Source organism: Sphingomonas lutea (assembly GCF_014396785.1).
GTDB classification, from domain to species: domain Bacteria; phylum Pseudomonadota; class Alphaproteobacteria; order Sphingomonadales; family Sphingomonadaceae; genus Sphingomicrobium; species Sphingomicrobium luteum.
Window position 1 is genome coordinate 505356 of sequence record NZ_CP060718.1, and the last position, 111166, is coordinate 616521.

Below are 111166 nucleotides of genomic sequence, written 5' to 3' on the forward strand. Positions count from 1 at the left end.
CCCGATCACCGGCATGGCGGGGGACCAGCAGGCCGCATTATTCGGCCAGGGGTGCTTCGCGCCGGGCATGGTCAAGTCGACCTACGGCACCGGCTGCTTCATGCTGCTCAACACGGGGGACGAAGCGGTCGCATCGAACCGCCGCCTGCTCACCACACCCGCCTATCGCCTCGACGGACGCACGGCTTATGCGCTCGAAGGATCGATCTTCATTGCCGGCGCGGCGGTGAAATGGCTGCGCGACGGCCTTGGCGTCATCGCCGACGCGGCGCAGACGCACAGCCTCGCGACCCGGGTCCCGGACAGCCACGGGGTCTATCTCGTGCCCGCCTTCGTCGGCCTTGGCGCGCCGCATTGGGATTCGGGCGCGCGCGGCGCGATCCACGGGCTGACGCTGGGCGCCGGTGCGGCGCACCTGGCGCGCGCCGCGCTCGAGGCCGTTGCGTATCAGACGCTCGACCTCCTCGAGGCCATGCGCGCCGACGGGGCGGCGCCGCCGGCCGCGATCCGAGTCGACGGCGGCATGGCGGCCAACGACTGGCTATGCCAGTTCCTCGCCGATATCCTGATGGTGCCGGTGGAGCGGCCCGCCGATGTCGAGGCGACGGCGGTCGGCGCCGCGTTCCTCGCGGGGCTCGGCACGGGGCTGTGGCGGGGACTCGACGACCTGCCCGACAGCTGCGCGGGCGGCGATACGTTCCGGCCGAGGATGGAGGCGGCGCAGCGCAACGCGCTCATCGCCGGCTGGCAGGACGCCGTGCGGCGCACATTGCGCTAGCCGTTTCAGCGATTCTTTACCGTGCCGGCTTAGGATCGGCCGCATGGAACGCGGTGCGCTTGTCTTTCTCGTCCTTGCCGGGCTGTTCAGCGTGATGGTCGGCGGCTCGCTGAGCACCGCGCCGCCAGCAGCAGCCGGAAACAGCGCGGGGCGTGTGCAAGTTATCGACGGCAGCGCGCAGCCCTTAGTCGCGGACGTCGCCAGCATCGATGGGGACGCTGTCCAGCTCGAGCGGCAGGACGACGGCCACTTCTATGCCGATGTCGACATCAACGGCGCCATAGTGCGGGCGCTGGTCGATACTGGGGCAACGGGGATCGCCTTGTCGCGCGAAGACGCCCGCGCTGCCGGGCTCGCGGTATCGGTCGGCATGCACGATGTGATCGGGCGCGGAGCCGACGGCGACGTGCGCGGGGAGCATGTCACGCTCGACCGCGTGACCCTGGGCCACCGCTCGGTCGCGAATATGCCCGCAGTGGTGCTCAATGCGGGTGAGGAGACCTTGCTTGGCCAGACCTTCCTGAGCACCTTCGAATCGGTCGAGATCCGCGGAGACCGAATGGTCCTGCGCTAAGGCGTATCGAAAAACAATAAACTCCTTGCCGAACTTCAGCAAACACTATATCGTTTATCGATATTACGGCTTAGCTGGAGATTCGCGATGGCCAAGGTCTATTCCGCCGCACTGCCGATTGCGTTCATCACGCTGCGGATCCTGATCGTCCTCAATTGGGCGTTCGGCGCGGCCGTGCTTGGACTGCTAATCTACACGTTCGTCAACGAACCCTGGACGATGAAGGCCTTGGGGGTGACCGGTTATGCCGATGCCCAGGATGTGATGAATGGCATGCGCCTGATCGCGGCGCTCGGCGTGGTCGCGATCGTCCTCAATTACCCGATCCTGACTCGGCTGGTGGCGATGGTCGAGACGGTGCGCGCCGGCGATCCGTTCGTCGCCGACAATGCCTATCGCCTGCAGGCGATCGCCTGGCTGCTATTGCTGCTGCAGGTGATCAGCATCGCTGTTGGAATCATCGCGAGAATCATCTCGACACAGGAACATCCGTTCAAGCTCGACGCGGGCTTCTCGATCAACGGTTGGCTCGCGGTGCTCCTCACCTTCATCCTCGCGCGGGTGTTCGCCGAAGGGACGCTGATGCGCGAAGACCTCGAAGGGACGGTGTGACGATGGCGATCCGCGTCACGCTCGACGACGTGCTGCACGACCGGCGCATGACGCTGAGTGAGCTGGCCGAACGAGTCGACATCACGCTTGCCAACCTGTCGATTCTGAAGACGGGAAAGGCCCGCGCGGTGCGCTTTTCGACGCTCAACGCCATTTGCGAGGCGCTGGACTGCCAGCCCGCGGATATCCTGACCTTCGCGCCCGCCGAGGAGGAAGACGAATAAGGGTGATCGGGGCGATCCCGCCTTCCTTGACTTCGCGGTCGTCCCCGCATAGGGGAACCGCCGGTTTCCGGACCTTTCCAACAACCTGATTGATCAGACGAGCAGGCGCCCGCCATGAAGATTCGCAATTCTCTGAAGTCGCTCAAGGGCGCCACCGTGACTGCCGCGTGATTCGCCGCCGTGGCCGCACCTACGTCATCAACAAGACGAACCGCCGCTTCAAGGCGCGTCAGGGCTGACCTCGCGGCGCGAGGCTCGCGCCAAGGCCTTGAAAAATCAGGACAGCCCGCCACCTTCGGTGAACGCCTCGTCGTGCGCAGCGCACATGTGATCGTAAGGACACATTCATACCCGCGTTGCTAGATGAGACGGCATGAGGAGTTGGTCGATGACCCGGTTTGGACGTTATTTGCTGGTGTTGAACGGTGCCGCGTTGATGGCGTCGGCAGGCCTGTCGACGACGGCTGCGGCACAAGACCAGTCGACCCCGCGCGGTTGGAACTACGAAATCCGCGACGGCAAGCGCGTGCCCAAGTCGACGGGCAACCGCGTCACGAACGCCGACGGCAGCTGGCGTGAGGAAGTCCGCCAGGGGAAATGCATTACTATCAAGGAACGCTCGGCGGCCGGCGAGTATAAGGAAACACGCCAGTGCAATTGATGCGCGGCGCGCCTAGCCGCCCGTCGATCCCTGCGGCCCGTCGAAGCTGCCCTGGGGTTTTTTGCTGATCGTGCAGGCCGGCAGCCCGGTCCCTGGAATATCCTTGCAGTCGCGCACTTGCGCGCTTCCGTCCGGCCCAGCGAAAATCGCCCATTGCCGATTGTCGTCGCAAGTGGCGGTCCACATGTCGAGATTGTTGTACGGCGCAACGAAACCCGCGTCGGTCACCCGCCGGCAGGTGAGGCCGGCGGCGTAGATCGCGCGCTTGAGCGCGATCGCCAGGTTGAGCGCGTCAAGCGTGTGCAAGCGGTCCTGCTCGGCGCTTCGCACCTTGATGGAGGTCACCTCGTTCGACGAGGGCGCGCTGCCGTCGCATGCGGCCAGCAACAGTGAGGCGATGAGGATCGAGGGGTGAAAGCGTGTCATCTCTTTCTCCTTATTTCCCGCCATAACGAATGCGCACGCGACCGGCTGCAGTCTTCGCGCGCTCCACGGCTTCGTCGACATTGTCGCCGCGTGCCAGCGCCACCCCCATCCGCCGATTCTTCAGCGTCTTGGGCTTGGCGAACAGGCGCAGGTCGACCGGGCGGCGCGGTGCGCCTACGGCCAGCGCCTCGGCCACGCCCTCGTAAGCGAAGTCCTCACTTTCCTCGCTGGCCAGGATCACGGCCGAGGCCGACGGGCCGATCAGCTCCACCGACGGGATCGGTAGGCCGAGGATCGCGCGCAGGTGCAGCTCGAACTCATTGGGGAATTGCGAGATCAACGTGACCATGCCCGTATCGTGCGGGCGCGGGCTCAGTTCCGAGAAGATCGCCTGGTCGCCGCGGATGAAGAACTCGACGCCGAAGATGCCATGGCCGCCAAGCTTTTCGACGACCTTGCGCGCCTGGTGCCGCGCCGACATCAGCGCTCCTTCCGGAATCGCGGCCGGCTGCCAGCTTTCGCGATAATCGCCCGCTTCCTGGCGATGGCCGATCGGCGGGCAGAAGATGGTCCCGTCCTTCGTGGCGACGGTCAGCAAGGTAATCTCGCTGTCGAAGTCGATAAACTCCTCGACGATCACGCGCGGGCGGTCGCCGCGCATGTTTTCGACCGCGTAGTCCCAGGCGGGACCGACATCCGCGGCGGTCTTGGCAGTGCTCTGCCCCTTTCCGCTGCTCGACATCACCGGCTTGACTACGCACGGCACGCCGACTTCCGCCGCCGCGGCGATCGCTTCGTCGCGGGATTCGGCGAACTTATACTTGGACGTGACCAGCGCCATCTCGCGCGCCGCGAAGTCGCGAATGCCGTCGCGGTTCATGGTCAGCTGTACAGCCTTGGCCGACGGCGCGATGCGGTGTCCTTCCTTCTCCAGCTCGGCGAGCGTCGCCGTGTCGATCGCCTCGATCTCCGGCACGATCACGTCGGGACGATGCCTCTCGACCGCCGCGCGCAGCGCCCCGCCGTCCAGCATCGAAAACACCTCGCAGGCATCGGCGACCTGCATTGCGGGCGCGTTCGCGTAACGGTCGCAGGCGATGACGCGGCAGCCGAGGCGCTTGGCGGCAATGGCGAATTCCCGGCCGAGCTCTCCCGAGCCGAGCAGCATCAGCGTGGCAATGTGCATGGCCTTGGCGATAGCGAGCGCCGCAATCGTTCGCTAGACCGTCGGCAACAGGACGAAGGGGGTATCATGAACACTTATCTGTTGGTTCCCGCCGCACTCGCGCTGATGGGGCAGGCGGCGCTGCCCAAGCTGCTGACGCCGACCGATGTCGTGAATGCGGCGCCGGCAAGCGCGTGGAAGACCATCCCGGCCGATGAGTTGCTCGTGATGGACCTGGCCAATGGCGGACGCGTGGTCATCCAACTGGCGCCGATGTTCGCGCCCGTCCACGTCGCCAACGTCCAGAAGATGGCGCGCGCCAATTACTGGCCGGGCGCGACGGTCTATCGCGTGCAGGACAATTATGTCGCGCAATGGGGGTTGGGGGAGACCGAGAAGCCCTTGCCGCCGGGCGTGCTCGCGAAGCCGCCGGCGGAGTATACGCGGGCGCTGGCCGGGCTAAACATCACGCCACTCGGTTCGCCCGATCCTTATGCGCCCGCCGCCGGCTTCGTCGATGGTTGGCCCGTCGCCTACAGCCCGAGCGAAGGCTGGGCGAACCTGACGCATTGCTACGGCTATGTCGGGGTGTCGCGCGGCATGGATCCGGAAACGGGATCGGCGGCCGACCTCTATGCCAATATCGGCCACGCGCCGCGCCACCTTGATCGCAACATCGCCTCGGTCGGGCGCGTCGTCGAAGGCATCGACAAGTTGAGCTCGCTGCCGCGCGGGACCGAAGGCCTGGGCTTCTACAAGGACAAGTCCCAGCACGTGCCGATCGCCAGCATCCGGCTGGCGAGTCAGGTGAGCGCAGCCGACCGCCCGGCATTCGAATATATGGACACGGCGAGCCCGACTTTCGCGCAATATCTAAAGATCCGCGCCAATCGCCGCGACGATTTCTACATTCGTCCCGCGGGCGGGGTGGATCTGTGCAACGTGCAGGTGCCGGTACGGCGGAAGCCGACGGGCGAGCGGGGGTAAGCTCAGGCCGCCCAGGCGTCCTGGTTGTGGCGGTTCTTGTGCTGGATCACTACCGGCCCGTTGTGCGAGCGCATGCTTGCTTCGGCCAGCGGCAATGCCGTGGCGCAGAACGCGCATTCCGCCGACATGCGGCCGATCAGCCAATGCGTCCGCCCACAACCCGGGCAGTGGTTGACCTGGTGCTCGCGATAAACCGCGTGATAGCCCCGCTCTGAAGGGCGGCGAAGCTCATTGCTGAGCATGCTCATGGCCATAGTCTTCTTCCTCTCGCGGCCAGCCAAACGATCGAAGCGGAATGCGGTTGCAACGGCAGCAAGGGCCGTGGGTGAATCGAGGATTTGAGACGGTAGGATGTGCCGGGATCAGGCCGCGGCAACGCCTTCCACCGCGAACGGTTCTGCGAATTCGGCGCCGATGCGGCCGCCGGCTGCCCAGCGAATCAGGGCATTGGCGCGGTCGCGGCCGGGCAGCATCAGCCACACGCGCGAGCCGACGGCGAAGTCACCCTCCACTTCCGCCATGAAGCCGGTTTCCGAAATGTTGAGAACGCGCGCTTCGACACCGCTTTCGCCCAGCTCGCGCATCTTGGCATCGAGCGCGACCGGATGGCGAGTCGCGCGGCGGCGCTCCCCATCGTCTTCGGCAATGCGTGCCCGGATCATCGAAAAACTCATCTCCATCGGGATATACTCACTCCAGCGGAGCCGTGAAGGTGAGGCCGAGACGCCCGTCCTTCACCCACACCACCTGTGCCGTGACAAGCCCGTGGTCAAGGATTTGCAGGGGAAGGCGTTCCCCAATGTTGGGCAGGTGTGGGAAAATCACCATGGCGCCCGATTGCGATACGTTGATCAGCCGGACGACATGCTTTCGCCCGCGAAACTGCATCACTGCGGTGCTCGACGCCGCCGGATAACGAGCCTCGCCCCGTTCGTCGATCGAGCGCTTCTCGGACCGCGGGATCATGCTCCCATCGAGACTGAAGCTGGACGCCACTTGCAGAGACCTCTCCTGACAGACGGCCAACTCTAGCCATGCCCCTTAAGGATTGGTTTGCGATCATGCGGCCGTCGCAAAGTTCCGTCACTGTGGCGCGCGCGTCACTGGCCGACGAAGCCGCGCGCGGTTATATTGGCCCGGCACGGGGGTATTCGTTGAAAATGATGGGTTCAAAGCCACTTAGCCGCCGCCCGATCCGGGCTGCGAGCCTGCTCGTCTTGGCCTCCAGCGTGGCCGCGACGTCACTGTCCGCGCAGATGCCGACGGCGCCCGTCGCGGTGCAGCCGGCCCCAGTGGCGCCAGCCGTCGAGCCACCCGCACCGCCGCCGTTGCCGCCCGCCGTGTGGAACATGCATAATGCGCAAGACCTGCTCTACGCCATCCGCGAAGTCGGCAGCGAAGGGCTGGAGCCCGCCGATTACGATCCCGCGGGCCTCGAAGCGGCGATGGCCTCGGGCGATCCGCTGCGCCTGTCGGCCGAAGCCACGGCGCGCTTCAATCGCCTGTCGAACGATCTCGCGCTCGGTCACGTGCACAAGTCGGCGCGGATCCAGTGGTTCGTGGTGGACAAAGACCTCGACGCGGCAAAGCAGGATGCGCTGCTGCGCAATGCGCTATCGACCCTGACGGTGCGCAAGGCACTCGACAGCCTGCTGCCGACGCACCCGCAATATGCCGCGCTCAAGACCGCGCTGGCCGCGACACCGGAAGGGCAGACCGCCAAGCTCAATCGCATCAAGCTCAACATGGACCGCTGGCGCTGGCTGCCGCGCGACCTGGGCAACAAGTATATCATCGTCAACGTGCCGGGCTTCCACGCGACGCTGGTTGAAAATGGCGTCAACCGCTGGAAACAGCGCGCGATCGCCGGCGCGACCAAGACGCCGACGCCGCAGCTGTCGGTCAACGCGGTGGGCGTGATGCTGAACCCGTCGTGGGAAGTGCCGCCGAGCATCGCGAAGGAAGTCGCGGGCAAGAAGGGCTATAACGCGGTCAAGGATCCCAAGACGGGCAAGTTCCTGCGCTGGAGCCAGCCGCCGGGGCCGGCTAATGCGCTCGGCCAGATGAAGTTCGTGATGTACAATCCGCTCAACATCTACCTGCACGACACCAACGCCCGCAGCCGCTTTGCCGGCCGCATGCGCGCGCTCAGCCACGGCTGCATCCGCACCGAGAATATCCACGATCTCGCGATGGAACTGCTGGCCGACGACGGCGGCGAGTGGACGCCCGAAAAGGTCAAGGCGCAGCTCGCCACGGGCAAGAGCAAGCAGGCCAATTTCGTCAAGCCGGTGCCGGTCTACATCGTCTATTTCAGCGCCGCGGGGCTGAACGACGGGCGAATCGTCGATTACGCGGATCTGTATGGGCGGGACGGGAAGGCGCTGGCGGCGTTGAACACGAAGGACGGTGGGCTGAAGATGTTCGCGCCCAAGCCGAAGACGCAGGTGGCCGGGGCCAAGGCGACGAAGGTGGCGTCGAATTGAGGCGATCCTAGCGAATGGTGCGGACCCTTCGCGCACTGACCGTCGCGGCAATTTGACGTGGTTAGCCTACTTGCTTGTGATTTCGTATGCTATCTTGCGATACGCGCTGTGGATGCCGACGTCGGAGGTCGTTCCCAGCCTTCTCGTTCCGATCCTCATGCTTGCCGTAGCGACGTGGATTGGATTTCGGTCAGCCTCTAGATTGTCTGTCCGCGCCGCGCTTTTCGGTCAGGCTTTAGTGCTATCCGCCGGCTGCGTGTTCGCCGCCTCTTTACTTATGGGTAGAGGAGCCTAGCGGGACCCTTTCTACGCATTTCGAACATCATGGTGACAAACCGTCACGGGAGTAAATCCCGTGACGTCGGTCCTGTCGGGCTCGCGGCTTGGCCGCTCGACCGCAGGCCGGCCGCGGCTTCGCATCTCTCGCGCTGCTCCGGCGGCTCTTTGCGCCGGCGTCGCTGCGCTCGGTACTACGCCAGCTTATCCGCATAAATCATCCGCCCGCCGGCGATCTTGCGCATCACCTTCCACTGGTCGTCGCGCGAGAAAGCGAAGCAGCCTTGGCTGCGGCCGAGTTTGCCGTGGGCGGCGAGGACGTTGGGCTCGGCGTACCAGGCGTTATGGATGACGATCGCGCGCGGCTCGGCGTTGTTGTTGGTCCAGTCGCGGCCGTGGGTCTTCATCGAGAGCCCGTACTTGCCGTGATAATATTCGCCGGTGGTGTAGGCGCCGTTCGACGTCGCGTAGGAGCCGAACTCGTTCGAGAAGCGCTCGAGCTGGCCGCAATGCTTGGGATCGCTCCCCGAGCCGTGGGCAACGTGGAAGCTTTCGACTTCACCGCTGCGCAGGTCCACGACATGGAAGCGCTTCTCGCTCGACGGAAGCGAGAAATCGACCACCGCCATCCAGTCGCGCGCGGCGATCCGGTGCTGGTCGAGCGCGAACTTGGCGCGGGAGAAAAGGTTGGGGTTGATCCCGCCCGGCGCGGCCGGCGTCAGGATCGAGGGCGGCGTGGCCGGCGCTGCCGGTGTCAGCGGCGCGGCCGGCGGCAGCGCGTAATTCGACGGAAGAACGCTGGAGCTGGCCGACGACGACAGGACCACACCTGCCGCACCCATGGCGCCAAAACGCAACAGCTCTCTACGGTCTAGAATCATGCAATCCCCGCTCCCGGAATGAGCACTGCTTTTATCATTCAATGGCTTAACCGCCGATAACCTTTCGGGACGAGTTTCGCGGCTTACCGCTTTGGTTCCACGGTTCGTCGCACAGGAATTCGGCGCGCGGCGGGTTGAACCGTTGCGAAGGCACTGGTAAGGGGCGCGCCGTCGCCGCAGCTTTTGCAGCTCCGGAGGCCGCTAGCTTATTGCTGAGATTTTGGCGCAGCGCAGGTCATCTGCCGCGCGTCGCAGAAACCGGCCGCTTGGGGCCACGACAAAGGATTGTGACGAGAGTTTATGCAGATCATCGTTCGCGACAATAACGTCGAGCAGGCGCTGCGCGCCCTCAAGAAGAAGCTGCAGCGCGAGGGCGTCTATCGCGAGATGAAGCTGCGCCGTCATTACGAAAAGCCGTCGGAAAAGCGCGCCCGTGAGCGTGCCGCCGCGATTCGCCGCGCCCGCAAGCTCGAGCGCAAGCGCGCCGAGCGCGAAGGCGCGCGCTAAGCCTTATCGCCGCTCAAGCGCACCGACACATGCCAAACGCCGAAACCGGTAGCCGCCCCGCCCATTCGCGCCGGGGCATGAAGCTGTGGCTCGGCTTCCTCCTCGTCATCGCCGCCGGCTTATTGCTCGCCTGGTGGGGCACGCAGAGCGTCCGCGGGCGAGTCGTTCAGGTGGACACGGTCCAGGCCGGCACCGGCCCGACCGTCCAGCCGACCGACGGCGTCGTGATCGAATATGAAGGCCGGCTGGAAAACGGCACGGTGTTCGATTCCAGCGCCGGTCGCGGCCCGGCGATGCTGCTGGCCAGCCAGACCATCCCGGGCTTCGCTCAGGCGCTGAGCCGCATGAGCAAGGGTGGCCGCTACAAGGTGTGGATTCCGTCGCGCCTGGCCTATGGCGCAACCCCGCCGCAGGGCGGCCCGGTGCCGCCTAACGCCAACCTTGAATTCGATGTCCGTGTGCTCGAGGTCGTGCCCAATGCCGCCGCCCTGATGCAGGGTGCGGGCGCCGCCGGCGGACAGCAGCCGCAACAGTGACGGCCTAGCCGGAAGCGACGACTTCCGGTTTCTCACCTTGCTCCTCCACGCGCTTATCGCTGAGGTCGACCAGCGCGACCTTGAGCGTGGCCAGGATCGGGTCGGCGAACAGAACGCCCAAGATCCCGAACAAGGCGCCCATCAACAGCTGCATCGCCAGCACGATCGCGGGCGCGAGGTCGACGGTGCGCCGCGCGATGTAGGGAAGCACCAGATAGCCGTCGATGTTCTGCACCAGGAAATAGACGATGATAGCCCACACGCCCTGCTCGGTCCCGGCGCTGAAGCCGACCGCGACCATCAGCAGGCCGGAAATGATCGCGCCGATATTGGGGATGAAGGCGAGGACCCCGGTCAGAAGCCCGAGCAGCGCGGCCATCGGCACTCCGCCGAGGCTCAGCATCGCCCAGGTGAATGCGCCTTCGAACACCATGCCGACGATCCGCCCGAACAGCAGTCGGCGCAGCGTGAAGCCGACATGTTCCGCGATGCGGTAGAAGCCGGCGCGGGCGCTCAAGGGCAGCATCCAGGCAATACCCCGGTCGTAAATGCGCGGTTCGGCGGCAAGGAAGATGCCGATGACGATCATCGCGATGACGCTGGTCAAGCCGCCGAGCACGCTGCCGACGGCGGTGGTCAGGCGACCGACCGACCCGAGAAGTTGCGCGCCGAGGTCGGCGGGCGGGCCATCGGGGATCAGCCCCATCTCCGCCGCGAAGGCCATCAGGCGGTTGAACTGCGCGGTGACGACATCACGCAACTGTTCGAACTGGGCAGAGATCGTGGTTCCGGCAAACCACAGCACCCAGCCAAGGAAGCCGAAACCGAGCAGGGTGAAAATCAGCAGACGCCATCCGCGCGGGATCGGCAGCCAGCGGCCAAGCAGGCGCGCACCGCCGTCGAGGAACACCGCGAAGATCGCGCCGCCGATGATCAGCAGCAGTGGATGGGCAAGGACGATCACCCCGACGACGAGCAACGCCATCCCGAACCACACGGCGGCTCGCTGCAGCTCGCGCCGGATCAGGGGATCGCGAAATTCCGCCGGACCTGGCCGCTCGACATGCGGCTCGGTGGTGGGCGGGTTCGCGGTCATCATTCGCCTCGAAGCGATGTTCCTGCGCGGCCCGGCCGCAGGGCTGCGACCCAGGTCAGTGGATTGTACCAGACCGTCGTCCCGTCGAGCGAGAAGGTGATGAACTCGGCGCGGCCGCCGATATTCTCCCACGGCACCGGTCCGCCCAGCCCGCCCTGCCATTCGGGGACGCGGCTGTCCGCCGAATCGTCGCGGTTGTCGCCCATCAGCCAGAGGTGGCCGGCGGGAATGCGGATGGGGCCGAAATTGTCGGTCGGTGCGCGACCTAGTTCGACCGTGTCATACGACCGGCCGTTGGGGAGCGTTTCGCGGACGATCGGCACGCGGCACACCATCGTCCCGTCGGGCCCGGGGGCGCGGAAGTTGGCCAGCGCCGGATCGCGCTCCGACCCGCATGGCGAATTGGGGTCGATGGGGATTGTCGCTGGCTGCTGCAGCACGCGTTTTACCGCCTTGCCGTTGATGATCAGCGACCCGCTGATCATTTGGATCGTGTCTCCAGGCATCCCGACGACGCGCTTGATATAATCGGTCTTGGTGCCCGCCGGCGTGACGATCACGATGTCGCCGCGCTCGGGCAGCTTACCCAGGATACGGCCTTCGGTCGGCGGAAAGACGTGGAAGCTTGGGGACACCCATGACCAGCCGTAGGGATATTTGCTGACCACCAGGCGGTCGCCGGTCAGAAGCCCGGGCATCATCGATTCCGATGGGATGTAGAAGGGCTTGGCGACGAAGCTGTGGAAAGCCAACACCGCCAGCAGCACCCAGAGCAAGCCCTTGATCTCCCGCCACACAGCGGAGTCCTTGCTGTCCTTGTCGGGGGTGGCAGGGGCGGCCGCCTTAGCGGTGCTCACCTGCGGAAGTTCCTCGCTCAGCTCATCGCTCCAGCTTGCGGGCGGTCAGGATGACGAAGGCCTGCGCCCAAGGGTGATCGTCGGTCATCGTCAAATGCACGTCGACCGCGTGGCCCGGCGGCGCAAGCGCGTCAAGACAGGCGCGCGCACCACCGGTCAGGTGCAGCGTCGGCGCACCGGACGGCGCGTTGACGACGCCGATGTCCTTCATGAACACGCCGCGCTTGAAGCCGGTGCCAACCGCTTTGGAAAAAGCCTCCTTGGCGGCGAAGCGCTTGGCCAGCGTGCCCGCGACCGTATGCGGACGCGACGCCGCCTTGCGCCGCTCGGTCTCGGTGAAGACGCGGTTGAGGAAGCGGTCGCCGAAGCGGTCGAGTGAGCGCGCGATCCGCTCGATGTTGCACAGGTCGCTGCCGATGCCGACGATCATCGGTCACGACGCCATCTGCAAACTTCAGAACCGGCCATGAAGTTAAACCATCGTCGCGCGAGCCACATGATCGCAGTGCCCCAAGCGACGATGCCAACAGCCATTGGGATGTCCATCCACGGCAGCGGGTCGCCGTCAGACGCTGCGGTGATGAAGTTCATGCCGACGAGAACCGGCGCCGCTATCACAAAGATAACCCACGTCCAGCGCATGGTTCGCCATTGCCATTCGATGAAACGGGGGTTCTTCACCGCGCCGCGTCCATCAGCGTGCGCATCCGCCGGACGCTGTCGCCGAGCCCGGTGAAGATCGCCTCGCCGATCAGAAAGTGGCCGATGTTGAGTTCGGCGAGTTGCGGGATGGCGGCGACGGGCGCGACGTTGGCGAAGGTGAGGCCGTGGCCAGCGTGCGGCTCGATGCCGTTCTTGACCGCGAGCGCCGCGCAATCGGCGATTCGCTTCAATTCCTCGGCGCGCGCCTCGCCCTCGCGGTGGGCGTAGCGGCCGGTGTGGAATTCAACGACCGCGGCTTTGAGCGCGATCGCCGCCTCGACCTGCCGCTCGGCCGGTTCGATGAACAAGCTCACGCGAATGCCGGCGTCCGACAAGCGCGCAACCATCGGCGCCAGCAAGGTGCGATACCCATCGGCGTCGAGCCCACCTTCGGTCGTCCGTTCTTCCCGCTTCTCGGGGACGATGCAGGCAGCGTGCGGCTTATGGCGCAGCGCGATCGCCAGCATCTCCTCGGTCGCCGCCATCTCCAGGTTCAGCGGCAGGCCGATCTCGGCCATTAGCCGGCCGATGTCGCCGTCGGTAATGTGGCGCCGGTCCTCTCGCAGATGTGCGGTGATGCCGTCAGCGCCGGCCTCGGCCGCCATGATCGCCGCCCGTACCGGGTCGGGATGCTCGCCGCCGCGCGCGTTGCGGATGGTCGCGACGTGATCGATGTTGACGCCAAGGCGGAGCGTCACTGGGCAAGCTCGCCCAGAACCGCGCGCGTGTCGCGATAGGCCTTAAGCTCGATCAAATTGCCGCTCGGGTCCTTGACTATCGCCTTGGCCTGTTCGAGCTCGGTGCCGCGATGGTCGATGCGCGGCGGCTCGACGAAATCAGCGAGCGATTCCACCAGCTTTTCCCAATCGTGCCACGGCACGGTTGCGCCGAAGTGGCGTGAGCGCGGCATCGGGTCGAGCACGTCCCCGGGGACGTACTGCAAGGTCAGTTGCGCGCCGAATAGCGCAACGTCCGCCCAAAGGTCCTCGCGCCGCCCGGCGACGCCGCCGAGGACGGTCGTGTAGAATCGGACCGCCTCCTCCAGGTCCCGCACGGGGAAGGACAGGTGGAAGATCGCGCTCATCGGCACGCCACCGCCGACAGCAGGTCAAAGGCGAAACCCTTGCCCTCCCACGGGTCGCCCAGGTTGGTCGGTCGCTTGCGGCTGAACAGAATCAATGCGCGCCCCGTCTCGGGGAGCAGCCAGTTCCGCAGCTCGATCCCGCCGACCAAGCCCTGACGCTCGACAATCTTCACCGGCCCCGAGCACCCTTTGAGCGGCGCGGGATAGGTCCATTGGAAGGCGTTCAGAAAGCCGTTGGATTCCTGCGCGGTCCACATTTGCGCGCGCTGCGCCGCGGGAACGAGGCTGCCCTGCAGCAGCGCATGGTCAAACCGCCACAGGTCGGCAATCGTCCCGTACGCGCCGGCGGAGGCGCCATTGACGCCGAGGTTGATCAGGCCATCGATCTCACGCACGTCGCCAATCGGCGCAACATGGCCGACCGGCGCTTGGCCGAATTCGAACATGCCGACGCTGTCCAGCTTCAATGGCGCGACGATTCGCTCCCGCAGGAGGGCTGGAAAAGGCTTGCCTGTGATCCGTGCCAGCACTTCGGCAAGAACGATCGTGTCGCAATTATTATAGTCGAATTTGGCCGGCGGCTTGGCCTTGGGCGGACCGGCGCAAAACCCTGCGGCCGCGTCGGCGGGGCTGGCCGCGCCGCTTCGGTAAAATGCGGGGACGCCCTGCGCGTCGGCTTGGCTCTCGTCCGGCTGCGGCAAGCCGCTATTGTGGTTGAGCAGGTCGCGGATGCGGATGGTTGCCGCATTCGGCGCTCTCCAGTCGGACCAATAGCGCGCGACCGGCGCGTCGAGGTCGAGGCGACCCGCTGCGACCTCCTGCATCGCGATGACCGCCGCGAGCTGCTTGGTGATTGATGCCCAGCGCCAGGTTGCGCGCGGATCGACGGGTTTTGTCCCGATCGTCAGGGTCGACTGAGTCCCGTCAGCCTCACCGATCAGGATCGCGCCGTCGAATCCCGCAGCCTTGGCCCGCCCTTCGACCGAGGCCACGACGCTGTCGGGCGGGGCCGCCGCTGCGGCGACGCCCGAAAACGTCAGGGTCACCGCCAGGGCGATCGGCCTGATCATGCGGCCGCGCGGCTGCCCGGCTTGATCGCGGGGATTGCCGCCAGATCTTCGGGCACCGCATCGGCCGCGTAGGTCGGGACGTCGATCCGAATCAGCGGAACAAATGGAACACCGAGATCGGCGGTGCCCGAGGAGCGGTCGACCAAGGCGGCCTCGGCAACGACCTCGCCCCCGGCGGCCTGCACCGCGGCGATGGCTTCGCGCGACGACAGGCCGGTGGTGACCACGTCTTCGACCATCAGCACGCGTGTCCCCGGCGCGATTCGGAACCCGCGGCGCAATTCGAAGATGCCCGCCGGTCGTTCCAGGAACATGGCCGGCTTGCCCAGCGCACGGCCCATTTCGTGGCCGATGATGATGCCGCCCATCGCCGGGGAAACTACCGCCTCGATCGAGCCGCGGATGCTCGCCGGCAGCTTTCCCGCGAGTGCCTCGGCCAGCCGAGCGGCACGCGCCGGGTCCATGAGGACGCGTGCACATTGCAGATATTTGGAGCTGCGCAGGCCGGACGAAAGGATGAAATGCCCTTCGAGCAGGGCGTCGGCGGCGCGGAATTCCGCGAGAATCTCTTCATCGGTCATGTCGAGTGCCGCCATTACGGTGCCCCGCCGGGGGCATCAACACCCCAGCCCAAGGTGCCGCTTGAGGCGCACAAAAGCCGCGCCTATAGGGGGCCGCAAATTCGTGGGCGCACCCGCGCCTCCAGTTCCCACGCACGTCAGGGGTACAGATGAAACTGATTGGATGGGCGATCGCTCTGGCCGCAGCCGGCATGACACCCGCCGCCGCGCAGGTGCCTGCGTCCGCGCCACCCGCAGCGACCGAGGCGGCGCAGGCCGAGGGGAATGTCAGCGCCGCTGCGGCCAATGCCGCGGATGCCGCTGCCGAAGCGCCCGCGACGACGGCCGCCCTGCCGCCGGTCGGCAGCGTCGGCCGCGCCATTCCGGAAGCCGGTGTCGGGATTCCTGACGGTCGCCGCGGCCTGCAGCAGCAAGTCACCGAAATCGGCCGGGAAGCTGCCAGCTTCCACGACAACTGGCTGCTCCTGATGTGCGCCGCGATCAGCGTCTTCGTCCTCGTGCTGCTGGTGTGGACAATGTTCCGTTACCGCCGCGCCGCCAATCCGACGCCGTCGCGCAATTCGCACAACACCACGATTGAAGTGATCTGGACGCTGGTGCCGGTGCTGATCCTGGTCGCGATCGCCATCCCCTCGATCCGACTGTTGCGCCACCAATATTCGCCGCCGCCGGCCGACCTCACGGTCAAGGTCATCGGCAACCAATGGTATTGGACCTACCAATATCCCGAGCATGGTGAGCTCGAGATCGTGTCCAACATGCTCAAGGAGCAGAAGGATGCGCGGGGCGGCGAGCGCTTCCGCACTGATGCCGACGGTCCGCCGCTGCTGGCGGTAGACGAGCGGCTGGTGATCCCGGCGGGCAAGGTGGTGAAGTTCATCGTCACCTCGAACGACGTCATCCACGCCTTCTGGATTCCGGCGTTCTGGAGCAAGATCGACGCCAATCCGGGCCGGCTCAACGAGACGTGGGTTAAGGTCGATCGCCCGGGCGTCTATTTCGGTCAGTGCACTGAGCTGTGCGGCGCGCGACATGCCTACATGCCGATCGCCGTCGAGGTCGTCCCTGAGGCGCAGTTCGCGCAGTGGATCACGTCCAAGGGCGGGACGATGCCGGGCGCCCGGCCGGCGGCCACGCCCGACGCGATCAACATCTCTCCGAATACGCCATCGGCCGTGCCGCCGCCCGCCGCGGCGCCGCAGCCAGCGCCCGCCGCGACCACCAACACGAACTAATTTTACGATCGGGACCGCCAGATCATGAGCAGCACTGCCGCAGACGCCCTCAACCTCCGCCCGCATGGCGCGCATGAGGCCGATCATCACGATGCCGACCACAAGCCGGGCTTCTTCGTCCGCTGGTTCATGTCGACGAACCACAAGGATATCGGCACGCTCTATCTGATCTTCGCGATCGTCGCGGGCATCATTGGTGGTGCCATTTCCGGCCTGATGCGCTGGGAATTGATGGAGCCGGGCATCCAGGTGCTCAACCAGGGCTGGCCGATCGGCGCGGGCAGCGCGAACTTCGATGAATGGGCGCACCACTGGAACGTGCTGATCACCGCGCACGGGCTGATCATGGTCTTCTTCATGGTCATGCCAGCGATGATCGGCGGCTTCGGAAACTGGTTCGTGCCGCTGATGATCGGCGCCCCTGACATGGCCTTCCCGCGCATGAACAACATCAGCTTCTGGCTGCTCGTCCCGGCGTTCCTGCTGCTTTTGGGCTCGGCCTTCGTGCCCGGCGGCACCGGCCTTGGCGCGGGCACCGGCTGGACGGTTTATGCGCCGCTCTCGACCTCGGGCTCGGCCGGGCCGGCGGTCGACATGGCGATCTTCTCGCTCCACCTTGCGGGCGCCAGTTCGATCCTCGGCGCGATCAACTTCATCACCACCATCTTCAACATGCGCGCGCCGGGCATGACCCTGCACAAAATGCCGCTGTTCGTGTGGTCGGTGCTGGTCACGGCCTTCCTGCTGCTGCTGGCACTGCCCGTACTTGCGGGCGCGATCACCATGCTGCTGACCGACCGTAATTTCGGTACGACCTTCTTCGACGCCAGCGGCGGCGGCAACCCGGTGCTCTACCAGCACCTTTTCTGGTTCTTCGGGCACCCTGAAGTGTACATCATGATCCTGCCCGGCTTCGGCATGATCAGCCAGATCGTCGCGACCTTCAGCCGCAAGCCCGTGTTCGGCTATCTCGGCATGGCCTACGCCATGGTCGCGATCGGCGTCATCGGCTTCGTCGTGTGGGCCCACCACATGTTCACCATCGGCATGGACGTGAACACCAAGATGTACTTCACGGCCGCGACGATGATCATCGCGGTGCCGACGGGCGTGAAGATCTTCAGCTGGATCGCGACCATGTGGGGCGGTTCGATCACCTTCGAAACGCCGATGCTATGGGCGATCGGGTTCATCTTCCTGTTCACCGTGGGCGGCGTGACCGGCGTGGTGCTCGCCAATGGCGGCGTCGATAATTACATGCACGACACATATTACGTCGTCGCGCACTTCCACTACGTGCTCAGCCTCGGCGCGGTCTTCGCCATCTTCGGGGGCTTCTACTACTGGTTCCCGAAGATGAGCGGGAAGATGTACAATGAGCTGCTCGGCAAGCTGCACTTCTTCGTCATGTTCGTCGGCGTGAACATGGTGTTCTTCCCGCAGCACTTCCTGGGCCTCGACGGCATGCCGCGGCGCATCCCCGACTACACCCCGGCGTTCGCGACGTGGAACCAAATTTCCACCTACGGCTACATGGTGACGATCGCCGGCGTCGGCATCTTCTTCGTCAACCTGTTCTGGTCTCTCGCCGCGGGCAAGAAGGCGCCCGACAATCCCTGGGGTGAAGGCGCGACGACGCTGGAGTGGACCCTGTCCAGCCCGCCGCCGTTCCACCAATTCTCGACCTTGCCGAAGATCGACTAGGCGAGTCGGCAACTGAAAAGAAAAGGCCCGTCCTGCGCGTGCAGGGCGGGCCTTTTTCGTTGATGCACGAACGATTGTTCAGCGCGCCGCCGCGGGCTCCACCTTGTGAAGCGCCAAGCGGAAGCGGAGGACGCTGTTTGCCGGGATCGGCCCCTTCGCCTCGGACCCGTAGCCGAGCGCGGGCGGGATCCACACGATCCATTCGTCGCCCGGCCGCATCAGTTTCAGCGCCTCGGTGAAGCCGGGGACGAAATCGCCCACGCCCCCGACCAGCGGCTGCCCGCGCGCGAAGCTGCTGCCGAACGTCTCGCCGGTGGTGAGCTTGCCTTCATAATCGAAGGTGACGGTGTCGCCGTCGACCGGGCTGCGGCCTGTCCTGGGACCGGATTTCACGATGAAATATTGCAGGCCGCTCGGGGTCGTCACAACTCCGCGCGCGGCGCCATTGCGCGCCAGGAAGTCGGGACCGGGGGCTGTCTCGGGCGGGGTAAGCGTTGCGCAGGCGACGAGGGCGGCCGGCAAGGTCGCGGCAAGGATAAGCTTGTTCATGGCCGTGCTTGTAGCGCGCACATGATCGCAGGGAAGCCCTGTTTCCGCCGCCCGCATTCCGGAATTCTCGGTTCCGGCTGTCGCTTGTGATATGTTTGGCGGCGCGCCGATAGCCAAGCGGCTCCGCTTGCAGCGTGGGAGGTTGAGATGATGCTCCGTTCCATTTTGGCCATGGCCTTAGTTGCCACTGCCGTTCCTGCCGCCGCCGCCGGCGATGCCGCGAAGGAAAAGCGGATGCGGCAGATGACCGAGGTCATGTTCAAGAATTACCCGCCGCGCGCGCTTGCCGCGGGAGAGCAGGGGTCGGTCTTCTTCGTCGTAAAGCTTGACGACAAGGCGAGTCCGACAAGCTGCGAGGTCACGCACAGCAGCGGCTATCCGCTGCTCGACCAGGAAACCTGCGCGATGATCGTGCGGCACGCCACGTTCAAGCAGGTCCTTGGACCCAATGGCGACGCGGTGAAGCGATCAACGCATGAGGGCGTGGTCAACTGGACCATCCCCGGCCGCGCCCCGGTACCAATCAAGGCCATCCCCGTCGCAGCGAGCACCAAGCCCGAGAAGCAAATTTGCAAGCGTACGCTCAAGACGGGCACGCTCGCGGGTTATGAGCGCACCTGCATGAGCGAAGCGGACTGGAAGCGTTCCGCGCGCGAGACGCAGGACTTCTGGGGCGACCTTCAGGGCAAGAAGGGTTCGACCGCGGGCAATTGATCCGACGAGGCAGAACTCTTTAACTGATGCGCGCCAGGATGGGCCGACCAACTGTCGGAGGCGCCGCGCACATGCTAGGAATGTTCAAGAAAAAGACCGCCCCAGTCCCCGCCGGCCCGTTTCAATTTGAAGTCGCCGTCGAGGTCGAGAAACCCGCGGCGGATGTCTATCCGCTGATCGACTGGGCCGACAGGCGCAATTCCAAGCGAGAGCTTGGCCATATCGTCGAAACGCTCGGCAGCGATCCCCGGCGCTTCCGTTTGATCATGACCGACATGCCCGATCATCGCTTCGACATGACGGTGATCCGGGAGGAGCGGGGATACGCTTATTCCTTCGTCACCGACATTCAGCCGCGCGTTGGTCGTCTCGACAGCGACGAGGAAAACTACGTCATCGAACCGCTTGGGGCCGACCGCTGCAAGCTTCGCCTGACCTGCAACGTCACATTCATTGGCGGAATGACGATGGACGAGCTTGAGGGCGAGCTGATGATGATGACCATGGCTTGCCAGCGCGCGCTCATCAAACTCAAGGTGCACGCCGAAATGGGCGTCGAGGCCGTCCGATCGCTGGAAGGCGAGATCGGTTAGCGCTTGGCGCCCGCTTCCGGCTTGACCCGGGCGGCCCGGACGATTTTTACCACCGGTTCGAGCAGCTGACCCCGCATTACGCCTTCCCCCTTATTGGGGTCGGTGGGCGCAGCGAAGATCGCCTTCACCACGTCCATGCCCTCGATCACGCGGCCGAAGGCGGCGTAGCCGTCGGGGTCGCTCGAATCGCCGTCGAAGCTTGGGATATCGGTCGTCAGGATGAAAAAGTCCGCGCGGGCGCTGCCGGGTTCAAGCCGGGCCATTGAAATCGTCCCGGCGACATTTTTGATGCCGGTCTTGCTCGACGGCTCGTGCGCGATCGGCGGGAAGAGCTTGCGCGAATCCGACCGGATGCCGCCCTGAATTAGCCCGCCGTCGCCGCCGGTGACCTTCATTGCGCGATAGAAGCTCTCGCCATTGTACCGCCCGGCATCGACGTAGCGAAGGAAGTTGGCGGTCGTGACGGGCGCGCGCCCGCGGTCGAGCGCGATGACGATCCGCCCGGCGCTTGTCTCCAGCGCGACCGGGACCAGGTCCTCGACCGGCGCAGTCGCTTCTGCGGGCGGTGCCGCAACAGTGGGCGCCTGAGTCGCGGCGAAAGACGGCGCCGCCAGCGCAGCGAGGATCATCAATGCCATACGCGTACGCCGCACCATCGTTACTCCCAGATCTTCACGCGCTCCGCCGGTGGCAGATAAAGCTTGTCGCCCGGCTTAACGTCGAACGCGTCATACCAGGCGTCGTGATTGCGCACGCTGAAGGTGCGGAACTTGCTCGGGCTGTGGACGCCCGACAGGATATTCTTGCGCAACTCGGCTTCGCGGATTGCGACCTTGTTGACCTGCGCGCGGCCCATGAAGAAGCGCTGATCGCCGGTCGTTCCGGCGATGATCGGCGCGGGCTTGCCCTTCAGCGATATCTTGTAGGCGTCATAGGCGACCGCAAGCCCGGCATTGTCCGCGATATTCTCGCCCAGCGTCTGTGCGCCGCGGATGTGCAGCCCCGGCAGCGGCTCATAGGCATTATATTGCGCGACGAGCTTTGCCTTGCGCTGGTCGAATGCGGCAAGATCCTCCGGCGTCCACCAGCTGTTGAGCCGGCCCTGCGGGTCGAACTTGCTGCCCTGGTCGTCGAAATGGTGGCTGATTTCGTGGCCGATGACGTAGCCGATCGCGCCGTAATTGACCGCCGGGTCGGCGGCGATGTCGAAGTGCGGGGCCTGCAGATAGGCCGCCGGGAACACGATCTGGTTGTTGACCGCGCTGGCATAAGCGTTGGCGGTGATCGGCATCATCCACCATTCGCCGCGTTCGACCGGCTGGTCGATCCGCGCAAGCTGCCGGTCCCATTCGAACGCCCCGGCGCGCTTGAGATTGCCGTAGGCGTCGGCGCGATCGACGTTGAGGCCGGCGTAACTGCGCCACTTGTCCGGATAGCCGATCATCGGCGTAAATGCCGCCAGCTTGGCGCGCGCCTTGGCCCGCGTCGGTGCGGTCATCCACGACAGATTGGCAAGGCGACGGTCCATCGCGGCCAGCACGTTCTTGACCAGTTCGTCCATCGCCGCCTTGGTCGCGGGGGTGAAGTGGCGGTCGATGTAGGGCTTGGACACCGCGTCGGTCATCGCTGCGCCGGTCAGTTCGATCGCCTGCATCCACCGCGGCGGCGCTTCAGTGGCGCCGCCGATCGTCCCGCCCGAAAAGGCAAATTCCGCGTCTTGGAAGGCCTTTGGCAAAGCCATCGCCCGGTCCTTGGCCAGACGCACGGTCAGCCAGTCACGCAGCACGGGCAGCGGCGTATCCCCCCACAGCTTCGCGATCGCGCTGATCGCGCTCGTCTCACCGACGATCAGGTTGCGCCGCTGGCCCAGTCCGGCCGCCCCAAGATAGGCATCCCAATCCAGCCCCGGCGCCTTCGCCTTGAGGTCGGCGATCGTCCACAGATTGTACGTCTTGTCGGCGTCGCGCGAATCGGCGACCGGCCACTGCGCCTGCGCAATCGCGCGTTCGAACACATAGACCGCCGCCGCCCGCGCCGTGACCGACGATGCCGGCGCCTCGGTCAGCGTCAGCAGGCGCGCGACATGATCGCGATAAGCGGCCTGCGCCTTGGCCGAATCGGCATCGTCCTTCAGATAATAATCGCGGTTGGGCATGCCGAGACCGCCCTGTGCCACGAACGCCGTGTAGGCTGCGGGGTTCTTCGGATCCTGACCGATGCCGATTTCGAAGGGCGAGGGGAAGTAGCGCGGCATCCGGCCTACCGGAGGCGTGCCCTGCCAGTAGCGCGTCGCCTTGCCCATCTCGGCCGCCAGCGCCGAGCGGTCGCGTGCGGCATCGAGCAAGGCGACATCCGCTAGCAACGGCGCGGCACCGCGCGCGTCGATCGCCGCCTGGTCGTTCAAAGCGGCGAGATAGTCGACCATCCGCGCATCGTCGCCGGTCAGCGAAGCGCGCTTGGTCTGCATCTCGTCGAGGATCGTCCGCACCTGGCTAGCGGCAAGTTCATTGAGCCGCGACACCTGGCTGAAGGCGCCACTGTCGGACGGGATTTTGACCGTCTTTGCCCAACTGCCGTTGACATAGGACCAGAAATCGTCGCCCGGCTTGACCGATGGATCGGCGGACGCGGTATCGACTCCGAATGTGCCCCAGGCGGGCTTGGCGGGCGCGGTCTGCGCCAGAGCGCTGCCCGCCATCAGGACCGATGCGAAACCCAACAGATACGCGCGCATAAGACACTCCCCTGGTACAGGCGGGCATGCTGTCGAACTGACGCGCCCGGCACAAGGGGCAGCTTCACGCGCGCGGGCTTTTCCAAACCGCGCCAAGTCCCTATAGGCGCGCCCGTGCCCACCACAGCGATGACCAATCCAGCCGCGCTTCCGGCCGACTGGCGCGACATCCTCGCGCTCACCAAGCCGCGCGTGATGTACCTCGTGGTGTTCACCGCAATTGCCGGAATGCTTGCCGCACCGCAGTTCCCGCCGCTGGCGCTCGGCTTTACCGCCATCCTATGCATCGCGCTTGCCGCCGGCGCTTGCGGCGCGCTCAATCAGTGGCATGAGGTCGAACTCGACGCGAAGATGCGCCGCACCGCCAACCGTCCGCTGCCCGCGGGGCGCATGGACCGCCAGTCGGCGCTCCACTTCGGGGTGGGCCTCAGCTTCTTTTCGGTGATCCTGATGGGGGTCGCGGCCAACTGGCTGGCGGCCGTGCTGCTGGCCGCGTCTATTCTGTTCTACGTCATCATCTACACCGTGTGGCTGAAGCCGCGGACACCGCAGAACATCGTCATCGGCGGCGCCGCCGGCGCGTTCCCGCCGCTGATCGGCTGGGTCGCCGCCGCGGGGCAAATTAGCACGCTGCCGGTGCTTCTGTTTGCGATCATTTTCCTGTGGACACCGCCGCATTTCTGGGCGCTGTCGCTGTTCGTCCGTTCCGATTACGCCGCCGCAGGCATTCCCATGCTTCCGGTCGTCGCGGGCCCGCAGCCGACGCGCGGCCAGATTTTCCTTTACAGCCTGCCGATGGCCGCCGCGGCGATTGCGCCTTGGCCGCTCGGCCTCGCCGGCCCGGTCTATGGCGTCTCGGCGATCATCCTCAACCTCGTCTTCCTGGTCCTTGCCGCGCGCGTGCTTGCCAATCGCGCGACCGAGCCCGCGCAGATGGAGCCCGAGAAGCATTTGTTCGGATTCTCGGTTTTCTATCTGTTTGCGTTGTTCACCGTGCTGGTTATCGACCGTTTCCTGCCATGGTGATGCCGGAAGGAGAGATTGTCCGGCGCCAGCGGGCGCGGGCGCGGATCATGGCCTTGCTGCTCGGCGGCTTCGTCGTGCTTCTGTTTTTCGTCACCCTCGCCAAGATCGGGCTTGGAACGTGACTGCCATCGTCCAGCGTGACGAGCGCAAGAACGCGCGCACCGCGATGCTGATGGGGCTGCTCGTCGCGGCCATGGTCGGCCTCGCCTTCGCGTCGGTGCCGCTCTACCGCTTGTTCTGCGAGCTGACCGGCTTCGACGGCACCCCCTGCGGGCCAGCCAGGCGCCCGGTGCAGTGGCGGGCCAGATTGGCGTGCGCTTCGATGCCAACATCCATCCCGGTCTGCCGTGGAAATTCGCGCCGGTGCAGCGGACCGTGCGCATTGCACCGGGCGCCCGCACGCAGGTTGCCTACACTGCGCAGAACCTGACCGCGCGGCCGGTGACGGGCCAGGCGGTGTTCAACGTCACGCCGGCCCAGGCCGCGCCCTATTTCAGTAAGATCGAATGCTTCTGCTTCACTGAGCAGACGCTGAGCCCGGGCGAAAAGGTCAACATGCCGATCATCTTCTTCATCGATCCCGCGATCCTCAAGGACGAAAATACCCGGAAGATCGACGAGATCACGCTCAGCTACACATTTTACCCGGTGGAAAGTGCGCAAGCAGGCCGCTAGAGCCGCACGCAAAGGCTAGAGGAAAGCTTCACGAAATGGCCGCGACGAAGAACCACGATTATCATTTGGTCGATCCCGATCCCTGGCCGCTGATCGGCGCCATCGCCGGCGGCGTGATGTTCGGCGGGCTGGTCATGTGGATGCATGACAATGCCTACGGCAAGTTTCTCTTTGCCCTCGGTTTCGCGGGGGTCCTCGTCACCATGTATAATTGGTGGAAGAACACCGTGACCGAAGCGCACACCGGCTATCATACGCCGGTCGTGCAGCTGCACCTGCGCTACGGCATGATCATGTTCATTGCTTCGGAAGTGATGTTCTTCGTCGCCTGGTTCTGGGCGTTTTTCGATGCGTCGCTCTTCCCCTCGTCGGTCGATGCCGTCGGCGGGCAATGGCCGCCGAAGGGGATCGAAGTGCTCGACCCGTGGGGCTATCCCTTGCTCAACACGATGATCCTGCTGTGCTCGGGCACGACCGTGACGTGGGCGCATCATTCGCTGATCAACGGCGACCGCGAAGGGCTCAAGCTCGGCCTTTGGCTGACGATCCTGCTCGGCCTCCTGTTCTCGGGCGTGCAAGCGTATGAGTACATCCACGCGCCATTCGACTTCAAAGGCAATGTCTACGGCGCGACGTTCTTCATGGCGACCGGCTTCCACGGGTTCCACGTCATCGTCGGCACCATCTTCCTCGCCGTGTGCCTGGCTCGCGCCTACAAGGGCGATTTCACGCCCAAGCAGCATTTCGGCTTCGAAGCGGCCGCATGGTACTGGCACTTCGTCGACGTCGTATGGCTGTTCCTGTTCTGCTCGATCTACGTGTGGGGCGGCTGGGGCGCGCCGACCCACGGCTAGCCCGGATGGCGGAGCCTGAGCTCCCGGCCATCGCGCTCAAAGGGCTGTGTCCGCGATGCGGTGCGCCGGGCCTGTTCGTGGGGCCCGTGCGCTTTGCCGATCGCTGCCGGTCGTGCGGGCTGGACTTTGCGGCCTTCAATGTCGGTGATGGCCCGGCCGCCTTCCTCATCTTCATCGTCGGCGCGGTCGTGACCGTCGGCGCCTTGGTGCTCGACGGTGCGGCGCAGCCGGCCTGGTGGGTGCACCTCGTCTGGGTGCCTGTGACGGCGGCCCTGACCATCGGCGGCCTGCGCCTGGGCAAGGCCTGGCTGCTCGCCCAGGAATATCGCCACCGCGCCCGCGAAGGACGAATCGTCAAATGAAGCGCCTTCCGCTCATCCCGACCATCGTCGTCCTTGCTGCCGTCGCGGTGATGATCGGGCTCGGTGTGTGGCAGCTGCAGCGCGCGAAGTGGAAGGAGGGGCTGCTCGCCCAATATGCGGCCGCGCAGAAAAAGCCGCCGATCAGCTGGCCGACCATGCTCGGCAAGGACGAGACGTTGCCTCTCTTTCGCTACGCCACCGGCATGTGCGTGCGCCCGGTCGGCCGGCGCGCCGTCGCCGGGCAGAATCGCGCGGGCGAAAGCGGCTATGCGCATGTCGTCGACTGCATGACCGGAGGCCTCGAAGGCCCGGGCATGAGCGTCGAGATCGGATGGTCGAAGGACCCCAACGCCCGCATCGACTGGCGCGGAGGACTGGTTAGCGGCGTCATCGCGCCCGACCGCCGTTCGCGCATCCGCCTTGTCGCCGCAACGCCGCCGCCGGGGCTTCAGGCAAGCGCGCCGCCGTCCACAGCGGGCATTTCCAACAACCACAGGATGTACGCCATCCAATGGTTCGCCTTCGCCCTCATCGCGCTGGTCATCTACGCGCTTGCGGTGCGCAAGCGGCTGATGCCGGAACCGCCCAAATGATGGCGTTGACCACCCTCGCTAACGGCCTGCGCGTTGCCAGTCGTCCGATGGCTAGCGTCGAGACCGTCGCGGTCGGCCTCTATGCCCCGACCGGCTCGCGTTACGAGCCCGAACGTCTCAACGGCATCGCGCATCTGTTCGAGCATATGGTGTTCAAGGGCGCGGGCGGCCGGTCGGCGCGCCAGATCAGCGAGGCAATCGAGGATGTCGGCGGCGACCTCAACGCCTCGACCGACCGCGAGCTGACCGCTTTCTACGCCAGCCTGCTTGCGCCCGATTTGCCGCTCGGGGTCGCCATCCTGGCCGACCTCATCCGCCGCCCGCATTTCGACGCGGGCCATCTCGAGCTTGAAAAGAAGGTCGTGCTGCAGGAGCTGGCCGAGGCCAAGGACACCGGCTCGGACATCATCTTCGACCACCTCCAGGACGCCGCCTTCCCGCGCCAGCCGATCGGCCGCTCGGTGCTCGGCAGTGATCGCAGCATCCGCGAGGTCACGCCCGACGACCTCGACGACTGGCGCGTCGGACAATATGCGCCCGGCCGCCTGGTCCTCGTCGCGGCGGGTAAGCTGGAGCATCAGCAGTTGGTCGACCTGGCCGAGGCGGCGTTCGGCGACATGGCCCCGGGGCCGATCCCGACGGCGGATGCGGCGGGCTTCGTCGGCGGCAATCGCTACGAGCGGCGTCGTGGCGAGCAAGCCCATATCGCGCTCGCACTGGCCGCGCCCGAATGGGGGTCGCCGCTGGCCTACGCTTCGCAGCTATTCGCCGACGTTGCCGGCGCCGGTGCCTCGTCGCGGCTGTTCCAGCAGCTGCGCGAGGAGCAGGGACTGGCTTACTCCGTCGCCGCTGCAACGCAGAATTACGCCGATAGCGGACTGATGTGGGCCTATGCCGCGACCCACCGCAACGATGCGCCATGGGCCCTGGGCGAAATCGAGCGCGTCCTTGCCGAGGTCGCCCGCGACCTCGAACCGCGCGAGCTCGAACGCGCCCGCGCCCTCGCCAAGGCCAGCATGATGATGAGCCTCGAAAGCTGCTGGGGGCAGGCGAGCTATCTCGCAACCCGGCTGCTGCGCGACGGTGCGCTGGTCGAACCGTCGGCGATCGTCGCGCGCCTCGATGCGGTCACGCTCGACGAGGTGCGCAGCGCGGGCGCGCGGATGCTGTCCGGCCCGCGCGCCATCGCCTGCGTTGGGACCAAGCTGGCCCTCGCCGCGTGACCGACCTCATCACGCTCGTCGCGGAGCCGTGGGACGACTGGGGCTTGATTGACAGCGGACATGGCCAGAAGCTCGAACGCTACGGCCGCTTCACCGTCGCGCGGCCCGAACCGCAGGCGATGTGGGTGCCTGCACAAGCGGCGTGGGACCCGGACGCGACCTTCGTCCCCGGATCGGACGAGGAAGGCGGCGGCCGCTGGGTCCAGCACCGCCCTGTTCCTGCAACGTGGGAATTGGCGCGCGGCGGCGTGCGCTTCCACGGATCGTTGACGCCCTTCCGCCACCTTGGTTTCTTCCCCGACATGGCGCCGCAATGGGATTGGATGCGGGACCGCTCCGACGGTGCTGAAGTGCTCAACCTGTTTGGCTACACCGGGGTCGGCACGCTCCTGCTCAGCGAAGCGGGCGGAACCCTCGTCCACGTCGATGCCTCGAAGAAGTCGGTCGAGCAGGGCAAGGCCAATGCCGCGCTTTCGGGCATGGAAACGCGGCCGATCCGCTGGCTCACCGACGACGCGCGCAAATTCACCGCACGCGAAGTGCGGCGCGGCCGCCGTTACGACGGCATCCTGCTCGATCCGCCAAAGTTCGGGCGCGGTCCCGAAGGCGAGGTGTGGCGCCTGGAAGAGCATCTCGCGCCCCTGCTCGCCGACTGCCGCGCCTTGCTCGACGCCGACAGCCGCTTTCTCGTGCTCACCGTTTATGCCGTGCGCATGTCCGCGCTGGCGATCGGCGAGCTCGTTAGCCAGCTCTTCGCCGATCTCGGCGGGACGGTTGAATGCGGAGAAATGGCGGTCCGTGAGAAGGCGCGCGGCCTGCTCCTGCCGACCGCGATCTTCGCCCGTTGGTCTAAGTCCTAGAAGCCCGAATCGCCGCGCCGGCCACGAACGGCGATCCCGCAGTCAGCAGCAACGACACCGCCGCTTCGAACAGCAGCGCCTCGCCGACCGCGAAGATGAGCAACGGCACCGCGAACGGCAGCAGCAACAGTCCCGCCAGCGCCCCCGCGCGCGGCAAACCGGCCGTCACCGCGGCCACCGCCACCGCCAATGCGGCAAGTCCCGGCGTCCCGATCGCTAGCGCCAGCATCACCCGCGCTAGCTGCGCGCCGTCCATCGCCAGCAGGGCCGAAGCGGGCAGAGCGGCGACCAGTAACAAGGGCGCGAAGGTCAGCCAGTGCGCGGCGGTCTTGGCAATGGCCACGCTCTCCTCCGCTAGGCCGCCAAGCGCGAGCTGGTCGAGCACGCCGCTCGCACGGTCGGGTTCGATCAACCGCTCGATCGGCAACAGTGCGGCCGTCAGCGCGGCGATCCACAGAGTGCCTGTCGCCACGCGGCCGAGCAGCTGCGCGTCGGGCCCGATGGCGAAGGGCACCAATGTTGCGACCAGCAGGAAGAAGGCGATCGGCAGCCACGCCGGGCCCGCGAGGCCGCGCCGCACATCGCGCGCGATCAACCGGCCGATCATGCGTGAAGCTCCAGCACGCGCCACTCGCCCGGCAGCGGCTGGTGCGACGCGGCAAGCACCGCGCCGCCGCCCGCCCGATGCGCGCCGATCACGGCGGGCAGGCGCGCCAAGCCGTCGCCATCAAGTGCGTTGAGCGGCTCGTCGAGCAGCCACAGCGGCGCCCCCGACGCAACTACGCGCGCCAGCGTCGCTTTCTTCTGCTGCCCCGAAGACAGCAGCCGCACCGGGATGGCGCTGAGGTGGCCGATGCCGAGCGCTTCCAGCGCCGCATCAGGCGATCCGCCCCAGAAGCGCAGCGCGGATCCCAGTGGCAGTTCACGATCTAGCGCGGAATGTTCGTCGGCCAGCGCCAGCGGCGACCGCTCGACTTGCCCCCGCGCCGCAAGCAACAGTCCTGCCGCCAGGCGGATCAGGCTCGACTTGCCGCTGCCATTGGGCCCCGCGACGTGCAGCGCCTCGCCCGCGCCAAGCACGAAGCTCAAGCCTTCGAACAGCATTCGCCCGCCGCGATGCAGCGCGACCTCGTCGAACCGCAGCAACGCGCTCACGCGATACTATCCTCGAGCGCATGCATGTCGTCGTCGGAAAAGCCGAAATGATGCCCGATCTCGTGAATCAGCACATGCGCGATGAGGTGCTCAAGCGTGTCGTCGCCGTCGGCCCATTCGTCGAGGATGGGACGGCGGAATAGCCGTACGCGGTCGGGCAAGGTGCCCGATTGCTCGACGCTTTTCTCAGTCAGCGGCAGGCCCTCGTAGATGCCGGTGAGGTCGAACGGGTCGTCGATCCCCATGTCCTTGAGCGTCGCCTCGTCGGCGAAATCCTCGATGACCAGGACGACGTCTTTCAGATGCCCGGCGAACGGCTCGGGCAGCGCAGCCAGCGTGCGCCGTGCGATCTCCTCGAACTCTTCAACCGACGGCGGTGCCCCAAACGATCGCATGCGTCGCGCATAGGGGGTGCCGGGCGCGGCCCGCAAGGTTGCGCCGCCCGCCGCGCTTGCCTAGATGGGCCGCTTCCAGCGAATGCGGAGCGGTGGCCGAGTGGTCGAAGGCGCTCGCCTGGAAAGTGAGTATACGGCAAAACCGTATCGAGGGTTCGAATCCCTCCCGCTCCGCCACTAACCGAAAGTGAAGGCGAACGCTTCGACCCCGGGTCTAGGAACTCGATGGTGAACATGCGCTCGCGCACCGGGCCCTTCTGGCGGATGAGCTGGTAAAGCCGTTCCGTGGCCACGCGGCCCGATCCGTCGGCGGCGATGTCGATGCCGCGATCCTCGCCCGGTGCCTGGCCGTCGATCGTCACGCGAAAACGGATCGGCTTGCCGGTCGCCGATGCAAGCACGAGGTGCAGGTCGCGGGCATGGAAACGGTAGTGGATTTTCGCGCCCGCGGTGAGCGATCGCGAGCTCTTTTGCTGGTTGATCCAGCGACCTTCGAAACTCCAAGCGTTGAGCTTCAGCGGAGCGGGTGCGTAGGTCTTGGGCTGATCCCTCAGTAGCCCGCCGGGCGAAACGAACCTGTCGGCGCGCCAATAGCCGATGTAGGTTTCGGGTGAGCGGATTGCGCCGATCGCCGCGGGTTGCTGTGCGCCCGCCGACGACGGCCGCGCTGCGCCGCCCGCAGGCGCGCGTCCGGCTTCGGCGAGAAGCTGGCGGACAACGCGCTCCTGCATCCCGTAATTTCCCTCGCCGAAATGGTGATATCGGACGCGCCCCTTGGCATCGACGAAGTAATGCGCCGGCCAGTAATTGTTCTTGAGCGCGCGCCACAGGCGATAGTCATTGTCGAGCGCGACGGGGTAGCGGATGCCCAGCTCACGCATCGCCCGGGCGACGTTGGCGGGCTCGCGTTCGAAGGCGAATTCCGGGGCGTGGACGCCAATTACCACCAGCCCGTCCTTCGCATAACGCTCGTGCCACGCGCGGACGTAAGGGGTGGAACGCAGGCAGTTGATGCAGCTGTACGTCCAGAAATCGATCAGCACGACCTTGCCGCGCAATTGTTCGCGGGTCAGCGGCGGGCTGTTGAACCAAGGCCCGAGCCCGTCGAACGCCGGCAACTCGCCTTCGTCGGGAAGCACCAGGTGGCCCAGCGCATTGGTGCGGGTGCGGCTTTCGTCCATGCCCTGCCCAAGGCCGAGCTTGCGCGCGAGGCCGGTCTCCAGCGCCGCGGTCTGGCCGCTCGACAATTTCGCGAGGACGCGGGTGTCGAGGCCGAGGGCAATCGCCGCGACGCCGGCAAGCACCAAGATGCCAAGGACCTGACGGATGCGCTCGCTCGCCCCGAGCGACTTTTTCATGCGCGCGAACAGCTTGCCGCCGACCATTAGGGCGAGCGCCAGCGAGGTGGCCGCGCCAAGGGCATAAGCAAGCAGCAGCAAGCTGGTGTTGAAACTGGCGCCGTTGATCGCCGCGGCGGTGAAAATGATGCCCAGGATCGGACCGGCGCAGGGGGCCCATAGCAATCCGGTGGCGACGCCGAGCACCGTGGACGACCAGATGCTTTCCTCACTGCGCTTTTCCGACAGCTTCGACCCCAGCGCGACCAATGGGCGAGTCAGGCGGTCGGACAGTGCCGGAAAGACCAGCGCCAGGCCGAACAGGGCGAGCAGCGCCAACGCCGCCCAGCGACCTGCCTCATTCGCCCGCACCGCCCAGCCGCCGCCGACCGCGGCCAACGTCGCGACCAGCGCGAAGGTCGCGGCCATGCCCACCAGCAGCGGCAGCGTGCTGCGGAGGAAGCTGCGGCCGGCACGCGCGAAGACGAAAGGCAGCACGGGCAGGATGCACGGGCTGACGATCGTCAGGATGCCGCCAAGATACGCGAGCAGAAGGATCAACATTCGAAGTGAATCTCCGTCGGGGTGCAGGATCTCCCCACCCCGGAAGGGTCAGTGCCGGTTCGGCATGGTCCCCGTGGTTGCATATACGACGGGCAACGCATGCTGGATGCAGCTTCTTTTTTCACGCTGACCGGGCGCATCCGCGGCATCTGCAAGCCCGTATCTTTCGCACAGCCTTCCCGCTGTTTGAAAAGAAGGACCAGCAGATGAAACCGATCACCTCACGTGCCGCATTCGCCTTGGCCGGCGCCGCGGCGCTGGCACTCGGCAGCGCGGCCAGCGCCCGCAACCCCATGGTCGGCGGCGCAGCCATGTATCCGGCGCGAAACATCGTCCAGAATGCCGTCAATTCGAAGGACCACACGACCTTGGTCGCGGCGGTCAAGGCCGCCGGTCTGGTCGATACACTGTCGGGCAAGGGCCCGTTCACGGTGTTCGCGCCGACCAACGCGGCCTTCGGCAAGCTGCCGGCGGGAACCGTCGAGACGCTGGTCAAGCCGGAGAACAAGGCGACCCTGACCAACATCCTTACCTATCACGTCGTCCCGGGCCGCTACACGGCCGCACAGATCGCCGCGCTCGCCGCGCGCAATCGTGGGACGGCCACGCTCAAGACTGTGCAGGGTGAAAACCTTCGCTTCAGGAAGAACGGCGCAGGGTGGTCCGTGATCGACGCCAAGGGCAACCGGTCGCGGATCACGATCGCCAACGTGATGCAGTCCAACGGCGTGATCCACGTGATCGATGCCGTCGCAATGCCTTAAAACCCATGGCGTCCGGTTCCCCCTGTGTCCGGATGCCGCCTGCGTGGGAGGACATTCGTGCATAGCCTCGTCATTGCGCGCGCTCCTCCCACCAGGCTTCCCTTTCGATTTGCCGCGGCATCGTCCATGAACAGCACGATGGACCGCGCGCAGGCAGAGCCGAAGCCCGACAGGCCGCGCGATGTGAGCGAGCTGGCAAACCTGCTCGACTCCACCGCGCGGGGAGACCGTGCAGCCTTCGCGGACCTCTATCAGAGAACCTCCGCGAAATTGTACGGCATTTGCCTGCGGCTGCTCGGCAGCCAGGCAGAGGCGCAGGACGTGCTGCAGGACGTTTACGTGACGGTTTGGCAGAAAGCCCATCGGTTCGATCCCGCGCGCGCGAGCCCGATCACGTGGCTCGCCGTGGTCGCCCGCAACAAGGGAATTGACCGCCTGCGCCAGCGGCCTGTCCAGGTCGAGGAGCTGGAGGCGGCGGCTGGCGTCCAGGACGACGCCCCATTGGCCTTCGACATCATCGACCGCGAGCGCGATTCGGCGCGGCTGACCCATTGTCTCGACGAGCTCGAGGAACGTCCGCGCGCGATGATCCGCTCGGCCTTTCTCGATGGTGCGACCTACCCCGAGCTTGCCGAGAGAGAAGGCGTCCCGCTGGGGACGATGAAGAGCTGGATCCGCCGCGGGCTGCAACGGCTCAAGGGATGCCTGGAACAATGAGCGGCCCCGACCCCTTCGACCGCGACGAACTCGCCGGTGAATATGCGCTCGGCGTGCTGCGTGGGGCGGAGCTTGCCGGCGCAAGGGAGCTCGTAAAGACAGACGGCGAATTCCGCGCGGCCGTTGCCGAGTGGTTGGGTCGCCTTGCGCCCCTGCTCGATCAGGTGGAATCAGTCGATGCCCCGCCTTCGGTCTGGCAACGAGTCGAGGCGCGGCTCGCTGGTGCGCAGGGCGAGGCAAGCAATGTCGTTGCGCTGAAGCGGCGCGTACGCGTTTGGCAAGGTGCGGCGGCGGCGGCGACGGCGCTCGCCGCATCGCTCGCCATCGTGCTGGCCCTTCCGCGCGAACCCGTCGCAGCGCCGCCCGTCGCGCAAGCACCTACGCAACCGCCGCCACCGATGGTCGCGATGCTCGGCGACGACCAGGAAACGAAGCTTGTCGCAAGCTGGGACCCGGCCGGCCGGCGGCTGATCCTGGCGGTGGCCGGCGACATGCCCGACGATCCCGCACGAGCGCACGAATTGTGGGTCATCCCCGCCGACGGCAAGCCGCGTTCGTTGGGCACGATGCAGGATACGGAACGAACGCACGTCGATCTGGCCGATGCGCTGGCGGAATTGATGCGGCAGGGCGCGACCATCGCCATTTCGGTCGAGCCGCGCGGCGGCTCGCCCACCGGCCAGCCGACCGGACCGGTGATCGCGTCGGGAACGCTGGAAGGCGCCTAGTCGCTGCGTCCAGTGGCGCCGGTTCATCGTAGCTTAGGCACGGTTGCGGCAGAGAGGAACGACATGACGGACAAAGCGATTGATCGGCGAGGGCTGCTCGCCGCCGCCGGCGTGGCGGTCGCGGGCATTGCGGCGCTGCGCTGGCCCCAGGCGGGCGAGGCTGCGCCCAACCGCCGCTTTGCCGTCAACCATTCGCCGGCGGAATGGCGCCGCCTGCTCGGGCCGCAGCGCTATCGCATCCTGCGCGAAGCAGGCACCGAGCGTGCCTTTACCAGTCCGCTGGACAAAGAAAAGCGCCAAGGGACGTTCGTTTGCGCCGGCTGCGCGCAGCCGTTGTTCAGCTCGGCGACCAAGTTCGACAGCGGCACCGGCTGGCCCAGCTTCTGGCGGCCGCTGCCGCGGGCGACCGTGACCAATAAGGACCGGATGCTCGGGATGGTTCGGACGGAGGTGCTGTGTGCGCGCTGCGGCGGCCATTTGGGCCATGTGTTCGACGACGGGCCGCGGCCCACCGGCCTGCGCTATTGCATGAACGGGCTGGCGATGCGGTTCCGGCCGGCGGCCTAAGCGACGATCCGCAGCGTCCCGCGCTTACCCGGCGCAGCGTAACATACGACGCCCAATTCTTGCTGCAGCCGCTCAAGTTCGCGCGCCTTCGCCGCCTTCTGCGCGTCTGCGTAGCGTTGCTCCAGCTCGGCTTCCTCCGCGGTTTGCGGGCGCAGGTAGCTGATGGTGATCCGGCGGCCGAACACGTCATCGCCGCACAGCCGCATCTCGGGCTCGGCATCCGGCGGCAGGGTGGCGCGGATTTCGGTCAGCCGTTCGATCAATTCGTCGATCGAGGCCTGGTCCGCAATCTCGACGAATTCCTTGACGCGCCTGCTCATGAATGACCCTCCCCGGCCTCCAGGCGTTGAATTATCCATTGTCGGATTCCCGACGCAACGGAGGTTTCGAACTTATCCCCAAAAGAATTGGAGGCGGCAGAATGACATTGGATGCGGTTCGCCTTGAAGCCGGCGCATTGCGCCTCGAACTCGCGCCGGAAATCGGCGCAAGCATCCAGCACTTTTCGTGGCATGCGGGTGAGCAACGCGTTCATATTCTTCGAAACGGCGATCGGGCCGGCGGGGTGCTCGATGCCAGCTCCTTCCCGCTGGTGCCGTTCGTTAATCGCATCCGCGGCGGTCGCTTCACCTTCCGCGATCGGGAGGTCGTGCTGGCGCCGAACATGACCGGCGACCCCAGCCCGCTCCACGGCCAGGGCTGGTTGCGGCCGTGGAGCGTCGACCGGGTCGATGGGTCGCGGGCCGTCCTGAGCTTCCACCACGAGGCCGCGGAATGGCCGTGGACTTATGCGGCCGAGCAAGCCTTCTCGCTGGATGGCGAGGGGCTGTCGATCCGCCTCACCTGCCGCAATCTGGACACGGCGCCGATGCCGTGCGGGCTTGGCCAGCATCCCTATTTTCCGTGCGGGGCTCAGACGCGGCTCGCCACGAAGGTCACCTCGGTATGGACGATTGACGCCGACGTCCTGCCGGTCGCCAACGTGCCTGCCGATGGGGCGTTCGATCTCGCCGATCGGCGGGTCTGCGGCCAAGGGCTAGACCACGGTTTTGGCGGGTGGGGTGGGGAGGTTGCGTTGCGCGACCCCGCGTGGCCCTGCGACCTTCGCTTGTCGTCGCCGGACGCGCGTTTCTTTCAGCTTTATTCGCCGGTGGAAGGCGGCATCTTCGTCGCTGAGCCAGTGACTCATGCCAACGCCGCTCTCAATGCGCCCGAGGCGGAATGGGCGGAGCTTGGCCTCGAGGTGCTCGAACCGGGGGAGACGATGCACCTCGACATGCGCCTTGATGTCGTGCCCAAGTAGCGGCTGCGGTTGAAGGATCGGAAACGGGCTTATATAGCCCGCGGCTTGCTGCTCGCGCGCGGCCCTCCGCAGGGTCCGCGCGCTTCGCACCGGAGACGTGGGTGAGTGGCTGAAACCAGCGGTTTGCTAAACCGCCGTACGGGGATTTCCCGTACCGAGGGTTCGAATCCCTCCGTCTCCGCCACTGCGCTTTGATTTACAATGATATTTTATGGTTTGGCGGCGTCGTTCCCAAAACCGCTCCCCTAAAATGATGTCGCTTATGCGTCCGAGCCGCCTTGCATCGGCGTGGTTTTCGGTGCCGTATTCCGTTAGCCTTGCAACCGCATCGGCTGGGGGTGCCCAATGAAACGGCTTATCTGCGCGGCAGTGTTGGCGGTGATGACTGCCTCTCCGGCGATCGCGGGGTTGCAGTTCGCACCCTATGAAGGACCGGCGGCAGAGAAAGTCGGAGAAGGGGGCACGAAGATCACAGTCGCGGGAGTAGACTTTTGGACGACTGGCACGCCTCCCCGCCGCTACCGCGTTTTGGGTATTCTTACGGACACTCGTTATGAGGCGTGGGGCAAAAAGGCGGTTGGCAGCAAAGGGGTGGCCGCGCGCATCCGAGAGCTTGGTGGGGACGCTGCTGTTGTGCTTGGCCGCCAAGACCGCTCGTCCGGGGCCTACGTGCTACCGATGGGACCATCCGTCATCGGCGGTGAAGACGTGAAAACAACAACCGATCTTCAGATCATCAAATATCTCGACTGAGAACTCCTGCCAGGCGCGAGATCGCCTTCACGTATCGCACCGCCTCCAGCGTCTTGGCCGAGTAGCCCCCGTGCTTCCAAGCATTGCGATTGCCCTTAGGCGCGCCCGGATTGGTCCCGCCGTGCATTCGACACCTTTTCCGGCCCTTCACGGCTGGGGATTGGCACTCCGTTCCCGAGCGGGTCCGGGCTAGGCAGCGAGGCGCTTGCGCGAGCCGTTTCGGCTGCATGGCATTGATCGGTGTTTCCGGCTCCCGGCCCCCGGGTCCGCCCTGATTGAATGTATCTGCGACAATCGCCTGTCCCCCATCGTTAACGTGCACCACCGTCACCGTTTGCTTCCCGCCCCGTTTGACGCGGGCGAGTGTCTCGACGGTTGTGCGGCATTGGCTCTGCGCCTTGGCAGCAAGGTTCGTGTAGCGATCCGCAGCTTCAGGATATTCGCCCACGTTGAGGATGGCCCGCCTGCTATATTCAGTGAACATACTGTCGAGTGTGAGCGCCTGAGCGGTCAGCATGTCGGTCAGATCATCAAGGTTGCCGGATCGCACCTTGCCGCACATTCCGGCGACGATTTTGAGCGTCTCGTCATACTCAATACCGCCTCCGCAGTGCGGCGTGGCGAAGCCCTGAGCGCTGAGGGCATTGCGGCCGACCGTGCCCATGCCTAGCTCAGCAATCATCTGCTTGCGGGTTTTGCCGTTTTCCAAAGGCACTTCGACTTTGGCAACTTTCCGGTCGTTCGGTTCGCTCATCGCTGTTGCTCCGTTCGCGCCTTTGCGCCGATGTTTTGTGACGTGCCGCACCTTTTGCCGATGATGCGCCCGCCCGCTTCCAGCCGCTCCAGTCGGAACTGTGCGGCCGCTTTGTCGCTTGCACCTTTCAGCAGGTAGCCAAGCGCGGCATCGAGATTGATTGCGTGCAGCTCAGGATTGCCCTCTTCCAGTCCGAGCCGCCCGCCAATCGGCTTGCTGTAGATCACGCGCGCCCGGTAGGGCTGGCCAGTTATTCGTCGGAGCCAGCCGCGCTGAAGTGAGGCGACAGTCTGGACCAAGTGGGCGGGCACGTGCGCCAGCAAGTGGCAGTGACCGCCTTTCCCGTCGCCGTTCTCATGCACCCAAAGCCAAGCCGTTTTGCTTCCGTGCCGAGTGAGGCATTTTGTCAGCAGGTCCGTGAAGCGGCCGGTGGCCTTCGCCATGCCCGATAAGGGCACTCCAGCCGCCTCCCAGTGAATTGTGAGCATCCGGGTAAAGGGAAGCCCTATCGCTACCGAATAGCCCCCAGCAGCGCTTAAATTGGCGATTTGAGCGGCCGAGAGGGCATAGCTGACCCGCTCGGCACGGTTGCGCGCTCCGCCCCGGCCGATGCTGCAAGCGGAAAGGGCTGCCCCACCTAATGTAAGATAACTAATTGCATGAGGCGTGCCACTTGGCGGGATCGGCGCATTTCCGCCGTTCACCGGCTGGAGCGGCGCAATTGAAACTTCACCGAAACCGCAATCCCGGTGAAGTTTCAAACGCTGCCCCTGCGCAGCACTGTTTGACCTCCGGAGCACTGTGCCAGCGATCACGCGGCAACCCAAACAATGGCCAGCTTGCCCGTGCAGTTCGGCCTCCGCTGCCCACTGTCCCGGATCAGCCCTTTGCGCTTCAGTTCGCTTGTGCGCGGCTGGATTGACCAGCGATCCATTTCCAGGCTCGCGGCCAGTTCGTCGGCGGTAAGCCCGTCTAGGCCAGCGTCGCGGATCGCGCCTTGTGCCAGCCGCTGGAGCCGCCCCAACTTCGGCGCGAGCGCCCCTGCCGAAGCGATGGAGGTATCCACGTTCCGGTGCCCCGGTGCATCAGGATAGGTGCTCATTCCGCGCCTCCTTCTGCCAGCGACGGCAATTCGGCTCGCTCAAGCAATTTGGCGAGCCAGTCGGTCTGAGCTTCGCTCATGGGCGTGGAATCGACGGCAAGCTGGCCTAGGAACTGTCCCGCCTTTCGGCTGAGGCGTGAACTGCCGTTCAGCAGCGCGAGTGCGGCCGCGCGCTGAGTGAGGAACGGCCCCCTCATTGCGCCCTCCCTTCACTACAGCGGGCGACAAACTGCTCGCCAAGGTGAAGCGCGATCAGCGCCGGGAGTTGTTGCCGTGAGGGTGGGAGAGGGCTAAGACGATCACGCAACCAGCCGCCAAGTTGATTGCGCGACGCCCCGCCCTCGTGCGGGGTTTCGCATATCTGGAGCATGGCTCATGCCTCCCCAGCGATCAGAGCGTGCAGGCTCTCGGCCGGAATGACGGTTCGCCCCCCAATCCGAACAGCCTTCAAGCGATTGGCCGCGATATGTGCGTAGAGGGTTGTTCTGCCTAAGCTGGAAACCTTCGCGGCTTCCTTGATCGAATAGGCGAGCTTCGGAGCTTCAGCGGTTGCAGTTTGCATTTGCTTCCCCATGCCGCTCTCGCGGGATTGCGAGGGCGTTCATGGGCAAACCAGTTAGGCCATAGACGTTCGGCGCACAAAACCACTTAATTGGACTGCGCTATTGACCCCTCGGAACGGAAGCGGAGTTTTCTACCCTCGGAACGTAAGCGGACTTTCGTCCCTAGCTTTGAGCACCTAGCGACTTACCCGATAGTGCTTGCAGGTAGTTCGGGATCTCGGGCATTGCGATTGCCTTGAGGCTGGCCAGTCGCACCGCCTCCTCGATTTGAGCGAAAGACATTGAAGGCTCCGGCGGCCTGCCCTCTCGCGCCTCAAAATCTGCAAGGGTCGACCTGGCTCGTTCCAGCATCGACTGCCACGGGTCCATATCAGGCAGGGACGCAACAGCCTCAAGCGCGCGAAGATGATTTGCGTAGGGAAAGCCGTCCCGGCTCATGTTCTCAGCGGTCACGAATACGAACCAGCGCCGATCATAGGGACCGCGCGATAGCTTCCGCTCGATCCGCTTGTGAGTTGAAACGATACTGTGGCCCGGCCGACGCTCTGCAAATGTCTTCGCAATCGAATAATTCGAGCGGGTGCTGAAAGGGTCGCCGCCGTTCAGCCATTCCAGCGCATCCTGCTCGATAACGTCCTTCAGCTCCCGCCAGTCAGGCTCACGCGGGCGGCCGGTCTTAGCCTTTGTCAGCTCCTTCACTGCTGCTTTTACAGCATCGGCTCCATACCGCTGGACAGCCCTCCGAATGTCGTCATTTATCGTCGGCCCGACGAGGTCCATCTTGGGGGCATAGGCTAACAGTGCGTTGACAGGCGCGGCGTCGGTAGGTGCTGCTCGCTTCGGTGTTTCGTCTGCCAAGTCCGCCTCCCAAGCGGCTCCCAAGGTGAGACGGGGAAGCACGTGGGAAGCGCGCTTGTCGGCTGGCCGGCCTATCCCCGCGAAAGAATAGGAGAACAGAACGGGAAGGCGCAACTACGCCGCGAGTCTTTTCTGACTTTGAGGCTCCAAAGCGGAAGTTCCGCTTCCGACCCAAAGCGGAATTTCAGGCTATGCCGTTCCTCCGCTAAAAACCGCGAATAGAGGTGATGGCTTGCTCAATTGATCGGCAACTTTCTGACGTCGAACATGTCGCCCGTACGCTGATGCCATGCGACGCATCCCCTCTGCGGGGAATGAACGCATGGACGCTTCTTGTTGGGCTTGAGAGGCGGAGCAACTGGGCTCTGACACCATCGACCAGGATGGTGGACAAACCGCAACTTGGACTACGGCAAGCCCAAGTTGGCTCAGTGGTCCAGGTTTCCACTGTCATGCTCACACCATCACCATTGAAGTAGTGACGACGCGTATCTTCACCTGCTTCCCACCTGCTGACCCAATGCGCAGGTGGTGAAATGGTGAGCGATGGAGTTCCGTCTGGCCGCGTTCGCAAGGCGACGATGTGCTCTAAACCCGGCACTGTCATAGTCTGAACGACACCAGTTCGGTCTGCCGGCCGTGGGGCGGCGGATGTATTCGGGATTGGTCCTTTGCAGCCGGTGAGCGCGAGGAGAGCTAGTAAGACACAACGCTGGTCCATGTTAATGTAACTAGGCTCGCTCATGTCCGCTTTCCACCCATTCACGACATTAGGGGCTTAGGTCTGCTCTCGACCCATTGCGGACATTCGGGTTTGCCGTAGTTTGCCCGTCATGCGCCTCTTCAACGCCCTTGCGACAGCGTCCTTCATAGCGTGGGCTATAATGCTGTGGAGCACAGGTCAGCACACCCGATGGTTAGGCGATAACAGCCGAGAAGCGCTGCACCCTGCCCGCATGATGTTCTACGTAGGTGTGCCGGCGCTCATGCTGCTACTTACGTTAGGCTCCGCCGCTGCAACCAGATTTGTTGGGCGGAGAGCAGCGGACTACAGGGGGGACCACTCTCATCGGCTCGCGCCCATTCCGGTCTTCTGCTTGCTGCTTTTGCTACCTTACCTGATGGTGCTTTTCATCGTGGGCTAAGGTCCGCTTTCCACCCCGTGCGGACGTACGGGGCGGCGGCTGTCTCGACTCAAAGCAGACGTTTAGGTTCAGAAAGCGGCCACACCCCTGATCGGCGTAACGTTCTCGCCAGCCGCTTCGCCGCGAGCGCAAAAGGCCGCCCAATCGTCCATGAGCCGCCGCCGCTTGTCGAACAGATCGCCGCGCCGATAGGCCCGCTCGACCTTGTTCTCGATCGTGTGCGCCAGCGCCATCTCGGCAACTTCGTGCGCGTAACCGGTGCACTCCGCTGCCCAGTCGCGAAAGCCGGAGCGGAAACCGTGCACCGTCGCATCAACGTTCATACGGCGCATCAACATGCTCATCGCCATGCCCGACAACTTGCCGCCCCTCGCGCCGGGGAACAGCCATTGGCTTCCGAGCGGCTGGAGGCTCTTGAGGATTGCGACGGCGCGGCTGGACAGCGGCACGCGGTGTTCCTTGCCCGCTTTCATGCGCTCGGCGGGAACGGTCCAGAGCGCCTTGTCCAGATCAACCTCGCCCCACTTCGCGCCGATCACTTCGCCGGAGCGGCTGGCCGTGAGGATTGTGAACTCCAGCGCCAAGGCGGCGACGGCTTCCCGCTCGTGCAGCTTGGCGACGAACGCCGGGATTTGTTCATAGGCAATGGCCCTGTGATGGCCGCGCGACAGTCGTGTGCGAGCGGGTAGGATTTGCGCAAGATGGCCGCGCCAGCGCGCCGGGTTCTCGCCTTCGCGGTAGCCGCGCGCCTTGGCACTATCGAGCACGGTTTCGATCCGGCCGCGAATGCGGCTGGCAGTTTCGGCTTTACCTCTCCAGATCGGCTCCAGAATCTTGAGCACGTGCGCCGTGCCCACGTCTGCCGCCGGCAGCTCGCCAATCACGGGATAAACATAGGCGTCCAGCGTATTGCGCCATTGCTGCCGGTGCTTCGGGTTCCGCCAGCTTTCCTCGTTCGCCGCGATATAGGCGTCCGCAACGTCGCGAAACGTGGTGCCCGCCACCTTCGCCGCCTGAGCCGCCGCAAGAGCCTCAGCGGCCTCGCGATTGCGTTCCTCAAGCGGATCAATGCCAGCCTTTACCTTGAGCCGGAGCGCCGACGCTTTGTCGCGCGCATCGGCCAGCGTCATTCCGCCTTGGCCAGCCGCGCCGATCCCCACGTCGCGCGCCTTGCCGTTGAGCATGAAGCGATAAACCCATGAGCGCGCGCCGCTCGGCTTCACCAGCAGGTGCAGCCCTCCGCCGTCCGCATGGCGTCCGGCCTTGGCATTCTTCACCGCTAGAGGGGTAAGCGCATTGCTGAGTTTCTTGGGCATAACGGCTCCATTCCCATAACCGCTCCCCGATAATACTCCGGTTTTATGGGAACGCAACCGAACGGATTGGAACAGTTAGCTCATCGCTGCTTCGCTAAATGCTCGCATTTCAGCCGTTTTTCCGAACTGATGGGCACGCGCTCGGACGGTAGTAAGGCGGACTCCGTCTCCGCCAATCAGCCCACCTAAAGCGGCCGGGATTTGCGCCGAACGCACCCGCGCAGCGTCGCGGGTTCACACGATCCTTGCTCCTCCTCGGAAGCGTCTTTTGGCGCCGCACATTTCCCTGATGAAGGCCGATTTACAGGGAAAGCGAAACCCAAGCAGGGATCCACAGCGGGTCTCGAAAGGCGCAGACGCTGGTTTTGCGCCACTTATGCGTAAATATTCCCTGCAAATTCTAACAGGGAATTCGCACGGCGGATCAGCGAAGCACCCTTCGCACCAGTACGATCAACTGGGAATGCGCTGAGCTGAAACTCTGGCCATTCTCATTCGGTGCTCGTCGAGCTATAAGCGTCGCACCTCGAGCAGATAGCAGGTCTCAGACCTCGCGCAGCACGGGGACATCCAAAACCGCTTCACGGTCGTGAAGGGGTGGGTTTGTCCTGCTGCGCACGACATCGCTCCACCTCAGCCGATCGCGAAGACCTTTGAAGGGTATCCGCGACTATGAGACCTACATCCAAAAGCTCGGCGATAGGGTCGCCCAAAGACCTGACGATCGACCTGAACGAGCTTTCCACAAAGCTGGTCGGACCAAATCAAAAGGCGGCCCAACTAGGGGTGCTGGGCCGCCTTCGATTGGAAGTTGAACCGTTCTAGAAGCTGAGCTCTAAGAATCTGTGAAGGGCAGGGTGGAGTCCCACGCTTCTCGTCAAGCGGCAGCTCCCCCAAAGTTATCGGCTCGTGCCATTCGCCAAGCCGAACCATAAAAGTCGCGACGTGTCGCATCCGACAGCAATTCGCCCCGTTCCAGAAAAACGTGAAGCTGAGAGAACATCCGGATCTCCGTCAGGCTGACCCTTCGCACGAGAAGATGCGGTCCAATGGCGCTAGGATGATCCAGACCTGCAGCTCCCAACATGTCCGCAAGAGCCGAGAGCGTGTTGCGATGGAAGTTGAACACTCTTTGCGCCTTATCCGGTACGACAAGAGCTCGCTGTCTGAGCGGATCCTGCGTCGCCACGCCTGTAGGACAGCTGTTGGTATGACATGTGAGAGCCTGGATGCCTCCAAGCGCAAACATAAAACCGCGCCCCGCGTTCGTCCAATCCGCACCCAGAGCCAGCACCGCGGCGATGTCGAAAGCACTTACGACCTTGCCTGCTGCACCGATTTTGATGTTGTCGCGAATGCCCGCGCCGACCAGGGTATTGTGAACGAATAAGAGACCCTCCCGCATAGGAGTGCCAAGGTGGTCCGCGAATTCGAGCGGTGAAGCACCGGTCCCACCTTCTGCGCCGTCGACGACGATGAAATCGGGATAGATCTTCGTTTCGAGCATGGCTTTTACAATGCCCATGAATTCCCAGGGCTGACCGACACATAGCTTGAAGCCGATGGGCTTGCCGTCAGACAGTCGGCGCAACTCTTCGATAAAGCGCACCAGCTCAAGTGGAGTTGAGAAGGCGGAATGTTTGCTTGGGGAAACACAGTCACGGCCCTCGGGAACCCCCCGCGTTAGCGCGATCTCCTCGGTGACTTTTTCGCCAGGCAGGATCCCGCCGTGCCCCGGTTTCGCGCCTTGGCTCAATTTGATTTCGATCATCTTGACCTGTGGGTTTGACGCTTGGTCTACGAAGCGATCTCGATCAAAGCGACCATCGGAATCGCGGCACCCAAAATAGCCACTGCCGATCTCCCAGATGAGATCACCCCCATGTTCTCGGTGGTGCGGACTGATGCTGCCTTCACCGGTGTCATGGGCAAAGTGGCCAAGCTTGGCTCCCTTGTTGAGTGCGAGAATTGCGTTCGCACCCAGCGACCCAAAGCTCATCGCGGAGATGTTGAAGATAGATGCGCAATACGGCTTCCGACACTGCTCGTTTCCAATGTTGATGCGAAACGACGTTGGGTCGGCGGGAGGCACCGGTTGCGCGGAAGGAGCGATGAATTCGTAGCCGGATTGATACACATCGACCAAGGTGCCGAAGGGGAGGTCACTAACCTCATTCTTGGCACGTGAATAAACCAGCGATCGCTGGCTGCGGGAGAAGGGGCTTTTCTCACTGTCCCCTTCGATAATGTACTGCCGGATCTCAGGCCGAATTTCTTCGAAGAACCATCGAAGGTGTCCCAAGATCGGATAATTGCGTCGTACCGAATGCAGTGGCTGAGCCAGGTCGTAGAGGCCCACCAGGGAGAGGAACGTGCTGAGGGCGAAAACGGGAATGGCCCAAAAGTCTGGGAGATAGGCACCTGCTACCGCGGCAGTCATTATCGCCAACGCCAAAGGCGTGAAACGGGTCAGGAACATCGTGGCCAGGTCCTCAGACGTCGCAGGGAGTTCCTACCTTGAGGCACGGCATCACCAAATACGAATCGGATTTCGGCTGCAATTGGTGATGCGCAGCGAGCGCTCGCGGTGCGACGGTTAAGCCTAGCCTACGTTTTCGCGTTTTTGGCGTGAGGTCGATTGATCCATAGACCCCTAGGGCGCGTTAGTGGCCCCATCAGCGGAATTCGCGATGAGCAGCTTTTCAACTCTGGCGGTTCGCGAGGTGGATATGACCTCGTCGACGCCCTGAATCGTAATCGCAAGAGTGCCTTGCTCGGTGATCTGGATGAAGCCCTTTTCCTTCAGATACCATTTGTGAAATTCGAAGTGTTCGTGGGTGCACCCAAGATAGTCTTGGAGATAGTACCCAACGACGCCCGGATTTGATGCATCGTCTCGGCGGCGCTTGTATAGAAAGACCAGGATCTTTGTGTGATCATCCGCGTCCCGAAGGGCTTGAAAGCCAGCAAGGTTTTCCGCCTCGCCCTGGTCGCACGTAAAATGCGGTTGTGCGTAGCCAGCATAAGATGAGTCGAAACCCTCGCGTTTTTCCGGATCGCGAAGCGTCTTGTACGCCTCGGTAATCTCGCTGAATTTGGCAGGATCAGCCGTGACCGTGTGATCCGGATGATAAATTTTCGCCAAGCGGCGGTATGCGGCCTCAAGGGCTTTGACATCGCAATCAGGAGCGACCTGCAATATTCGATAGTAGTCTTTGAACGAGTCCTCCGGGAGCACGCTCAGAGCCGTCCGGACAAGTTGCGGATGGTTTGAGCAGATTGCCCGCCGCCGCGAATATGGCCGACAAACTTCATCAGTAATGCGGTCGCGCGTTCTAAACGGTAACGCGAGTGCCGAGTAGGCGGCGTCGACGCATGCGGTACCCGACGGCGCCAAAACCCAGCAGCATCATGGCCCACGTCGAGGGTTCGGGGACGCCAGGTACCGCGTCGAGATTTGAGATTGTAAGGGTGTACTGACCGGGGCCATTGAACTGCGTCAACAGGAACGTTCCCAGTTTGAAAGTCGGTGACGTATTCAAACCTGTAAAGAGCTGAGGTCCATCGGTGATAAGGGTATAGGTGCTATTATTGTAGTTCTTGAACCCCAATCCCCCGCCAATGGTCGAGGTGTAGAAGTAGATGTCCTTAAGTGTTGCCCCGCTTGCGTAGCTGCCCGCCACGTTGTCCAGCCAGAAAACATCGTCATCACCTGAAAACGATCCGACGGGCGATGGGCTCGATTGCAGCTGGAAGCTGGCACTCTGACTACCACTGAGGTTGAAAAGGTAAGTGGCCGCCGCTGCAGGCGACGCGGCGACCGCCGAGCACATTGCTACGGCAATAAACAAAGATCGATACATCTACTCACCCCCCAATTATCGCGACCTCGGCATGGACATCACCGAGCAAGAAAGTCTCGTTAGGCCCCGGCGAGGATATGAACCCTCCGCCGCCGGCGAATACGGTAGCCAATCGCGCCAAACCCTAAGAGCATCATTGCCCAGGTGGCGGGCTCAGGTACGGAGCCAATCCTCAGATTGTCCAAACCGGTGCCATTCGCGTTTGGCGAAATGGTAACAGAGAGGGCGTTGGCGAAAAACATTGAATAGCTCGTCTGCAGACAGGTCGGCGTACAATTCTGGCCAAACGTTTGCGAGGCAAGCAGCGTGCCTGTGCCGTTGGCTCCTGACCACACGTTGACAACGTTTCCTACGCCAAAAAAGAAGGCGTCAAACGCAATGCTCGTGAATGCCGTATCCGCGGTGAACATCAGCGGCGAATTCAACATATAGGCAATCGACGAGGTGATGCCGAAGGTAGGCTGCGTGTATTGCGACGTGCTGTCAAAATTCGCGTTGGTGAATCTGATTCCGTAATCAACGCCCTGAGGCGCCGCCCGAGTCAGTGCCGCCGTTATAGAACTGATCAATCGCGATCGCAGTGGTTCCGGGAGGAGCGCTCTCACTGCTGCCTTCGAAGTTCAACAGGACTGCGGCGTTCGCAGCACTTGTCATTAATGAAGCAACTGCAGCAACGATTAGCTTCGATGGAATAGACATCTGTACGCCCCGAGGATTTCGGACTTCGGCCTCAACCGACACTAGTCCGAGTCGACCTCACGGTACGGTAAACAGAAAGTAAATCAAGTCGCTGGAGTCAGCCATCCCCCAAATGAAGTCCGCACCGGTAGACAGCGGAGCGGAATTCGCTAGCTAAGGCCGAGTGCCAACACTTTGGCGGTTTGGCCTAGTCTCCTCACGGCTATGTTGCTGGTTTGAAATGAGTGACAAACATCCCGCAAAGGACGCGGTCGGCGACCCGTCCGAGCTTCTTGCCGAGATCGAGCGGCTACGCTGTCAGCTGGCTCAATACGAGAGGCGCTTTGTCGAACTTGATCGGCTGGCCAATCGCGACCCGCTGGTAGATTTGCCTAATCGTCGCAGCTGTCTTGCCAGCCTCGCTCGGCTCATTGCCCGTGTTGACGCGTACGGAATTCAGGCAGCAATGATTTTAGCCGACGTCGACGGCCTGAAAGCGATCAACGACAAGTTTGGACACAATGCAGGGGACACCGCAATCAAGCAAATATCCCGATTGCTTGTCGCAAGCGTCCGAAAGCACGATTGTGTAGCCCGCTTGGCCGGCGATGAGTTCGCTATCCTCCTTGAGCACACGGATGAACTGCAGGCCTGGCTCTTGGCGCTGCGAATTGTCGAGACTGTAGACGAGCATCCCTTCCACATTGGTAAGGCCAATGTGCCACTCAGCGTTGCTGTCGGCGTCACCCTAATCTGCCCGCGTGATCACCCCGAAGCGGTGATTGAACGCGCTGATAGAGAAATGTACCGAATCAAGGCCATACGCCCTCGTAAATGAACGGAGCGAGGCGCCGCCGCACAAGAAGATATCGTCAACGCCGTTGTCGATGACCTCTCCAATCTGCATTTCAGACTGAGGTTTAGGGCACGGCTTTACCTGCACTTATGGCGCGCTTGCTGCCCCCGATTGGCTGAATTCGCGATTAGCAGTTTCCCGACCCTGGCCGACCTCGTCGACACCCGGGATCGTGATCGGAAGGGTGCTCTGCTCGGCGATTACGAGCGCCATCTGCGCTGGATGATGCGTAAATCAAGCTGCGGACTGCACGAATCCTGTCGACGCCTTGACGTCACATCTTTGGACCTTCGGCGGCACTATAAGTGCCGATACTTCTCAGTGATGCTGGTGAACCATTTGCCACATCGCGCTTGAAGCTCTGCAGGGCGCCGAGCTTCAAGGCTGATGTGTGGTGACTCAAATAGAACCGCTCAAGCATGGGCACGCTAGTTCCCGCGGCACGCGCCAAGGTAAGGAGATCGAGGTTTTCGCCTTTGAGAAGGCGTAGCATCAGCGACGTGTGGCGCAGCGAGTAGAGAGTTCGCGTTCTCCCATACCGATCGAGGCCCAATCCGGTTTCCCTAAGTAGTCGTCTGAACAGGTGCCACATCTTATCCTGCGCCGTCTGGCGGTTCGAATAGCGGTTAAGCAGGAGGAAATCGTCGGGTTGGCAGCCACTCCGCGCCACGATTCTGTCGTAGATCTTCACGGCAGAAGGCATCGACGCCACCGCTCGCGCTCCCGTTTTGCTGCGTTCAAGAGCAATGAGCAGGTGAGGCGTGGGACCGATTCGATCCACAGTGACATGCCGATGTCGCAGATACTTCCACTCGCCTGGACGGAGGAAGCAGTTCACGAGGAGCGCAACGAGGTCGCCCAGCTCATGCCAATCGGCTGCATTTTCGATGCGGCCCACGCGCTCGTCTATCTGGGCCAAGCTATGAGCAGTGCTGCACAATCGACGATATTCGATAGCCGAAAACCAGCCGCGCGGTGCGTCCTTAGCCTTGATACGCGGCAAGGGAGGAAGCGTAGTGATCAACCGTCTTTCAACCGCGAGGCGGAGGATGCCGGAGACTGCTGAAAGATGTCTTCGCAACGTAAACGGTGAAAGCTTTCCCCGTGTGCTGCGGGCCTCTGCAAACTCGAGATATTCGCGGATATCTCCGGTTGAGATCTCGTGGATCAGGCGCCCTTCGAAAAACCGAACAGGCCCATTATTCGACCCGATGAGGTTGCGGATGTTGCGCCATTCTCGATCGGACAGATCGCCGCGTTTGGCCTCCAGAAAATCGCGCGCAAGTTCGTCGAAACGCGCATGACGCGCGGGGCCTGGCGATCTCTGGTTCAGCGGGAGACCGGCTCTCTCGTTGGTGTAACGAATGCGGGGATAATTTGGCAGGTACCTTGAGATCGGGTCTCTGACGTCCAACGTGTAAGTCTCGGGGTCCAATTCTCCCTCCTTATCAGTATTCGAAGAATGCATCGTGGCGGTTGATATGCAGACTGAAGATTTCCGATCACTAGTCATGCCGTTTGACAAGAGACTCGAGGGCCAAGTTTTGCGAAGCGATTGCTCGTTATTTGAGTATTCTCAAGTCAATCCGATGTCCGTTTGGCGTGGCCGCTCGGTGCGTCTCTACCAAGGTCCTTGTTCGGCTTCGCCCAGGGGGATGGGTTTTGGCATCTGCGCCGACCTTTTTTAGAACTCGCGACGCCCCAGTTTTCGTAGAGGTCTGGAGCTCCCGCGAGCGTCGATCGGCTTCAGTCCTGCCGCTTTCATCAGTTCGTACCAACGTACCCGAGCAAGGCCGAAATATCTTTGCTCCGCCAGCGTGCGTCGACCTTCCGGGTCTCGCTCATTCGATAGATTAAACTGCCTCTTGTTGAGGATGGTTTCGCCATACTCTTGAAGCTGTGCCTGTGAGCAGCCCGCGTAAGCTGGGAGGTCCCGAAGCAATTCCGCAAGGTGAAGAATGTAAAAGTCGCGCTGGAGTTTTTTGAGTACGCCGCGCCTGACGACCTCGTCGTCATTCATAAGCTGTCTGTCCGCGGCACGAATCGCTTCAACGATCTCCTCATGGAGCCGCTTACTCGTGCGGACTGCTAGCAAGTAATTTTCGATTAGCTCGGAGATTTGGTTTTTCACGGCCATCACATTTACATTCGAGTGCCAGAAACAAGAAAGGCCGGGCGTTTCCGCCCGGCCTTTCCTGTTGGTTGGTCGAGGTGGTTAGAAGCGCAGCTTCATCTCCACCGCGCCGCGCTGGTCGGCGAGCGGGGCGTCGCCGGCAGTGGCTTGGCCGCTAAGGCCAAGGCTGAACTTGCCGCGGGTCATCTCGACCCCGCCCTTCATCTCCATCCAGCCCGAACCGCCGCCCGTCAGCGGCAGCGCGAACGTCATGTCCCGCGCCGCCGCGAACGCGACCTGCAACCCGGCATCCGCACCCGACAGCAACCGCACATAGTCGGCCTGCAGGCTCGGACGAACCGACCACGTGCCGATGCTCGTCGCACCGTCGAGCTTGGCGCCGAAGCGGCTCTCGATCCGGTTGACCTTGAGCGTGTCGAGCGACAGCGCCGTCTCACCCCCGCCTCGCGGAACCCGCCCAGCGCATAGTGGCTGAAGCCAAGCTGCGCGCGTGGGTTGAGGTACAGGCCAGAGCCGATCGCCTTGCGCACGCCGGCCTCGAGATTGGCCATGTACCGCGCCGAACTGGTCGCACCCGACAGGCGGAACATCGAGGTGGTATCGGTGGTCATCCGGTTGGCATCGCTGACCGAGCGCTCGGCCGCGACGGTGCCGCCGACGTATGCCGACTTGCCAACCGGCAAGCTGGCATAAGCCGCGGCCTGCGTGACCTTGGTGCTCGACTCGTCCTGGCCGATCATTGCCCGCGTCTCGGCATAGCCGACCGCGGTCCCGATCATCGCATCGCCGAACGGCGCTTCGATACCCGAAGCGAAGTAACGGCTGTACTGGCCCGCGCCGGCACGGTCGTTGTCGCCATAGGTCGAGCCGATCGTGTCGCCGCCCATCGAGACGAAGCCCGACAGACCGTTCGGCGCCGCTACGGTGACGCTGTTGCCCTCGGTCAGCCCAAGCTGTGCCGACGCCGACATGCCTTCACGACTCTGCGCCAGCGCCGACGCACCGCCGGTGAAGCTGATGCCCGACGCACGGCCCGTGCCCATCAACGACAGACGATCGCTGACATTGCCAAGGAAGCGCGCGCTCTGCCGATCCTGCATCGAGCGCGTCTCCTGGACCATGTTCACCGGCGACAGCGCCGCAAACGTGGCCGACAGCTGGCCACCGTTCATCCAGTCGACGTTGCCGTACAGGTTGAACAGCTTGTCGTAATAGCCGTTACGAAGCGTATCCAACGCCGCCGCAAACGCCAGCTCGGTGGCATTTCCGCCATCGAGAACTTCGACCAAGGCACCCGCACGAAGCGTCGCCGTTACAGTGTTTGCCGTGTAACTCAGCTCCGGCCGTAGGACACCCTGGAAAGTATATACCTTTCCAAACTTCCCGATTACGCCCCCATCCGCATTGGCAATGACGTACTTATCGCCATGCCGAGGCGCGGGCGCGTCCGTGACTTTATTGAAAACAATCGACGCACCGTCGGTCGGCGTGGACGACAGCGAGAGGCTTCCAGTGACGATAAGCTTGTCCGCCTTGCCGCGTTCAGCGTCTATGTGCAGCGACGAGGCAGAAGCCATGATGAGATTGCCGTCAATCTGGAACGTACCGATCTTGTCTCCGCCCCAGGCGCCACATGGCCGCCGACGACTGTCATGAAGTCGGACTTGATTGTGCCTGTGCCGGACACGAGACCGGTCTTCACAATTGCGTCACCGCCCACGTTGAGCTTCCCGTCGACTTGGGTCCAGCCGCCGTCCTGCTCGTAATCGGCCCAAATGTTGAGCGTTCCGGGTGCGGTGATCTTCAGCTTCCCGGCGCCTGCCACCGTCAGTTTGTCGATGGTCGCCGACTGGCTAAGTGTCGTTGTGCCAGCACGGTGAAGTCTCACGTCATAGTAACGCGCCTTGATTGTTGAGCCCGGCGTGGCACTGTTGATCGGCTCTACGTTGTTGGGCACAAAGTTGACCGATCCGGGGCCCCCGGCCGTCACAACCGGCGTACCATTACCCGTCGGCGTGGCAGGCCCGTCGAATGTATTGCAATCCTCGCCAAGGAAGCAAACCGTGCCGAAGCGGTCAACCGCGCCGTCGGCACCACCCTGCGCTGTGTCAGGAAGGCCCGTTAGCAACTCGCCGTTCGATCCGATGATTGCGTAGTTCGGGTCCATGTCCTGGACCCAATGGCCCTGATTGAACCAGTCGCCGTTGCCGGCCTTGGCAGATGCATACACGTATGGATTGTTCTGAACGATATCTTCCCAGAACTGAAACAGCGGCGGATAGACGCTGAACGAACCGTACGTCGCAATCCCGCCGTTGAACGACCAGCTCCCGGTCAACACGCCGACAATGACCGGACGATCCCAACGTTCGTCGACAATCAGCGGACCACCGGAGTCGCCGCCAGCTGTCGTTCCTTCGTTGGCCAGAGCCGTGCCGCCCAAGCCGTTGAAGTCGTAATAGCCGTTGTTTCGAGGCGGATTCGGTCCGGGCTGGACGTTCGCGAAAAAGTTGGCCGGCAGATTCTCGGGATCGAAATCGGGATCATCGAAATCCATCCAATAGATTGGGTGCGTGAGCGCGCCAAACTGCGCTGCGCCGCCGCCAATAGCATCGGACATTCCCCAATCCGCGGACGACATGAGCGCGTCGATCATATTCTCTGCGGAACGACGGCGGTAATCGATGCCGGCCAGGTTCCCGATTCCGGAAAGACCCACGCCAGCTCCACCATATCCAGTGATGGTGGCATGCGTCGGGCCATCCAACGGCGAGAACAACAAGGTCCAAGTGGGGATACCCTTGGCGTGCGTATCGAGCGTTACAATGGCGATGTCCTGGTTCGCGAATTCACCCGAACCACCAAGCGCCACCGGCTGTGAGCCCGTGCCGTACCAAACCTGATTGGCGTTATAGATGTGTCGTGAAGCGACAGTTTGAAAATTTGCGTCGCGCCACGTTTCGTAGGCGCCTTTTTGGCCCGCCGGGCATGTGAACGGCAAGCCAGCCGCATTGAAGCAGTTGCGGTTCAGTGATTCGAAACCGAAACTGTAGGGAATGCCCTGCGAGGATAACGGCGCACCACCCGTTCCGAAATTGCCACTGACCCCGCCACCGGTGCCGGTGTTACTGCCATAACGGTGCGCCGGATTATTGTAGACGCAGTGAGCGGCAGTGATCACCGCGCGCGGGTTGATTAACGATCCCGTACATAGGCTTAGGCCGGCCGTTGTCGCGCCGGTTTGGATGAATGCAATCTGCTGACCGATGCCATTGATCGAGCCTGCGGCATCCAAGACTTGCTGAGAGTTGGAATAGATCGAGCCGTTATTGGCTCCGACCGTTCCAGGCAAGACGTTCGCAGGGCCAGTGGGAACCTCATGATTCGTCACTACGTCCAACGTTGCCGTCGGATCGAGCGCTCGCAGCGCCTCGAAAGCTGCCTGGCGGTCCCACTCCTGAGTGTCGGCAGCGAGTGCCGGAGTAGCAACTGCAAAACTCGCCAGGGACGAAGCGGCAAGGAGCGCAACTCGCGCGGACTTATGAATCATGATGGCTGAACCCCTCCAGGTTTGACGGAGGGCTGCTATGACATCCCCCTCGATTCGCTAGCTTATCTGGGAAACGCGTGATGGAAAGCGAATAGTTAATCTTGGAGTAAGATTCTTTTGTCTCGATGTGGGACTACCGCGAATCTTTGGCTCGCCCGAACAATCCGAACCGTCGAAGCAGCAGCACGGTGGAGAGCGTCCGCCCCGAATGCCTGATATCAACAGACAATTGTTAGGGCGGGAATGGTGATTGCCGACACCGTGATCTCCGCCTCCCACCAGCCTTTCGGTGTCGCGCTATGATCCTAGCTTGTTCAGGCGTCGCTTGCGGCGCCTGACTGCTCCGATCGTCTCACCCCATTGCTCTCCGGGGAATGCGCAACGACAGTCGATTTTTCGCTGGCGATGACGTGTACTCAATCTCACTTGCCCAAGCGCGAACGAGCTTGAGGCCCGCCCCGCCGCCGCGAGGAGCGATCTGGTTTTCTCCAGCGTCAGTGCGTGGGTCGAACGGTCGACCCGGATCGGTCAAGACGAGCGAGAACTCACTGCTGGTGACGAATAGCTCCATCGAGACGCGCTCGTCATTCTTTATTCCGCCATGCTCGTAGAGGTTGGTAAGCAATTCCTCGACGGTCACCGCTATGCGCTTGACGTCGTCCGGGTGGGCTCCTGCAGCTGCCGCGAACTCAAAGGCGATTGTCGTGCCATCGTGCACCGCTGTCGCCCCCGACAGCTGAACATGTAATGGAGCTGGAATTGAGTCGCGCGTGGCCACGCCGTGAAGTATGGCACTTATCGAATACGAGTGGGAGACGAGCGATGCTTTCGAGGCCCCTTTTCCTGATTTGTCTATTGGCTTTGTCCTCTTCTCCGGCGGTTGCGGAAATCGGGCGGATCAAGTCGACGATCGGCGACGCGACGATAGAGCGCGGGGCGACGAAGATCGCCGCGGCATCAGGTAAAGAATTATTGCCGGGAGATTGGCTCACTACTGGGAAGGACGGGCGCATGAGCATCTCCTTCATCGACAACACCCGCTTCGCGGTCGGCCCAAACAGCCGCATCGCTCTGAGCAAATTCGAATATGATCGGACATCGCAGAAGGGGTCGTTCGTCACGCAGGTTGAGCGTGGGTCGCTAGCCGTCGTGTCAGGCCGGATCTCCAAATCGGGACGCGATGCGATGCAACTGCGCACGCCCGAGTCTCTGCTCGGCGTCCGCGGCACCCGGTTTATTGTTCAAGTGGCCGCGAAATGAGGTCTCGTGGCCTGCCGATCTGCGCCATCTTCGCCCTCGCCGGCTGTGCGCATTCCTCGATGGTCCTCTTACCGGATGAAGACGGCGGGCATGGGGAAGTAGCGATCCTGAAGCCTGACGGGACTGGCGAAACTTTGGTCAGTCAGCCTAACAGCCGGGCGACCATGAGTGGCGGACGCCCGTCGATCCGACCGCTTGGCAACAAGGGCTTGAAGCCTAACGAGGCGCAGCTGCTGGCCGAGCTTCCCGCGCCAGCAAAAAGCTTCATTCTCTATTTCCTCGAAGGGACCACGGATATCACGCCGGAGTCTGCTCCGATGGTAGAGGAAATTCGGTCGGAGATTGCAAAGCGGCCCGGCGCCGAAGTGCAGGTTACCGGCCATACCGACACGGTCGGAAGCGATTCCGACAATGACGCACTTTCGCAAAAACGAGCCGAAGAGATTTTGAACCTTCTGGCTAGCCGGGGCTTCGACCGCGCCATTATGAGTGCGGTGGGGCGGGGCGAACGCGAGCTGAAGCTGCCGACCGGGGACAATGTGGGCAGCGCGGTCAACCGACGCGTCGAGGTGATCGTTCGTTAGGGCTTGCTAGGCCCCATATAACGGAGTGCCATCACGGTCAGGTCATCCGTCGCCTCGATTCCGCCCTCAAACGTGCGGACAGCGTCGCGAAGTCCTTCGCACATGCGCCCAGCGTTTCCGGCGCAATGAGAGATCTGCTGGATTAATTTAGTTCGCCCATAAAGCGCGCCGCCGGGGTCTTGCGCCTCGGTGATTCCGTCCGTGACAAGGATCAGCATTTCGCCCGGTGCAAGCGACAGGAATTCGACCGGGTAGTCGTAGTCGACCAGACCCAGCGGTGGTCCTCCCTCAAGTTGACGTGTCTCGACTTTGCCACCCGCCGACAATGTCAGCGGATCTTCGTGCCCCGCACAAATCAGCACCACTTTGCCAGTGCCGAGGTCGATGATCCCAATGATCATTGTGACGCTCAGAGCCCCCGCTCCGCCACGCAATAGCTCCGAATTAACGCTTGCGATGGCGCTACTGAGGCCGGCACTTTCTCGGTGGAGAACAAACGAGGTGAGCGCTTTGGACATGGCCATGAAGAGCGCCGCGGGCACCCCTTTCCCGGTCACGTCCCCAATCAGAAACCCAACCCTGTCCTCGTCGAGGCGGATCAGATCGTAGAGGTCCCCGCCGACCGAGCGGGCGGGCTCAAGCAGCGCATCCGCGTCCAGCCGCGGATCAATTGCCGCCAGATCGGAACGCGCCGGGACCATACTCATCTGGATTTCGCGCGCAGCGTTTAGTTCGCCTTCGGTCTTCGCTGCTTCCACCTGCTCCAGGACGAGCGCCGCCCGCAGCCGTTCGCGCTCCCGCCGCGAGTCCGCGAACAGCCCAATGATCACCCCGCCGAGTGCGGCTCCGCCAACCGACAGCGGTCGCGCGGCGTCAAGCATCAGGGCGAGTCGGTCGAACGCCAGCCAACTGGCAAGGGGTACGGCGAAAAGGACTATTGCGAGCACGGTACGTGGCCCTTTCCCGCCCCACGCAGCAAACAGCGCGAGCACCGCCAGGGCTGCAGCCAAGCCCCACTCCGATGCTCCTGCCCACGAAGGTCGCGCCAGCCAGTGTCCGCCCAGGATGGAATCGACCGCTTGGGCCTGCACGACGACACCGAAATTCTCAGCCGCCAGAGGCGTGGCAACGATGTCGGACGTACCCTCGGCGGCGAGGCCGATAATAACGATCTTGTTGCGGAAGAATTCGGGCCCGGTCTTGCCTCCCAAAACCTGTGCAGCGGAGACGATGTTGTCGTTTGGGAATGAGCCGAATCGGAAGTGCATCCGTCCGCGTGCGTCGACGGGAATTTCGCGATCTCCAAGACGGACGCTCTGCGGCGAGACGCGCAAATCCTGTTGATCCGTGCTCAGCCTGGCAAGTTCAAGTGCCAGCCCTGGCATCGGCTTTCCGGCCACGCTCGCGATTAATGGGACGGCCCTAACGACGCCGTCCGGATCTGGCTGCCCATTGACCAGTCCGTGTCCCAGTGCGGCATCTTCCAGCTCCGGGATAGCGGCAATGGCCGCCGGCCATGAGTCGATCCGCTTCGGCAGATTTCCGGTCACCGTCGCGTCGACGGCGAGAGCGTCAGGGTTGCGGATGCCGTCCGACACGCCGGCCCTGGCAATCACCATCGGCGCTTGACCAATGACCCGGCCAAAAAGCTCGTCCATAGAGGGCAGGCCGGTCACTTCGCTCGCGGCCGCCTCGCTGAGTTCGGGATATAGCTTTGCGAACAGTTCTGGCTTCGCCCGATCCGCCTCTGGGAACAATGCGTCAAACGCCATCACCTTCGGTCCGTGGCGGTTGATGTCCTCTGTCAGGCGAGCGAGATAGTAGCGCGACCACGGCCAGGGTCCGACGAGAGAGATGCTTTCGCCATCGATGAGGACAACCCGGACACTATTCGCTGAAACAGCACGCGGCGCGAGACGCTGCCACTCGTCAAAGAGCATACGCCGCGATTGCTCGCCGGTCGCAAGCGACACCAGCACCGCAAGGAGCAGGGCGACAACCCAAGCGACCCACACCGTGCTCCGGCGGGCGACAGAGTTAAAGGGCGATTTCGAGCCCATCATAGGCGCACAGCACCTCGAGCGGCGCCCCAACGCGCGTTAGCTCCTCATACCGAATGCTGTCGTCGTGCATCCGCTGAATCTCGTCGTCGCTGTGGAATGGATCGTGATGGAATAGAGCCAGGCGTTTCGCTCCCGCGAGACGGCAGAGGTCGATCGCGACAATGTTGCTGGAATGGCCCCAATCTTCTTGCGAGGAATTTGTCGCGGCCAGCGAATACATTGTGTCGCAGATCACGAGCTCGGCATCGCGGAAGAAGGCGGCGAAGGCATCTTCCCGATCCATATTGTCGATGCGGTGTTCGCTGTCGGTGCTGTAGACGATTCGGCGATCGACAGAATCGGTAAAACAATAGCCAAAGCTGGCGTGCGGATGGTCCTGCTGCATGGCCGTGACCTTCATGCCATCAACCTCAAACGGTTGACCGGGTATCATCGTTACGAACGAAATCTGGGCCGCCAGGGAATCAAACGGGACGGGGTGCGACACCTCGTCGTGTTGCCGGCGCAGCGCGTTCTCTGCATCGTCGTGGCAGCTATGAATAACAATCGTCGTGGCATCGTCGAATGCCGGTAGAAACGACGGGAAACCCATGATGTGATCCCAGTGCATGTGGGACAGGAAGACATTGAACTTTGCGCGGCGGCCGCGGCGGCAAAGCGCTGCGGCGTCGCGGCCAAAGTGCTGAAGCCCGCTTCCCATGTCGCAGAGGAAGAAGGCATCGTCACCGCACTCGATCTCCACGCAGCTGGTGGCACCCCGAAAGTCGCTGCGGCCGCGAAGTCGAGTTCCCGGTCGATATAGTTCAACGCTTCCTCTTGCGTCGTAAAGATCGTTCCGCTGGCGTGGACGAGCGCGTTGGCGACCTTGATTCGAACGTCGCGCGCAGTCGCCGCGACGGGGAGCGTCCCTCGCGTGCCCCAAAATCGAGTTATCAGCGGATGGCCATGGAGACTTGGGCTCACGTGAGGCTCGCAATGTCGGGCGGAAGCGATTCGTCAACCGGGAAAAGGCGGTTGTAGCGGCTAATCGAGAGTATCTCGCGCATTACTTCGTTGGGCACTGCAAGCCGGACCGAGACGCCGGATGCAATGCCTTCCTGACGGGCGATCGTCAGAGCTCGAAGCCCCCGCGACGACATATAGTCGATTTTTGAGAGGTCGATGATCATCGTCCATAGCGATTGGTTCGCGGCGTTCCGGACGCCATCCACCAGATACGCACTAAATTCGGACCAGCTCGACTCGTCGACGCGCCCGTTAGCGGTTACGATCAAGGCCTCGGTCGACCGGCCGTAAGAAACCTCCACGATCGCCGCACTCCTTTAGCCGACGCGTGGCTTTACTTTGATCGCGCTTGTCGATGCAACGCCGAGCATGTGACCGCGGCCTTCCTCCGTGACGGCGATACGGGGAGACGGTCGCTCGACCGAAGTGGTGGCCGGGGTGAGAGTCAGAACCAATGCTGCCGCCGGCCAGAACGTGCGTCACTATTGCGCTCGTTGAGCTAGCACGAGACTCCAACATGCTGATTTTCACTGGTATGTGGGCGTCGTCGTCAGCGACTCACTGGCGGAACGCGGGGGCTGCGTCGTGAACTGTGATCTCTCATACTTCAGACGAAGAGCGTCAGAAGAACGGACTGCGGCGCTCAATGCTAGGCATCCAAGAGCCAGGCAGATCCACGTCGCCATGTCAGAAACCTACGAGGAGATGGTACGTGCTATTGTCGCCCGGGAGCAGGAAGAGGGCACGAGGTAACGGCAAAAGAATTGAACCTGCCGGCTCGTCTCAATCAGCTTGACGGGGTCCGTGTCTGCAAGGGCGGTAGCGAAAGCAGGGCAGCACCTGGCTGCCCCGCATTGTGCCGCTAGTCGGTAAGGTTTGCCGGGATCTTCCCGCCATGCGCGGCGAGTTGGCGCATCACTTCCTTCTGAAGCCACATGTTCATCTCCGCACTACCGTCCTTTTCGCCCGTATAGCCAAGCTCGGTCGCAAGTTCTTTCCGGTTCTGAAGGCTCGAGTCCATGTCCAGCAGCTTCATCAGATCCACGATTGAAGTGCGCCAGTTGAGGTCAGGATTGCCTTTTGACGCGGCGATCCCTGCGAGCACCTGCTCTACGTTAACCTGGGTATCTGGCTGAGTTGTTGGCGCCGGCGCAATAGTAACATCGCCGCCCCCGACGGGCGATGACGGATTAGACTGCCGCATCCCGGGCTCTTGTACGGGAGCAACTTTCTTGCCGAAGATTGCGTCCTTGATCTTTCCAAAGATACTCATGCTTCTGCTCCTTTCGGGAGTATCGAATGCCGTTATCAACGGGCCAAGTATTTGCCTGCGGCTCCTATGAGGTCGCTTAGTATGTCACCGCCTGGCCGCGTATTAGGTGCCGGACTATCATCGCCACTTGGCGACTTCTGACCACCCAAGATCCCGCCGAGCGCTCCGCCCAAGCCGCCCCCTCCCTGGCTTGCTTGTTTCATCACGTAGCCCGCTGCGACCATTGCGAGAATTGGGAGCATTTTCTTGAGTAACGACGGTTCGACGCCCGACTGAGCTGCTGCGCTCGCGGCAACAGCGCGGCTGCCGTCCTTTGAGCCGAAGAGCTGACCGAGAATCTGGTTGCCTTTATCGACTTCCGTCGCCTGATCCGATGTCACGTTGTCGAGCAGACCGCCTCCGCCCAAACCACCGATGGTGCCGAATAGCCCGCCGAGACCTTCCAGGTTCGGAAACGCGCTTCCCGTTGTCGGTGCAGGCGTTGCTGCTGCCACCGGGTTCTTGAAGCTCGAAAGGATCGACGGCAGCAAGGCGGCCGCGCCCGCTTGGGCCGTCGAATTATCGACGCCAAGCTCGCGCGAAATCGCATCTACGGCGCCAGTCTGTTGTAGCATTTGATTGATATCCAAGACCTGTCTCCTTGTAAGCAATCCGTAGGCGCACCGCCTGAATGCCTGCCCTTCAGTGCGCGTCAGCCTTCAAAGCTAGGAAACGATGAAGGTAATCTTCAGTGTGACCCGCCACTCAGCAATTTGATTGTCGCGAATTATAGCCTTCGTCCCTTGGACCCATGCCTCCTGGATTCCGTGAACAGTCTCAGCTGCCTTGGCGATGCCATCCCGAACGGCAGCCTCGAAGCTTTCAGTTGAGCTTGAGATGATCTCTAATGTTTTGGCGACAGCCATGTTGAGTCTCCTTCCGAAGCGGCGGGCGCCTAAGTCGGGTTAGAGTCAATGCCAATTGGGGTGGGCGCGTCTTATACAGCGATAGAATTAGTGTGAGGGGATAGGGGAGCCTTCCCATTTGGGATGGAGCTAGCTCCCCATTCTGCCACTCGTGGCTCGACAACATTAGGTGTAGTGCCAAAATCAGTAAGATCCTGTACGCTTCCAGCTTCGTAGCGTCGGCGGGGGCAGTGACGGCAGGTACGTTCATCGATGCAGTCGTCGCGCTAGGGAGCGCTGCAGCGACAGCAGCGCAGGTGGCAGAACCTCCACAGCCAGCTGACCCGCCCGTCATTGTCGTTACCGGAACGCGCATTCAAACTCCTAACCGCCGGAGCAGCAGCCCGGTGGAGAGCGTCCGCCCCGAGGATTTCACTCTCACGGGGGTGGCAAACGTTGAGCAAACTCTCAACCAGATGCCGCAAATCACACCGAGCTTTACGACCACTTCAAACAATCCCGGCACTGGCGCCGCCACGCTCGACCTGCGCGGGCTCGGAAGCGTGCGAACCCTGATTTTGGTCAACGGTCGTCGCTGGATTGCCAATGACGCCGGCAACGTGCCGGAGATCGACGTCAACACCATTCCCGCGTCGCTGATCGATCGTGTCGACATTGTCACCGGTGGCGCTTCGGCGGTCTACGGCTCGGATGCGGTGACGGGTGTGATCAACTTCGTCCTCAAGAATAACCTTAAGGGGCTTCATCTCGACGCGCGCAGCGCCATTAGCGAGCGCGGCGACGGACGGGTGAGCAGCGCCGATCTCAGCTACGGGCTCGATATCTTCAAGGGGCGCGGCAACCTCATCGCCTCTATCGGCTGGCTGGATCAGGATTCGCTGGTGCAGGCTGACCGCGCCTACACTCGCGACACGCTGCAGGACGGCTGCGTGATCAAGAACACGATCTCCGAAACCGGAGTGAGCACCCCGGCCGCCAATGCCGATGGTCTTTGCGATGGCGCCGATGAGGAGTTTGGCTATCTGGCGGGCGGGAGCACGTTCATTCCGGCGGGGCTCTTCCAGGGCGGCACGGGCGCGCTGTTCCGTGGTCCGGGCAATAGCTTCACCAGGTTTGGTGGCGCGCGGTTCGCCGAGGACGGCACGATCGTGCGATTCAATGCAGCGACCGACGCCTACAATTTTGCCGCGGACAATTACCTCCAAGTGCCGCTGCGCCGCATCAGCGCAAACCTCATCGGCCACCTCACCATTTCGGACTTTTTTGAGCCTTACACCGAGATTAGTGTGATCCACACGCGAAGCCCGCAGCAATTGGCGCCTGCCGCCGCGGGAATCGGGACTGGTGCTGGGACTGTCCCGCGCCTGCGCATCAACCTCGACAACCCTTTCCTGGCGCCTCAGGCGCGGCAGGTGCTCGAAGACACGTTCGGCGTTGATGCGCAGGGCGACCGCGGCTTCCTTGGTAGCAATGTGACCGGGTTCACAATTAACCCGGCCTACGGCGGCGACGCCGATGGGTTTGTCACTCTGCCCGGCCAGTTCCGATCGCGCCTGACCGGGCTGGGGCCGCGCCAGACGGTCAACGACCGCCTTGCCTATCGCATCCTGCTGGGCGCCAGAGGCCGGAGTTTCGGGCCGTTCGATTACGACGTCTATTTCAGCAGCAGCGACGTGACCCACAACACCCCGTTGCAGAATAGCGCCTCGGCGTTGCGCATTCAGCAGGCGATCCTGGTTCGTGCGGATGGGAGCGGGAACATCACCTGCATCGACCCCAGCGATGGGTGCGTGCCGATCAATATCTTCGGCAAACAAGACATCAGCGCCGCGGCGGCGGATTTCATTCGCGCCAACCCATCCGAATCCACGCGAGTTAAGGAGAAGATCATCGAAGGTGTCATACGGGGGCCGGTGGTGAAACTGCCCGCAGGTGACCTGGACATCGCGATCGGGGCGCATTTTCGCCAGACTTCCTTTGCCTATCGCCCCGATCGCACGCTGGCGGACGGCGATAACCTCGGCTTTCAGCCATCGGTCGGCTCAGCAGGCCGGACCCGCGTGGTCGAGCTGTTCGGGAGGCACTGATCCCGTTGCTCAAAGATCGTCCGTTCGCCCGCGAGCTCTCGCTTGAGCCGGGGTTCCGTCTCTCACATTACAGCAGCGTCGGCGCGGTATGGACTTGGAAAGCGATGGGCTATTGGTCGCCGGTGCGCGAACTTCGCTTTCGCGGCGGGCTGCAAAAGGCGGTTCGGGCGCCCAACGTGCGTGAAATGTTCCTGGAAGAAAGCGTGGCCTCGACCGGTGTCACTGACCCGTGCGCCCCGCATTCGGTTTGCTCGACGAACCCGCCATAGTTGCGGCCTGCGAACGCAATGGCGGTGTCGGCCTGCCTACGGACAATATCGATTTTTTTCCCTTAGCGACGCAAACCGGATCGACCACTCTCAAGCCGGAAAATGCCAGAACGATGACCTTTGGTGTGGTCGCCAGCCCGTTCGAGAGCCTGACGCTGACGGCGGATTATTATGACATCAAGATCCGCGACGCGATCGGCACCTTCGGCGGCGGCGCGCAAGCCACCATTTTCGGTTGCATCTTCGGCGGCGGCGACCCAGCCGATCCCCTTTGTCAAGCATTCCAGCGCGACGAGGGTGGGCAGATCGCGTCCATCTTTCTACCGACCGCCAACCTCATACGCGTGGCGGCGCGCGGCATCGACTGGCAGGCCAGCTATCGCTCTCGCGTGCTAGGCGGCAACCTGGCACTCAACTTGTCGGGCACGCGGTTGCTCAAGTCGACGCTGCAGCTGAACGCTAACGTGGACCCTATCCGCTGCGGCGGCGCGTTCGGCGGGGCTTGCGGCTTCACCATCCTCGGCGCCGCACAGCCGCAGTGGAAACTCTACAATCGCGTTACCTGGTCACGCCGACCCTTCACCCTTAGCCTTCGCCACCGCTATTTCTCTGGCACCGTCAATGGTCGCCTGCGCTATGCCGAGGCGCTGGGCGCGACGCCGCCAAGCAACATTCCCGGACGCGCGCTTCGGCTTGAGGAGCGCAATTACTTCGACGCGTCGATCGGCTTCGCGTTGCCGCGCACGTTCGATCTGACGTTTGGCGTCAACAACCTAACCAACCGAAAGCCATCGCTTTTGGGCACCAATCAGATTCAGGCGAACACCGATCCGTCGCTGTATGACGTCATTGGGCGGCGGTTCTTTGTTACTTTAGCGGCGAAGTTGACCCGCTAGTTCAAGCTGATCGGGCCGAGCTCGGCCTTTTCCTTGGCGAGGTGGGCCGTGACCTGCTGGCGCAGCCGCTCGAAGCGCGGATCGCCTTTGAGTTGACCCAGCGCCGGATCGATAGCGATATCTGTCGGCACGGGCGTGAAAGTCGGAAGCCAGTTCTGGCGAATGGCGGCGGATAGCTGGCCAATCGCTTCGTCCTTGCGCCCCTGTGCCGCATAAATGCGAGCCAAGTTAACCTGCTCCTCGCCCGACATCTCGGCGCTCCTTTCGACCGCTGCTTCGGCACGTTTCAGGATTTCCGATGCGTCGTTATCCTCGCCTGCGCTGCGAAGGGCGAGTGCAAGCGACGGCGCGATCTCGATTAAGCGGCCGGGGGAGACGAGCTTCTCGAACGCGTCGGGATTGGGCGCCGCTGCATGGTAAAGTTTGGCCAGGCGCGGCCCCTGATTGTTGACGAGGTAGACCCTGGAGGCCGTGACCGGAAGCGGACCCTGGGTCCAGAATTGGCGCGGCGTCACACGTTCCTCGATCATGTCGATTGCGCGTGGTTCATACCGCCGCAATGGCGGGATGAATTCGGCCGCATGTGGGGGCATCGGGACTAGCCGATCGGCAAGGTCGAAGCGGTCCATCTTGACCAAGTAAGGCCAAAGGGCGCGCCCAATCATTTCTTTCTCGTCCGGCGATGCCCGACGATATTGATTGAGACCAATGGTGATGATCTGTGAGACGTCGCCCGTCCGTTCGGCCAAGCGAATTTGGATGAGCGTGGAAGTGAACTGGTCGCCCAGCCGCTCCACCCGCTCGACTTCGGCCCGTACCGCTCGGTCATTGCCGTCGCGCACGAGGAGATTGATCATGTTGAGTATCGCCGGCCACCACAATGGCTCGATCTCGACAATCTTTGAATAGAGTTGGAGCTTTTCCTCACGACGAGACGTGCCAAGACTATTCGCCAGCCAGTTCATTGCCTCGATATCGTTGGGGTCGAGCGCGATGGCCCGCCGCAGGGCCGCCTCGGCGGCAGGACCTTGCCCTAGCGCGAAGCCACGCGCGGCATGACCCGCCGCGAGATTTGGCGCGAGTGCAATGGCGCGGCGCGCCTCGGCCTCAGCGGTTCCCTCAGCGGTAACCCCGGCGCCGAGGGTTCGGGCGACGGCCAGCGTCGCCCAGCCGGGCGCGAAATTGGGATCTTTACGGACGACCTGCTCAAGCTGTTTTGCGGCCTCAGCATAATGTACGTAATTGCGCTTGCGGATTTTTGCGCGCGCGTCGCTGTAGAGCGCATAGACCTCGCCGCTGGTCGCGATGTTTTCGGGTAGCTTGCCGCCGCGCGCCGCGAGGCGTCCGCGAATTCGTCCTTCGATTTCGCCGGCAATCTCACTCTGCAGCGCGAAGACATCGTCGAGCCTTCGATCGAAATTCTCACTCCACAATTGCGCACCGTCCGCCGTGCGAATGAGGTTGGTGTTGACGCGGATGCGATCGCCGACCGAGCGAACGCTGGCCTGGACCAGATAGTCCGCAGCCTTGTTGGGCGCATCGCCGCCCTTTTCAGCGAGCTGCTCAAGTGTGTTCGGACCAAGGACCAGCAACTGTGGATTACGACCGATGGCCTGGCGCGTGTCCTCCCAAATACCGGCGACAAGGCTTTCGTCGCGCTTATCGAGACTCTGGAACGGCATGACAGCGACCACTGGCCGGCCTTCATCCGCACTGCCGCGCATCCAATAGGCGGCAGCCCCGATCGCCATCAGCAGCAACAGCGCCGCCGCCGCGACCCAAGGCCGGCGCCAGTGGAAGCCACTTTTGGCCGAAGCCGGCGCTGCACGCAGTGCTTCCCCACCGACCAGCGCGCCGGTGCTGGCAACAAGCTTGGTCCAGCCAGGATGCTTGGCACTCCCGCGCCAGCCCTTCAGGTCGGCGCACTGGATTTGGTTGAACGGCAGGGGCGGGATGGTGCCGTCGGTTTGCGCTTGAACCAACGTGCCCGCATTGCGCGCCAGATCCGCCTCGGCACGGACCCATTGCGAGCGCGCCGCTTCAGCCGACCACAGTACCAAGACTGCCTTAGCCTCGCGTAGTTGTTGCTCGATCTCCTCGGTGTAGGCGCGGTGGGCGGGAAGATCATTATCCCACCACACCGAATAGCCCGCTCTCTTCAGCGCTAACGCCGCGCGGCGAGCCAATTCCTGGTCGGCTCGCGAATAGGAAATAAAGACGTCGGCCATGCCCCACCCTGACTTGCCCCAGCCTTATCACAGCAGTGTAGTGGATGCCGAGAGGAGCATCGCAAAAGAGTTGAGGACACACCTGTCCTGAAAGAACCAGGAAATCAAAGACGCTTGCGGTAATCAAACATGAAAACAATGTGCGAACCGAACGCCCGTGTGGCTCCCAACACCGCTGAGGTTTAACCGAGTTTTGCTGCTTCCGCCCTGCAATCGTAGGTTTGACCAGGTTCAGAGCAAAAGTCGGGCCATTCGTTGCTCTTCTGCCAAAGCTCGAGCAACCCAGCGCGCTTGGCAATCATCATGAATCGCTTGTCGCGCCGAGTGGCGGTGAATTCTGGTCGGAAAAGGACTTCGGAAATAACCGCCACGTCCTCCGTCTTTGGCCACGAAAGGAGTGTTGAAATCACGTCCTCAGGTTGACCGAATTGACCGAACGCCAAAATGGCGAATCCGATTCCGGCACTCGGATTCTCCATATTGCGCAAGCGCTCGCGGACAAAGTTGAGCAACTCCTGCACTCTGATCGGACTCGGATCTTCCCGCGTTGCCATGATCAATCTTGGCCCGCGGCCGCCAACGTTCGCGCGGTCCTCAAAGAGAGGTCGAGCGATCTTCGGATCGCCGTAGCGATAGTGAAATCGAAATTGTGCGTCTGCCACGCTCGCCGTCCCTGGCCAAAGTTTTTCAGCCTTTCGTAATTCCCTTTTGGCCGCATCAAAGGATCCGGCGTAGGTCAGCAGAGTAATATATGTGCTGCGAATCTTTGGGGACAGCGGATCCAGCGTTACTGCACGACTTGCGGTCTCGACGGCGTCGCGAAGGTAGCCGGACGCAGCCAGATTGCTCGCTAAGATGTCCAGAATAATTGGATCATCGGGTTTCTGAGCAGCTGCCGCCGAAATCGCTTGGCCGCGTGCGTGAAAGTCACGAACTGGAAGTAAGGCCGCCTCGGCGATGCTAGCCTCGGCCATCTTGGGATCGATCGCGCGCGCTTGCCCGATGTGGCGCCTAAGATCGGCCTGCATTCGAAGATCTTGCTCACCAGCCGTGAATCGCAAGTCAGTCATCTCCGCCTCAGCAAGCAAAAGCTTTGACTAGGCCGGCGTGAAGCGAGGTTCAGACTTCAGGACGTCGAGTAACAAGGGCGTCGCCGGGCGCGTGCTGGCCGTTACAATCTCCGAGAGTTGCGCACAGGCTTTTAAATAGGTTGTAAGCGCACTGGCATTTAATCTGATGGAGCCATCAAGACCCTCGGCGGTGCAGCCGGTTACGCGTGCGGCAGTGAATGCCAATTGCTGGAGCAGGTCGGCGGGACTCCCGGAGGGCTGCTGAAACTCCTGCGACCAGAGAATGGACGAATCTCGGCCTGACTTGAGTGTCAAGGCGGCGTCGGCTGCGCTCGACGCCAAAACCGTGATCAGCAGGTCTGCGTCTTTGGAATGCGTGGCATCGACCATCCGAACCCCAAGTGCGCTCGATGCATTAAGTTCGCTTAGTTTCGTGGTGAGTTCGTTCGCGAGCTTTTGCGACGCCGGGTGCTCGGCCGCTGGAATCACGGAAAGAACCGTGTCTCCATGTTTTACCGACCACGGTCTCCAGACAAACAGTCCGGCGGCAACCAGTGCAACGATTGCCACTATAGCAACCGATTGCAGGGATATTCGCCAGCGGCTCGGCGCACTTTCCGATGCCGGCCGCGGTGCGCCGGTGACCGTATCTATCGCGATATGAAGTTCGCGTAAGCGTGGCGCGGACAGCTTGCCGCCCGGCGCTGTCAAAGTGTGGAACTGCCGAAAGCCCAAAGGCGCTTCGGTGCCATCTATAGATAGGGGTACGAGTCGCCCCCGGTCCCGCCCTGCTGCAGCCTCATCGCGCACCCATGCGCTTTCAATCGATTCCCTTGACCAGAGGACAAGGACTGCGTCGGCGTCACCGAGCGCTCGCTCAATTTCCCTGCTGAATTCGGCGCCACCGTGGATACGCTGGTCCCACCAGACGCTGTGCCCGGATTTTTCAAGGGTCTTGGCTATCGAACGCGCCGCAGTCGCGTTGACTCGATCGTAGCTTAGGAACACGTTCGCCATTCGGCAGCCCCTGCCTGGCCATTCAGCTTCTGATGGCAGTGGTGCATCATGTCTGCAATGGGCGAAGGGCCACATGTGCCAGCAGGCCCCCTAAGCACGGCTTGGCCAATGTCGGGCTGATGCTAGTCGTTCTCCCGGCTACTCTCTTGGATTTGGCACTGCGGCCACAGGAGGCACCTGGTTCGTTCGTCTTGATGCCAGACTCGCTCGGCTATTATGGAAATCACGCCACATTCTTCGGCGTCAGCGCCGTCATAATCGCGGCACTCCTGTCGTGGCTCGGGGCCTTCCTCGACCGCCGCCGCGCCGACCGAAAAAAGGGCCCAGACGAATCAAGCTGATTGTCCGCAATGGGTGGAAAGCGGACAATCCCTTAGGTCCGGCCAAGCTCGCTCGGGGAAGCACGCGGCCACCCCAAGCGTTAATGCGCAGATTAGGGCGAACAAGGCTGCCATGCCCGCAACGTCAGACGCGGGAATCATTGCCCGCTGCTGTTCATCAACTGCCAAAGGATCGCGCGCGTCCCGACGTCAGGTACGGTGGCGCAACCCGCCAAAATGGCCATCCCAAATAAGGCCAGCCGTGTCCCCACCAAGAGTGCCGATCAGGCGTTTCGCTTGCCGAACTCGCGGTTGATAGCCAGCGCACCGAGGGTGCAGAGCACGCCCGAAAGCAAGTAAAGCCCGACCGACCAGAGGCCGAAGCGGCTCGCGAGGAACAAAGCTACCAGGGGGCGAAACCGGCCCCGAGGAACCAGGCCGAATTGGAGACGATCGCCGCGCCGGTGTAACGGTAATGAGGCGCGAAGCTGCTGTTGATGACGCCCGCTGCCTGGCCGAAGGCGAGGCCGAGGAGAACGAAGCCGCTCAGCATGTAGATGGCCTCACCGATTCCGCCGGCGGCGAGGAGCTGGGGAGCGAAGCCACTATAGGCGCCGATCAGGCCCGCCGACACTCCAAGCAAAGCGCGGCGACCGACGCGGTCCGCGATCATCCCGCCAGCGAGCATGGCGATGACGCAGACGACGGCGCCAACCGCCTCGAGCAGGAGGAAGCGCACCAGGCTTTCGTCGGTCGTCAACTGTACCCAGGACAGCGGGAAGACGGTGACGAGATGGAACAGGGCGAAGCTGGCCAACGGCGCGAATGCGCCCAGAGCGATCGTGCGCCATTCCTTGCGCAATGTCTCGAACGGCTCGGAAGGCTGGAGCTCGCGATTCTCGAACAGGCGCGTGAACTCGGGCGTGGCGACGATGCGCAGGCGCGCGAACAAGGCGACGACGTTGATCGCCAGCGCGACGAAGAAGGGATAGCGCCAGCCCCACCGGAGGAAGTCCTCAGGGGTCAGAAGCGCAAGGAAATAAGCGAACAAGGCGCTGGCGACGATCAGACCGAGCGGCGCGCCCAATTGCGGGATCATCGCATACCAGCCGCGATGCTTCTGCGGCGCGTTCAAGGACAGGAGTGAGGGCAGACCGTCCCAGGCGCCGCCAAGCGCGATGCCCTGGCAGAGGCGGAAAAAGCCGAGGATCCAGATGCTGAGCGCGCCGACCTGTGCATAGCCGGGCAATAGCGCGATCGCCATGGTCGAGCCTCCCAGCAGGAAGAGCGCGAGGGTTAGCTTCACCCCACGACCGTGCCTCTGATCGAGCCAGGTGAACAGCAACGTGCCGATCGGCCGCCCGACGAAGGCGAGGGCGAACAACGCGAATGAGTAGAGCGTCCCTGTCAGCGGATCGACGAAGGGGAAAACGTAGAACGGAAACACCAGAACGGATGCGATTGCGTAGACGAAAAAATCGAAGAACTCACTCGTCCGGCCGATGATCACGCCGATCGCGATATCGCGCGGCTCAATATGGTCGTGGCGGGTGTTGACCACGCGGGCGTCGCGTTCGAGCGGGGTCGAATTAGCGGCCGACGGTGTAACGCTCATCCTTGCGTGCATCCTCTTGAGGCGCGGCCCTCCTTCGCGCGGCGCGCGTAGCAAGGCAAGGCCGGAAAATGTTTTCAATAAGCCGCAACCCGCCTAGCGGACTTGACCGATGTCAAATGTCGAATCGCCGCGGCCTCTATATGGGCGGGTCATGAAAGAGCAGATGTCCTTGCGGTTTGGCCGCGCACGATTGCTAGGCGTGGTGGCCGCCGCGGCGCTGCTGCTCGGCGCATGCCAGCGCGCGGTGCTCGACCCCGCCGGCGACGTGGCGCGGCAGCAGCGCGACATCATCTATGTTTCGACCGGGCTGATGCTGCTGATCATCGTTCCAGTGATGATCCTGATTGTCGTCTTTGCCTGGCGCTATCGCAAGGGCAAGGGCGGAACCTACGACCCCGAGTTCGACCACTCGACGAGCCTGGAATTGGTGATTTGGTCGGCCCCCCTGCTGATTATCATCGCACTGGGCGCACTAACCTGGTCGAGCACGCATTTGCTCGATCCGTTCCGTCCGCTCGACCGCATCGAAGCCGGCCAGGGCGCCGACGCGCCGATGGAAAAGCCAATGCCGATCCAGGTCGTGTCGATGGACTGGAAATGGCTGTTCATCTACCCCGAACTCGGGATCGCGACGGTCAACGAGCTGGTGCTTCCGGTCAATCGCCAGGTGCGTTTCGACATTACCTCGACAAACATGATGAACACTTTTTATGCGCCGACGCTAGCGGGCATGATCTATGCCATGCCCGGCATGCAGAGCCAGCTCCACGCTGTGCTCAACCGGCCCGGCGAATATTCGGGCATGTCGGCGAATTATAGCGGTGCCGGCTTCAGCGACATGACCTTCAAGCTACGCGGCGTCGACAATGCCGGCTTCGCGCGTTGGGCGCAGGGGGTGAAGGGTTCGGGGCGGGCGCTCGACCTCGCCACCTATCAGCGCCTCGAACGGCGAAGCGAGAAGGTTCCGCCGATCAGCTTCGCCGCGGTCGACGGCGACCTCTATCGCCGGATTCTCGAGCGTTGCGTCAAGCCGGGAACCCCCTGCATGTCGCAGATCATGGCGCACGACAGGGGCGAGGCCCGGCACATGCCGCCGCGCGGAAGCTCGATGCCGCAGCACGGCAAACCCGAAGGTGCGCTGATGAAGTCGCCGCAAGAGAAAGGCGCGGTGCGCAACAATAACCGCTTCGGCCGCGACGAGGCCGAGCTGCCCGCCACCAAGCCCGCACCCGAGAGCGAGGACCGAAACATGTCCGCGCTCGACGTTGAACAGCTGCTTTCCGGAGACCCAGCGACCCGTGTCTGACCAACCGCTCTCCAAGATCATTTTCGGCCGCCTGACGTGGGAGTCTTTTCCCGTTCACGAGCCGATCCTCATCGGCACCTTCGCGGTGGTCGCCTTGCTCGGCATCGGGATCGCCGGCGCGGTGACCAAATATAAGCTGTGGGGCTGGCTGTGGCGCGAGTGGTTTACCACCATCGACCACAAGAAGATCGGGATCATGTACACGATCCTGGGCATCATCATGCTGCTGCGGGGCTTTGCCGACGCGCTGATGATGCGGCTGCAGCAGTCGATGGCATTCGCCGGCAACGAGGGTTACCTCAACGCCCACCACTACGATCAGATCTTCACCGCGCACGGGACGATCATGATCTTCTTCGTCGCCATTCCGCTGATTGCGGGCGTGATCAATTATGTCATGCCGCTGCAGATCGGCGCTCGCGACGTCGCCTTCCCCTATCTCAACAATTTGAGCTTCTGGCTCACCGTGTCGGGAGCAGTGCTGGTCATGATCAGCCTGTTCGTGGGCGAATTCTCGACCGCGGGCTGGCTTAACTATGTGCCCGTCGCGAACCTCCAGAACAGTCCCGGGACCGGACCCGATTACTATCTGTGGGCGCTACAGATAGCAGGGATAGGAACGACCCTGTCGGCCATCAACATCGTCACCACGATCATCAAGATGCGCGCGCCGGGCATGACGATGATGAAGATGCCGGTATTCACCTGGACGGCACTGTGTAGCCAGGTGCTGGCGATCGCGATCTTCCCGGCACTGACCGGCGCCTTCGCGATGCTCATGCTCGACCGCTACCTGGGTATGAATTTCTTTACCAACGACCTTGGCGGCAACCCGATGATGTACTGGAATCTGGTATGGATCTGGGGTCACCCGGAGGTCTACGTCCTCATCCTGCCGGTGTTCGGGATTTACTCCGAGATCACCTCGACCTTCTCCGGCAAGCGACTGTTCGGCTATTCGTCGATGGTCTATGCGACCGTGGTCATCACAATCCTCAGCTATCTCGTGTGGCTCCACCATTTCTTCACCATGGGATCGGGCGCCAGCGTCAACAGTTTCTTCGGCATTGCGACGATGGTCATTGCCATCCCGACGGGTGCGAAAATCTTCAACTGGCTGTTCACCATGTACCGCGGCGAAATCCGCATGGAGCTGCCGATGATGTGGGTCATCGCCTTCATGCTGACCTTCGTGGTCGGCGGGATGACGGGCGTGCTTCTCGCGGTGCCGCCGGCCGACTTCGTGCTCCACAACTCGCTGTTCCTTGTCGCCCATTTCCACAACGTCATCATCGGCGGCGTCGTGTTCGGCCTGTTTGCCGGCATGTATTACTGGTTCCCCAAGGCGTTCGGCTTCAAGCTTGACGAGTTTTGGGGGAAGGTGACTTTCTGGGGCTGGGTCGTTGGCTATTGGGTCGCCTGGACGCCGATCTACATCGTCGGATTGATGGGGACGACGCGTCGCGTGCGCCAGTTCGACGACCCAAGCTTGCAGATCTGGTTCATCATCGCCGGCATCGGCGCATTGATTATTTTGGTCGGGATCCTGGCCTTTGTCATCCAGATCGCGGTCAGCATCAAGAACCGCGAGAAGCTGCGCGACACGACCGGCGACCCGTGGAACGGGCGGACCCTCGAATGGTCGACCTCCTCGCCGCCGCCGCCGTATAATTTCGCCTTCACGCCGGTCGTCCACGAGCTCGATGCCTGGTACGACATGAAGAAGCGCGGCTACCAGCGGCCGAACCGCGGGTTCAAGGCGATCCATATGCCCAGGAATACCGGCGCCGGTGTGGTCCTCGCCGGGCTGGCGACCGTGCTGGGCTTCGCGATGGTCTGGTACATCTGGTGGCTCGCCGCGGTGGCGGTCGCCGGTCTGCTTGCCGTCGCGATCGGGCACAGCTTCAACTACAACCGCGATTATTACATCCCGGTGGAAGAGGTGAAGCGCGAGGAGCAGGCGCGGACGCAGCAGCTAACGGCGGGGGCCTGAACCATGGAAACCACCGCAGGCAAGATCGCAGCAAGCGAGGCACCGCTCTTCTACGAGACCGGCGAGGGGCACGAGGCGCATCCGGCGAGCCCGACGCTGCTGGGTTTCTGGATATACCTCATGAGCGACGCTTTGCTGTTCGCTTCGATTTTCGCGACCTTCGGCGTGCTGGGCACGAGCTATGCAGGCGGGCCGACCCCGCGCGACATTTTCGACCTGCCGCTTGTCGCGCTCAACACGGCGATCCTGCTCGTCTCATCGGTCACCTACGGCTTCTCGATGCTGGCGATGGAGCGCGGCGAAATTCGCACCGTCCAAGCGTGGCTGGCGGTGACCGCGCTACTGGGCCTGAGCTTCGTGGGGGTCGAGCTCTATGAGTTCAGCCATCTGATCGCGGAAGGCGCGACGCCGCAGCGCAGCGGCTTCCTCTCAGCCTTCTTCACCTTGGTCGGTACCCACGGCGCTCACGTCACCTTCGGCATCATCTGGATAGGGGTGATGCTGGTCCAGGTGCAGAAGCGCGGACTGATCGCGGAGAACCGCCGGCGGCTCTTGTGCCTCAGCATGTTCTGGCATTTTCTCGACGTCGTGTGGATCGGCGTCTTCACCTATGTTTACCTGCTAGGAATGCTGCGATGAGCGCCGAACGCCGCGACATGGACGCCCCGCTGGCAATCGAGGGCCACGGCTCGCGCAAAAGCTACTTGGTCGGTTTCCTGCTGTCGGTGGTGCTGACCGCCATCCCCTTCTGGCTAGTAATGAGCAATGTGCTGGAGAATCCCGGCGCGACCTCGGCGCTGGTTATCCTGTTCGCGGTGCTTCAGATCCTCGTTCACACATTCTGCTTCCTGCATGTCAACACACAGGCTGAGGGCGGGTGGACGATGCTGGCTTACATCTTCACCGCGGTGATCCTCTTGATCACGATCGCGGGGTCGCTGTGGATCATGTACCACCTCAATTCGAACATGATGCCGGGGATGATGCCTGGGCAGATGGCCGAAACGCCGTGACTCGAATGCGGGCGGGCCGGCTCGTTCTGCCCGCCTTGTGCCTGGCCTTCGCCCTGCTGTTCGGTGCGCTGGGCGTGTGGCAGGTCGAGCGCCTGCGGTGGAAGCTGGATTTGATCGAGCGGGTGGAGACGCGGCTGGCGCAGTCTGCGGTCGACGTTCCGGCCACCATAGACCCCAAGCAGTTCGAATATCGGCGCGTGCGAGTTAGTGGCACCTTTCTCCACGATCGCGAAACCTTGGTCGAGGCGTTGACCGAGCATGGGCCGGGGCATTGGGTGATGACGCCGTTGCGGACGGAGCGCGGGCTGATCCTGATCAATCGGGGCTTCGTTCCACAAGGCCGGACCGCCGTGGGGACCGACAGACAGGCACAGGTCGAAGGGCTGGTGCGCCTGAGCGAGCCGAAGGGGCGGTTTTTACGCGCCAATCGGCCTGCCGAGAACCGATGGTACAGCCGGGATGTGGCGGCAATCGCAGAGGCGAGGGACCTGGGATCTATAGCCCCCTTTTTTATCGATGCCGGGCCGGGGCAAAATACAGGCGGTTTGCCGATCGGAGGGCTAACAATCGTGCGCTTTCGCAACGCCCACCTAATCTACGCACTGACGTGGTTCGGGCTGGCTGGACTATCGGCCTTCGGGATGCGCCTTGCGTTTCATACGGCTCGAGGGCAGCGGCGGGCCGCTGGGGGACGCTAATGTCTGCTTTGGGTCGAAGGCAGACGTTAGGAACTTTCGGTGTTCCCGGTCGCATCCATGAGCGCTTCAAGATCTGTGATCTCAACGCCGTTCAGGACATTGTGGATCGTTATGTGCGTAAAGTGCGCTTCTTTCAGCTCCTTCGCTTTCTCTAGCGCCTGGTCGATGGTGAGGCGCTGCTGGAACTCGACGGGGCCCGCCGCCCCGACGCGCGAACGATGTAACGAGCCAACTCAATTCTCCGGCCTTCAAGCGACTCCGCATTTTGAACCCCCGGGAGTAACAGTCAAGTCTGTTCCCTAATCGTTCTCACCGCGCTAGCCGCGGGGAATGTCGACAAAGCACAACGTGCCCAAGGCGCGCACGATTGGCGCGGAAGCCGACTTCGCGTGGCAGGTGAGCGCTCGGCTGTCGGCCCGGTTGGCGCTTGGCCTCTTGGATACAAAGGTGCTCGTTGGCGCCGGCGAAAGCGCGTCGCTTCAGGGCAAGCAATTCGACCGGTCGCCGCCTTATTCCGCGACCGCGGCGGTGGATTGGCGCGTGACGGATCGACTCAGATTGTCCGGGCAGCTGCGTCACCGGGGTGCCTACTTCAGCGATCCTTCAAACAGTCGCGAGCGGCGGGTGAACAGGGCAACGAACGTCGATGTGCGTGCCGAATATGACCTTGCGGGGGTCAAGATGTTCGCACAGGTGCGCAACCTGTTCGATTCACTGATCCTGCTCAGACTGGACTCTGCCTCATCAGGTGAGGCGGAAGATCCGCGGACCGTCAGCATCGGCATCGGCCGGACGTTCTAGGTTCGCCCTCAGCCGCTCTGCTGGATCGTGACGCCCGTAGGGACGTATGTCTTCGGCCGTGCGTCTTGCTGGGCGGCAATGACGATGAACAAGGTCCCGACAGCGATCGCGATGCCGTACGGAATGCCCATCTTGGGCCGGAGAACCGCGACCCGTTCGGAGAGTTTCTGCGGCGCCACAGCCCGGCCGAGGATGATGATCAGCGCCAGGATGCCGCCAAAGATGAAGATGCTGGTGACAAGGCGAACCGCGCCGAACAGGTCGGTCCACAGGGCCACCGCCGCGAGCAGCTTGACGTCGCCGCCGCCGAGGATACCCCTGGAAAACATCATGGTGCCGATCGTCAGCGTCAGGACAAGGACGGCCAGGTTCTGCCAGACGGCAAGCTCCAGCCCCGATAGCACAGCCGCCGCGACTCCCGCGAGCAGCGCCGCGCCCGAGATGTAATTGGAGATCTTGAGCTGGACGGCATCCTGGATTGCCGCCGCGACCAGCAGCGCGCCGAGCAGCCAGAGCAGGTAATCTGGGGCCGAGGCGAACAGGTTCATTGATTGGATTCCGCGCGCTTGAGGTTTCGGGCAGCACGGTCGTACCAGCTGTCCCGCGTTGCGATAGCCTGCGCAAAGGCGGCGATTGCGCGTTGCCGCTCACCCCGGATCTGCGCCGCGACCCCGGCGTCATTGAGGCGCGCGGCAAAGTCCGCATCTGATTCGCCCGCCGCGCGCCGGGGCAAGTCGCTGGCGATGGCAGCCTTCGCCAGCTCTAGATTGTTGCGCGCTCGCTGCGTGGCCCCCTTGGCCGCCACTGCTTTCTCGAGCGCAGCCGCGGCTTGCTGCCATTCCCCGCGCAACAGGTGCGACCAGCCGAGATTGTTGAGCACGTCGGGCTGGTCGGGCGTTGCCGACAGCGCTTTCCGGTAGGATTCGTCCGCCACAGCAAAGTCGTTGCGGAGGTCGGCCGCGACGCCGCGCACGTTCCATGCGCGCCACGAGGCACCGGGGGCGGCGACGGCCTGGTCGGCAAGCGGCTTTGCCCGGTCGAGTGCACCTGACTTGACCGCACTGATCGCTGCGCGCTCGAGCAGCACGGCGTCTCCGTTCACCGTCAAAGACTCATAGCGCGAGAACGCCTCGGCATGCTTGCCCGAGGCGAAGGCGAGGTCGGCGAGCAGCCGTTCGATGATTGGGCCGCGCGCGCCACCGGCGATCTGCTTGGCAATCATCGCGCGCGCCTGATCAAGCCGTCCGGCCTGGATTGCGTACGCGGCCTCGGCGATAGGGTCGCCGATGGGCGCCGCAGCCGCGACAGCCGTCAGCACCAACGGCAGGACCATCAGCTTTTGGCTTGTGAGGGCCGCACCGAATCCCGGCCGAGCAGGACCGTCAGCGGCCCGGAGCGCGGGTTGCGCGCGATGCCGAACCCGAATTCCTGCGACAGCCGGCGCGCGGCGTCCGCGCTCTCCAGCGAGTAGAGTACCAAGGTCCGGTCGCGGACGCGGTCGGCGTCACCGATGATGACCCGGTTCCACCCCTTGCGGCCAAGTGCGACACGGGTGCGCGCGGCAAGCCCCTCGCGGCGCGCAGCGTTGAGGAGGCGAATGCGCGTATCACGATAGGCGGCGCGCAGCGGCACGAACTTGACGGTGACGCTCTGCTGCGTCCGCGCGACGACCTGCGGCCGCCACAAGGGCTGGCTCGTCGTCACCAGGGCGACTTCGCCAAGCGACGTCCGCTCAAGGCGCGGTCCCGTAGTCAGCGCGATCGGCTTGGACACAGGCAAAGGCGTTGGCGCGGCTTGGGCGATGGCGCGAGGTTGCGGCAAGGCGACCGTTATCGAGGGTGCCGGCGGCATCGACGCGACCGTCACGGGATCCGGCTGGACGGCGGGGATCTCCGCCGTTGCCGCCACGGCAATTTCCTGTGCCGCGGCGTTGACCGTTGCTGCATCGCGCCGCGCGATTTCCGCGCGAATGGATGCCGCTTCGCTGTGCTTGCCTTGTCCGTCGAGCGCGGCGGCGAAGCTGTTGAGCAGGATGATGTTCTGCGGCTCGATCGCGAGCGCGGACTCGTAATTGGCGCGCGCCAGGTCCCAGCGGCCCATGCGCTCGTAGCAGGCAGCGATACCGGCCAGCGCTTCGACATTGCTGGCGGGCTCGTCGCGCAAGGATTTGCGGAATGCTTCCAGCGCGAGGCCGACACTGCCAAGCGCAAGCAAGTTGCGGCCCTCCTGGATCATCGGTGACCCGCGCTTCTGCGCTTCGGCCAGCGGGTTGGAGATCGGCCGAACGTCGAACTTTCCATCGGTCGCGACGCATGAGACGAGGGTCATCGCCAGCGGTGCCACAAGCAGCTTTGCGTTGCGTGTCATGTGTTAACCTCCCGCCATCGCCGGCACGATCGAGCGAACGACGCGGATCGCGGCCGGCAGCATTAGCACGCCGATCATCGTCGGCAGCATGCAAGTCACCAGGGGAATCGAAATGAGAACGGGCAGGCGGTGCGCCTTTTCTTCCGCCCGCATCTTGCGGCGCTCGCGCATTTCCCCGGCGTAGATGCGGAGGGTCTGCGCGATCGAGGACCCGAGCTTGGTTGACTGAATGAGAAGCGTCGAGAAAGCGCGAATTTCATCGGAGCCCGAGCGATCCGCGAGCCGGCGCAAGGCATCCTCATGGCTGCGGCCCGCGCGAAGTTCGAGGACGACCGCGCCAAACTGTTCGGCAAGGCGCGGATGAGACTGGGTCATTTCCATGCCGACGCGCGAGAAGGCCGCTTCAAGACCAAGCCCAGCTTCGACGCAGACGAGCATCAGGTCGAGCGCATCGGGAAAGCCGTTGATCAGCTCCTGCTGCCGGCGATCGGCCTTGGCGCGAACGAAGAGGCTGGGGACGTAAAGGCCCACTGCCGCGGCAATGCTGAGCGTGAAATAGAGTTTGATGATGCCCGGGCTCGACCCGGCCGACCACATCAGCGATAGGGCGAGCAGCGGCAGCCCGATCACCAGGAGCAGGCGGATCAGGGTGTAGAGCCGCGGCGCATATTCGGCGGTGAAACCGGCAGCGATGAGCTTCTGCCGGAGCGCCGCATCCTTGGTGTCGACGAGGCTAAGGCCGCGCTTCTCGATCGAGTTCACGAGCTTGAGCCACGCGCTTTCGGTCCGGTCGCTTCGAAGCGACCCGATCGTCACGTCTCCGGTTGGGCGATTGCCTTCCATCAGCCGCTGGCGAGCAATCTGGCGACCGCCGAATGACTGCGCAGCGTAGAAAGCGACGATCGACACGACCGCGAACAGCAGCACCAGAAGAAGCGCGCGAAGGGTTGGATTATCGGCGACAAGCTCAAGCATGGGCTACACTTTCAGGTCGATCATTTTCCTGATCGCGAAGACGCCGATCAGGTACCAGATGATGAGGATGGTGAAGCCCGGGATGAACCAGGGATCGTCCGACACTTCGAAGAAGAACGCCGGGTTGAGCAGGAACAGGCCGACGAAGGTGCCGATCGGCAGGATGGTCAGGATGGCGGCGGTCATGCGACCTTCGCTCGATAGCGCGCGCACCTTCATCATCATCGATTGGCGTTCGCGGATGACGTGACTGAGATTCTCGAGGATCTCCGCGAGGTTGCCGCCCGTTTCACTCTGCACCGACAGCGACACGACAAACATGCGCATGTCCTCGAGATCCCAGCGCTCGGCCATGCCCTGCAGCGCATCACGAAGTTCGGCGCCGTAAGTGACTTCGTCGACGATCATGCCGAACTGCGTGCCGATGGGGTCGGGCATTTCGACCGTCAGCAGGTCGAGCGCGGCGGCAATCGGATGGCCCGCGCGCAAGCCGCGCACGAAAACGTCGAGGGCCACGGGAAACTGGTCCTGCATCTTCTTGCGCGTCTTCTTGGCGCGCATGTTGAGGAACATGATCGGCAGCACCGCGCCAAGGAGCAGCGCAAACACGGCGCTGATCAGGATGCGGCCACCGCTGACGCCCATGCCAAGCCCTACGGCAGATGCCGCTAGGACCACGAAGAATAGCACGATCGGCGCAACGACCAGGCCGAGCATGAGGCGCCCAGTTGGAATCGTGAGCTGCGCCTGCATCAATGTGCGCTCGAGGTTCATCGCCAGCCTGGTCGCGAAAGGCGGCAGGCCGGCGGGGATCACGCTGTCGGAGCGGCGCAAGATGTTGAGCGTCTCGCCAGTCGTCCGTCCGCGCCCGATCATCCGCAGGCGAAGATTGATCGCCTTGCCCTCGGCGCGATTGCTCGCGAGCCAACTGACCAGCACTTCCACCGCAAGGAAGACCGCGCCGAACAGGCAGACCAGCGCCAGCGCCTTGAGCCAGGTCGGGTTCATGCGTCGAACTTCGCGTCGGGCCGGAACAGGTCGGCCGAGAGGGTGATGCCGTGCGACGTCACATGGTCGAGGAAGCGCGGTCGGATGCCGGTCGCTTCGAAGCGGCCCTGGACGATGCCGTCGCCGCTGACGCCCGTCTGACGATAGCGGAAGATTTCCTGCATGGTGACGACTTCGCCTTCCATGCCGGTGAGTTCGGCCAAGCTGACGACCTTGCGGCGCCCGTCCGACAAACGCGCCACCTGCACGACGACGTCGAGCGCTGACGAAATCTGCTGGCGCGCGGCACGCGGCGGGATGTCGATCCCGCTCATGCCAATCATCTGTTCGACGCGCGACAGGGCATCGCGCGGGGTGTTTGCGTGGACCGTGGTCATCGATCCGTCGTGGCCGGTGTTCATTGCCTGCAACATGTCGAAGGCCTCGCCGGCACGAACTTCGCCGACGATGATCCGGTCGGGGCGCATACGAAGCGAGTTCTTGACCAGTTCGCGCTGGGTGATTTCGCCGCGGCCCTCGATATTGGGCGGGCGCGTTTCCAGACGAACGACGTGCTGCTGCTGCAGCTGGAGTTCGGCCGAATCCTCAATCGTCACGATCCGCTCGCGATTGTCGATGAACGCCGACATGGCGTTAAGCAGGGTCGTCTTGCCCGAACCCGTACCGCCGGAAATGAGGACGTTGCGGCGCGATCCGACAACCGCCTTCAGGACTTCCGACATTTGGATTGGGATACTGCCAATTTCGATCAGACGATCCATGCTGATCGGCACCCGCGCGAACTTACGAATCGACAGCAGCGACCCGTCGATGGCGAGCGGCGGCACCACGGCGTTGACGCGGCTGCCGTCGGCCAGGCGGGCGTCGACCATCGGCGAGGATTCGTCGATTCGGCGACCGACCGCGGAGACGATCTTCTGGATGATGCGCAGCAGGTGACGTTCGTCCTTGAACCGCACGGGACTTGGCTCAAGCACGCCGAAGCGCTCGACGAACACATGATTACAGCCGTTGACCAGCACGTCGGTGATGGTCGGGTCCTTGAGCAAGGGTTCAAGCGGCCCAAGCCCGAGCAATTCGTCGAGCACGTCGCCGACCAATTGCTTGCGCTCGGCATTGTTGAGCGCCTGGTTCTGCTTGGCCAGCTCTTCGCGAACGATGTCGCCGACCTCGGCCTCGATCTGCTCGCGCGACATTTGCTCGAGCGCCTGCAGGTTGATGAGGTCGAGCAGCCGCTGGTGAAGCTCGACTTTAAGCTCGGTATTCGAATCGCGCTTGGCGAACGCGCCGGCGTCACCAACGGTGGTCCGCTGATGCTCCTCAAACACGTCCTGGCGCGCCTGCACCTCGCTATCTTCGTGACGCGGCTTCTTGATCTGCCACATGATGCTATCGCTCCAGATTCAGGGCCGCGGCCACGCCGGCATCGAGCGTGTCGAGATCCTTGGCGAGCGAGGTCTTGCGTTTGATATCGTCGATCGGGACGCCGCGATCGATCGCCGCGCTCATCAGGCGGAAATCGTTCGAGACGGTATAGCCTATGTCACGGCCCAGTGCTTCGCGAACGTCGTTCGGCCGGATCGTGCGCAACAGGCTCTTTTCGAACCGGTTGATGACGATCCGCACATCGAGCGACCCAAGGTCCTGCGACTGGATCAGGTTGAGCTGGCGCTTGGCGCGGTTGAGGCCGGCGACGGTAAGCTCGGTGACGAGCAGGACAAGGTCGGACTGGGCCAGAAGCGACAGCGACCAGTTGGTCCAATTGGTCGGAAGATCGATGAAGACGGTGCCATATTCGCGGCCCGCCAGCTCGACGATTTCCATCACATGGTCGCTGCTCAGGCTCTCGAGCGGCATCATGTCAGCAGGCGCGGCGATGACGTGGAGGCCGCTCGCATGTTCAGTCGCGGTCGCGCGCAGCAGTTCGCCGTCGAGCCGTCCGCCGGCCTCGAGCAATTCAACCAGCGACAAGCGCGGCTGGAGGCCCAGCTGGAAGGCGACATCGCCGAACTGGACGTCGAGGTCGATGAGACAGGCGTCGCGGCCATGCTGGCGCTCGTTGGCGGCGAAGCGGCTGGCAAATTGCGTCACCAGCGACGTGGCGCCGACACCGCCGAGACCCTTGACCACGCTGACGATCTTCGACGTGCGCACCGCTGCTTTGACTTGCTTCGAATTGAGCTCGTCGCGGATCGGCGCGACCGAGGTTTCCAGCTCGTCGATGCTGAGCGGCAGCGGCACCACGTCGTGTGCACCGACCCGTACCAGCGCGCGCACGATGGCGAGCGGCGGATCATAAGCGGCCGCAATCAGTGGCGTCGTGGTTTGCCGCGCCAGCTGCTCGAAGCGTTTGATAGAGGCGGGGTTGTCGGCGTCCACCTGGACGACGGCAGCTGCAGCCCCCGCCAGGTCGTCGGCGCTGATCGCGTCGCCCGTCGGGACGATATTGAGGCCTAGCGGGAAGTCCGCGACGCGGGCCCCGACAAGCGCCGCCGCATCGCCCTCCACGCCGCTCAGGAAGAGCTGCACCGACGCTTCGCGCGTCGTCGCCTTCCAGGTTCGTGCAGTTTCGTTCGGGTTGATGACGCTCACCTCAGACCTCAGTTCGAAATGGATCCCGACGCGTCCTCGGCGGGCAGCGTCGTGGAAAAAGCCGGCAGGTTCAGCTGGACGAACAGCAGGCTCGTGATGGGGACGAATTTGAGGCCGGTCAGTGAGACGGTAACCAACGGCGAAATCTCCATCTGGCCCGTAGCACCGCCTGCCTGCCCGAAGCCCGAGCCGCGGTAGCTCACGCGCACATTTGCCGCGGCCACATCCGGCTTCACCATCTGCATCCGTGCGACGAGCGCGTTAAATGCCGTGCTGTCGACCGACAGGTTGGAAACCTCGGCGCAATTGGACGCGCAGGTGCAGCCGCCCGAGGTGCATGTCAGCGTGCCCAGAGCGGAGGCCGGAATGGTGGATCCGGCAGGGAGGGTCGAGGTGGCGTAATTGGCAGCGACGATCCCCGGAGACACGGGGGTGGTCACAACGGCCATCCGCGCGCCCATCTGAGTCGCCTTTTCGGCCTGGTTAAGCTCCCACATGAACCGGCCGACGTCGATCGTCCCGAAGATGAGGAGAATCAGCAACGGTGCGACCATTGCGAACTCGGCCGAAGTTGCGCCGCGCGTGCAACGTAGGAGCGCGCGCATGGTCATAGCCCGAACACCGCGACTTCGCTGTTGGCGCGCAGGCAATAGCTGCCGGCATTGAAGCCAAGCGAATTCCACAGCGTGGGATAATCGAGGTTGGCGCTCACCTTGACGACGGGGATCTGGCCGCTGAGGCCCGAATAGACACCACCATAGCCTCCCTTGGCGACGCAGCGGACACTTACTCCCACCGCGCTTCCGCCCGAGGTGCACGGCGTGCTCCAGAAGGCTGCGGGGAACCGTCCGGTCGCGGTACCGTCGACGGATCCCGTCTTCGTCACATTGATGATCTTCGTTTCAGCCTGCGCATCCTTGAACACCGTCCCCGGACACGAATATGTGTCTGAAAGCGGCATTCGCGACGCAAACCTCGCCCCGTCGCGCACCTGCTTCGTGACGCCGTGCTGGACGAGGAAATAATTCCCAAGCTCCATCGATCCGTACATCAGCGCGATGAAGATCGGCATGACGAAGATCATCTCGGCCGAGGCGGCAGCGCTCTGGTCGCGCAACAAGGCGGAAAGCCGGCGCATCACCGGATCAGGTACGGCCGTGCGCGAGTGTAATATTGGAAGCCGTTGCCGCCGCCGACGGGCTTTGCCGGACCGATGACTTCGCCGTAAATTTCCTTGTCGTCGGTACCTAGTGTGGCGCCGGCGATACCGGTCTGGGCCGCCGATCGCTGCAGCGACGGTTCGGTCAGGAAAATGTCGAACGCCCGCAGGATGATGTAGTCTTCGAACGCCGTGCCCTTGCCCTTCAATTCGTCGCAGTTGGCAGCTACGATCGGCAGGACTCGCCGATCCTTGGCAGCCGCCGATGCCGCCGTTGCAAAGCGCGGCTGGCTGAACGAGCACTGCTTGTAAAACTTGTAGGTAGTGTTGGAGCCTTTGGTATCTGGCGGGTCTTGTGTGACCGCGCCGATCTGGCGAGGGTCGAGCTTGCCAGTGGCCTTGTTGGCAATCTCCCACTGATACACTTGGTAGCGGGTCAGCGTCGAAGCAGTCGCGCCCCCGCCGAGCGCCGCCGCGACCGCGGAGGCATCGATTCCCGGATGGTTGGCAGCAAGATATCCATCGCGATCCCAGGCCTTGTCGCCGAAGTTCTGCGCGCCGCCGTTGACCGGGCATGTCCCGGTGTAGTGGCATGAGTCGCGGCCGAACTGACGCGCGGGACCGTGCTGCGCAAAGTCGGCCGTATAGGACGTCTTCCCGCCCGAATTGACATTTCCGCCTTCGGGAGAGCCGCATGCCGGGGGCGTTGGAGCCGCCGCAGACGAGTCTACGCGAATCTCGAACGTCATCTGGAGCGTCATGTCCTTGCGTGTATTTTCCGCAGGGCATGAGGCGCCGGTGGAGGGCGTGCACTTGCTCGCCTCGTTCTTCTGCGTGCCCGCGTAGACGTCCATGCGCGTGTTGATCGCGTCGGTGGCATTCTTGTTGCCCGGCTCGGTCTCATTGTCGTCGGTGGCCTGGCAGCCGTTCAGGCCATTCCCGAGCAGGGCATTGATGACGGCTGGATTGCCATTGCCGAAATCGAGGAAGCCGTAATTGCCAGGCGCCCAGGCGTTGCCGCCCGCCGTCTTCAAAATGATCCCGCGTCCAACATCCGCCTCGGTCGGAAAATCATCGCTCGGCGTGCAGACAAGCAAGGGTGCGACATTGCAGATCGACGATTCGACGCCGGCCACCGCATGCGCCTGCGCGGTGCCGGACATCAGGCCGACAATGGGCGTGAAGGCGTAATTGGCGGTGCGCAGTGCAGTCGTCGCGATGACGAAGCGGCTGTCGTTGGGATCGGTGGTTTCGGTGCAGGCCGCGGCGTTCGTCGCTATTGAATCGTCGAATTCCTCGCAGAACGTCAGCGTAACGCTGACCGAACGTCCGACCGAATCGTTTGAAAAGCGCGTCAGGTTGAGCGCGAGCTGGTTCGACCCGCTGACAGAGACCGCGGCGGTAGCATTGGTAATGGCATTATCGCTGCGGTCGAGTTGCGTCGCCGCGGCGAGCGCTGCCTGGTCGGCGGCCTGCTGCAGCTCGGTATCCATCGTCACCAGCCGGGCGTAGTCGAAAGCCAGACCCCCTGCGGCAATCAGGCCGACCATGGACAATGCAACCGTCGGCGCAACGGCGCCGTCCGTTTGCGTCCACAGTTTCCTAAGCGTGCCCCAGATCACGACGCATCTCCTAGTTCGGCCCGCCACTGGTACCTTGGGTCGTGCTCAGCCCGCCGGATTTTGCGGCGTTCACCTCGGTGCGATGGCGGGCATTGACCTGATCGGTCCGATACCGAGTGACGGCGGCGGCCCCCTTGGCACCGCTGCTGCCGGGCTCTGCGGCACCTTCAGGATATACGGGATCCGGATTGATGATCTGCGCCGCAGCGTTGAAGCGCACGGATTCGCCGAACAGCGCATCCTCTTCGCCAATCCGGCTTTTCGGGTTTGGCGTCGCGCAGGCAGCCAGCATCGCGCAAGCCGCAGCGGTGATCGCAAGTGCCTTACAGCGCATGGCCATAATCCTTTTCAAGGTCAGCGGGATTGACGGCGGCCATGCCGCCTGACGGCGGCGGCATCAGCGTCGGTCCGGGCGGCGTCACGAAGGGCTGCGATGACGGTGGCACGGCGCTGTCCGTACGGCCGTTGAGGAACAGGTCGGCCTCGTTTGGCGGCTTGACCCGGTCGGTCGGTGCCTTGAGCATCCCCGCGCGCACCGGCTGCACCAGCCGCGGCGTAACGATGATGACCAGTTCGGTCTGCTCGTTCTGGAACCCGGTCGACCGGAACAATGTGCCGATAATCGGCAGCGATCCGAGCAACGGCACCTGGCGTACCGTATCCTGGAAATCCTTGCGGATCAGGCCGGCGAGGGCGAAGCTTTCTCCATCACGCATTTCCACTACTGTTTTTGCGCGGCGGGTTTGCAGGCCCGGAATGGTCAAATTGTTGATGGTGATCGACGCGGTCGGATCGATCGAGCTGACCTCAGGCTCGACGACCAGGTTGATCACACCGTCGGCAAGCACGGTCGGCGTAAAGGCGAGGCTGACCCCGAACGGCTTGAATTCGACCGTAATCGTGGTCGCGCCGCCACCCGTCGCGCCGCTCTGCGCCACCGGTATCGGAAATTCGCCGCCCGCAAGGAAGCTCGCGGTTTCGCCCGACAATGCGACCAGCGTCGGTTCGGCAAGCGTCGTGATGAGCCCCTTCTGTTCGAGCGCATCAAGCGTCACGTCGAAATCGACGCCGAATGCCTTGAAGGCGCGCGAGACGATGCCGAAGCTGCCGATGATCGACCCTACCCCAAGCACGGACGGACCGGCCACGCTGGTGCTCGAAACGCCCCCGCCCGGCAGCGGTGTGGTGATTTCGACGGGCGCGCCCGGCCGCAGGCTCGCCTCATTGCCGATCACGCCCCGCGTATTGCCCTTATCGAAGAAGGTGCGGAGCCCGATATCCTTCAAGGCACTGCGCTTCACTTCGGCAAAGCGAACTTCGAGCATCACCTGCTGGGCCGACCCCAGCGCGAGCAGGTTGACGACCTTGCCCGGTGCATAGGTCTCGGCGATCTGGACGGCGCGGTCGGCGGCGGCGGCGCTGGACACCATGCCTTCGAGAATGACGCTCTCATTCGACATGCGCGCCGAGATGGTGTCGGCGGGCATGAGCTCGCCGAGCTGGCGCTTGAGGTTGGTGACGTCGGGCCCGACGATCACGTCGAGCACCGCAATGAGGCGGTTGCCGCGGTCGTAGAGCGTCAGACTGGTCGTCCCGGCCTTCTTGCCGAGGACGTAGACCGAACTGTCGCTGATCGGAACGATGTCGGCGATGTCGGGATTGCCGATCAGCGCCTTCGAATAGGGCCGATCGACGCGGAGCACCTGGCTCTTGTTGACGGGCACGTCGAGCTCACCGGCGTGAACGCCGGAGGCCACGGTGACTTGCGCCGCGACGGGGGCGGCCATGGCCAGCGTGGCAGCTCCCGCCGCCAGCAGCGCGACCCGATGCAGAGGCTTAATTGCCATAACGACCCACCTCTACTTCCTCGTTCTTGGTGCCACGATAGACTTCGACCTTGCGGCTGGTGTCCGCGGGCTTGGACGCCGGGCGGCTCGACCGGGCCGTCGAGCCGGAGCGGGTCGCCGCAGCAACCTGGTTGCTGCGCACCGCCATCGCGCCGCCAACGGCTGCGCCGATGGGGTTGCCGAAGCCGCCGACCACCGCGGGGGCCGGGTAACGGGCGCCGCCGTAAACGTTGAAGCGAAGGTCGTTCATGCTGATGGTTTCGACCACCGGATTGTTGGCCTCACCGGGCTTGCGCAGCACTAGGCTGAGGCTTCCGATTTCCTGCGCGAGCGCAAGCTTTTGCGCATCGAGCGGAGTCACTTCGAGGGTTGCTGTCTTGGCCACCTTGGGCGACCCATCGGCGTTGCGCGACTGCTGGTCGATGGCGATGACGCGGACGTTCTGAATCAGGACATCGGTTAATTGGGTGCTTTGCTGCGCCCCCGGGACGGTGCGCGTGACCAGCACGTCCACGCTGTCGTTGGGCTGGACGAAGCCGGCCACGCCGGACACATCGTTGATGCGCACAGCGGCGGCGCGCATGCCGGGCGGCAGCAAGGCGGCGATCGACGCACCCTGGCCCTGGCCGGAAATCTTGCTGGCAAGGATCGGTTCGTTGATGCCGATGGGCATCAAGGCGACACGCTTGCGGCCGGCTGGGACGAGCTGCGCGGCATTGGTGAAGGCGCCGGGCGGAATGGCGCTGTTGGGATAATCGACGAAACGGACCTTATCCGCCGTAATGTCGGTGCCGTAGGCGAGCGGTGCGGAGGCGACGGCGACCCGCGTGGTGCCGGACAGCGCATTCTTCTGCTCGGTGCCGGAAAGCCAGCTGTTGGCGATTAAGACTGCGAACAGCCCAAGGACTATCGCAACCCCCAACGCAATCCATGATTGCCGTGTCAACATGCTTGGACCCCCGGTCGCTACGCAATTAATCTAACGCAAAAATTAGCTTTGGTTAAGCTATGTCGTTTAGCCGACTAATTCGACAAGTAATTGGCGCTCACGCCGAAGGAGTCCGCGATGCTGACCCCAGTGCGTAAGCCGCAGTCGCCAGGCCGGTGCCGATGATCGCGAGGATCATCGCATATTCCGCGGCGCTAGCGCCGCTGGCGGAACGCCAAAGTTGACGAAGTGTCTTCACCACGACGCGCCGGAAAAAGGGGCCGCCCTAAGGGACGGCCCCTTTCCCAGTTATTGCTTAGCAGCCGCTCGCCGTCGTGGCGTCTGCAGTGGTGCAGGTAGTGATCTCCTCGCCCGTCGAGCGCAGCGAGTTGCTGATCGCGCCACCGAGGAAAATTGCGGCGAGGGCGATGCCCGAACCGACGATGGCGAGGATCAGGGCGTATTCGGCGGCCGACGCACCGGAGTCGTCGCGCAGCATGTTGATGAACTTGGTCATGTCTTCTTCCTTCCTTGCTATAACGGACTCCGCGCCCCCTCCCGGGGTACGGGTCCACGCTTCGCGTTCGTCGGGAAAAAGAAGCGAACTTTCATTTGGCCACGTCTGCTGGAACCGAGTGAGTGCAGACAAGGCCAAGGCCCCCGGAGCGCTCAGCTACGGCAACGGCTGCGACTCTGTTAACAAATTGTCAACCAGTGTTTTTCACTTCAGGTTAATTAACTGTCGAGTTTCCGACCAAAGCAAGTGGCTGATTCTAAATGCGTTTCTGCCAAGAACGATGGCTCAAAAGGCGACTTGGAGTGTCCCAAAGTCGAACAGCTCCAACCCGCCGACCACGGCCGGACGAGTGCCGCAACGACCGGAAATCATTGCGCAATTGTACCGAAACGAATCGCGATCAGGCTGGAATGCGGTGTCGGTAGGTCACGTTCACCCGTGTCGACAGCAGCAGATAAGGTAACCAGAGCGCCATACTGACCAACGTCTTTTGCATGTTTCCTTCGAGCAGCGATTGGAGGGCGGTCGACACGCCCGCGGGCAAGGGACCAGCGGCCATCACCAGTTTCGCCGTCGCAAGCTGCATCGCGAGGTCCGCGATCCAGATGGAAGCCAGCAAGCGCGGGAAAAATGCCATGCGGCGAAGACCGGCGACAAAGGCCAGCATATAAAGACTGGTGAACAACACAACGTCCAACGTCATCGCGAAATGCAGCACTGACAGCCAGTGCGGCGCAACCAAGGGCAATGGAGGCATCGCCCCGATATACTCTAAGGCGCGGACGGGCACATTGAGCATCATGCCCAGCAGGAGCGAGACCATGATGCCGCCCGTGCCGTACAGGCGATGCTTGGTTGCCTCCTTGCGCGTGAGATTTCGCCAGTTACTGAGCCAGCCCATCCTAGTTACGGGTTGGCCCATGAGCGGACTGATCGCAAACCAGCGAAGGGCGAGCATGGTGGTCGCGAAAGGCGCGATGACGAGCAACGAATAAGAGGCAAAATTCGACAGTGGAGCTACCGGCACGTTGCTGGGCGTAAAAACTATACGTGTCACCGAGGCGACTCCGGCGATCAACAGCCAGCCAACCAGAATGCGATCAAGCCGGGTGTTCAACGTCAGCAGTACGGCGTCTGCTCGCGCGCGCATCTTGGTCGTAAATTTATCGATCATCTCGGGAAGACGTAATCCAATGGAGCCTCGGGGGTTCCGGAATTGCCGTCGAAACTAATCTCCGACTAGCATTACTGCGAGTCTGCTGTGTTCGGAGGAATTCGGTTGAAACGTTTGGCGCGCACGCGGCCTCACTCACTTTGGTCGAGATTCAGACGTAGAGCCGAGCAAACGGCGACAGCTTCCCCCATTCATCCCGCGATGAGATTTGCCTACGCACTCCTCTCACTTTGGGCCTTGTCGCTTTCCCTTGTTTTCGCCGTCAGTGACCTCTCGTTGGGAAGCAGTCCTGCCTTTGCCGGCTTCGGCGTCCTAATGTGGATACTTGTCTCGGCCCTGGTCGCTCGACGTTATGGGTTTGACCGTATCGCGCTCTTTCTTGAAGCGGTGTCCTTCATGCCCTTGGTTGGGGCCGTGACTGTAGCGACAACCTTTTCTCTAGCATCGATCAGCGGCCCTATGCGTGATGCCGAGCTAATTGGTTTTGACGCGGCGATCGGCTTCCATTGGCTACAACTTTTTGACCTGTACCAGCGCACGCCGGGAATGATGACCGTGTTCCAATCGGCATATTCCTCCTTTATTGCTCAAGTCTGGTTGGTCCCAATCCTGCTGCTGATTCTCAAGAAACGGGATCGGCTCCCCGTGCTCTTCACGGCGTGGAGCATCGCGTCGCTACTCACCGCGATCATCTTCCCCTTCGCCCCTGCGGACGGCCCCTACTTGCACTACGGAATCACGAAAGAGGAGGTGCCCGAATTACGGCGCGTCTGGCAGTGGCAGTTCGGCCCGCTCATCAACGGCATAAGAAGTGGCGAGATAACTGAATTTAGTAATGCGATCATGGGTATCGTTTCGCTGCCGAGCTTCCATACCAGCGGCGCAATCATGTTTGCATGGGCTTTGTACGACCGAAAAATACTAGGCCCGATTCTAATCCTGCTGAACCTCGGGATGATATTCTCAACCCTGGTGAACGGAGCACATTATCTGGCGGACATCATCGGAGGTGTCGTCGTCGCAATGGTGGCTTTGGCCGTCGCGACAAAACGCACTACCACGGGGCATCGAGAAAGGAGCGCCAGTCGAAGCATTCGATCTCAACGAAGTACGGTCACCGGTTCGCCATCTTGAGCATCCACTCTTCTGCGATTGGGGACGCGAGCGAGGTGCCAGCATCCGAGCGCACCTAGAGCACCGGCGATGCCATCAGACAGATAGTGCCAACCTAGGTAAACCGAGCCGAACAGAATCAGGATGCCGTAAATGGCGCCGACCACACCGGCCCTTCGACTAATCGACATAAGCGTCAAATACGTCCACATCGCCATCGCAATGTGCATCGACGGCATGGCCGAGATGCCTGATGCAACATCCACGACGAGATGGTTGTGCTTCGCCCACAAATAATCCGACGCCATCGACGATATCTGCGGGGGATTGAGGCCAGCAAACTGATCCCCGTAGCCGAGCCGCTCGTAGAATATTGGGCCGCCCGATGGCATCAGGAACATGCCCAGCACGCCCACTAATGCGAAGGTCAAAAAGAACGACAATGCGGCCTGCGACTTCTTATCAGAAGGGTCGCGGAACAGATTCATCGTGAACACCACGGCAAGCCAGGGAAACCACGTGTTGTAATGTCGGTCGATCAACGCTCCGCCGGGCAGCAATTGAGCCAAACGAAACGCATCGGTGCCGAGTATCATTCGATCGAACTCGGCTAGATACGGGTCTGCCCAAAAATCTTGGACGAGCGGCAACGTCCCTTTCGTCCAAGTTAGGATAGTGAGTTGGACGATTGCCAGCGTCAATCCGGCGCCTGCGAGTCTAAGCTTGTGCTTGCGCCGTTGCAGCCCCGCGACAATGTAACTCAGCGCGGACGCACCGTTCTCTCGCCAGCAGGCGTAAGTGTCGATGAGGATGAAAACGCCGACCGTGATAACGCTAAAGGCAAATCCACTTGCCGCGTAGACCAGCAACGGCGGCTCCTGAGCAAACCCCAAGGAAAATGCGAGTATTACGCCACCGACAATTTGGATCGCAATGAGGCGCACTGCTAGCGCCATCCAGTCCTGATCACGCATACCCTTAACCCTGACCCGGCAGCACCAGCAGCTGACGCAAGCCGTCTTGGAACTGGCGCAGCTTTTCGCCCTGCAGCTCGGCCGAGCCGCTGGCGAACTTGACGTCGAGCGGGTTCACCGGACGGCCGTTGCGGTAGACCTCGTAATGGAGGTGGGGGCCGGTGGAGAGGCCGCTGCTGCCGACGTAGCCGATGACATCGCCGCGGCGCACCGCGGTGCCGCTTGCGGCGGCGATGCGGCTCATGTGCGAATAAGTGGTCTGGAGGCCGTCGCCGTGCGCGATCGCGACTTGCCGGCCGTAGCCGCCTGCCCAGCCGGCGGCGACGATGCGGCCGTCGGCGGCGGCGACGATCGGCGTGCCGCTCGCGGCGGCGAGGTCGATGCCCTTGTGCATCCGCGCGGCGCCGAGGATCGGGTGGAAGCGGCTGCCGAAGCCCGAGGTCAAGCGGCCGCTGACCGGGCGCGCCATGCCCGCCTGCGCTTCGCCGCCGACGCCGTCGGCGTTGATCCACACCACCTGCTTGCCCTCGATCCACTTCAGGAGCGCGACATCGGCGCGGCCGACGCGGTCGAGGCCGACGTAGAGCAACTGGCCAAGGCTGCCGTCCTCATTGCGCTCGACGACGATGTCGAACTTATCCTCGACGCTGAGGCCATCGGCGAGCGGGATCGCGCGCGCCAGCACCGCGACATATTCTCGGCCGCGGGCATCGGGCACGCCGGCGGCCTGCATGGCGAGCGTCAGGTTGTCGCCGATGCGCCCGGTGAAGCGCTTCGCGCCGCTGTCGTCGGCAACGGGCTGCTCGGCGGGCATGTCGGCGGCGCCATAATATTGCGGGACGGGGGCGGGCGCGGCGACGGGCGGCGGCTCGACCGGGTTCGAGGCCATGGCGCTGGTGATGGCGATGGTCGCCGAGCCGATCGCGGCGAGGGCAATCGCGGCGCGCAGACGCGTGGCGCGTGAACGCGCGGCATCGGTCGCCTTGGCGAAAGCCTCAAAATTCTCAAGCACAGCCGTGTGCCCCCCAAATAGGCGTCGGCTCGGTTCCGCCGTCCTTTTCCGCCTTTTCATGCCACCGCGTCAAGATGCGCGGGCGCGGCGTCACGATTCAGGACGGTGCTAGACCTTGAGCGCCGCGGCTGCCTCCGCCTCGCGCTTCAGGTTGCGCGCCAGCTGCGCCATGCCGTTGAGATATTGCGGCGGCACCGCGACGTCGCGGTAATCGAGCTGCGCCGCGGCGCGCAGCGTCCAGAAGGGATCGATCAGGTGCGGCCGGGCAAGCGCGACGAGGTCGGCGCGGCCCGCGGCGAGGATCGAGTTGGCGTGGTCGGGCTCGTAGATGTTGCCGACCGCCATGGTTGCGAGGCGGCCCTCGTTGCGGATGCGATCGCTGAACGGCGTCTGGAACATGCGGCCGTAGACGGGCCGCGCGTCGGTCCACGTCTGCCCCGCGGAGACGTCGATGAGGTCGGCGCCTTCGCGTGCAAACGCATCGGCGATGACGACCGCGTCGGCGGCGGTGATCCCGTCATCGCCAGCCCAGTCGGTGGCGGAAATGCGCACCGACATCGGCTTGTCGCCCGGCCAGGCGGCGCGCATCGCGGCGAATACCTCAAGCGGGAATCGCAGCCGGTTCTCGAGGCTGCCGCCATATTCATCGGTGCGCTTGTTCTGCAGCGGGGTGATAAAGCCCGACAGCAGATAGCCGTGCGCGGCGTGGAGTTCGACCATGTCGAAGCCGCAGGCGATCGCGGCACGGGTCGCGGCGACGAACTGGTCGCGCACCGCATCCATGTCGGCGCGGGTCATCGGCGTCGGCGCCTGGTTGGCGGGCGACCACGGCACATCGCTCGCGGCCATGATGGGCCAGTTGCCGTCGGGAAGCGGCGCATTGTCCTCTTCCCAGCCGACGCGGGTCGACCCCTTGGCGCCCGAATGCCCGAGTTGCAGGCAGATCTTCGCCTTGCTGCGCGCGTGGACGAAATCGACGATGCGCGTCCAGGCGGCGGCCTGCTCCTCATTCCACAGGCCGGTGCAGCCGGGGGTTATGCGGCCCTCGGGCGAGACGCAGGTCATCTCGGTAAAGACGAGGCCCGCGCCGCCGAGCGCGCGCTCGCCATAATGGACGAAGTGAAAGTCGTTCGGCGTGCCGTCTTCCGCCGAATACATCGCCATCGGCGATACGGTGATGCGGTTCTCAAGGCGCATGTCGCGCAGGCGGAACGGCGCAAACATCGGCGCCGCGGACTTGCCCGGCACGCCGGCGCGTTCCCAGAACCAGCGCTCGACGCTCGCCAGCCATTCGGGGTCGCGGACGCGCAAGTTCTCGTGGCTGATGCGCTGGCTTCGCGTGAGCAGCGAATAAGCGAATTGCAGCGGCTCGAAATGCAAATAGCGATCGAGCGTCTCGAACCATTCGGTCGAATTGCGCGCGCTGTTCTGCAGCTTGAGGACCTCAAGGTTTCGCTCCGCGACATATTCGTCGAGCGCGGCTTGCAGGCTGAGGCTCGGCCGGTTGAGCACCTCGGCCAGTTTGATCGCATCTTCGAGCGCGAGCTTGGTGCCGCTGCCGATCGAGAAATGCGCGGTGTGCGCCGCGTCCCCGAGAAGGATGACATTACCCGCATTCCAGCGCTCGCACTTGATGCGCTTGAAATTGAGCCAGGCGGCCGACCCGACGAGATGCGCGGCGTTGGATTGCAGGCGGTGGCCGTCGAGATACTTGCCGAACAGCTTCTCGCAGACCCCGATGGTCTCGGCCTGGTCCATCCGGTCGAAGCCGAAGTTGCGCCACGTTTCCTCGCTGCATTCGACGATGAAGGTCGAGCAGTCGGGCGCGAAGCGATAGGCGTGCGCCCAGATCCAGCCGTGCTCGGTTTCTTCGAACGCGAAAGTGAACGCGTCGAAGACCTTGGACGTGCCCAGCCACACGAACTTGTTGGCGCGCACGTCGATGTCGACGCCGAAGGCAGGTTCCTGCGCGTCGCGGAAGCGCGAGTTGGCGCCGTCCGAGGCGATGACGAGGTCATAGTCGCGCCAGCGTGGATCGGCGGGGTCGCATTCGTCATTAAAGTGAAGGCCGACGCCCAATTCGCGCGCGCGCTGTTGCAGGATCTCAAGCAGCCGTTTGCGGCCGATGCCGATGAAGCCGTGCCCGCTCGAGGTGATCGTCTGGCCGTGGATGTGGACGTCGATATCGTCCCAATGCGCGAACTCATCGGCAATGATCTTGGCCGACGCCGGATCGTTGGCCTGGAGGTTCTCAACCGTTTGATCGGAGAAGACGACGCCCCAGCCGAAGGTCACGCCGGGCGCGTTGCGTTCGAAGATGTCGACCTTATGCGCCGGGTCGCGCAGCTTCATCGAAATGGCGAAATAGAGGCCCGCGGGCCCGCCGCCGACGCACGCAATCTTCATTGCCAACGCCCCGGAAAGTCACAAAAGGTCTTGCCTAAACGCACGCGCGAGACGGCGGCGGTATGACCTCCAAAGGTTTGCCGGAATGCCCAACCGCGCCGCATGATGGGCGGCTCCATGGCACAGCGATGCGGCTGTAGGACAGCGAATTGATGATCACGCGGTTTCCTCGACGCTCTTGATGAAATTGGCGACGAGGGCGTTGAAGGTTTCAGGCTGCTCGAGGTTTGAAAGGTGTCCGGCGCGACCGATTACGGGGAACCGGGCCCCCGGGATAAGGGTCATTAGCTGCGCCGAGAGGGCTGGCGGCGTTACCTTGTCCTCGGTGCCACAGGTGATCAACGTCGGTACGCGGATTTCGCGCGCGCGGTCGGCCTGGTTGGCCAGCCAGACAGCTTCCGCGCCGATGCGATAGGCGGCGGGGTCGATGCGGGCCATCGTCTCGACGACGTCGTCGCGTACTAAGGGATTGGCGATCAACACGTCGACGCGCGCCTCGGCGAGCGCGCGCATGTCCGCGCTGCCCGCGACCGAACGCTGGTAAATGCCCTGCCCGCCGGGGTGCTTGGCGAACGTGTCGGCGAGGACCAGCGAGGAGATCCGCCCCGGCGCGGCATGGTGCATGGCGATCGCCACGACGCCGCCGAGCGACAGTCCGCAAACGTGCGCGCGCTCGATGCCGAGTGCAGTCATCGCCGCCAGAATGGCCTCGGCATAATCGTCACGCGTAGTGCCCTGGGGCGCGGGATCGCTGTCGCCGTAACCGGGATAATCGAAGGCGAGGGCGCGGCGCTGCTTGCCGAAATGGTCGAGCTGCGGACGCCAGACCGATTTGTCCGACCCGACGCCGTGCAGGAAGACGACCGGCGTCGCATCGCCGTCGCCGGATTCGACGTAGCCGATTGCCCGACCATCGGTGATGTTGATCCGCCCCATCGATCCATCTTGGCAGCGGTGCGCGCCCCGCGCTAGCCTGCCGCGCATGAGCAGCATGACCGTCAACGGTGAGCCGATCCGCTATCGGCTGGATCCCGCGACACCCTTGCTGTCGGCGCTGCGCGAGGCGTCTAACCTGACGGGCACGAAATTCGGCTGCGACAGCGGCGAATGCGGCGCTTGCACGGTGATCGTCGATGGGCGCGCGACGATGAGTTGCAGCGTCACCATCGGCGATCTCGAAGGCGCCCAAGTGACGACCATCGAAGGGCTTGGCGGCGCGCATCCGGTGCAGCGTGCGTGGATTGCCGAGCAGGTGACGATGTGCGGCTATTGCGAGCCGGGCTTCATCATGGCGATTGCGGCGCTGCTGCGCGCGAGCCCGTCGCCGACGTCCGAGCAAATCGACGCGCTGCCCAACATCTGCCGCTGTGGCGCTTACCCGCGAATCCGCCGGGCAATCCGCCGCGCGGCGGCGGCTGGTAGAGGCGACGCCGCCGTTCATCGAAGGCCGATTGAGCCTTCCGCTTCCGCCGAATGAGCGTTGTCCCCGCGTGCGCGAGGGGGGCGTTGCCGTCGCGCCTCTCCTGCTTTAGTGGGCTAATACACCCGCGCTTTTCTAAAGGTCATGAATCCATGAAGCTTGCCGGCTCTCTTATCATCTCCGTCTCCCTTCTCGCGCTGTCCGCATGCGCGACCACCTCGGCCGAATCGGTTGTACCGGTTGCCGCCGCGGAGCCGGTGCCGGTTGTGCCGGTGGAGCCCGCGGCGCCGACGGTCAGCGCACATGACCGGCTGTTCCAGCTGTTCAAGGATAGCGACGAGGACAATCTGCGTCGCAACCCGATCGGCGCGCTGTTCCGCGGCGACCAGCGCTATGCCGATCGCCTCGGCGACTTCATGACCGACGAATATTATGCGGGCGAGCGCGCCGCGGCGGAAAAGGAGCTGGCGGCGCTTCACGCGATCCCGCGGACCGAGCTCAACGAAACCGACCAGCTCGCCTATGACGTGTTCGAATATAATACGAAGGACACTTTGCGCGGGCTTCAGCCCGACATGCTGGCATTGACCGCGCCGCGACCGCTCAACCACTTCTTCGGTTTCCACACCTTCTACCCGACGCTGGCGAGCGGAAAGGGCGCGGCGCCGTTCAAGACGGTCGCCGATTACGACAACAATCTGAAGCGGCATCGCGAGTTCATCACACTGCTCGACCGCGCCATCGGCCGCTTCAAGCAGGGCCAGCAGACCGGCGTCGTCGAGACCAAGATGACCGTCCGCAACATGATCGAGCAGCTCGACAACCAACTGAAGATGAAGGTGACGGATTCGCCGTATTACGGACCGATCAAGCAATTCCCGGACAGCATCTCCGCCGCCGATCGGGCGCGGCTGACCGCGGAGTATCGCGACATCATCGCCAACGGGTTGTTCCCGGCGCTCACCCGGCTGCGTGACTATTTCAAGAACGACTATCTAAAGTCGGCGCGCGACGGCGACGGACTGATGTACATGACCGGCGGCGACAAGCTCTACCGCTACAATCTCGAATCGACGACGACCCTCCCGCTCAGCCCCGACGAGATCCACAATCTGGGGCTGCAGGAAGTGGCGCGGATCACGACCGAGATGGAAAAGGTGCGCCAGGAGGTCGGGTTCAAGGGGAACCTGCAGCAGTTCTTCGAACACCTGCGCACGGACCCCAAATACAAGATGAAGAGCCGCGAGGCGCTGACGCAGGGCTATTACGACATCGGCAAGAAGGTCGATGCCCTATTGCCGCAATATTTCTCGACCATTCCCAGGGCGAAGCTGGAAATTCGCCCGTACGAGCCGTTCCGCGAGAAGTTCGAGGCGGGTGGATCGTACAGCAACGGGACACCCGACGGCAGTCGCCCGGGCATCTTCTATTTCAATGCCTACGACCTGCCGTCGCGCACCACGCCAGGCATGACGACGCTTTACCTCCACGAAGGGTCGCCGGGGCACCATTTCCAGATCATGCTGGCGCAGGAGAATGAGGCGCTGCCATCGTTCATGCGCTTTGGCGGGCAGACGGTCTTTTCCGAAGGCTGGGCGCTTTATGCCGAGACGCTGGGCTATGACATGGGCTTTTATGCCGATCCCATCCAGCGGATGGGGACGCTTGACGATGAAATGCTGCGTGCAATGCGGCTTGTCGTCGACACCGGAATCCACGCCAAGGGTTGGACGCGCGACCAAGCGATCAAGTACATGCTCGACAATTCGAGCATGGGGAAAACCGACGCCACCGCCGAGGTCGAGCGCTATATCGCCATCCCGAGCCAGGCGACGGCGTACAAGATCGGCGCGCTGACCATTCAGCGGCTGCGCAAGAAAGCCGAGGCCGAACTCGGGCCAAAATTCGACATCCGCGAATTCCACGCGCAGGTACTGATGACCGGCGGCCTGCCGATGACCATCCTGGAACAGAAGATCGACCGCTGGATCGCCGCCAAGAAGGCAGCATAAGCTGAATGACGAGGGGAACGACGTGAAGAGGATTGCCATCGCGCTCATGGGCGCCGCCGCCGTGCTGACCCCGGCGATCATCGCTGCGCCCGTGGCGGCGCGGGCGCCGACGCCGTCCAAGGCGCTCGCCGACCTGTTCGCGGCCAGCGACGCCGGCGAGCTGAGGCGCAACCCGATCTCTCAACTTGCGCGCGGCGATACGAGCAACGCGGGCAAGATCGGCAATCCCTTGTCCGACGCTTATTATGCGGCGGAGCGCGCGGCGGCCGAGGAGGAGCTGGCCGCGCTGGCGCGGATCGACCGCACCAAGCTGACGGCCGACGAGCAGATTTCGTACGATGTGTTCAAGTGGCAGCGCGAGATGGACCTTAAGGGTCTGCAGCCCGATATGCTGGCGCTGACCGCGGTCCGCCCGATCGACCATTTCAACGGCTTTCATACCTTCATGGCGGAGTTGAGCAGCGGGCAAAGCGTCGCGCCGTACAAGACAACCAAGGATTATCGCGACGGCCTCAGCCGCTTCGACGATTTCGTCGCCATTTCCGACACCGCGATCGCGCGCATGCGCGAGGGCATGAAGACCGGCGTGGTCCAGCCCAAGCTGATCGTGACCAATAGTGTCGAGCAACTCGACCAGATGCTTGGCGCCCCGATCGAGGACAGCGCCTTTTACCAGCCGCTCAAAACTTTTCCCGCGAGCGTCCCGGCGGCCGAGCAGGCGCGGCTGCGCACCGCCTATCGGCAGGCGATCTCGACTAAGCTGTTCCCCGCGCTCAAGCGACTGCGCGACTTCATGGCCGGTGAATATCTCGCTGCGGCGCGCGACAGCGTCGGCCTGCGGGACATGAAGGGCGGAGCGGAGCTGTACCGCTACCGCGCTGCGGTCAGCACCACGACCGACCTGACGCCCGAGCAGATCCATCAGATCGGGCTCGACGAAGTGAAACGCCTGCATGGCGAGATGGAGAAGGTGAAGTCCGAGGTCGGCTTCACCGGGACGCTCCCCCAATTCTTCGAGCACATCCGCACCGATCCGAAATTCAAACCGGCATCGCGCGAGTGGCTGCAACAGGAATATGTGCGCATCGGCAAGCGCGTCGAGCCGAACCTGCCCAAGCTGTTTTCGACAATTCCCAAGGCGCCGCTGGAGATCCGCCCGGTTCCGGCGCTGACCGAAAAAGGCGCGGCGCGCGGGTCGTACCAGCGCGGAACGCCCGATGGTTCGCGGCCGGGTGTCTTCTACTTCAACGCCTACGATTTGCCGTCACGGACGACGCCGTCGATGGAAACGCTGTACCTGCACGAAGGCGCGCCGGGGCACCATTTCCAGCTGAGCCTGGCGCAGGAGAACACCAAGCTTCCGAACTTCCAGCGCTTCGGCGGGATCACGGCATTCAGCGAGGGCTGGGGCCTCTATGCGGAAACCCTGGGCCGCGAGCTCGGCGTCTACACCGACCCCTACCAATATTTCGGCTACCTGGATTCGCAGCTGTTTCGCGCGATCCGGCTGGTGGTCGACACCGGCATCCACGCCAAGGGTTGGACGCGCGATCAGACGATCCAGTACATTCTCGACAACAGTTCGCGCGGGCGCAGCAATGCGACGGCGGAAACCGAGCGCTACATTGCCATCCCCGGCCAGGCCTTGTCGTACAAGATCGGGCAGATGAAGATCAGCGAGTTGCGCGCACGCGCCGAGCGCGAGCTTGGCCCGAAGTTCGACATCCGCGACTTCCACGCGCAGGTGCTACTCAGCGGATCGCTGCCGATGGCGGTGCTGGAAGCCAAGATCGATCGCTGGATCGCAGCGAAGAAGGCGGCTTAACCCCCCGCCAGGCGGATGAACGGCGCGAACTTGAAGTCGCGCTTGACGAAACTCGTCTCATAGCGGCGAACCGTCGGATCGGCGGCGATGATCTCTTCGGCCAGCGCGTTGAAGGCCGCCATGTGCGGGCAATCGACCAGCACCAAAAGGTCGAGCGCGCCGGTGATCTCGTAGACGAACTGTACCTGTTCTTCCGCAATCAGCCGGTTGAGTAGCGCCGCCTTGCCCTGCTTATCGGCATGCTCATTGAGGACGATCGTGACGATTGCGCGCAGCCGCGTTTCTGCCAAGCGCGGAGACAGCAAGGCAATGCCGCCCGCGATCCAGCCCTCCGCCCGAAGGCGCCGGAGGCGCCGGGCGATCGCAGATGGCGACAGCGAAACTTTCTCCGCCAGGCGCTCGGCAGTTTGTTCGTTGTCGCGCTGCAGTTGATCGAGAAGCTGCAGGTCGAATTCGTCAAGCATCCCACAGCGGTGCCAAAATTTGGCACGCCGTGCACGACAATTGCGCACATATGTCGACCTCTGACGCTATCCTGAGCGTCACACGGGACCCGGAATTCGCGATGCCTACTCTTGTCATGCTGCACGCGCCGGGGCCGCGCACCCCTTCGGGATCCGACCCAACCGGCGGGCCCAATGACCCCGCCACTTTGCCTCATGAAACCCGCATCTGACCAATCGCGCTCACTCATCCGGAGGTACAAGATGACAAAAGTGATTCCCGTGATGGCCTTCTCGCTGGCCTTGGCGACGGCGCCCGCGTTGTCGACCGCGCAGCCATCCCCGAAGGCTGGCATCGGCGTTGCGTTCCAGACGCAGAACAAAAAGATCAAGGTGGCGGAGGTCATGCCGGGCGCGTCGGGCGCTTTGATGGGCATCCAGGCGGGCGACGTCATCACCCACGCCGGCGGCAAGCCGATGAGCTCGCAAACGCGGCTGACGGCCTATTTCTCGTCACTCAAGGTTGGCGACCCCGTTGTCCTGACAGTCAAACGCAAGGGCCAAAGCCTGGAGCTTAAAGGGACCGCCATCGCGCGGACCTGGTAGCAACGACGTTCACTGCCCCGATCGTGGGGCGGTCCACAGCGCCTGCATGTTCTTGCCCACCCACAACTGCGGCTGAGACTGCGTGTGTTTGTCCGCCGCTTCCCATCGGGCGACGGTACGACGTGCGGCGGCGAACGCATCGGCGAGTGATGCGCCTGTTGCGAGCGGGCCCCTCAGCAGAGCTTCTCCGAAAAACGTCAGCTCGCGGTCATCGGAACAGCCGAACGAGGTGCGGTCGGCACGCGCTGCGGTGACGACGATTGTGTCGTCGCTCGCCAGCGGCTTGATCCAGCTTCCGGCGTAGCAGGCCGAGACGATGATGATTCGGCGGCGAATGCCGGCCTTGGCGAGCGCCCTCGCAAGCGAGCTGGCGCCGATCGCCTCGAGGTCGGTGTAATCGGGCAGGTCGGTCTGGAGCTCGGCCTGCCGACTGCCATGTGCGGTCAGATAAATGACGACGACATCGCGATCGTCCGCGCGTCGTCCGACCTCTTCGAGCACCGCACCAAGGTTGGTGTTGTTGGCAAGCGGCGTCCGCCGAAGGCTTGCTTCATCGTTTGCCAGGACGATCGTGCGCTGGCCCGCATCGAAGCTGCGCGCGAGCACGTCTTGGGCTATCCGCGCCTCGCGCCCAAACAGGTCCTGCGATCCCCCAGCGCCAACCGTGACGACGAACGCTTCCGCCGCGGCCGATGCTTCCGGGAGTCGGCCGAGAGCCGCTTCGACAAGACGCGGCTGCGCACTCCACAGCCGCTCCTCGTCGATGTCCGGGATCTCCATGTCTGTCTCTTGAGAAGAGGCCGTCGCGCGCTGCGCGCTGAAGCGGGCAAAATCCTCGTCGAACATGGAGAGCGCCGTCCAGATGAACAGCACCGACAATGACGCTGCCGCCGCGGCCCACCGCCGACGCCTGGACACGGCATGTGTGGCAAGGATGCTGATGACGACGCGCGCGATGATGGCGAGAAGAAGCACGCCGGCGAGCGCGAGCACCCACGACGTAAACTCGGCGCTTGCCCCTGCGACCGCCTGAACCGCCAAGCTGAACAGGCCGAACAGGAACCAGAGTGAAAGCAACGTGCCGGCGATTGGCAGAACGGCATCGCGGGCGCGGCCAAAAGCGGCGGCGACGAACGCTGCGAGCACCGGCATCGATGCGAAGAACAGCACCGACGACACATATCGCCAGCCATTCTCATAGTCCGGAAAGAGGAGCTGATTGACAATGTCGACCAGCGTCGTCGCCGCCCACAACGCCGCGATGACGCCCGGACGTTCGAGATGCGCCGAGATGCGCGAAAGGGTCGTCGTTCCGGGTTCGGTAGCACTCATGCGAAAGGCTTATCGCACATCGCCTTGCGAAGGGGTTACCCGCCTAGGCGGCGGCAAGGGCCTCAGCGATCAGCTTGCGGCTGTTGTCGATGCCGTAGAGCGCGATGAAGCTGCCCATGCGCGGGCCTTGGGAGGATCCGAGCAGGGTTTCGTAGAGGACGCCGAACCAGTCGCGCAGCCGTTCCTTGCCGTAGTGCGTCTTGCCGATTTCGAACACGCGGTTCTGGATCTCGTCGCCGGGGGTGGCGGGATCGAGCGCGGCAAGCTCGGCGTCGAGATCGCGTAGTGCGTCAGCTTCCTCCGCCGTCGGCGCGCGGCGCTTGAGCGTCGGCGCGACGAAATCGCGCGCATAATTGACCGCGAGGCCGATCAGTTCGTCGAGTTCGGGGTCGCTTTCCGGCGACGTGCCCGGGGCGTAGCGATGGACGAATTTCCACACCGTTTCGCGGTCGGCGCAGCCGGGCAGGCTGACGAGATTGAGCAGCAGGCCGTAGGTCAGCGGAAGCTTTTCCGCCGGAACCTTGCCGCCGTGGATGTGGTGCACCGGGTTGCCGAGCTTCTGGTCGATCGGCTGGTCGGCGTAGCGGTCGCGAAACTGCCAATATTCATCAACCGCGCGCGGGATCACGCCAAGGTGCAGGTTCTTCGCCTTCTTCGGCTCGCGATAGATGAAGAAAGCGAGGCTGGGTTCGCTGCCGTAGGCCAACCACTGGTCGAGGGTGAGGCCGTTCCCCTTGGACTTGGAGATCTTCTCGCCATTTTCGTCGAGGAAGAGCTCATAGTTGAAGCCTTCGGGCGGGCGACCGCCGAGGATGCGCGCGATCTTGCCCGACTGGATCACCCCGTCGATGTGGTCCTTGCCCGACATTTCATAATCCACGCCGAGCGCGACCCAGCGCGCCGCCCAGTCGACCTTCCACTGCAGCTTGGCCTTGCCGCCGAGCGCGGACTGCTCGACCACCGTGCCGTCCTCGTCGGTGAAGCGGATCGTGCCGGCGTTGGCATCGGCGACCTCGACCGGCCCCTGGAGCACGCGCCCCGAGGTCGGCGACACCGGCAGGACGGGTGAGTAGGTCTGGCGGCGCTCCTCGCGCAGCGTGGGGAGCATCACGCCCATCACCCCGTCCCAATTGCGCAGCACCTGGCGGACGACCTCGTCGAAGCGGCCGCTGGCGTAGCAATCGGTTGACGAGAAGAATTCGTAATCGAAACCGAAGCGATCGAGGAAGCGGCGCAGCATCGCATTATTGTGATGGGCGAAGCTGTCGTGTGTGCCGAACGGGTCGGGCACCTGCGTCAGCGGCTTGCCCAGATGTTCGGCCAGCATGTCCTGCTGCGGCACGTTGTCGGGGACCTTGCGCATGCCGTCCATGTCGTCGCTGAACGCGATCAGCCGGGTTGGCGCGCCGCCTGTCAATTCGACATAAGCCTGGCGGACGAAGGTCGTGCGCGCGACTTCGTTGAACGTGCCGATATGCGGCAGGCCCGATGGGCCGTACCCGGTTTCGAAGACCATCGGCTCGCCGCCGGGCTTGCCGTCGGGCCAACGCTTCAGCAGCTTGCGCGCTTCCTCGTACGGCCAGGCCTTGGACACGCGTGCGGCGGCGCGAAGATTGTCGTCGGTCATTGCGTGCCGCATGTCGGCTTTGTGCGGGAGAGGCAAGGCCGTGCACTTTTGGTTTACGTTGCGCGGGCTAAATGGTGCGAAACGGAAGGGGCCGAGTGATGCGTGTTCTCTTGATCCTCGCGGCCCTGGTTGCCGCTCCACTGGCGGCACAAGAAGACGAGCCGAAGCCCAATCCCAAGGAAGCGTTCGTTCTCGCCGAGATTGGCGATGATGGCGCTGCGGTTGTCGCTGGACTGAATCGATTCGGTCTCGATCTTTACGCCCAGGTTCGTGGTGAAACCGGGGACTTGGCTATTTCGCCGGCGAGCGCCGCGACCGCGTTCGGGCTGGCCTATGCCGGGGCGAACGGCGCGACCGAGGCCGAGATTGCGCGTGTGCTCCATTTTCCGGCGGTCAGCGATTTCCACGGCACGCTCGGCGGCTTGCTGAAATCGATGGAGCTTAAGCAGAATGGGCGGACCCTGGCTGTCAACAATGCGCTGTGGCTGCAGCACGGACTGAAGCTGCGCCCTGAATATGTGTCCCTGGTCGCCAAGAATTATGGCGCGGGCCTGCAATGGGTCGATTACCGCAAGGATCGCGAGGCGGCGCGGCTGCGCGTCAATGCCTGGGTCGAAAGCAAGACCAACAACCGTATCCGCGGCCTTCTCCAGCCGGCCAACGTGCCCAAGGACACGCGCTCGATCCTCGTCAACACCATCTACTTCAAAGCCGATTGGCACGAGCCGTTCGATGCTCGCGCCACCAAGCCGGGCGACTTCACCCTGGGCGCGGGAGGCAAAATCAAACTCCCGCTGATGCATCGAAAACTGCGGATTCCATACGTCGCGGCCGATGGCGCGAAGGCGGTCGCCTTGCCTTATCGCGGCGGCGAGACCGAAATGGTCTTGCTGTTGCCGGATAAGGCGGACGGCCTCGCCGCCTTGGAACGCCGACTGACGGCCGATGCCCTCGCCGGGTGGACGGCGAAGCTCCGCGCGTCGCGCGACGAGGTGATGGTAACGCTACCCAAATTTCGGATCCAAAAGCGGATAGAACTTGTCGAGCCGCTGCGAAACCTCGGCATGCACATTGCTCTTTCGGACGCCAGCGATTTTTCCAAGATGAAGGTCGTCGATCCCGCGAGCCGCGACCGCGAAGACTGGAATTTCAAGATCGGGGCGGTGGTCCAGCAGGTCTTCGTCGAGGTGGAGGAAAAAGGCACCGAGGCCGCGGCGGCGACGGCGGTCGTGCAGGTGGTGGTGACCGGCGCCCGCGTCTCGCGCGAACCCAAGGTCTTCACGGCCGACCATCCGTTCTTGTTCCTGATCCGCGACCGGCGCACCAATGCCGTCCTGTTTGTTGGGCGATACACCGGCGAGGGCGCGTAACGCCCGTTGCCCTTTCGTTCTCGCACCTTAGGGTGTGCGAATGATCCCCCTGCCGCTTCCTGCCTTGCACGCGACCCACGCCGGAATCTGGCTCGCTGCGCAGGACGATGAGGTTCGCGAGGCGACGCGGGGCGAGGCCATCGCGCGGGCGGCGGAGACGCCGCACATCATCCTTAATGCGCCTCTCGTGGGGCAGCGGCTCGGCTACCCCGAACTTAGCGGGCTCGACCTGCTCGAGCTGTTCGCGTTCGTGCATCCGGCGCGGTTCGCGGTGCCGACCGTGCCCGGCATGGCGCGCGCGATCGGGCTTGATCTGGCGGACGATGAACCGGCCGCGCTGACCCTGCTGCGGATCGCGGATGGGTTGTTGGCGAAGCTTGGCGACCCCGACTGGCGCGAGCGCGAAGGGGCATGGACGTCGAATGTCACATTGCACCGCCTGGGCTGGGGCTGGGCGCCCCTGATCGGCGCCCGGCTGGCGCGGCCCGAGCGAGGCGAGCGCATCCTCTTCTCGCGGCTCAAGCAGTGGGACGAGAGCGGGGAGCGCGTACCGCCGCTGGCGGTGACGGTGGCGGCCGCGCAGGCGCGCGCCGAACTCGATCGCCTGACCGGGAATGTCGAAGCGCGCGAAGGGCAGCGCGCAATGGCCGAGGCGGTCAGCGGCATCTTCGCCGCCAAGCGCGCCAAGGATTCGCCCAACCTCCTGCTGGCCGAAGCCGGTACGGGGATCGGCAAGACGCTCGCTTATCTTGCCCCTGCTTCTCTGTGGGCGCGGGCGAGCGGCGGTACGGCGTGGGTGTCGACCTACACCAAGGCGCTGCAGCGGCAACTCGATGCCGAAGGGCACAAGATCGTCGCTGACCCCGACGAACGTGCGCGGCGGATCGTCGTGCGCAAGGGACGCGAGAATTATCTGTGCCTGCTCAACCTTGAAGACGCATTGCAGGGTGCATTTGCGGGGCGCGCGGCGATCCTGGCGCAGCTGGTTGGGCGCTGGGCGGCTTACACCAAGGACGGCGACATGGTCGGCGGCGACTTGCCCGGCTGGCTACCCAGCTTGTTCCGCCGCGCCGGCGCCACGGCCCTGACCGACCGGCGGGGGGAATGCGTTTATGCCGGCTGCCCGCATTATCGCCGCTGCTTTATCGAACGCGCCGAGCGGGCGAGTCGCGACGCCGATCTGGTCATCGCCAACCATGCGCTGGTGATGGTCAATGCCGCGCGCGCCCGCGAGGACGCGCCGGGGCGCATCCTGTTCGACGAGGGTCATCACCTGTTCGATGCCGCCGATTCGACCTTTGCCGTGACCTTCGGCGGGCAGGAAGCGATCGAACTCAGGCGCTGGATCGTCGGGCCCGAAGGGCGGTCGCGCGGACGGCGGCGCGGGTTGGCGGCGCGGCTGATGGACGTTGCGTCATACGACGAGGAAGGCGGGCGCGCGCTCGAGGCGGCGGTCGAGGCGGCGCGCGGACTGCCGTCCGACGGCTGGGCGCAACGACTGGTCGAGGGCGACCCCTACGGGCCGGTCGAGGCGTTGCTCGCCGAGGTGCGCGGCACGGTCTACGCGCGGGCCAAGGCGCAGGAGGCGGGCTACGGGCCGGAGACTGAACTGGCCGAGCCGGACGGCGCGCTGGTCGAACGCGCGGCGCAGGCGATGGCGGCGCTCGACGGCTTGCAGAAGCCGCTGGCGGCACTCGGCCGGCGACTTGAGGCGGTGCTCGAGGATGCGCCCGACTGGCTCGACACGCAGGCGCGTGCGCGGGTCGAAGGGGCAATCCGCGGGCTGACCTGGCGGCGCGAAACGGTGGCGGCATGGGTCGCGCTGCTGGCGCGGATCGGTGGCGAGGGGGATCCCGATTTCGTCGACTGGCTGGCGGTCGAGCGGATCGACGGGCGCGAATATGACGTCGCAATTCATCGCCGCTGGCTCGACCCGACCAAGCCGCTCGCGCAGGCGGTGCTGCAGCCGGCGGACGGCGTGCTGGTGACATCGGCCACGCTGCGCGCTGGCGAAGGCTGGACGGCAGCGGAGGCGCGCACGGGCGCGGCGCATCTGCCGGGCGCCGTCGGACATTTCGAGGCGGAAAGCCCGTTCGATTATGCCGGCTGTTCGGAAGTTCTGATCGTGACCGATATCAAGCAGGGCGACCTGCCCGCGCTGTCGGGCGCTTATGCGCGGCTGATCGAAGCGGCGGGCGGGGGCACCCTCGGGCTATTCACCGCGGTGCAAAGATTGAAGGCGGTACACGCCAAGATTGCCGACCGGCTGGCGCGCGAGGGGCTGCCATTGCTGGCGCAGCATGTCGATCCGATCGATGCCGGGACCCTGGTCGACATCTTCCGCGACGATCCGCGCGCCTCGCTGCTCGGCACCGATGCGCTGCGCGATGGGGTCGACGTGCCCGGTCATTCGCTGCGGCTGGTGGTGATGGAGCGCGTGCCCTGGCCGCGGCCGACGGTGCTCCACGCGGCGCGGCGGATCGTTGGCGGCGGCAGCGCCTATGACGACCGCGTCGTGCGGGCGCGGCTTGCGCAGGCGTTTGGACGGCTGATCCGGCGGCAGGGGGATTGTGGAACGTTCGTCATTCTCTCGGCGGCGATGCCTTCGCGGCTACTGTCGGCATTTCCGGCGGGCGTGCAGATCCGCCGCGTGGCCCTGGAGGAAGCGATTGCGCGGGTCGCTGCGATCCTGCCAGCGACGCGAGAGGCGCAGGCGCAGGCCGACAGAGGCGCGGCGCAGCCCCATCATGATGCGCATGGCCTCTTTCCCCGAGCCGGGGAGGATTAATCGAGCGCGGCTTCGAGCTTGTTGCGGAGTGCGATCAGACGGAAGACATCGACGCCCGCAGCCTCTTCACGCATTTCAGGTGGCGGCGGCGCAACGGCAGCCGCCGGCATGGGGGCTTCGGGCGCATCCTTGCCGCGCAGCAGCTTCTGCACGCCGCGCACGGTATAGCCTTCCTGGTTGAGCAGGCGATGGATGCGCCGCACGAGATCGACGTCGGCGGGGCGGTAATAGCGGCGATTGCCCGCGCGCTGCATCGGGCGAAGCTGGGGGAAACGAGTTTCCCAATAGCGCAGGATATGCTGCGCGACGCCGAGCTCTTGCGATAGCTCGCCGATCGTCAGGAGCGCGCCGGGATCCTTGGCTCCGGCGGTTGCCATCACCCCTTCGTGATCCGATCACGCATGATCTGGCTGGCGCGGAACGTCATCACGCGTCGCGGCGCGATGGGCACTTCGACGCCCGTCTTCGGGTTACGGCCGATGCGCTGGCCCTTGTCGCGAAGGATGAACGTGCCGAAGCCGGAAATCTTGACGTTCTCACCTTCCGACAGGCCGTGGCACATGTGGAAGAGGACGCGTTCGACGAGGCTAGCCGATTCGGCTCGAGACACGCCGAGCCGCCGATGAACGATGTCGGCAAGGTCTGCGCGGGTCAACGTCCCGTTCAAGCCTGCATCCTTGCCCAGTCGCGCGATCCCAAGATCCGCCATTGAAATATCTCCCGCCGCACCGGCGTCCCCCGCCGGAGATTGCACTTTCGTAATGGAATTTGGTCGTGTCGGCAAATCGACTTTCGACGAATTGCCGATGTTTTTCAATATCTGAGCGCCGCCGCGCCCCAAGTAAAGCCTCCGCCCATCGCTTCCAGCACCACCAGGTCGCCGCGCTTGATCCGTCCGTCTTTAACGGCCGTATCAAAGGCCAGCGGAACCGAGGCCGCCGAGGTGTTGGCATGCTCGTCAACCGTGACCACCACTTTGTCGGCCGGCAAACCGAGTTTCCGCGCAGTTGCGTCAAGGATTCGCGCATTGGCCTGATGCGGCACGACCCAGTCGACATCGTCGGCGCTGAGGCCCGCCGCAGCGAGCACTTCGTTAAGCACCCCGGCGAGGTTGACCACGGCATGGCGAAACACCTCCCGCCCCTTCATACGCAATTTGCCGACGGTTCCGGTCGTCGACGGCCCGCCATCGACGAACAACAGGTCGTTGTGCCGGCCATCGGCATGAAGCTTGGTGGCAAGGATCCCGCGATCGCCCTCTTCCGCGGCGAGCACGAGCGCGCCGGCACCGTCGCCGAACAAAACGCAGGTCGCGCGGTCTTCCCAGTCGAGGATCCGGCTGAACGTTTCCGCGCCGATCACCAGTGCCTTGGACGCGCTGCCCGACCGAAGCATCGAATCGGCCACCGTCACGGCATAAAGGAAGCCGGTGCAAACGGCGTGGACGTCGAACGCGATGCAATCGTCGATGCCAAGCGCGGCCTGGACCTTGGTCGCAGACGACGGAAAAGTCTGGTCCGGGGTCGCGGTGGCAAGGACGATCAGCTCGATCTCGGTGGCGTCGATCCCGGCATGCTCAAGCGCCCTGCGCGCCGCCGCCGTCGCCAAGCTGGCCGTCGTCTCGCTGTCGTCGGCGATGTAGCGGCTCTTGATCCCGGTGCGCTCGACGATCCAGGCGTCGGAAGTTTCGACCGTTTCGGCCAGTTCCGCGTTGGACACGCGGCGCTTGGGCAAGGCGGACCCGGCGCCGAGGACGACCGCGCGGCGGGTCATTTGGCGGCACCATTGGCAAAGGCGTGGGCGCGGAAATTGTCGAGATCCTCGCCGATCTTCCGCGTGATGTCGTTGCGGACCATGCTCGCCGCGACGGCGATGGCATTGGCCACGCCCTTGGGATTGGCGCCGCCGTGGCTCTTCAC

General features: G+C 63.5%; 116 protein-coding genes, 2 tRNA genes and 5 pseudogenes (2 of these 123 only partly in view). 48 read left to right on the plus strand and 75 right to left on the minus strand.

Annotated elements, in window-relative coordinates; all coding sequences use genetic code 11:
- The 6 genes and pseudogenes from glpK to H9L13_RS02615 form a co-directional block, all read left to right on the plus strand.
- A protein-coding gene (gene glpK, locus H9L13_RS02590) for a glycerol kinase GlpK (protein WP_235091102.1) crosses the window boundary here: on the plus strand, positions 1–778 show its 3' portion. 701 nt of this gene lie to the left of the window's left edge; 778 of the gene's 1479 nt are visible here — the last part of the coding sequence; the start codon falls outside the window, past its left edge; it ends in the stop codon at positions 776–778.
- A gap of 43 nt (positions 779–821) precedes the next feature.
- Entirely contained in the window at positions 822–1352 is a 531-nt protein-coding gene (locus H9L13_RS02595) for a retropepsin-like aspartic protease family protein (protein ID WP_187538776.1), read from the plus strand.
- 87 nt (positions 1353–1439) lie between these two features.
- Entirely contained in the window at positions 1440–1964 is a 525-nt protein-coding gene (locus tag H9L13_RS02600) for a DUF2975 domain-containing protein (protein WP_187538778.1), read from the plus strand.
- Between the two features lie 2 nt (positions 1965–1966).
- A complete protein-coding gene (locus H9L13_RS02605; RefSeq protein ID WP_187538780.1) occupies positions 1967–2188 on the plus strand; it encodes a helix-turn-helix domain-containing protein in 222 nt (73 codons plus the stop codon).
- Positions 2189–2302: 114 nt separating this feature from the next.
- A pseudogene (gene ykgO / locus H9L13_RS02610) lies at positions 2303–2427 on the plus strand (type B 50S ribosomal protein L36).
- 149 nt (positions 2428–2576) lie between these two features.
- Positions 2577–2849 carry a hypothetical protein gene (locus H9L13_RS02615; RefSeq protein ID WP_187538783.1) on the plus strand — a complete coding sequence of 91 codons (273 nt, stop codon included), beginning with the start codon at positions 2577–2579 and terminating at the stop codon, positions 2847–2849.
- Positions 2850–2861: 12 nt separating this feature from the next.
- Here H9L13_RS02615 and H9L13_RS02620 read toward each other — a convergent pair whose 3' ends face one another.
- Positions 2862–3275, minus strand: coding sequence for a hypothetical protein (locus tag H9L13_RS02620; protein WP_187538785.1), 414 nt, complete (start codon positions 3273–3275; stop codon positions 2862–2864).
- A 10-nt stretch (positions 3276–3285) separates the two neighbouring features.
- On the minus strand, positions 3286–4461 hold the full coding sequence (gene purT, locus H9L13_RS02625; protein ID WP_187538787.1) for a formate-dependent phosphoribosylglycinamide formyltransferase: 1176 nt from the start codon (positions 4459–4461) through the stop codon (positions 3286–3288).
- 66 nt (positions 4462–4527) lie between these two features.
- On the opposite strand from purT, the gene H9L13_RS02630 reads away from it, so the two are divergent.
- A complete protein-coding gene (locus tag H9L13_RS02630; RefSeq protein WP_187538789.1) occupies positions 4528–5427 on the plus strand; it encodes a peptidylprolyl isomerase in 900 nt (299 codons plus the stop codon).
- 2 nt (positions 5428–5429) lie between these two features.
- On the opposite strand, the gene H9L13_RS02635 is transcribed toward H9L13_RS02630, so the two are convergent.
- The 3 genes from H9L13_RS02635 to H9L13_RS02645 form a co-directional block, all read right to left on the minus strand.
- Entirely contained in the window at positions 5430–5675 is a 246-nt protein-coding gene (locus tag H9L13_RS02635) for a hypothetical protein (protein WP_187538791.1), read from the minus strand.
- A 114-nt stretch (positions 5676–5789) separates the two neighbouring features.
- Positions 5790–6089, minus strand: a complete 300-nt coding sequence (locus H9L13_RS02640) for a PilZ domain-containing protein (protein ID WP_187538793.1) — start codon at positions 6087–6089, stop codon at positions 5790–5792.
- A gap of 28 nt (positions 6090–6117) precedes the next feature.
- A complete protein-coding gene (locus H9L13_RS02645; RefSeq protein ID WP_187538795.1) occupies positions 6118–6393 on the minus strand; it encodes a PilZ domain-containing protein in 276 nt (91 codons plus the stop codon).
- A 263-nt stretch (positions 6394–6656) separates the two neighbouring features.
- Here H9L13_RS02645 and H9L13_RS02650 point away from each other — a divergent pair, with 263 nt between their 5' ends.
- Positions 6657–7913, plus strand: coding sequence for a L,D-transpeptidase family protein (locus H9L13_RS02650; RefSeq protein ID WP_187538797.1), 1257 nt, complete (start codon positions 6657–6659; stop codon positions 7911–7913).
- Positions 7914–8383: 470 nt separating this feature from the next.
- On the opposite strand, the gene H9L13_RS02655 is transcribed toward H9L13_RS02650, so the two are convergent.
- Positions 8384–9046, minus strand: a complete 663-nt coding sequence (locus H9L13_RS02655; protein ID WP_235091104.1) for a murein L,D-transpeptidase catalytic domain family protein — start codon at positions 9044–9046, stop codon at positions 8384–8386.
- Positions 9047–9370: 324 nt separating this feature from the next.
- On the opposite strand from H9L13_RS02655, the gene rpsU reads away from it, so the two are divergent.
- Both rpsU and H9L13_RS02665 read left to right on the plus strand, forming a co-directional pair.
- A complete protein-coding gene (rpsU, locus tag H9L13_RS02660; RefSeq protein ID WP_155265546.1) occupies positions 9371–9577 on the plus strand; it encodes a 30S ribosomal protein S21 in 207 nt (68 codons plus the stop codon).
- A 29-nt stretch (positions 9578–9606) separates the two neighbouring features.
- Positions 9607–10113 (plus strand): FKBP-type peptidyl-prolyl cis-trans isomerase, encoded by a 507-nt coding sequence (locus H9L13_RS02665; RefSeq protein ID WP_187538799.1) that lies wholly within the window; start codon positions 9607–9609, stop codon positions 10111–10113.
- A 4-nt stretch (positions 10114–10117) separates the two neighbouring features.
- On the opposite strand, the gene H9L13_RS02670 is transcribed toward H9L13_RS02665, so the two are convergent.
- The 8 genes from H9L13_RS02670 to pyrE are packed head-to-tail and all read right to left on the minus strand — an operon-like array spanning position 10118 to position 15503.
- The gene (locus tag H9L13_RS02670) at positions 10118–11212 is read right to left on the minus strand and encodes an AI-2E family transporter (protein ID WP_328282561.1); all 1095 of its coding nucleotides are present in this window, start codon (positions 11210–11212) and stop codon (positions 10118–10120) included.
- Entirely contained in the window at positions 11209–12066 is an 858-nt protein-coding gene (gene lepB, locus H9L13_RS02675) for a signal peptidase I (RefSeq protein ID WP_187538801.1), read from the minus strand. Before lepB ends, H9L13_RS02670 begins: the two co-directional genes overlap by 4 nt.
- A 22-nt stretch (positions 12067–12088) precedes the next feature.
- Complete coding sequence (gene acpS, locus H9L13_RS02680; RefSeq protein ID WP_187538803.1) at positions 12089–12496, minus strand: holo-ACP synthase; 408 nt, start codon at positions 12494–12496, stop codon at positions 12089–12091.
- Positions 12493–12747 (minus strand): hypothetical protein, encoded by a 255-nt coding sequence (locus tag H9L13_RS02685; protein ID WP_187538805.1) that lies wholly within the window; start codon positions 12745–12747, stop codon positions 12493–12495. The genes acpS and H9L13_RS02685 overlap by 4 nt, the downstream gene beginning before the upstream one ends.
- Positions 12744–13466: a pyridoxine 5'-phosphate synthase gene (locus H9L13_RS02690; RefSeq protein WP_187538807.1), complete on the minus strand. Its 723-nt coding sequence runs from the start codon at positions 13464–13466 to the stop codon at positions 12744–12746. The genes H9L13_RS02685 and H9L13_RS02690 overlap by 4 nt, the downstream gene beginning before the upstream one ends.
- A complete protein-coding gene (locus H9L13_RS02695; RefSeq protein WP_187538809.1) occupies positions 13463–13852 on the minus strand; it encodes a VOC family protein in 390 nt (129 codons plus the stop codon). Before H9L13_RS02695 ends, H9L13_RS02690 begins: the two co-directional genes overlap by 4 nt.
- Positions 13849–14922: a serine hydrolase domain-containing protein gene (locus tag H9L13_RS02700; protein ID WP_187538811.1), complete on the minus strand. Its 1074-nt coding sequence runs from the start codon at positions 14920–14922 to the stop codon at positions 13849–13851. The genes H9L13_RS02695 and H9L13_RS02700 overlap by 4 nt, the downstream gene beginning before the upstream one ends.
- Positions 14919–15503 carry an orotate phosphoribosyltransferase gene (gene pyrE / locus H9L13_RS02705; RefSeq protein WP_187540077.1) on the minus strand — a complete coding sequence of 195 codons (585 nt, stop codon included), beginning with the start codon at positions 15501–15503 and terminating at the stop codon, positions 14919–14921. The genes H9L13_RS02700 and pyrE overlap by 4 nt, the downstream gene beginning before the upstream one ends.
- 149 nt (positions 15504–15652) lie before the next feature.
- Here pyrE and coxB point away from each other — a divergent pair, with 149 nt between their 5' ends.
- On the plus strand, positions 15653–16738 hold the full coding sequence (gene coxB / locus H9L13_RS02710) for a cytochrome c oxidase subunit II (protein ID WP_187538813.1): 1086 nt from the start codon (positions 15653–15655) through the stop codon (positions 16736–16738).
- A gap of 24 nt (positions 16739–16762) precedes the next feature.
- Positions 16763–18442, plus strand: a complete 1680-nt coding sequence (ctaD, locus tag H9L13_RS02715) for a cytochrome c oxidase subunit I (RefSeq protein ID WP_187538815.1) — start codon at positions 16763–16765, stop codon at positions 18440–18442.
- A 78-nt stretch (positions 18443–18520) separates the two neighbouring features.
- Here the strand turns inward: ctaD and H9L13_RS02720 are convergent, their stop codons facing one another.
- Positions 18521–18991 carry an FKBP-type peptidyl-prolyl cis-trans isomerase gene (locus H9L13_RS02720; protein WP_187538817.1) on the minus strand — a complete coding sequence of 157 codons (471 nt, stop codon included), beginning with the start codon at positions 18989–18991 and terminating at the stop codon, positions 18521–18523.
- A gap of 147 nt (positions 18992–19138) precedes the next feature.
- On the opposite strand from H9L13_RS02720, the gene H9L13_RS02725 reads away from it, so the two are divergent.
- Together H9L13_RS02725 and H9L13_RS02730 are read left to right on the plus strand one after the other, a co-directional pair.
- The gene (locus H9L13_RS02725) at positions 19139–19705 is read left to right on the plus strand and encodes an energy transducer TonB (RefSeq protein WP_187538819.1); all 567 of its coding nucleotides are present in this window, start codon (positions 19139–19141) and stop codon (positions 19703–19705) included.
- Between the two features lie 71 nt (positions 19706–19776).
- The gene (locus H9L13_RS02730; RefSeq protein WP_187538821.1) at positions 19777–20298 is read left to right on the plus strand and encodes a hypothetical protein; all 522 of its coding nucleotides are present in this window, start codon (positions 19777–19779) and stop codon (positions 20296–20298) included.
- Here H9L13_RS02730 and H9L13_RS02735 read toward each other — a convergent pair.
- Together H9L13_RS02735 and H9L13_RS02740 are read right to left on the minus strand one after the other, a co-directional pair.
- Positions 20295–20954, minus strand: a complete 660-nt coding sequence (locus tag H9L13_RS02735) for a peptidylprolyl isomerase (RefSeq protein WP_187538823.1) — start codon at positions 20952–20954, stop codon at positions 20295–20297. The two genes, H9L13_RS02730 and H9L13_RS02735, sit on opposite strands and share 4 nt — an antisense overlap.
- Before the next feature lie 2 nt (positions 20955–20956).
- Positions 20957–23032 (minus strand): M13 family metallopeptidase, encoded by a 2076-nt coding sequence (locus H9L13_RS02740; RefSeq protein WP_187538825.1) that lies wholly within the window; start codon positions 23030–23032, stop codon positions 20957–20959.
- A gap of 129 nt (positions 23033–23161) precedes the next feature.
- On the opposite strand from H9L13_RS02740, the gene H9L13_RS02745 reads away from it, so the two are divergent.
- From H9L13_RS02745 to H9L13_RS02775, 8 genes and pseudogenes are all read left to right on the plus strand, one after another.
- Complete coding sequence (locus tag H9L13_RS02745; protein WP_187540078.1) at positions 23162–24058, plus strand: heme o synthase; 897 nt, start codon at positions 23162–23164, stop codon at positions 24056–24058.
- Positions 24052–24180 carry a hypothetical protein gene (locus H9L13_RS12890; RefSeq protein WP_268825694.1) on the plus strand — a complete coding sequence of 43 codons (129 nt, stop codon included), beginning with the start codon at positions 24052–24054 and terminating at the stop codon, positions 24178–24180. Before H9L13_RS02745 ends, H9L13_RS12890 begins: the two co-directional genes overlap by 7 nt.
- A gap of 44 nt (positions 24181–24224) precedes the next feature.
- Positions 24225–24733: pseudogene (locus H9L13_RS02750) on the plus strand (cytochrome c oxidase assembly protein).
- Between the two features lie 35 nt (positions 24734–24768).
- A complete protein-coding gene (locus tag H9L13_RS02755) occupies positions 24769–25587 on the plus strand; it encodes a cytochrome c oxidase subunit 3 (protein ID WP_187538827.1) in 819 nt (272 codons plus the stop codon).
- A 5-nt stretch (positions 25588–25592) separates the two neighbouring features.
- Positions 25593–25949 carry a DUF983 domain-containing protein gene (locus tag H9L13_RS02760; RefSeq protein ID WP_187538829.1) on the plus strand — a complete coding sequence of 119 codons (357 nt, stop codon included), beginning with the start codon at positions 25593–25595 and terminating at the stop codon, positions 25947–25949.
- Entirely contained in the window at positions 25946–26542 is a 597-nt protein-coding gene (locus H9L13_RS02765) for an SURF1 family cytochrome oxidase biogenesis protein (protein WP_187538831.1), read from the plus strand. Before H9L13_RS02760 ends, H9L13_RS02765 begins: the two co-directional genes overlap by 4 nt.
- The gene (locus tag H9L13_RS02770) at positions 26539–27765 is read left to right on the plus strand and encodes a M16 family metallopeptidase (protein ID WP_187538833.1); all 1227 of its coding nucleotides are present in this window, start codon (positions 26539–26541) and stop codon (positions 27763–27765) included. The genes H9L13_RS02765 and H9L13_RS02770 overlap by 4 nt, the downstream gene beginning before the upstream one ends.
- Positions 27762–28625: a class I SAM-dependent methyltransferase gene (locus tag H9L13_RS02775; RefSeq protein WP_187538835.1), complete on the plus strand. Its 864-nt coding sequence runs from the start codon at positions 27762–27764 to the stop codon at positions 28623–28625. The genes H9L13_RS02770 and H9L13_RS02775 overlap by 4 nt, the downstream gene beginning before the upstream one ends.
- Here the strand turns inward: H9L13_RS02775 and H9L13_RS02780 are convergent.
- The 3 genes from H9L13_RS02780 to H9L13_RS02790 are packed head-to-tail and all read right to left on the minus strand — an operon-like array spanning position 28615 to position 30175.
- Entirely contained in the window at positions 28615–29232 is a 618-nt protein-coding gene (locus H9L13_RS02780) for a heme exporter protein CcmB (protein WP_187538837.1), read from the minus strand. The genes H9L13_RS02775 and H9L13_RS02780 overlap by 11 nt on opposite strands.
- Positions 29229–29780, minus strand: a complete 552-nt coding sequence (gene ccmA / locus H9L13_RS02785; protein ID WP_187538839.1) for a heme ABC exporter ATP-binding protein CcmA — start codon at positions 29778–29780, stop codon at positions 29229–29231. The genes H9L13_RS02780 and ccmA overlap by 4 nt, the downstream gene beginning before the upstream one ends.
- Positions 29777–30175, minus strand: coding sequence for a metallopeptidase family protein (locus H9L13_RS02790; RefSeq protein WP_187538841.1), 399 nt, complete (start codon positions 30173–30175; stop codon positions 29777–29779). Before H9L13_RS02790 ends, ccmA begins: the two co-directional genes overlap by 4 nt.
- Positions 30176–30261: 86 nt before the next feature.
- Between H9L13_RS02790 and H9L13_RS02795 the strand changes: the two genes are divergently transcribed.
- Positions 30262–30352, plus strand: a tRNA-Ser gene (locus H9L13_RS02795).
- A gap of 86 nt (positions 30353–30438) precedes the next feature.
- On the opposite strand, the pseudogene H9L13_RS02800 reads toward H9L13_RS02795, so the two are convergent.
- A pseudogene (locus H9L13_RS02800) lies at positions 30439–32076 on the minus strand (cytochrome c biogenesis protein DipZ); the annotation flags it as partial.
- Positions 32077–32282: 206 nt separating this feature from the next.
- Between H9L13_RS02800 and H9L13_RS02805 the strand changes: the two are divergent.
- From H9L13_RS02805 to msrB, 4 genes are all read left to right on the plus strand, one after another.
- A complete protein-coding gene (locus H9L13_RS02805) occupies positions 32283–32840 on the plus strand; it encodes a fasciclin domain-containing protein (RefSeq protein ID WP_187538843.1) in 558 nt (185 codons plus the stop codon).
- Positions 32841–32966: 126 nt separating this feature from the next.
- Positions 32967–33557 carry a sigma-70 family RNA polymerase sigma factor gene (locus tag H9L13_RS02810; RefSeq protein ID WP_235091109.1) on the plus strand — a complete coding sequence of 197 codons (591 nt, stop codon included), beginning with the start codon at positions 32967–32969 and terminating at the stop codon, positions 33555–33557.
- Positions 33554–34285, plus strand: coding sequence for an anti-sigma factor (locus H9L13_RS02815; protein WP_187538845.1), 732 nt, complete (start codon positions 33554–33556; stop codon positions 34283–34285). The genes H9L13_RS02810 and H9L13_RS02815 overlap by 4 nt, the downstream gene beginning before the upstream one ends.
- Before the next feature lie 63 nt (positions 34286–34348).
- The gene (gene msrB / locus H9L13_RS02820) at positions 34349–34852 is read left to right on the plus strand and encodes a peptide-methionine (R)-S-oxide reductase MsrB (protein ID WP_187538847.1); all 504 of its coding nucleotides are present in this window, start codon (positions 34349–34351) and stop codon (positions 34850–34852) included.
- Here the strand turns inward: msrB and H9L13_RS02825 are convergent.
- Positions 34849–35172, minus strand: coding sequence for a hypothetical protein (locus H9L13_RS02825; protein WP_187538849.1), 324 nt, complete (start codon positions 35170–35172; stop codon positions 34849–34851). The genes msrB and H9L13_RS02825 overlap by 4 nt on opposite strands.
- Positions 35173–35273: 101 nt before the next feature.
- On the opposite strand from H9L13_RS02825, the gene H9L13_RS02830 reads away from it, so the two are divergent.
- The 3 genes from H9L13_RS02830 to H9L13_RS02840 all read left to right on the plus strand — a co-directional run bounded on the left by H9L13_RS02830 (position 35274) and on the right by H9L13_RS02840 (position 36908).
- Positions 35274–36155 carry an aldose 1-epimerase gene (locus H9L13_RS02830; RefSeq protein ID WP_187538851.1) on the plus strand — a complete coding sequence of 294 codons (882 nt, stop codon included), beginning with the start codon at positions 35274–35276 and terminating at the stop codon, positions 36153–36155.
- A 91-nt stretch (positions 36156–36246) separates the two neighbouring features.
- Positions 36247–36339, plus strand: a tRNA-Ser gene (locus H9L13_RS02835).
- 161 nt (positions 36340–36500) lie between these two features.
- Positions 36501–36908: a hypothetical protein gene (locus H9L13_RS02840; protein ID WP_187538853.1), complete on the plus strand. Its 408-nt coding sequence runs from the start codon at positions 36501–36503 to the stop codon at positions 36906–36908.
- Here the strand turns inward: H9L13_RS02840 and H9L13_RS12575 are convergent.
- The 11 genes and pseudogenes from H9L13_RS12575 to H9L13_RS13015 all read right to left on the minus strand — a co-directional run.
- The gene (locus H9L13_RS12575; RefSeq protein ID WP_223176471.1) at positions 36892–37662 is read right to left on the minus strand and encodes an HGGxSTG domain-containing protein; all 771 of its coding nucleotides are present in this window, start codon (positions 37660–37662) and stop codon (positions 36892–36894) included. The two genes, H9L13_RS02840 and H9L13_RS12575, sit on opposite strands and share 17 nt — an antisense overlap.
- The gene (locus tag H9L13_RS02850) at positions 37659–38423 is read right to left on the minus strand and encodes a hypothetical protein (protein ID WP_223176472.1); all 765 of its coding nucleotides are present in this window, start codon (positions 38421–38423) and stop codon (positions 37659–37661) included. Before H9L13_RS02850 ends, H9L13_RS12575 begins: the two co-directional genes overlap by 4 nt.
- 50 nt (positions 38424–38473) lie before the next feature.
- Positions 38474–38764, minus strand: coding sequence for a hypothetical protein (locus H9L13_RS02855; RefSeq protein WP_187538857.1), 291 nt, complete (start codon positions 38762–38764; stop codon positions 38474–38476).
- The gene (locus tag H9L13_RS02860; protein WP_187538859.1) at positions 38761–38961 is read right to left on the minus strand and encodes a hypothetical protein; all 201 of its coding nucleotides are present in this window, start codon (positions 38959–38961) and stop codon (positions 38761–38763) included. The genes H9L13_RS02855 and H9L13_RS02860 overlap by 4 nt, the downstream gene beginning before the upstream one ends.
- Before the next feature lie 176 nt (positions 38962–39137).
- Positions 39138–39326 carry a helix-turn-helix domain-containing protein gene (locus H9L13_RS02865; RefSeq protein ID WP_187538861.1) on the minus strand — a complete coding sequence of 63 codons (189 nt, stop codon included), beginning with the start codon at positions 39324–39326 and terminating at the stop codon, positions 39138–39140.
- 163 nt (positions 39327–39489) lie between these two features.
- A complete protein-coding gene (locus tag H9L13_RS02870) occupies positions 39490–40185 on the minus strand; it encodes a hypothetical protein (RefSeq protein WP_187538863.1) in 696 nt (231 codons plus the stop codon).
- A gap of 1213 nt (positions 40186–41398) precedes the next feature.
- Positions 41399–42646, minus strand: coding sequence for a tyrosine-type recombinase/integrase (locus tag H9L13_RS02875; protein ID WP_187538865.1), 1248 nt, complete (start codon positions 42644–42646; stop codon positions 41399–41401).
- Positions 42647–43523: 877 nt separating this feature from the next.
- A complete protein-coding gene (locus tag H9L13_RS02880; RefSeq protein WP_187538867.1) occupies positions 43524–45125 on the minus strand; it encodes an FMN-binding glutamate synthase family protein in 1602 nt (533 codons plus the stop codon).
- A gap of 174 nt (positions 45126–45299) precedes the next feature.
- Positions 45300–45884 (minus strand): J domain-containing protein, encoded by a 585-nt coding sequence (locus H9L13_RS02885; RefSeq protein WP_187538869.1) that lies wholly within the window; start codon positions 45882–45884, stop codon positions 45300–45302.
- A gap of 97 nt (positions 45885–45981) precedes the next feature.
- A complete protein-coding gene (locus tag H9L13_RS02890; RefSeq protein WP_187538871.1) occupies positions 45982–46509 on the minus strand; it encodes a PEPxxWA-CTERM sorting domain-containing protein in 528 nt (175 codons plus the stop codon).
- A gap of 59 nt (positions 46510–46568) precedes the next feature.
- Positions 46569–46673 (minus strand): annotated as a pseudogene (locus H9L13_RS13015) (PEPxxWA-CTERM sorting domain-containing protein); the annotation flags it as partial.
- Between the two features lie 755 nt (positions 46674–47428).
- Here H9L13_RS13015 and H9L13_RS02900 point away from each other — a divergent pair.
- Positions 47429–48025 carry a GGDEF domain-containing protein gene (locus tag H9L13_RS02900; protein ID WP_187538875.1) on the plus strand — a complete coding sequence of 199 codons (597 nt, stop codon included), beginning with the start codon at positions 47429–47431 and terminating at the stop codon, positions 48023–48025.
- Positions 48026–48317: 292 nt separating this feature from the next.
- Here the strand turns inward: H9L13_RS02900 and H9L13_RS02905 are convergent, their stop codons facing one another.
- From H9L13_RS02905 to H9L13_RS02925, 6 genes are all read right to left on the minus strand, one after another.
- Positions 48318–49478: a hypothetical protein gene (locus H9L13_RS02905; protein WP_187538877.1), complete on the minus strand. Its 1161-nt coding sequence runs from the start codon at positions 49476–49478 to the stop codon at positions 48318–48320.
- 249 nt (positions 49479–49727) lie between these two features.
- Complete coding sequence (locus H9L13_RS02910) at positions 49728–50174, minus strand: hypothetical protein (RefSeq protein ID WP_187538879.1); 447 nt, start codon at positions 50172–50174, stop codon at positions 49728–49730.
- A gap of 84 nt (positions 50175–50258) precedes the next feature.
- Positions 50259–50429: a hypothetical protein gene (locus tag H9L13_RS12945; protein ID WP_342354486.1), complete on the minus strand. Its 171-nt coding sequence runs from the start codon at positions 50427–50429 to the stop codon at positions 50259–50261.
- Positions 50426–51466 carry an autotransporter outer membrane beta-barrel domain-containing protein gene (locus H9L13_RS12950; RefSeq protein WP_342354487.1) on the minus strand — a complete coding sequence of 347 codons (1041 nt, stop codon included), beginning with the start codon at positions 51464–51466 and terminating at the stop codon, positions 50426–50428. The genes H9L13_RS12945 and H9L13_RS12950 overlap by 4 nt, the downstream gene beginning before the upstream one ends.
- Before the next feature lie 260 nt (positions 51467–51726).
- A complete protein-coding gene (locus H9L13_RS02920; RefSeq protein WP_187538881.1) occupies positions 51727–53727 on the minus strand; it encodes a trypsin-like serine protease in 2001 nt (666 codons plus the stop codon).
- 352 nt (positions 53728–54079) lie between these two features.
- On the minus strand, positions 54080–54445 hold the full coding sequence (locus H9L13_RS02925; protein ID WP_187538883.1) for an ATP-binding protein: 366 nt from the start codon (positions 54443–54445) through the stop codon (positions 54080–54082).
- A 104-nt stretch (positions 54446–54549) separates the two neighbouring features.
- Here H9L13_RS02925 and H9L13_RS02930 point away from each other — a divergent pair, with 104 nt between their 5' ends.
- Both H9L13_RS02930 and H9L13_RS02935 read left to right on the plus strand, forming a co-directional pair.
- A complete protein-coding gene (locus H9L13_RS02930) occupies positions 54550–54987 on the plus strand; it encodes a FecR family protein (protein WP_187538885.1) in 438 nt (145 codons plus the stop codon).
- Between the two features lie 164 nt (positions 54988–55151).
- On the plus strand, positions 55152–55571 hold the full coding sequence (locus H9L13_RS02935; protein ID WP_223176473.1) for an OmpA family protein: 420 nt from the start codon (positions 55152–55154) through the stop codon (positions 55569–55571).
- On the opposite strand, the gene H9L13_RS02940 is transcribed toward H9L13_RS02935, so the two are convergent.
- The 6 genes from H9L13_RS02940 to H9L13_RS02965 all read right to left on the minus strand — a co-directional run bounded on the left by H9L13_RS02940 (position 55568) and on the right by H9L13_RS02965 (position 60817).
- Positions 55568–57634 carry a CHASE2 domain-containing protein gene (locus H9L13_RS02940; protein ID WP_187538889.1) on the minus strand — a complete coding sequence of 689 codons (2067 nt, stop codon included), beginning with the start codon at positions 57632–57634 and terminating at the stop codon, positions 55568–55570. The two genes, H9L13_RS02935 and H9L13_RS02940, sit on opposite strands and share 4 nt — an antisense overlap.
- Complete coding sequence (locus H9L13_RS02945) at positions 57609–58376, minus strand: MBL fold metallo-hydrolase (RefSeq protein WP_244954822.1); 768 nt, start codon at positions 58374–58376, stop codon at positions 57609–57611. The genes H9L13_RS02940 and H9L13_RS02945 overlap by 26 nt, the downstream gene beginning before the upstream one ends.
- Positions 58377–58593: 217 nt before the next feature.
- Positions 58594–58941 (minus strand): STAS domain-containing protein, encoded by a 348-nt coding sequence (locus H9L13_RS02950; protein WP_187538891.1) that lies wholly within the window; start codon positions 58939–58941, stop codon positions 58594–58596.
- 560 nt (positions 58942–59501) lie between these two features.
- A complete protein-coding gene (locus H9L13_RS02955) occupies positions 59502–59912 on the minus strand; it encodes a DUF3597 domain-containing protein (RefSeq protein WP_187538893.1) in 411 nt (136 codons plus the stop codon).
- Positions 59913–59947: 35 nt separating this feature from the next.
- A complete protein-coding gene (locus tag H9L13_RS02960) occupies positions 59948–60541 on the minus strand; it encodes a DUF937 domain-containing protein (protein ID WP_187538895.1) in 594 nt (197 codons plus the stop codon).
- 75 nt (positions 60542–60616) lie between these two features.
- Complete coding sequence (locus H9L13_RS02965; RefSeq protein ID WP_187538897.1) at positions 60617–60817, minus strand: dodecin family protein; 201 nt, start codon at positions 60815–60817, stop codon at positions 60617–60619.
- 386 nt (positions 60818–61203) lie between these two features.
- Here H9L13_RS02965 and H9L13_RS02970 point away from each other — a divergent pair, with 386 nt between their 5' ends.
- The gene (locus H9L13_RS02970) at positions 61204–62904 is read left to right on the plus strand and encodes a TonB-dependent receptor plug domain-containing protein (protein WP_187538899.1); all 1701 of its coding nucleotides are present in this window, start codon (positions 61204–61206) and stop codon (positions 62902–62904) included.
- Positions 62905–63133: 229 nt separating this feature from the next.
- The gene (locus tag H9L13_RS02975) at positions 63134–64069 is read left to right on the plus strand and encodes a TonB-dependent receptor domain-containing protein (RefSeq protein ID WP_187538901.1); all 936 of its coding nucleotides are present in this window, start codon (positions 63134–63136) and stop codon (positions 64067–64069) included.
- Here the strand turns inward: H9L13_RS02975 and H9L13_RS02980 are convergent.
- From H9L13_RS02980 to H9L13_RS02995, 4 genes and pseudogenes are all read right to left on the minus strand, one after another.
- Positions 64066–66297: a TIR domain-containing protein gene (locus tag H9L13_RS02980; protein ID WP_187538903.1), complete on the minus strand. Its 2232-nt coding sequence runs from the start codon at positions 66295–66297 to the stop codon at positions 64066–64068. The two genes, H9L13_RS02975 and H9L13_RS02980, sit on opposite strands and share 4 nt — an antisense overlap.
- A gap of 182 nt (positions 66298–66479) precedes the next feature.
- Positions 66480–67325 (minus strand): tetratricopeptide repeat protein, encoded by an 846-nt coding sequence (locus H9L13_RS02985; protein WP_187538905.1) that lies wholly within the window; start codon positions 67323–67325, stop codon positions 66480–66482.
- Positions 67326–67394: 69 nt separating this feature from the next.
- On the minus strand, positions 67395–68384 hold the full coding sequence (locus tag H9L13_RS02990; protein ID WP_187538907.1) for a toll/interleukin-1 receptor domain-containing protein: 990 nt from the start codon (positions 68382–68384) through the stop codon (positions 67395–67397).
- A gap of 604 nt (positions 68385–68988) precedes the next feature.
- Positions 68989–70319: pseudogene (locus H9L13_RS02995) on the minus strand (MFS transporter).
- A 151-nt stretch (positions 70320–70470) separates the two neighbouring features.
- On the opposite strand from H9L13_RS02995, the gene cyoA reads away from it, so the two are divergent.
- The 6 genes from cyoA (at position 70471) to H9L13_RS03025 (ending at position 76130) form a co-directional block, all read left to right on the plus strand.
- Positions 70471–71625 carry a ubiquinol oxidase subunit II gene (gene cyoA, locus H9L13_RS03000; RefSeq protein ID WP_235091121.1) on the plus strand — a complete coding sequence of 385 codons (1155 nt, stop codon included), beginning with the start codon at positions 70471–70473 and terminating at the stop codon, positions 71623–71625.
- On the plus strand, positions 71618–73618 hold the full coding sequence (gene cyoB, locus H9L13_RS03005) for a cytochrome o ubiquinol oxidase subunit I (protein ID WP_187538909.1): 2001 nt from the start codon (positions 71618–71620) through the stop codon (positions 73616–73618). The genes cyoA and cyoB overlap by 8 nt, the downstream gene beginning before the upstream one ends.
- A gap of 3 nt (positions 73619–73621) precedes the next feature.
- A complete protein-coding gene (cyoC, locus tag H9L13_RS03010; protein WP_187538911.1) occupies positions 73622–74257 on the plus strand; it encodes a cytochrome o ubiquinol oxidase subunit III in 636 nt (211 codons plus the stop codon).
- Positions 74254–74631, plus strand: a complete 378-nt coding sequence (cyoD, locus tag H9L13_RS03015; protein ID WP_187538913.1) for a cytochrome o ubiquinol oxidase subunit IV — start codon at positions 74254–74256, stop codon at positions 74629–74631. The genes cyoC and cyoD overlap by 4 nt, the downstream gene beginning before the upstream one ends.
- Before the next feature lie 5 nt (positions 74632–74636).
- Positions 74637–75329, plus strand: coding sequence for an SURF1 family protein (locus H9L13_RS03020; RefSeq protein WP_187540088.1), 693 nt, complete (start codon positions 74637–74639; stop codon positions 75327–75329).
- A 330-nt stretch (positions 75330–75659) separates the two neighbouring features.
- On the plus strand, positions 75660–76130 hold the full coding sequence (locus H9L13_RS03025) for a TonB-dependent receptor domain-containing protein (RefSeq protein WP_187538915.1): 471 nt from the start codon (positions 75660–75662) through the stop codon (positions 76128–76130).
- Positions 76131–76138: 8 nt separating this feature from the next.
- Here H9L13_RS03025 and H9L13_RS03030 read toward each other — a convergent pair whose 3' ends face one another.
- The 15 genes from H9L13_RS03030 to H9L13_RS03100 all read right to left on the minus strand — a co-directional run bounded on the left by H9L13_RS03030 (position 76139) and on the right by H9L13_RS03100 (position 90319).
- Positions 76139–76678, minus strand: a complete 540-nt coding sequence (locus H9L13_RS03030; RefSeq protein ID WP_187538917.1) for an A24 family peptidase — start codon at positions 76676–76678, stop codon at positions 76139–76141.
- Positions 76675–77463: a tetratricopeptide repeat protein gene (locus H9L13_RS03035; protein ID WP_187538919.1), complete on the minus strand. Its 789-nt coding sequence runs from the start codon at positions 77461–77463 to the stop codon at positions 76675–76677. The genes H9L13_RS03030 and H9L13_RS03035 overlap by 4 nt, the downstream gene beginning before the upstream one ends.
- Positions 77463–78497 carry a LytR C-terminal domain-containing protein gene (locus H9L13_RS03040; protein ID WP_187538921.1) on the minus strand — a complete coding sequence of 345 codons (1035 nt, stop codon included), beginning with the start codon at positions 78495–78497 and terminating at the stop codon, positions 77463–77465. The genes H9L13_RS03035 and H9L13_RS03040 overlap by 1 nt, the downstream gene beginning before the upstream one ends.
- Before the next feature lie 3 nt (positions 78498–78500).
- Positions 78501–79472, minus strand: coding sequence for a type II secretion system F family protein (locus H9L13_RS03045; RefSeq protein WP_187538923.1), 972 nt, complete (start codon positions 79470–79472; stop codon positions 78501–78503).
- 3 nt (positions 79473–79475) lie between these two features.
- Positions 79476–80480, minus strand: a complete 1005-nt coding sequence (locus tag H9L13_RS03050; protein ID WP_187538925.1) for a type II secretion system F family protein — start codon at positions 80478–80480, stop codon at positions 79476–79478.
- A complete protein-coding gene (locus tag H9L13_RS03055) occupies positions 80477–81865 on the minus strand; it encodes a TadA family conjugal transfer-associated ATPase (protein WP_187538927.1) in 1389 nt (462 codons plus the stop codon). The genes H9L13_RS03050 and H9L13_RS03055 overlap by 4 nt, the downstream gene beginning before the upstream one ends.
- 4 nt (positions 81866–81869) lie before the next feature.
- The gene (locus H9L13_RS03060) at positions 81870–83072 is read right to left on the minus strand and encodes a CpaE/TadZ family protein (protein WP_187538929.1); all 1203 of its coding nucleotides are present in this window, start codon (positions 83070–83072) and stop codon (positions 81870–81872) included.
- Between the two features lie 8 nt (positions 83073–83080).
- On the minus strand, positions 83081–83677 hold the full coding sequence (locus H9L13_RS03065; RefSeq protein ID WP_187538931.1) for a TadE/TadG family type IV pilus assembly protein: 597 nt from the start codon (positions 83675–83677) through the stop codon (positions 83081–83083).
- A gap of 2 nt (positions 83678–83679) precedes the next feature.
- Positions 83680–84210, minus strand: a complete 531-nt coding sequence (locus tag H9L13_RS03070; RefSeq protein WP_187538933.1) for a TadE/TadG family type IV pilus assembly protein — start codon at positions 84208–84210, stop codon at positions 83680–83682.
- On the minus strand, positions 84210–85853 hold the full coding sequence (locus tag H9L13_RS03075) for a pilus assembly protein TadG-related protein (protein WP_187538935.1): 1644 nt from the start codon (positions 85851–85853) through the stop codon (positions 84210–84212). Before H9L13_RS03075 ends, H9L13_RS03070 begins: the two co-directional genes overlap by 1 nt.
- Positions 85854–85863: 10 nt before the next feature.
- Positions 85864–86187, minus strand: coding sequence for a hypothetical protein (locus H9L13_RS03080; RefSeq protein ID WP_187538937.1), 324 nt, complete (start codon positions 86185–86187; stop codon positions 85864–85866).
- Entirely contained in the window at positions 86177–87700 is a 1524-nt protein-coding gene (locus H9L13_RS03085) for a type II and III secretion system protein family protein (protein WP_187538939.1), read from the minus strand. Before H9L13_RS03085 ends, H9L13_RS03080 begins: the two co-directional genes overlap by 11 nt.
- The gene (cpaB, locus tag H9L13_RS03090) at positions 87690–88622 is read right to left on the minus strand and encodes a Flp pilus assembly protein CpaB (protein ID WP_187538941.1); all 933 of its coding nucleotides are present in this window, start codon (positions 88620–88622) and stop codon (positions 87690–87692) included. The genes H9L13_RS03085 and cpaB overlap by 11 nt, the downstream gene beginning before the upstream one ends.
- A 322-nt stretch (positions 88623–88944) precedes the next feature.
- A complete protein-coding gene (locus H9L13_RS03095; RefSeq protein WP_187538943.1) occupies positions 88945–89145 on the minus strand; it encodes a Flp family type IVb pilin in 201 nt (66 codons plus the stop codon).
- Positions 89146–89545: 400 nt separating this feature from the next.
- Positions 89546–90319 carry a DUF2569 domain-containing protein gene (locus tag H9L13_RS03100; RefSeq protein ID WP_187538945.1) on the minus strand — a complete coding sequence of 258 codons (774 nt, stop codon included), beginning with the start codon at positions 90317–90319 and terminating at the stop codon, positions 89546–89548.
- Between the two features lie 201 nt (positions 90320–90520).
- Between H9L13_RS03100 and H9L13_RS03105 the strand changes: the two genes are divergently transcribed.
- Entirely contained in the window at positions 90521–91453 is a 933-nt protein-coding gene (locus tag H9L13_RS03105; protein WP_187538947.1) for a phosphatase PAP2 family protein, read from the plus strand.
- Here H9L13_RS03105 and H9L13_RS03110 read toward each other — a convergent pair.
- The 4 genes from H9L13_RS03110 to H9L13_RS03125 form a co-directional block, all read right to left on the minus strand.
- On the minus strand, positions 91420–92406 hold the full coding sequence (locus tag H9L13_RS03110; protein WP_187538949.1) for a phosphatase PAP2 family protein: 987 nt from the start codon (positions 92404–92406) through the stop codon (positions 91420–91422). The genes H9L13_RS03105 and H9L13_RS03110 overlap by 34 nt on opposite strands.
- Before the next feature lie 4 nt (positions 92407–92410).
- Complete coding sequence (locus H9L13_RS03115) at positions 92411–93418, minus strand: M23 family metallopeptidase (protein WP_187538951.1); 1008 nt, start codon at positions 93416–93418, stop codon at positions 92411–92413.
- Positions 93419–93526: 108 nt separating this feature from the next.
- Positions 93527–95824: a bifunctional salicylyl-CoA 5-hydroxylase/oxidoreductase gene (locus H9L13_RS03120; RefSeq protein ID WP_187538953.1), complete on the minus strand. Its 2298-nt coding sequence runs from the start codon at positions 95822–95824 to the stop codon at positions 93527–93529.
- A 156-nt stretch (positions 95825–95980) separates the two neighbouring features.
- On the minus strand, positions 95981–96760 hold the full coding sequence (locus H9L13_RS03125; protein ID WP_187538955.1) for an alpha/beta fold hydrolase: 780 nt from the start codon (positions 96758–96760) through the stop codon (positions 95981–95983).
- A 46-nt stretch (positions 96761–96806) separates the two neighbouring features.
- Between H9L13_RS03125 and H9L13_RS03130 the strand changes: the two genes are divergently transcribed.
- The 3 genes from H9L13_RS03130 (at position 96807) to H9L13_RS03140 (ending at position 101081) form a co-directional block, all read left to right on the plus strand.
- A complete protein-coding gene (locus H9L13_RS03130) occupies positions 96807–97301 on the plus strand; it encodes a (2Fe-2S)-binding protein (RefSeq protein ID WP_187538957.1) in 495 nt (164 codons plus the stop codon).
- 95 nt (positions 97302–97396) lie between these two features.
- Positions 97397–99256: a DUF885 domain-containing protein gene (locus H9L13_RS03135; protein WP_187538959.1), complete on the plus strand. Its 1860-nt coding sequence runs from the start codon at positions 97397–97399 to the stop codon at positions 99254–99256.
- Between the two features lie 22 nt (positions 99257–99278).
- Positions 99279–101081 (plus strand): DUF885 domain-containing protein, encoded by a 1803-nt coding sequence (locus H9L13_RS03140; RefSeq protein WP_235091125.1) that lies wholly within the window; start codon positions 99279–99281, stop codon positions 101079–101081.
- Here H9L13_RS03140 and H9L13_RS03145 read toward each other — a convergent pair.
- On the minus strand, positions 101078–101545 hold the full coding sequence (locus H9L13_RS03145) for an Lrp/AsnC family transcriptional regulator (RefSeq protein ID WP_187538961.1): 468 nt from the start codon (positions 101543–101545) through the stop codon (positions 101078–101080). The two genes, H9L13_RS03140 and H9L13_RS03145, sit on opposite strands and share 4 nt — an antisense overlap.
- A 243-nt stretch (positions 101546–101788) precedes the next feature.
- On the opposite strand from H9L13_RS03145, the gene H9L13_RS03150 reads away from it, so the two are divergent.
- On the plus strand, positions 101789–102130 hold the full coding sequence (locus H9L13_RS03150) for a PDZ domain-containing protein (RefSeq protein WP_223176474.1): 342 nt from the start codon (positions 101789–101791) through the stop codon (positions 102128–102130).
- Between the two features lie 9 nt (positions 102131–102139).
- Here H9L13_RS03150 and H9L13_RS03155 read toward each other — a convergent pair whose 3' ends face one another.
- Together H9L13_RS03155 and H9L13_RS03160 are read right to left on the minus strand one after the other, a co-directional pair.
- Positions 102140–103462 carry a C13 family peptidase gene (locus tag H9L13_RS03155; protein WP_187538965.1) on the minus strand — a complete coding sequence of 441 codons (1323 nt, stop codon included), beginning with the start codon at positions 103460–103462 and terminating at the stop codon, positions 102140–102142.
- 43 nt (positions 103463–103505) lie between these two features.
- On the minus strand, positions 103506–105089 hold the full coding sequence (locus H9L13_RS03160) for a lysine--tRNA ligase (RefSeq protein WP_187538967.1): 1584 nt from the start codon (positions 105087–105089) through the stop codon (positions 103506–103508).
- Positions 105090–105187: 98 nt separating this feature from the next.
- Here H9L13_RS03160 and H9L13_RS03165 point away from each other — a divergent pair, with 98 nt between their 5' ends.
- Both H9L13_RS03165 and H9L13_RS03170 read left to right on the plus strand, forming a co-directional pair.
- Positions 105188–106459, plus strand: coding sequence for a serpin family protein (locus tag H9L13_RS03165; RefSeq protein ID WP_187538969.1), 1272 nt, complete (start codon positions 105188–105190; stop codon positions 106457–106459).
- 40 nt (positions 106460–106499) lie between these two features.
- The gene (locus tag H9L13_RS03170; protein ID WP_187538971.1) at positions 106500–109247 is read left to right on the plus strand and encodes an ATP-dependent DNA helicase; all 2748 of its coding nucleotides are present in this window, start codon (positions 106500–106502) and stop codon (positions 109245–109247) included.
- Here H9L13_RS03170 and H9L13_RS03175 read toward each other — a convergent pair.
- The 4 genes from H9L13_RS03175 to plsX all read right to left on the minus strand — a co-directional run.
- Complete coding sequence (locus H9L13_RS03175; protein WP_187538973.1) at positions 109244–109624, minus strand: MerR family transcriptional regulator; 381 nt, start codon at positions 109622–109624, stop codon at positions 109244–109246. The two genes, H9L13_RS03170 and H9L13_RS03175, sit on opposite strands and share 4 nt — an antisense overlap.
- The gene (locus H9L13_RS03180; RefSeq protein WP_187540090.1) at positions 109624–109956 is read right to left on the minus strand and encodes an integration host factor subunit alpha; all 333 of its coding nucleotides are present in this window, start codon (positions 109954–109956) and stop codon (positions 109624–109626) included. The genes H9L13_RS03175 and H9L13_RS03180 overlap by 1 nt, the downstream gene beginning before the upstream one ends.
- Before the next feature lie 104 nt (positions 109957–110060).
- Positions 110061–111020, minus strand: a complete 960-nt coding sequence (locus H9L13_RS03185) for a beta-ketoacyl-ACP synthase III (RefSeq protein WP_187538975.1) — start codon at positions 111018–111020, stop codon at positions 110061–110063.
- A protein-coding gene (gene plsX / locus H9L13_RS03190; protein WP_187538977.1) for a phosphate acyltransferase PlsX crosses the window boundary here: on the minus strand, positions 111017–111166 show its final stretch. Its footprint extends 897 nt past the window's final position; only the last 150 of its 1047 coding nucleotides appear in the window; the start codon falls outside the window, past its right edge; its stop codon occupies positions 111017–111019. Before plsX ends, H9L13_RS03185 begins: the two co-directional genes overlap by 4 nt.

Coding starts and splice junctions, on each gene's coding strand:
- H9L13_RS02790 (WP_187538841.1), bottom strand. CDS start 30,175: ATGCGATCGTTTGGGGCACCGCCGTCGGTTGAAGAGTTCGAGGAGATC.
- H9L13_RS02805 (WP_187538843.1), top strand. CDS start 32,283: ATGAAACCGATCACCTCACGTGCCGCATTCGCCTTGGCCGGCGCCGCG.
- H9L13_RS02665 (WP_187538799.1), top strand. CDS start 9,607: ATGCCAAACGCCGAAACCGGTAGCCGCCCCGCCCATTCGCGCCGGGGC.
- H9L13_RS03185 (WP_187538975.1), bottom strand. CDS start 111,020: ATGACCCGCCGCGCGGTCGTCCTCGGCGCCGGGTCCGCCTTGCCCAAG.
- cyoD (WP_187538913.1), top strand. CDS start 74,254: ATGAGCGCCGAACGCCGCGACATGGACGCCCCGCTGGCAATCGAGGGC.
- H9L13_RS03045 (WP_187538923.1), bottom strand. CDS start 79,472: ATGCTTGAGCTTGTCGCCGATAATCCAACCCTTCGCGCGCTTCTTCTG.
- pyrE (WP_187540077.1), bottom strand. CDS start 15,503: ATGACCGATGAAGAGATTCTCGCGGAATTCCGCGCCGCCGACGCCCTG.
- H9L13_RS02875 (WP_187538865.1), bottom strand. CDS start 42,646: ATGCCCAAGAAACTCAGCAATGCGCTTACCCCTCTAGCGGTGAAGAAT.
- H9L13_RS03065 (WP_187538931.1), bottom strand. CDS start 83,677: ATGCGCGCGCTCCTACGTTGCACGCGCGGCGCAACTTCGGCCGAGTTC.
- H9L13_RS02830 (WP_187538851.1), top strand. CDS start 35,274: ATGACATTGGATGCGGTTCGCCTTGAAGCCGGCGCATTGCGCCTCGAA.
- H9L13_RS02720 (WP_187538817.1), bottom strand. CDS start 18,991: ATGAACAAGCTTATCCTTGCCGCGACCTTGCCGGCCGCCCTCGTCGCC.
- H9L13_RS02745 (WP_187540078.1), top strand. CDS start 23,162: ATGACCAATCCAGCCGCGCTTCCGGCCGACTGGCGCGACATCCTCGCG.
- H9L13_RS02855 (WP_187538857.1), bottom strand. CDS start 38,764: ATGAGCACCTATCCTGATGCACCGGGGCACCGGAACGTGGATACCTCC.
- H9L13_RS02620 (WP_187538785.1), bottom strand. CDS start 3,275: ATGACACGCTTTCACCCCTCGATCCTCATCGCCTCACTGTTGCTGGCC.
- H9L13_RS02605 (WP_187538780.1), top strand. CDS start 1,967: ATGGCGATCCGCGTCACGCTCGACGACGTGCTGCACGACCGGCGCATG.
- H9L13_RS02815 (WP_187538845.1), top strand. CDS start 33,554: ATGAGCGGCCCCGACCCCTTCGACCGCGACGAACTCGCCGGTGAATAT.
- H9L13_RS02825 (WP_187538849.1), bottom strand. CDS start 35,172: ATGAGCAGGCGCGTCAAGGAATTCGTCGAGATTGCGGACCAGGCCTCG.
- H9L13_RS02600 (WP_187538778.1), top strand. CDS start 1,440: ATGGCCAAGGTCTATTCCGCCGCACTGCCGATTGCGTTCATCACGCTG.
- H9L13_RS02780 (WP_187538837.1), bottom strand. CDS start 29,232: ATGATCGGCCGGTTGATCGCGCGCGATGTGCGGCGCGGCCTCGCGGGC.
- H9L13_RS03145 (WP_187538961.1), bottom strand. CDS start 101,545: ATGCTTGACGAATTCGACCTGCAGCTTCTCGATCAACTGCAGCGCGAC.
- H9L13_RS02700 (WP_187538811.1), bottom strand. CDS start 14,922: ATGATCAGGCCGATCGCCCTGGCGGTGACCCTGACGTTTTCGGGCGTC.
- purT (WP_187538787.1), bottom strand. CDS start 4,461: ATGCACATTGCCACGCTGATGCTGCTCGGCTCGGGAGAGCTCGGCCGG.
- H9L13_RS03050 (WP_187538925.1), bottom strand. CDS start 80,480: ATGAACCCGACCTGGCTCAAGGCGCTGGCGCTGGTCTGCCTGTTCGGC.
- H9L13_RS03120 (WP_187538953.1), bottom strand. CDS start 95,824: ATGAAGATTGCGTGCGTCGGCGGCGGGCCCGCGGGCCTCTATTTCGCC.
- H9L13_RS02770 (WP_187538833.1), top strand. CDS start 26,539: ATGATGGCGTTGACCACCCTCGCTAACGGCCTGCGCGTTGCCAGTCGT.
- cyoA (WP_235091121.1), top strand. CDS start 70,471: ATGAAAGAGCAGATGTCCTTGCGGTTTGGCCGCGCACGATTGCTAGGC.
- ctaD (WP_187538815.1), top strand. CDS start 16,763: ATGAGCAGCACTGCCGCAGACGCCCTCAACCTCCGCCCGCATGGCGCG.
- H9L13_RS02640 (WP_187538793.1), bottom strand. CDS start 6,089: ATGATCCGGGCACGCATTGCCGAAGACGATGGGGAGCGCCGCCGCGCG.
- H9L13_RS02630 (WP_187538789.1), top strand. CDS start 4,528: ATGAACACTTATCTGTTGGTTCCCGCCGCACTCGCGCTGATGGGGCAG.
- H9L13_RS02725 (WP_187538819.1), top strand. CDS start 19,139: ATGATGCTCCGTTCCATTTTGGCCATGGCCTTAGTTGCCACTGCCGTT.
- H9L13_RS02695 (WP_187538809.1), bottom strand. CDS start 13,852: ATGAGCGCGATCTTCCACCTGTCCTTCCCCGTGCGGGACCTGGAGGAG.
- H9L13_RS02890 (WP_187538871.1), bottom strand. CDS start 46,509: ATGTATCGATCTTTGTTTATTGCCGTAGCAATGTGCTCGGCGGTCGCC.
- H9L13_RS02760 (WP_187538829.1), top strand. CDS start 25,593: ATGGCGGAGCCTGAGCTCCCGGCCATCGCGCTCAAAGGGCTGTGTCCG.
- H9L13_RS12945 (WP_342354486.1), bottom strand. CDS start 50,429: ATGACGTTCGCGCTGCCGCTGACGGGCGGCGGTTCGGGCTGGATGGAG.
- cyoC (WP_187538911.1), top strand. CDS start 73,622: ATGGAAACCACCGCAGGCAAGATCGCAGCAAGCGAGGCACCGCTCTTC.
- H9L13_RS02765 (WP_187538831.1), top strand. CDS start 25,946: ATGAAGCGCCTTCCGCTCATCCCGACCATCGTCGTCCTTGCTGCCGTC.
- H9L13_RS02755 (WP_187538827.1), top strand. CDS start 24,769: ATGGCCGCGACGAAGAACCACGATTATCATTTGGTCGATCCCGATCCC.
- H9L13_RS02735 (WP_187538823.1), bottom strand. CDS start 20,954: ATGGTGCGGCGTACGCGTATGGCATTGATGATCCTCGCTGCGCTGGCG.
- H9L13_RS02990 (WP_187538907.1), bottom strand. CDS start 68,384: ATGGCGAACGTGTTCCTAAGCTACGATCGAGTCAACGCGACTGCGGCG.
- H9L13_RS02935 (WP_223176473.1), top strand. CDS start 55,152: ATGAGTGGCGGACGCCCGTCGATCCGACCGCTTGGCAACAAGGGCTTG.
- H9L13_RS02955 (WP_187538893.1), bottom strand. CDS start 59,912: ATGAGTATCTTTGGAAAGATCAAGGACGCAATCTTCGGCAAGAAAGTT.
- H9L13_RS03130 (WP_187538957.1), top strand. CDS start 96,807: ATGAGCAGCATGACCGTCAACGGTGAGCCGATCCGCTATCGGCTGGAT.
- H9L13_RS02840 (WP_187538853.1), top strand. CDS start 36,501: ATGAAACGGCTTATCTGCGCGGCAGTGTTGGCGGTGATGACTGCCTCT.
- H9L13_RS02615 (WP_187538783.1), top strand. CDS start 2,577: ATGACCCGGTTTGGACGTTATTTGCTGGTGTTGAACGGTGCCGCGTTG.
- H9L13_RS03125 (WP_187538955.1), bottom strand. CDS start 96,760: ATGGGGCGGATCAACATCACCGATGGTCGGGCAATCGGCTACGTCGAA.
- H9L13_RS02635 (WP_187538791.1), bottom strand. CDS start 5,675: ATGAGCATGCTCAGCAATGAGCTTCGCCGCCCTTCAGAGCGGGGCTAT.
- rpsU (WP_155265546.1), top strand. CDS start 9,371: ATGCAGATCATCGTTCGCGACAATAACGTCGAGCAGGCGCTGCGCGCC.
- H9L13_RS02980 (WP_187538903.1), bottom strand. CDS start 66,297: ATGGCCGACGTCTTTATTTCCTATTCGCGAGCCGACCAGGAATTGGCT.
- H9L13_RS02645 (WP_187538795.1), bottom strand. CDS start 6,393: ATGATCCCGCGGTCCGAGAAGCGCTCGATCGACGAACGGGGCGAGGCT.
- H9L13_RS03180 (WP_187540090.1), bottom strand. CDS start 109,956: ATGGCGGATCTTGGGATCGCGCGACTGGGCAAGGATGCAGGCTTGAAC.
- H9L13_RS03080 (WP_187538937.1), bottom strand. CDS start 86,187: ATGCGCTGTAAGGCACTTGCGATCACCGCTGCGGCTTGCGCGATGCTG.
- H9L13_RS02920 (WP_187538881.1), bottom strand. CDS start 53,727: ATGATTCATAAGTCCGCGCGAGTTGCGCTCCTTGCCGCTTCGTCCCTG.
- H9L13_RS03160 (WP_187538967.1), bottom strand. CDS start 105,089: ATGACCGACGACAATCTTCGCGCCGCCGCACGCGTGTCCAAGGCCTGG.
- H9L13_RS02810 (WP_235091109.1), top strand. CDS start 32,967: ATGAACAGCACGATGGACCGCGCGCAGGCAGAGCCGAAGCCCGACAGG.
- H9L13_RS03170 (WP_187538971.1), top strand. CDS start 106,500: ATGATCCCCCTGCCGCTTCCTGCCTTGCACGCGACCCACGCCGGAATC.
- H9L13_RS02670 (WP_328282561.1), bottom strand. CDS start 11,212: ATGATGACCGCGAACCCGCCCACCACCGAGCCGCATGTCGAGCGGCCA.
- H9L13_RS03150 (WP_223176474.1), top strand. CDS start 101,789: ATGACAAAAGTGATTCCCGTGATGGCCTTCTCGCTGGCCTTGGCGACG.
- H9L13_RS03085 (WP_187538939.1), bottom strand. CDS start 87,700: ATGGCAATTAAGCCTCTGCATCGGGTCGCGCTGCTGGCGGCGGGAGCT.
- H9L13_RS03035 (WP_187538919.1), bottom strand. CDS start 77,463: ATGGTCCTGCCGTTGGTGCTGACGGCTGTCGCGGCTGCGGCGCCCATC.
- H9L13_RS03020 (WP_187540088.1), top strand. CDS start 74,637: ATGCGGGCGGGCCGGCTCGTTCTGCCCGCCTTGTGCCTGGCCTTCGCC.
- H9L13_RS02985 (WP_187538905.1), bottom strand. CDS start 67,325: ATGCAGGCCGATCTTAGGCGCCACATCGGGCAAGCGCGCGCGATCGAT.
- H9L13_RS03165 (WP_187538969.1), top strand. CDS start 105,188: ATGCGTGTTCTCTTGATCCTCGCGGCCCTGGTTGCCGCTCCACTGGCG.
- H9L13_RS02965 (WP_187538897.1), bottom strand. CDS start 60,817: ATGGCTGTCGCCAAAACATTAGAGATCATCTCAAGCTCAACTGAAAGC.
- coxB (WP_187538813.1), top strand. CDS start 15,653: ATGAAACTGATTGGATGGGCGATCGCTCTGGCCGCAGCCGGCATGACA.
- H9L13_RS03110 (WP_187538949.1), bottom strand. CDS start 92,406: ATGCGTGATCAGGACTGGATGGCGCTAGCAGTGCGCCTCATTGCGATC.
- H9L13_RS03175 (WP_187538973.1), bottom strand. CDS start 109,624: ATGGCAACCGCCGGAGCCAAGGATCCCGGCGCGCTCCTGACGATCGGC.
- H9L13_RS02900 (WP_187538875.1), top strand. CDS start 47,429: ATGAGTGACAAACATCCCGCAAAGGACGCGGTCGGCGACCCGTCCGAG.
- H9L13_RS03100 (WP_187538945.1), bottom strand. CDS start 90,319: ATGATCGATAAATTTACGACCAAGATGCGCGCGCGAGCAGACGCCGTA.
- H9L13_RS02930 (WP_187538885.1), top strand. CDS start 54,550: ATGCTTTCGAGGCCCCTTTTCCTGATTTGTCTATTGGCTTTGTCCTCT.
- H9L13_RS12575 (WP_223176471.1), bottom strand. CDS start 37,662: ATGAGCGAACCGAACGACCGGAAAGTTGCCAAAGTCGAAGTGCCTTTG.
- H9L13_RS02740 (WP_187538825.1), bottom strand. CDS start 23,032: ATGCGCGCGTATCTGTTGGGTTTCGCATCGGTCCTGATGGCGGGCAGC.
- H9L13_RS02730 (WP_187538821.1), top strand. CDS start 19,777: ATGCTAGGAATGTTCAAGAAAAAGACCGCCCCAGTCCCCGCCGGCCCG.
- msrB (WP_187538847.1), top strand. CDS start 34,349: ATGACGGACAAAGCGATTGATCGGCGAGGGCTGCTCGCCGCCGCCGGC.
- H9L13_RS02940 (WP_187538889.1), bottom strand. CDS start 57,634: ATGATGGGCTCGAAATCGCCCTTTAACTCTGTCGCCCGCCGGAGCACG.
- H9L13_RS03030 (WP_187538917.1), bottom strand. CDS start 76,678: ATGAACCTGTTCGCCTCGGCCCCAGATTACCTGCTCTGGCTGCTCGGC.
- H9L13_RS03070 (WP_187538933.1), bottom strand. CDS start 84,210: ATGCGCCGGCTTTCCGCCTTGTTGCGCGACCAGAGCGCTGCCGCCTCG.
- H9L13_RS03040 (WP_187538921.1), bottom strand. CDS start 78,497: ATGACACGCAACGCAAAGCTGCTTGTGGCACCGCTGGCGATGACCCTC.
- H9L13_RS02860 (WP_187538859.1), bottom strand. CDS start 38,961: ATGAGGGGGCCGTTCCTCACTCAGCGCGCGGCCGCACTCGCGCTGCTG.
- H9L13_RS02865 (WP_187538861.1), bottom strand. CDS start 39,326: ATGCAAACTGCAACCGCTGAAGCTCCGAAGCTCGCCTATTCGATCAAG.
- H9L13_RS03155 (WP_187538965.1), bottom strand. CDS start 103,462: ATGAGTGCTACCGAACCCGGAACGACGACCCTTTCGCGCATCTCGGCG.
- H9L13_RS03105 (WP_187538947.1), top strand. CDS start 90,521: ATGAGATTTGCCTACGCACTCCTCTCACTTTGGGCCTTGTCGCTTTCC.
- H9L13_RS03095 (WP_187538943.1), bottom strand. CDS start 89,145: ATGACCAAGTTCATCAACATGCTGCGCGACGACTCCGGTGCGTCGGCC.
- H9L13_RS03055 (WP_187538927.1), bottom strand. CDS start 81,865: ATGTGGCAGATCAAGAAGCCGCGTCACGAAGATAGCGAGGTGCAGGCG.
- H9L13_RS03025 (WP_187538915.1), top strand. CDS start 75,660: ATGTCGACAAAGCACAACGTGCCCAAGGCGCGCACGATTGGCGCGGAA.
- H9L13_RS03135 (WP_187538959.1), top strand. CDS start 97,397: ATGAAGCTTGCCGGCTCTCTTATCATCTCCGTCTCCCTTCTCGCGCTG.
- H9L13_RS02880 (WP_187538867.1), bottom strand. CDS start 45,125: ATGTTCCTGACCCGTTTCACGCCTTTGGCGTTGGCGATAATGACTGCC.
- H9L13_RS12890 (WP_268825694.1), top strand. CDS start 24,052: ATGGTGATGCCGGAAGGAGAGATTGTCCGGCGCCAGCGGGCGCGGGCG.
- acpS (WP_187538803.1), bottom strand. CDS start 12,496: ATGATCGTCGGCATCGGCAGCGACCTGTGCAACATCGAGCGGATCGCG.
- H9L13_RS02595 (WP_187538776.1), top strand. CDS start 822: ATGGAACGCGGTGCGCTTGTCTTTCTCGTCCTTGCCGGGCTGTTCAGC.